A 113,310-nucleotide genomic window follows, 5' to 3' on the forward strand; every position below is an offset into this window, starting at 1 on the left:
AAAGCACACGCAGAAAAACCGCACAGCAGCATACAGGTGTAGCCAATCACTCGGCCTTCCCTGCGCAGTGGCTTTACGGCTTATGCCGTGCTCTCCCGGGAGCCGAGTTCGTTCTGGCCTCCCTCGCCCTCGCGAAAGTCGCCGACACCGCGCCGGTTGACGCGAATGCCGCCTCCGCAAGAGCTTGACCGTAGCAACGACGGCCAGGACCACACGGTTTTGCCGTACGCACGGCCCGCCATTTCGCCGCAGTTTTTCCAGCCCTGTCGACGGAGCCGGAAACTTACTGGCGAGACGAACCTGACAGCGCCGTCCGTCCGCGCGACGCCTTGGGCTCACGGAGAGCAATCCGCCCTGCCCTTAGCCTCGCGCCCGACGCTGCCGCGTCCACCGCAAGCCCGGCTCGCATATCGTGACGACGTACGATCGCCCCTCTTGGGTGAGCCGGGATGGGCGACACATACGCCGTTTCCGAATTTCGGTAAAGCGGAATGTTTTCGTGACGGGGGATTTGACAGAGGGGCGACACAGAGGCGCTCACCCCCTCGTTCGCACCGGCGTGCCCATCGGCCATGAGAGCAACGCCCCTCCGTTCGACAATCATCCCGTAGGCCTGCGGCTGACGGTGAACGTCGAAATTGAACGTGGTGCGTGGTCGGCGCGAGTTCGGGATAGACGATCAGGTCGCAGCCGTTTGCGCGCCTGGCGCATCAAGGCCATCACGCGCGGCGACCACGGATCTTGTCTCGGTCCTTGCGATAGGGCCGAGTTGGCCGGCCACGACATTCACAAATCTCGCCAGGAGTCGTTCCTTCGTCGCCTTCGCGATCACGTCGCGGCGAAGCCTACCGCGCGACGCGTTGTGCGCATAGGCTTCCTGTCCGGCACGATGCCCAACCGGAGAGGCAGCGCAACGATCACGTGGGGAGCGCTGCCACTCACCATCCCGCGGCGACGGGCTCGTTGAAGAACTGACCGCGCGCCGCCATGCGTAACGCCTGGCGGCGACGATGCCGCTCCGCGACGCGCTTCTTTGGAGCTGCCGGCGCGGCCCGCTTGGACTCCGCAGCCTTGGATTCCGCGGCGGACTGCACCACCACCGCAAATGCCTGGCGCGTGCCTTCCGGCGCGGCCGGCGGCGCCGCTGCGTCGGATGTTGTTGACGCCGCAATTTTGGTCAACGGAATCTGTCGTACGCTGGTGTCGAAGACGATCTTCTCCGGCCATGTCTGCGCAGAGTGAATCCGGGCGATCGAGAGGTCCGGCCCTGTTTCGGCAGCAGCACTCACCGGGCCAGCCATGTAGTAATCAGCAAGGTACAAGAGGACGAGCAGAGCGCTGCCGGTGAAGACGAAATAGCGGATGAGTGGCATGGGTCCCTCGGTCGCCTCGTTGTCGAGGTCCCTGCAGCAACGGGAAAGAGTGGCAATCGTTCCGGCGTGAGGTCGCAGCCATCCCGCCGGGCGAGGAACTCACTCGGCCGAGGCATTGGCATTCTACTTGCTGCACGAGGGTCAATCCCTCAGACCCGCAGCGGGTCTGTCTCATCGTGAGGCGATCATGCAGCCGACGTCCCGGTTCGAAGCGACCATCCCGAAACAGCTCCACGCATTGATCTCCGATTTGCGCTCGCGCATGCAAATGATCGACGCTGACATTTTGGAGGAAGAGCGCAGGGCTGGAATTTCCGATCCAAACAACCTCGCCTATCCCATGCTTGCGCAGAACCTGAGAGCCCGGCGGGACAACATCCGAGTGAGCATCGCGATCCTCGAAAGCCAGCTTGAAAAGCGATCGACGGAGTGGCCGCGCGCGGCCTGATGCCGATGAGGACCAAGCTTCCAGCCGCACCGTCACGCGGAGGAACTTTCGTGACTAATCTGCAACGGTTCCCCGCGATCTAAAGCCGGCCAAAACAAACTCCCATTCCGGCCACGAACCGCTCTCACAACGCCGTGAGACTAGCAGGGGAACCAGGATGCGCGCACAACGCGTTTGGAAAGTAAACGGGGCCGCCAGCATCGGGCAGCTCCAGTCGAGACTGGACGATCTCAACAAGCGTCTCGGTCAGCTCGAAAGCCAGCCTGCGGAGAGCTGGAAGGTCGAAGAGCTGAAATCGATCGCGCTCGGCCTTTCGCGCGAGATCGACGACCTCCGCTGCGCCGAGGCAACGGCGGCACTAAGCGAACTGCTGCGGCAGTAGTCAGCGCCGGACGATTCGCCCGTCACGCAAGGAACTACGTCGGCGCTGCGCCATTGCCATGGAAAGCATGGAGCAAGATCATGACCAGGCACCTGACGCGAGCCCATCTCGCGCGCGGGGTGGGCGGCGCGGTATCCACGCTGGTCCTGTGCGCGACGGCGGCATTCACCATCGCGCGCCACTTCGCACTTTGAAGGATTTAGCGCGGTGAAGAATTTGGCGCTGTGAGGAATTTGCGATGACGTCCGACCCCGAGGAATCGGTAAGGCTGCAAGGCTACGGCGAGATGACGTTGCGCACCGCGATTACGACGCTGATGCTGCTTGCGCCGCGCGAGCGGGCGGACGCCGCCATCTTCCGCGTCCGCGACGGCGTTCGTCTGGCCTCAAGCGAGATCAGCGAGCTCGCGTCAAACTGGGGCATTGAGCCGACCGGTGATTTGCGGTCGCCGCGACTCGTCAGATCTCCAGGACTCGTCCCGGAGCAGCACTGGCAGGACGTCGTTCGCGGCATGGTGCGCGATGCGCCATTGCCGTCGCTGATGGTGGCCTTTTTGTTGGGTGTGCTGGTGGCCCGACGCTGATCGGCATGTGCGCGGAACTCGCGCCGGTTTTCTTGTACCCACGTAGCGGTTCGTTCGTCACCCGACGCTTGTCTGCTTCAGGCAATCTCGCGCTTGTGAAAACATGCTCTGGTTGCATGTGAACCGCTTCACATTTGAATCCTCCACATCGTCCTAGCGTGGATTGGCTCCGTTGGTTTATTGCAACCCGCGTCTGGGTCGCGGGACGCCGGGCAGCAAACTCCGACAACGAGACCCGAGGTAACTGCTAACCGATCTCCAGAGGAGATTGCCATGACTCTGATATCAGCAACATCTTTAATGAGCACACTCGTGCTGGCCGCCATCGTGTCGCAGACCAACGGCCCCATCGTCGGCCATCAGACGGCAGACACGGCGGCTGCAAACCAGACGAGCATCAATCGACCCGCCTCCGCGCCGACGACGGTCGCGCAAGGGCGCTGCTTCAACGGCAAGTGCTACTAACTGTCCCGGTTGATGACTATCGTGCGTGATGGAGAATAGCCATGCCTACGCTTCCCATGAAGCTTGGAGTGCCGCTGGACCAGATGAGCGTATTTTTCTTTGCGTCGCTCGCGCTCGCGGTTTGGCTCATCTACGTGTTCTGCCAGCGCAAATTCGCCGAGCGCAGCGTCACTGGAAGCGGCGACTTCATCTATCAGATGCTGCCGCGTCAACTGGCAACGCATGAGGAATATTCGCACGGCTTCCTGATCTATTTCGGATCCATGGCTACAATTCTGGTGGTGCTGTCGCTGCTGGGAGCAAACAATCTCGAGCAGCTTGGCCTCACGCTACCAAAGCATCTCAGCTATCTGGGAATGCCGCTCGCCCTCGCGTTCGTGCTGATGGGTGCGCTCCCGAACGTGCCTGGCCTCATGCTGATCGAGACCAATATGCGCCAGTACGCGCATGAGCGCGCCTACATTCCCGACGCCGCACGCGCCACAGCGGAGCGGATAGCGGCCGCCGACTTCGATTTCGCAGCCTACGCGGGTGAGGCACTTCGGTCGCCGCAAATGCGCGGCATCCTGCCTGGCGACTTCACGCGATCTCGCCACACGATCGAGCATAGTTGGGCGCGGCTTTGCTGTCTTGTCTACGCCCTGAAATCCTATCGCATGGAAGGCTTCACCGGCGCCCTCGATGCGAGCCTCTTACAGGACTACCAGAGCGACCTGGATCTCATCGAGAGCCAGAAAAGATCCATGGAACCTCAGGTGACGGCCTATCGAAGCGCGCGGGAAAGCGACCCATATTACACGAACGAAGAGCTTCGCCGCTGCATCGTGGACAATTTGCGCAAGCTCTACATCCTGCTCGGATGTGCGGTACGACTCAAGACGCAGCCCAACGACGATATTGATCTTGCGCTGCGACCGTTCGGCGTCATGCTCAAACCCACGCTGCGCCCCCAGGGTACAGGCGACCTAAAGCTTGTCAGTCTGACGACTGTCGCAATGAGCGTCGTCTTGCTGGGCCTCGCCGCCGACGGGCTCGGCCAGCTCGGCTTATGGACGACATCGGCGGTCTTTCCGCAAACAGTGATGCAGCCTTTCTGGGATGCCGCAGCGACGTTCGTGCCATACGCAGCTGCGATCATCGTGGCGGATCTCGTGCGCAGACGCGCGATCGGCAAGGGACGATGGTTCGTCACCTCGGGCCAGCGTCAACAAGCAAGTGGAGCAAACTACGTCCGGGTGGCTGTGATCTGCGGCATCGCAGGATATCTCGCGCTCATTATCTGGGGACTTACCCAGGCCCCGCCGACGGAAGACAGCTTCAGAATTGAGATTCCCAGTGCCCTGCTCGCCATGGTGACGGGAGCATTCTACGTCTTTCACCTTGACAACGCTGAGGCCGGTCAGCGCCCGTCGCGTGCATGGGAACTTGGCGCCGAGACTGTCATCACGGGGCTCTGCGGGCTTATCGCCGCCTGTGCCACATGGCAGATCATTCTGGGCACCGCGGGTGCCGCGGTGGATAGAATCATTCTCACCACCCTTATCAATGCCGCAGTGGGGTTCGCACTTGCCTGGTATATCCCGCAAGCCGCGGCCGCACTCCGTTACGATCCGCTGGTCAATGAAAGCCAGGAACGCGTACGCGCGCTGCAAACCGCAGCCCAGGCTCGGCTGGGTGGCGCGGCAGCAGTCTGGCTCGATCAGCAGCATCCGGTGCTTGACGGCGTCTCACCCCGCCTTGCTGCAGCCGCTGGCGCAGACGGCTTCGAGCGCGCAATCGCTTTGCTGCAAGGCCCACAGTCTCTGACCGCCTGAGCCTTTGCCTTCACCAATCCGGATCGGGATTGCCGGTCCGCGCTTGTCGAAGACCTCTGCATTGTGGCGAGGTCTAGAGCCGGATCAGCCATGCCACGCGCACAGGCGCCCCTGCCCGGCGAATCGGCCGTGGACCCGCACCTAAAGTCGTTGCAAAAAGGCGCTTCCGAGGCGCTGGCCGCCGTCCGCCAAGCCTTTAGGAATACGTCGACTTTTGGAAGAATGGTCGGAGTGGCAGGATTCGAACCTGCGACCCCTGCGTCCCGAACGCAGTGAGCATTTTCTAAGTTATTGATCTTTCTTGATGCGGGAACTGCATTGGTCGCGTTCTGTTCACGGTCGTTTCAGTCAATCGTTGCGATTTCGTTGCGGCGTGCTTTACGCAGCGCCTTTCGAGCCAATGAGCAAGATTGGCTTTCATCAGGCCTTCGACCTCGATCGCCGCATCACTTCTGCTGTAGGCAAGCGCTCGTCTTGAAATACGTCTCCATGCGGCTCGCAGGGAGCAAATCGCCTTATTTGACAAGCATCGTCACTATGTCGCCGAGGAAACCATGCGGCTTCCACTCAAGACGCGCCGGATCCGCGCTTTCGCCGCTGCCAGCTTCTTTTCCCCACACCCGACCCAGTCGCGACGGACGTTTTATGCATCCCCAGCGTAAGGGGATCAGAACTCGCTGTGCCGCATTCGAAGCCCTGGCCGTTCCGCATTTCACGAAACAGTTGTGCAACTCTCAGGGCTGCCGAATTGCCCACGAAAGCGGTATCCCAATTTGGGAAGAGGTCATCGCACAAGCAGTAACCAAGAAGATCGGGTCAATGAACAACAATACGCGTCGAGATTTTCTGAAAATCGCGGCTGGGTCTGCCGCTATGGCCGCAGCTGGGTCGACAAGCGTCGCCGCCGCCTCCGCCGAGGAAACACCAGTAATTGCCTATACGGGCGAATATAGGGCCGGCACCGCCATCCAGGATCTAAAAGCTTCTTGATCTTCTCAATATCGAGCAGAAAGCGGCCAAAGTCATCCCAGAGGGAGGATTCGGCTACATTGCGGGCGGCGCTGGAGATGAATGGACATTGCGCGAAAATCGCGCGGCCTTCGAGCGCAAGCAGATCATGCCTCGCGTCCTGACCGGCAAAGGCCCGGTCGATCTGAGTTCTCAGATTCTCGGAATTTCAATTTCGTCGCCTGTCGTCATCTGCCCGATGGGCGGCCAGGGCTTGGCTCACGCCACTGCCGAAGCTGGAATGGCAATGGGCGCAGCCGCCAGCAATACGATCATGGCGCTTAGCACCGTCTCCACTCTCTCGATGGAACAAGTCGCGACCGCGTCGAGCGGCCCGAAATGGTTTCAGCTCTATTTGCAGGCGGACGACGGAGTGAATCGCGATCTGTTGCGCCGAGCAAAGGCAGCCGGTTACAGGGCTATTGTGCTGACCGTCGACTCGACAGCGACGGGCAATCGTGAGGCCGATGCCCGTAACAATTTCGTCTTTCCCCTTCCATTTGGCAACTTGGTGCGTAAGGGAACGGGAGGCGATATTCATGCCCTGAATGCCAAGTTCGCCCTCAACATCAATCCTAGGTCTATTGAATTCGTGCGAAATGAATCGGGTCTCCCGGTAATCGTCAAAGGAATTTCTCATCCCGATGATGCCCTGCTTGCGATCAACGCCGGTGCGGCGGCCATCCAGGTTAGCAATCACGGCGGCAGACAACTTGATGGCAGCCCGGCAACCTTCACCGTTCTGCCTGCCATCGCCAAAGCCGTGGACCGGAAGGTTCCAATCATCTTGGACAGCGGCGTACGGCGCGGCCAGGACGTGTTTAAGGCGCTGGCTTTCGGAGCGGATGTCGTCGGCTTGGGTCGCGCTGCTTACTATGGACTGGCGCTTGGCGGCTGGAAAGGCGTGCGGTCCGTACTCGAACTCCTGAACAAAGAGCTGAGTATGGTCATGCAGCTCGCCGGAGCTCAAACGGTGGAGGATATAAAGCGAACTGCCTTGGTTTGATTCAATTGGCCCAGAGCCTGACTAGAAAGCCAGGTGATCTTCCATCTGCGCGGCATCAATCCCCATTGAAAGATAAAGCATTTTCGACCTTCCTGGACCAAAACCCACCGTTTGAGCTACCGGCGGAAAATGGAATTTGGCATTCGATAAGACCTGTCCCGTCCAATGACCCGCCGTCGACAACACTGCCATCAAGCGACTAGGGAAACGCAAATTGCCGTCGCACCACTGCACCTCCGCCTGGCGGTTCGTTTTCCGTCGGCACTCGATGGGCCGCAGGATAACACTGTTTCGCAGAGCGCTTGGCTGCGGGGGGCAACACTCGATTCCTATGATTGGTCCGAGGGCAATCCCACGGCTCGCGGCATAGCTGCTAATCGGACTGCCGGCGCCGAACGTCAGGCCGGCGCCTTGAAATCGTAGGAGATGCGCCCGGCCGGCAGATAGAACATGGCGATCACCGCGCCACCCCTGACCTCGGGATAATGCCGACTGCCGGGATCCGGCGCCGTCCAACCGGGCCCCTGCCAGCCCTGCAATCCCTTCAGTTGCGCGCCCTTATCGAGGGGAACGACGAGGTTGAGCTCGCCATAAGGATGGCCGTGATATTGCCCGCGCAGCACGTCGTGATCGTCCTCGTCCTTGAAGCGGCGTGGATCGGTGCTGTTCATGTAGACCGCGGTGATGCTGAATTGGAACGTCTCGGGGACCGGCTCAAGGATGCGGCTGCGCCGATAGTTCGGGCCGTCCACCTCCTGGTTCGCCGCCCAACCCTCCTCGACTCCCATTTTGATGAGACGAGCGAGATCCTGGTAGAGCGCGCTGTCCTCTCCATAACTCTCGTTGAGCCATCGCTCCATCGCCGCGCTCGGTGTCATGTCTTTGACCTCGCGCAGAAACGGAATGCTGCGTTCGATCAGCTGTTCACGGCTTCCCATGACTTTCTCCTGTTCTATTCCTCGAAGCCCTTGAAGGAGGCGAACGCCTCCACATCCGCGCGCGGCATCAACCGCCCGCTCGCCTGTTTCCTTGGGTGGCCCATCGAGATCCCGCAGACCACCATTTGCTCGGCAGGGATCGACAACAGCGGACGCAAAATCCGGTGGTACTTGGCGAAAGTTTCCTGCGGACAGGATTGCAGCCCCCGTCCCACCGCTGCCAGCATCACGTTCTGGATGAACATGCCGAGATCGAGCCAGCTTCCCATGGCGAGGCGCCGATCGATGGTGACGATCAATCCAACCGGCGCGCCGAAGAACCCGTAGTTCTTCGCGGTCTGCCGGCTCCTCCCCGCAGCATCGCTTTGAGCGATCCCAAGCGAGGAATAGAACAATCGCCCGAACTCCTGGCGACGGCCGAGATACGGCTCGGGAAAAGCGGTGGCGTAGTATTGATATTCGGAGACGTGCTCGTTCGGTTCCTTCTTATACGCGCGCAGAAGCACAGCCGACACCTCGGCCCTGGCGGCGCCGGCAAGCACGTAGACGTGCCAGGGCTGGATGTTTGCGCCACTCGGCGCGAACCGCGCCACGCGCAGGATCTGCTCGACGGTCGATCGCGAGACGGGACGACCGGAGAACTCGCGACACGAGAGCCGACCGGCGATTACCTCGTCGATCGGATTGCGCGCAACTCCGCACGCCGCGTTCCGGTCGATCACGACTTCTTCACGAGCGAGCATCCGCCGTCCTCCATCGGTCTGAAAGCCTCTTCCCCCGGGATCGTGGCCAGTAGCTGGTAGTAGTCGAACTGGTACTTCGACTCCTCCGGCGACTTGACGCGGAACAGATACATGTCACGGACCAGCCGGCCGTCCTGCCGGATCCTGCCGTTGCGGGTCATGAAATCGTTCACCGGCAATTCGCGCATCTTGGCGGCGACAGTCGGCCCATCGAGCGTGCCGGCGGCTTCGACCGTCTTGAGGTAGTGCATGACCGCACCATAGGTGCCGGCGTGGATCATGGTAGGCACTTTCTTCGTCTTCTCGATGAAGCGCTTCGACCACGCGCGCGTCTCGTCGTTTAGGTCCCAGTAGAAGGCGGAGCTGAGCATTAGGCCTTGCGCGCTCTGCAGCCCGAGGCTGTGGATGTCGGCGATGAAGACGATCAGCCCGGCAAGCTTTTGCCCGTGCGTCACGCCAAACTCGCCGGCCTGCTTCACGGCGTTGATGAAGTCGCCGCCGGCATCGGCGAGCGCGATCACGTCGGCCTTGGAGGCCTGCGCCTGCAGCAGAAAGGACGAGAAATCCGGCGTGTTGATCGCGTGCTTCACGGGCCGACGACCTTGCCGCCGGTAGCGTCGATCACCTTGCGGCTGTCGGCCTCGAGCTGCGCGCCGAGCGAATAGTCGGCCGAAAGGAAGAACCAGGACTTGGCGCCGAGGCGCGAAATCGCCCTCGTCGTCCCCTGCGACAGCGCATAGGTATCGTAGGTCCAGTGGATGCCGGTCGGTGAGCACTCGTCGCCGGTCAGTCGGGACGTAGCGGCCCCGGTGGCGAGAAACAGCTTCTTCTTGTCGCGCGTGATGCCCTGCACGGCCAGCGCGACCGCAGAATTCGGGACGTCGAGGATGGCCTCGACATTGTCGTTCTCCAACCAGCGCCGGGCAATCGCCGAGCCGATATCCGCCTTGTTCTGGTGATCGCCGGCGACGATCTCGATCGGGCGCCCGAGCACCTTGCCCTTGAAGTCGTCTACCGCCATCTGCGCCGCGACGACCGAGCCCTGGCCGCCATTGTCGGCGTAGAGCGACGACATGTCGGTCAGCACGCCGAGCCTGATTGGCCCACTCTGCGCAACCGCCGATGTCGCCACCGTCACGAATGTCAGCGCCTGTCCGAACGATTTAAGTGCGCCGCTTCGAGCCAACCTCACCCAGGACTTCATCACTTTTCTCCTCCAACCCGGCTGCGGTAATCTTGGCCAGAACGGGGCATTGCGGAAGTGAAAGTCTTGCAGGGTGCTCCTGAACGGGCTTCAGATGGCCCGCTTTAACGGCACGGCAAGTCGCTCGCGACCGATCCGATCGGTTGCATCCGCCGAACGTCCGGCCTTAACTGCGCACGATCGCACCAACCCTGCCACGGCGCGCGATCCGCTACAGACGGGGATCCCAGCGTGTCGGTTTCCTTCAAGACATTGGACCTGAACCTGCTGAAGGTGTTCGACGCCGTCATGGAGGAGCGCAGCGTGCTGCGCGCCAGCCAGAAGGTCGCGTTGAGTCAGTCCGCCGTCAGCCACTCGCTCGCTCGATTGCGCGAGATGCTAGACGACGAACTGTTCGTGCGAACCGCCACAGGCATGCAGCCGACGGCGCGTGCGCTCACGATGGCGCCGCAGGTTCGCCACGCGTTGCGATCGCTGGAGGTCGCCGTCGAACTGCCGACCTTCGCTCCGGCGGTCTCCACCAAGCCGTTCACGCTCGCGGCCAACGACTTCACGACAATGGTGCTGGCGCCGCCGCTGCTGAAGATCTTGAGCCGGGAGGCTCCGGCGATCGACCTTACCATCAAGCCGGTGACACGGATCGACCTTGCCGAACAGATCGACCTCGGGCGCATCGACGTCGCCATCGGCGTGTTCTCGTCGCCGCCGAACCGCTTCCGCACAGCGCTGCTGTTTGAGTATGACGATGTGCTGATCGTTGACAAAAAGCGCAAGCTTGGCCGCCTCGACAAGGCAAAGCTCGCGATCTTGCCACTGGTTGTCGTCTCCTTCGGCGGAGAGCAGGAGGGTGCGATCGGCGGCTTCATCTCCGAGCGCGGGCTCGCTAGGCGTTCGGAGATGTACGACCGCCCCGCGCTCGAACGGGCGCTGTCGGACAGCGACCGGCCGCCACGGATCGCGGTCTCACTGCCGCATTTTCTTGCCCTGCCCGCGCTGCTGGCCGAGTCCGAGCTGGCGGCCATCGTTCCGCGGCCGTTGGCGCGCGCCTTCGAGCAAGCGCACGCGATCACTACCCATGAACTGCCCTACAGCACGAGCCCCGTGGAGGTGCGGATGCTGTGGCACGAGCGGATCGAGGATGAGCCATCGCACGAATGGCTTCACGAGGTGCTCCGGCGCGCGACTGAAGAGCTGAGGCGCGGGCGTTAGTTTGCCGACTGCCTCGGCCGCAATCGCCGGCCGGCGCTTATGCGCGGCCATGGTGCCCGACCCAATGGCGACGTGATTGACTTGCCGATATCTACGCAAGAGATCGTCTGCGATCCTGACTGCTGCCCTCCGAATGCAAAGGTCACACGTTCGAATCGTGTGGGGCGCGCCAGTTTCTCCCGATTTTACAGCGCCATATGCGCGCCCGAACCGAAAATCAAATACTGTCGCATTCGAACGAGTAAGCAATCTCCGGAGAAAATCGTCGCCGAGCGCAAATTTCTTAGCAACTCATTAGTCGTCGGAAGCTCGCTATTCTGAGAACGGCGATCGTTTCTACAAGCCGTTGGATTGGCGCTCGCAGTGGTGGTCGGTCCAGTGCAGAGCGGAGTTCGTGAGATCCAACATCCACCACAACGGCCGTTTTGCGCCATTGGCGGCCCGTCATAGATCTGTTCGATCGGACAACACCGAAAAATCGGAATAGATTGACTTGCTCGCGGTGAGCGATGCGGTGGGTGGGACGGTGGAGGCCTCCCCCATGTCTGCACGTCTCGGCGCTAAAACTCATTGGAACAAGGGATTGCTCGTCGGTCAGAAGAAGCCGCTCGAGCCAAAGCACGTCTGGTCCATCCGCGTTCGCCTAGAACTCGCAGGATCAGAGCGCGATCTTGCAATCTTCAACATGGCGATCGACAGCAAACTCGCGCTTGCGACCTCGTCAAGCTGCGCTTGGACGACGTGTACTTAGGGACAAAAGTACGAAATCGCGCAACAATCGTCCAAAAGAAGACTGGGCGACCAGTGCAATTTGAGATCACGGAGCAATCACAAAATTCCCTTGATGCCTGTTTACCAATGCTGCGGGCTGCTGGCTCTCGATTTTTGTTCCCGAGTCGCCTTCATGCAAGTCTTCACATTTCCACCCGCCAATATGCCAGACTGGTGCATCGCTGGGTCGAAAGCATAGGCTTAGACACGACATTGTACGGCACGCACACGATGCGTCGGACAAAGGCGGCGCAACTCTACCGAGTGACCGGTAACCTACGTGCCGTTCAACTTCTTCTCGGCCATACGAAACTGGAGAGTACCGTTCGATATTTGGGAATCGAGGTAGATGACGCTCTCACTATGGCCGAACAGATCGAGCTCTAGACTATTGGCCACCGGTCCACGCCGGTGGCCAATCCGCGCCACGAGCGGTCCTTCTCAAATCTTGTGCTGTCTCAAAATCCCAGAGCGAGACCATCCTTGCGGTGATCCGACGCGCCGAGTAGGACGCCACGCGTATGGTCGATCTGAATCGCTTGGCAACCGCCAATCCCGGCATCTGCCCACTTGATGTTATGCCCGCGTGCCGATAGGTCGTCCTTTATCGCATCCGGAATGGTGGTTTCCAATTCCAGCACTTCATCGAAAGCAAATGAGCGCGGAGCTTCGGCTGCGGTCTGGATGTCCATGCCGTGGTCGAGCACGTTGGACAAGAAATTCGCATGGCCGCAGGCTTGATAGTGGCCGCCCATCACGCCGAACGGCATCACCGCACGGCCGTTCTTCATCAGCATGCCGGGGATGATGGTGTGCATCGGCCGCTTGCGCGGCCCGAGCGAATTAGGATGTCCTGGGCTGGCGCGAAAACTCCAGCCGCGATTATGCAGCAATACACCTGACTTTGTCGCGTAAATGCCGCTACCGAAGGGATAGAACAGCGAATTGATGAGCGACACCGCATTCAAGTCGCGATCGACAACTGTGACATAGACGGTGTCGCGATGCTCGGTGTCGTCCCATGTTTCCGGCGCCGACGCCTTCGTCATGTCGATCTTCGAGCGGATGGCGGAGATATAGGTGTCCGACAGAAAGAGCGCGGCATCCACTTGCCCCGCGGCGGGGTCGCAGAAATAGGCATCACGGGCACGATACGCGGCCTTGGTTGCTTCGGCGAGCAGATGGATCCGGTCGGCCTCTGAAAGTGCCGCCACGTCATATCCCGCCAGCACGCGCAGGATCATCAGTGCCGCGAGCCCCTGCCCATTGGGCGGGCATTCGACGACGTCGTGCCCCTGATAGGACGTTGAAATCGGTGTCACATAATCGGAGCGTTGCGCGGCGAAGTCATCGGCGTCATGCACACCACCGAGCCCGCGCAGGGTCGCAACAATGTCGTCGGCAACTTCGCCTTCATAGAATCCTGCGCGCCCTTCGCGCGCAATCCGGCGAAACGTTGCTGCAAGGGCCGGCTGCGCGCGCTTGTCGCCGATGGCGGGCACGTTGCCGTTCGGCAGGAACTGCGCTGCAGCATCCGGCAGATCTTCAACGCGGGTGCGAAACGCGGCCCAGTCGGCGGCGACGCGTGGCGTGATGCGAAAGCCGTTTTCCGCCGCATCGATCGCCGCTGCAAAGACCTCGGAGAGCGGCTTGCTGCCGTGATCCCTGCTCAGGGTACACCAGGCATCGATGGCGCCCGGAATAGTGACGGATTCCGGCGAGGTCGGCGGAACGTCCCGGCTGCCGCTGGCGGCATGGCGGCCGGCATCCGTCTTGGCCGGCGTCCTGCCCGATCCATTGAGTGCGATCGGTGCGCCACCCTTTGGCGCATAGAGCGCGAAACAGTCCCCGCCGATGCCGGTCATCTGTGGCTCGACAACCCCCTGCACCGCGACGGCCGCAAGTGCCGCATCGATGGCGTTGCCGCCGGCTTTCAGTATCTCCACCGCGGCCAGCGTTGCCTGCGGATGGGATGTCGCGGCCATGCCATTGTCGGCAACGGCAACCGAGCGGCCGACGGCCATGAAGTCACGCATGATAATGTCCCATAAAGCCGGTGCTGCAACGCGCCACGCGTTCAGTGGTTGAAGGTGATGCGGTCGAGAGTCGCGCAGATCGGGCCAAGCGGATGCCAAGCCGCACCAGCCGTTTGGTTGTGAAGCGTGAGGACTACAGCGGGCACGGCAACGACCGCGCCTGCCGCCGCCATAGCGAGCATCACATCTTTTCCTGGACTTCCTGAGCGGATCGCCATGCAATGCCCCCAAGTCTGGCGCGGACGCATCCGGCGCATCAACGCCAGTCCGGGAAGCGCCGCAAGCCATGCGAGCAGGCAACAGATCATAATGCGTACCTCATCGCGTCAGGACTTGCTGCAGCACGACGAGGTCGTTGTCCCGGTCGAGTCCGCCGCGAGCACGCTACCCCCATTGCGTTCCGGCGCGATATCATTGGCAGGGTTAGCGGCGAAGAAGCCGTTCGGCTTCAGCATGAAGCCGGCATATTCCACTGGCATCACCGGGAAATCCTCGGGCTTGCAGACATGGGTGTGGCCGAACGAATGCCACAGCACGATGTCGGTGTTCTCGATATTTCGGTTCTGCTCGACATAGCGCGGCAGGCCGTCGCCACCAGCATGCACGTTCGGATAATCCCCGCTGGCATATTTCTCAGCCGGATCGTAAGGCGTCACCCAGACATGCTTGGTGGCAAAGCCACCGCGCTTGCGGACAAAACTGCCTTCCTGCGCCAGCATCACCGGGCTCGGCGTCACGATGAGCTTGTAGCCAACGGGATTGCCAACATTGTTCGTGCTGTTCGGATTCGTGACCTTCCAATAGCGTCCGCTCTGCCCGTCTGCGATCGCCGCTGCGTCGCGCTCGCGCGACAGGGTCTTGCTCTTGAGGTCGAAGGCGTTGCCATAGAGGTTGTCGGTGCCCCAGGGACGCTGCGCGAATTCGTGCTCGGTGACAGTGTTGCCGCCACCGTCGAGATCCATGTGCATACGCACATTGAAGAAGTGCTGGTGGGTCGGGCCGCCGAGATTGTCATCGACCATGCCGCCCCAGGCATATTTCTCGCCGGGCATGACAGCCGCGGTCTGGATGATGCCCGTGAGCTTGGCCTCGAGCTGGATCGTGCCATCCTGGTACAGATACCAGTAGAAGCCGTAGTCGTAATTGCCGACGGTGGCGAAGAAACTGATCACCAGACGGCGCGAGCGGCGCACCTCGAACAGCCCATTGCGGAATTCATAGTGCTTCCAGAGAATACCGTAATCCTCTTCATGCATGCAGACCGCATTCTTCATCTCGAACGGCTTGCCCTGCTCGTTTGCCGCCGGGATGTTGAAATAGTGGATATTGCCGAGACAGTCACAGCCGAGCTCGAGCGCATTGGCGAGCATGCCGAGGCCGTATTCGCCGGCATCGAAAGCCGACTTCCAGTAATGATTGGCGGTCGGATCGGCATAGGGCACCACCATTTCGGTAACGCTGGCGCGGTGAATGATGGAGCGCTTGCGGTCGCCGTCCTGATAAGCGAGCTGATGCAGCACCAGCCCTTCGCGCGGCGTGAAGCCAACGCGAAAACTCCATTTCTGCCAGTCCACATTCCAGCCATCGACCTTGAAGCTTGGCCCCTCTGGCTGCTCGATATTCAGCGGCTTGATGTCGGTGCGCGGATTGGTGTTCTCGTGGGCGCCGTAATTGCGCTTCTTCTTCGGGATCGGGATGACCTTGTCGTCATCCAGCAGATCGACGACTTTTTGGTGAATGAGATCGACGACGGCGACGACGCCTTCCACCGGATGGGCATAGGCATTGTCCTTGAGGTCCTCGCGAAAGAACGTCACTGCGCGAAGAATGCGGCGGCCGCGCTCGAAGTCGCGGTCGAAGAATCCCGACGAGAATGGATCGACCTGCGCCATCTCCATATCCTTGTCGGACATGCCGCGGCGGCGCATCGCATTGCGCCAGCCCTCGTCTGCCTTGACGATTTGTTCGCATAGCAAGAATTCAGCGATCATCACCGGCGGCTGGCCATATGGCGCGTCAGCATTGGGCAGCAGCTTGGTGTCGACGATGCGCGACGTCGTGAGATCGACAATGAACTCGGTTGCCGCACCGGTGTCAGGCTCCAGCACGACCACAAAAGCGAGCCGCGGCAGCACCGTGCCGTCGGCATAAGCGCGCAGGTCCGCCTTGCTCGGCTCTTCCAGTCGCACGATCGGAAAACGGCAGCGCGGCGTCACTTGCCCTTTCGCCTTGACCAGATCACAGGCCGCGCCGATCTCGTCCAGCGTCAGCGGATCGAGCGGATGGATCGCAGCAACCGCCGTGCCGTCCTGAATTTTCTGCATCACCGTCATATTGGAACTCCTGAAGGCGCATGGCACCGTTGGACCAGAGACTATTGAAGACGTTCGCGGCCAGGCGCCGCGGCGAACAATGCGCGCGTATAGGCATGTTGCGGATTGGCGAAGATGTCGGCAGTCGGGCCGCTCTCGACGATCTCGCCGGATTTCATCACCATGATGCGGTCGCACAATTCACCGGCGACACGCAGGTCATGGGTGATGAACAGCATCGCCAGGCCGAGCCGACTGCGCAGATCCGCGAACAGTTTCAGCACCTGCGCCTGCACGGTGACGTCGAGCGCCGACACCGCCTCATCGGCGATCAGAACCTGCGGTTCGGACGCGAGCGCCCGCGCGATGCAGATACGCTGCCGCTGACCGCCGGAGAATTCGTGCGGAAAACGATGCATGACATGCGGATCCATGCCGACCAGCTCGAGCAGCTTTGCCACCTCGTCGCGCGCCACCTGCGGCGACGCACCGAAATTGACAACGCCCTCGATCATCGACTGTCCCACCGACAGCCGCGGATTGAGCGAACGGTACGGGTCCTGGAAAACGACCTGGATGTAGCGCCGATGCGGTCGCAGCGTCGCATTGGAAACAGCGGCGATATCCGTACCGAGCAGATTGATCTCGCCGGATGTCGGTTTCATGAGCCGGGCCACACAGCGCGCCAGGGTCGACTTGCCAGAGCCGGACTCGCCGACCACGCCAAGGATCTCACCGCGACCGAGCGTGAAGCCGGCACCGCGCACCGCATGGGTGACGCGGCCCCGGCCGAACAGTCCGCGCTGGCCATAGGTCATCTCCAACCCCTTGACGGCGAGCACATCGGCTGTCGGCTCGCGCGCCGCGGTGGCGATCTGGATGCCCTTGGGCACCGAGTCGATCAGCAGCCGCGTATAGGCCTGGGCTGGCGAACCCAGCACCGCGTCGGCGCTGCCGCTTTCGACCACGGCGCCCTTCTGCATCACCACCACGCGATCGGCGATATCGGCGACTACGCCGAAATCATGGGTGATGAACAGCACGCCAATATTCTTGCGCTTCACCAAATCCTTGATCAGCACCAGGATCTGCTTCTGTGTGGTGACGTCAAGCGCGGTGGTCGGCTCGTCCGCGATCAGCAGCACCGGTTCCAGCAGCATCGCCATGGCGATCATGACCCGCTGGCGCTGCCCGCCCGACAGCTGATGCGGATAGGCCTGCATCAGCTGCGCCGCATTTGGCAGCAGCATGTCTTCCAGCGCCGCCAGCACCCGCCTGTTGATCTCGGCCTTGCTCGGCCGCGCGTTGCCATGCCAGACGAGCAGCTCGGCGAGTTGCTCGCGCACCGTCATCACCGGATTGAGCGCCGTCATCGGCTCCTGAAAGATCATGCCGATGCGGCTGCCGCGCAGCGTCCGCATCCGCTGATCCGGAGCGCCGATCAGTTCCTCGCCAAGCACCTTGATCGAGCCGCCCATCGGCGTCAGGCCGTCCGGCAGCAGTCCCATGACGCTGAACGCCGTGACTGACTTGCCCGATCCGGATTCCCCGACAACGCAGACGATCTCGCCGGATGGCACCGTAATATCGATATCCCTGATAGTGCGGCGGCCATCGGCATCGCCGGTGAGGCCGACCGTCAGGCCGCGGATTTCGAGAACGGCGGTCATTTGATGCCTCCCACCGATCGTGCCAGCCGCGGGTCCAGCATGTCGCGCAGACCATCACCGAGCCGGTTAATGCCAAGCACCGTCAGTGCGATGCAGATGCCAGGAAACAGCATCAGGCCTGGCCGTACCTGGAAATACAGCCGCGCATCGGACATCATGTTGCCCCAGCTCGGGATCTCGTCGGGCATGCCGATGCCAAGGAAAGACAGCGACGCTTCGATCAGGATTGCGGATGAGGCGATATAGGTCGCCTGCACGATCAGCGGCGCCAGGATGTTCGGAACGATATGCCGGGCCATCAACACCGGCAACCGCGTTCCCATGCTGACCGCAGCCTCAACATAGGCCTCCTCGCGCACGGTCAACACCACGCTGCGCACCATGCGCGCGACGCGCGGGATTTCCGGAATCGCGATAGCGACGCAGATCGTCGTGATGGAAGGACCGAGCCCGCCGATCAGCGCGATGGCAAGCAAGATGGCCGGGATCGCCATCATGCCATCCATCATGCGCATCAGCACATTGTCGATCCAGCGCACCATCCCGGCGATCAGACCCAGCAGGCTGCCGAGCATAACCGCAATCAGCGTCACCGCCGCGCCGACAATCAGCGACACCTGGCTGCCATAGATCAACCGGCTCCAGATGTCGCGGCCGAGATTGTCGGTACCGAGCCAGTTGGCCGCACTCGGCGGCCGCAGCCGAAGTCGCGGTTTGATGGCTGCGGGGTCGACCGTCCACAGCAGGCTCGCGAAAATCGCCATCAGCGACAGCACAACGAGAATGCAGAGACCGAACAACACCGTGCGGTTGCGCAGTAATTTGCCCGCGACGGCGCGAAGATTGACCGACGACTTCGGCGAGTTGACCGCGATCACGCTCATTGCTGGCTGATCCTTGGATCGAAGAAAGTGTAACTGAGATCAACCAGCAGATTGATCGCCACATAAGCGCCGCCGAACACGATGATGACGCCCTGGATCACCGGATAGTCGCGTGCCAGCACCGAATCCACGGTGAGACGGCCGAGGCCCGGCAGGTTGAACACGCTTTCGGTGACCACGACACCGCCGATCAGGAGGGCGATGCCGATGCCGACAATTGAGACAATCGGCACCGCCGCATTACGCAGGGCGTGCTTAAACACCACGATCCGCTCCGGCAGCCCCTTGGCTCGCGCGGTGCGAACAAAGTCCTCCGATAGCACTTCGAGCATGCTGGTGCGGGCCACGCGTGCAATCAGCGCGATGTAAACGAGGCTGAGCGTCAATGTTGGTAAAGTGAGATGCCATAGAAAAAGGCCAAGCCCGTCGCTCAAGGGCACATAGCCCTGCACGGGAAACAGCCTGAACTGCATCGACAGCAGATAGATCCAGAAATAGCCGATGGCGAAGGTCGGCACGGCGAAGCCGGTTACCGACGTCCACATGGCGAAGCGGTCGAGCCAGCCGCCACGGCGCCATGCCGCAAGCACCCCGATCGGTACACCGACGAGCACGGAGAACACGATCGTGGTGATGGAGACCGCGACCGTCGGGCCGACACGCTGCGCGATCAGCGCAGTCACCGGCTGGCCCGACACGATGGAGGTGCCGAGGTCGCCATGCAGCATGCGCCATAGCCAGTTCAGAAACTGCATGGCCAGTGGCTGATCGAGGCCGAGACGGGCTCGAATGGCAGCAATCGCCGCGGCATCGGCATTGTCGCCGGCAAGCTGCGCCACCGGATCGCCGGAGGCGAACCGCAGCAGCATAAACGCGATCAACGCCACCACTCCCAGCACGGGAATGACCGAGACCGATCGCTTCAGGAGGACGCCAGTGATTGCCATAGCTCAGGCCGTCTTCTCGACGTTCCAGAACAACGGAGCCGGCGCAGTGACGATGCCCTTGAGCGCCTTGCTGTGCGACAGCGGTTGCTTGAACTGGCCGCCAGGAATATGGGTCATCACCTCATAGGCGCGCTTCTGGATCGCTTCGGCCACCGTCTTCTGTGCAGCGGCATCGGATTCCAGCGCGAACGTGTTGCGCAGGCTTTCGATCTCGGTGTCTTCCGGCCAGCCGAAGAAGCCCCCACTCTTGCCGCGGGTATCGAGCACGGTGCTGGCCAGCGGATTCATGAGCTCGGTGGTGGTGGTGACCCAGTGGGTCATCGACCAGCCGCCATTGGCGGTGGAATCCTGCTTGACGCGGCGCGCCAGCAGCGAACCCCAATCCATGGTCTGCACCTCGACATTCATGCCGATGGCGCGCAGTTTTTGCGCGGTGACGGTGCTGGAGCCGGACAGCAACGGCGAGTCGGTGGCCTGCAGCATCACCACCTTTTCGCCCTTGTAGCCCCCCTTCTTGAGCAGATCCTTGGCGCGGGCGATGTCCGGCTTGGTGTTCCAGCCGACTTCGCTGGCGAGCGGCGTGGTGACGCCGAACATCGCTGCGGAGGCCTGATAGTAGTCGGGATTGCCAACTTGTGCGTCGAGCCAATCGGCTTGATCGCTCGCATACATCACGGCCTGACGGATTTCCTGCTTGTTGAACGGCTCGGTCAGCCAATTCATGCGCACCACCGACATGAAGCCGAGCGGATTGTAATCGGCGACGGTCACATCGTTGGCTGCAATCAGCGACGGCAGCATGTCGTGCGGCGCCGCTTCGAGGAAGTCGATCTCCTTGTTGATCAGCGCATTGGCTGCCGTCTGGAAGTCCGGCATGCTGATCCACTCATAGCGGTCGATCTTGACGATCTTGCCGCCGGCCAGCCCGTCCGACGGCTCGTCGCGCGAGACGTAATCCGGATTGCGCTCATAGATGGCGCGGCTGCCCGGCCGGAATTCGGAGGCGACAAAGCGAAATGGGCCGGAGCCGACAAATTCCATCACCGGCTGCTCGGGCGGCTGCGCGGCCAGACGCGCCGGCATGATGAACGGCATGATGCTCGAGGGCTTGGCGAGCGTCTGCAGCACCTGGCCGTAGGGCGATTTCAGAACGAGCTGGAACGTACGCTCGTCCACCGGCTTGAGCTCGGCGACGAACGTCATCATCCGCGCGCCCATGGTGTCGCGCTTGGCCCAGCGCTGCAACGACGGGATGACATCGGCCGATGTCACCGGTGCGCCGTCGTGAAACTTGAGGCCGGAGCGCAGCTTGAACGTATAGGTCAGCTTGTCCGCCGACACCTCATAGGCGTCCACCATCTGCGGACGGACCTGAAATTTCGAGTCCGTGGAGAACAGCGTGTCGTAGATGTTGAGGCCGTGATTGCGGCCGGTCCAGGCGGTGTTGATGACCGGATCGGTCGCACGCAACGGCGCGTGCATCACCGCGCGGATGACCTTGCCGGACTGAGCACGCGCGATGCGCGGCATCATGCCGGCAGCGAAACCGGCGGCACCAGCCTTGAGCAACGAGCGACGGCTGAAATCATTGAACATGACGGTCTCCGGGCAATGGGAATGAACATCGATAAAGACGATAACGGTGCAGCTATCCGGCCAGATGCGCGCCGATGGCCCTGAAGGCCGCGAGCCAGCGGTGATCGATCGCGATATCCATCGGGCTCGGCTGCGCGGCGACCTTGACGATCACGGTGTCTGTCGATGGGTCGACATGGATCCACTGCCCATGGATGCCCACTGCTGCGAGATCGTTGCGCGCGGGATCAATCGTGTACCAGCACGCGCGATAGCGACCATTTGGGAAAACGAAGGCGAGATCGCCGTTCTTCCAGGCCTGCTCGTCTCCATTGCGATGGATGTCATCGATCCATACGCCCGGCACCACCTGCGTGCCATTGGCAATGCCGCGCTGGCGGATCATCTCGCCGAACCGCGCGAGATCGCGCACCGTAGCGCAGATGCCTCCCGCAGAGCGTGACGCGCCATGGGTGTCGAGCGTGATATAGGCGTCGTCACCGGCCCCCATCGGCGCCCAGATATGCTCCGACAGGATCTGCGCATAGGGCTTGCCGCAGGCCTTCTCATAGACCCAGCCGAGCATGTCCGTATTGGTAGAGACGTAATGGAAGACCTTGCCATGCGGACCGCCATTCGGCCGCAGCGTGGCGAGGAAGCTGCGCTGGTCGCCCTGCGCCGTGCCGTTCGGCAGCACGTCCCAGCCATTGCACAGCCGATACTTGACCACGTCGCCTTCCGGATCGTCGTAATCCTCGTCAAACTTGATGGCGACCGTCATGTCGAGCAGATCGCGGACCGTGCAGCCACCATAAACCGACGACGCGACTTCAGGGACGTAATGCGTCACCGGCTTGTCAGGATCGAGCAGCCCGCGCCCGACCAGGACGCCACCGAGCGTCCCGCAAATCGATTTGCTCACCGAGCATATCAGATGCGGCGTGCGTGGGGTCATGCCCTCGCCGTACCATTCGCTGACGATCTCGCCGCGATGCAGCATGATGAGGCCATCGGCATAAGTTTCGGCCAGTGTCGCCGCGAGCGTCGTTGAGACGCCCTCGCCATACTTGAATGTCAGGGCGCCGAGATCGCGAAATGCCGTCTCGAGCGGGGTCGGCGCCGCGCCGCGCCGAATGTCGGCGGTCGGCAGCACCTGGCGGACATTGCGAAAACTCCACTGGCTGTAGGGATATTTGCGCCAATTGAAGCGGGTTACGAGCGCCTCGGCAGAAGGCGGAGCGCCTTTCATGACATCACTTGGCTTCATCGCGACCTCGCAGAACCATTTCCATGTCCGGCGTCGGCACTGACACCGGACACGCAATCATCGGCGAGCCAGCGGATTGACCGTTATCAAAAATCGGCAATTTTTCGACGCGGACCGACTAGGGCGCGCTGGCATATCGCTTGCAAAATGAAGCCCGGAAGTTTCACTATCAGTCCGGCGCGGCGCTCACAGCCGCCATCCGGGAGGCCTGCATGACGCTAAACGCCTCGGATCATTGGTTGTTTGCCGCATCGAGCGACGACGTCGATGCGCATTGCAACAATCTTGGGCGCTGGCGGCTTGACTATGATCAGATCAGTGCCGGCGCTTTTCGCGGCAGCTTCACGGAGCTGCGGCTGCCGGGTATCCAGGTCTTCCGGGAAACCACCAGCCAGCGCGTGCGCCAATACGGGCATCTGGGTATCGACAGTTTCGGCATCGCACTCCCCTGGCGCGCCGGCGACATCAACTTTAACGGCACCTGCATGTCATCCGGCAATGTCATTGCCTGCTTCGACGCCGAAGTCGACATGTGCACGCCACCCGAATTCGAACTTCGTGGCGTCGTGATGGATGCGCGGTTGCTGGAAGACACGTTACACGATCTGCAGATCGAACTGCCTGACGGCATCTGGCATCAGTTGCGCGAGTTGCGCACGGATCCGGGCACCGCACAGCGCCTGCGTCTGTTGCTGGGATATGTGCAGGAGATCATCGACGATAACCCGACGATCCTCGACAATACCGCAGCGCGGCAGCAGCTCGAGGATAACCTGCTCACCGAAGTCATTGATCTGCTGCCGAGCCTGGAGCCGTGCGACGATCTCCGCGGCGGTAGTGCCCGCAAGCGGCTCGTGGATCGCGCCTGTGCCCTGATGCTGTCCACACCTGAGCAGCCGATGACCATTCTCGACATCTGCAAAGGCGTAGGCGCAAGTCGCCGCAAGCTGAACTACTGTTTCCAGGATGTGCTTGGAAGCAACCCGATCCACTATCTGCGTGCCGTACGCCTCAATCGTGTCCGACGCGAACTCAAGCAATGTGTCGATGAACGGATCGGTGTCTATGATGTCGCGGTCAAATGGGGGTTCTGGCATTTCAGCCAGTTCTCCCACGACTACAAACGGCACTTTACCGAGCTGCCCTCGGAAACGTTGCGGCGCACGCGGCTTGACCTGCGTCTTAGCGATGATCGCACGAGCTAAACCAATGTCCGCTTTGCGCCAGAAGCGGCCAGTCGCACGATCTAGTAATGGCGAGGCCTGCTTTTCACTCAGAAGCGCAACCTCGCGCCACTCGATGAGCCTGAACACGCGCATCGTTACCGTTACGGACACGCGCATCGAACGCATCTTGCGTCGTGCCGGATGGGTCCTACGCCGAACCGGCCAACCACGAAGATTCGGCAACACCCAGGCAGTTGCTGGTTACCTCGAGGTGTCGGTCGAATCCTTCATCACGGCGGCGACAAGTTCATGGTCCCAAATGCGACCATAGTCCGGCCCGGTGACGGCACGAAGCTCGGCTCGCCCGTTATCAGCTTCGAGGGTCTTTACGAGCTCGGCGCGGTGTGTCAGCAAGCCATGTTGTAGGTTGATGCCTGACAGAGCCGCGGGAAGCTGCCGCAAATAAGACGTTGGCGCTCCGACCAAGTTACACAACTGGCCAAAGCTCCAATGAGTCGGCGCCACCGGCGCGGCACGCCCGGGGATCATCAAGGCCAACCGCTCGGAATTGTTGCTGTTGGCCTCCACCCGGATAGCCCGGCTTTCCACCGTCCGCGCCTCCGCCCGCTCGGCGCGACCGCGCACCGCGTCGTAGGGGTCTGGCAGGTTCAAATAGCGTTCGTCATCGGGCCGCAAAAACCATTCCGACGACACGCGGCCAATCCGCTGGCCGCGCGATACATCCACGCGAAACCCGCCGGAAGCAGATTGTTCGTCTTGCGATAAAGTCATCACGTTCATGGTCGTTTCTCCTATGGGCTGAGGTTGAAGCGCAGCGCTGCGCTGCAACCCTGCCCGTCGGCGAGACCTGGGGTAGCAAGGGCAAGGGCGGCCGAAGCGGAGGGGGATCACCCGCCTGACAAGGGCGCGCTTGATAAGCGCGCGTCTGCACGCGCCCTGACGACCGTGGTCGTCAAGAAAATCCAAGGCGCGGAAGACCGGGGATACCGCTCCGTCCGGCACCGTCAGGTGCTTCACCCTTGCCCGCGCGAGGGCGGAGCCCTTAGCGATTCACTTCCAAAAAGCAAAGCTCTTCCTGCTTTCCTGCAAGTCGGCAATAAAACGCAAAAAGCCCCGCCTCCGAAGAGGCGGGGCGGATGATCCGGATGGATCAGTCGCCGTTGCGGCGGGACCAGATCAGGGTGAAGCCCTCGTCGCCCTCGACTTCACCAGCGAAGCGTAGATCGGCGCCGGGAAGCTCGGATCATCAAGTTTGACCGAGAGGTATTCGCGTTCGGTCTCGCGGGCGGTCTTCTTCCACGCGGCACCGAATTCGGTGGTGCCAGCGAAGATGCGAAAGTCGGGCGCCTTGTCGTTGTCTTTCTCGGACGGGGCGAACCTTGCCTTGATGTTGAGCGTCAGCGTCTTGATCGAGCCGACGTAGCCATTGTCCAAAGCGGTGAAGGTGCCGATGGTAGCCATGGTAATCTCCGTTGGTTGCTCGGGCCGCGCCCATCGCGGCCTCGATGGCGATCCTTGGCCCGGGGAGCGATCGGCCCGCAGCCGTCAGGCCCGCAGCGCAGCGGAGGACGGCGTCAGCCTGCTTTTTTGTTTTCCGCGAGGAATGCCGCTCCTCTGCGGCAGGGGAAAAAAGCAGGCGTAGCCGTTGCGGGAAGGCGATCGAGGCTCTTGCCGTCCCTCGGGCCTGATCAGCCCATTCGAGGTTGCGTTGGACGCTGCCCGTGAACGAACTGACGGGGACCACCATGGCTGCCGGCATTCAAGCAGCACAAGGACGTGGCTTGATCGGTCGAACGCACGCTGACATCTGCGCATCAACGGCGGCAAAGACGCGCCAAAGGGAACGATGAGCGATCAGTTTCGTATGCTGTCGTGACACATCGGAGCGCACCTGGAAGGAATTCCCGCGGAAAGACCATCCGAACGATGTCGTTATTCGTTGATCAAGGACGACCGCCTAATCGGCCGCGAAATATTGGATGATCGCGAGCGCCGTATTGAAACTGAAAACCAGTGCTATAAAGGGCTCGTGCGGGATCTCGGAAGGCTGGCCTCTCGCCGGGTTCGAGGCTTGACCTATATCGATTTCCTTACCCCGGTGCCGTCGGCAATTTACCACGCTCACGGTGTCCTCGCCAGTCATCGATATCAGGCAAGTGGATGACATCGCGAGGCTCGCGCTTTACGGCTCCCCATCTGTCCCAGAGTGTTTCCCGCATTCGAACCAAACACCGTTTCCGCGACAGATGTTGATTGCTGCAACGCAGCCACAAATCGACGCTGCATATGAGGAACTCTTTCCGAATGCATTCCTGAAATGTTTAAAACGCCTACCGTAAGCCGTGAATTAAAGTGTTCCCGATGTTTCTCTGACGCGAACTTGCTATGCTCGCTAAAGTCGCAAGTCTAGCCGAACTAGCGTGCTCAACGGGCGTGGCAAATGGACACATCAGAACGATTCCAGACTATCCTCAGTGCAATCGCTTCCGCCAGCGGACTGCAGGATCTTTCGGACGTCATCCACACTGTCCGAGCGCCTTTCGGCGTTGCAAACATAGTCTATCACGCCGTTCGGATTCCACAGGCCGAACAGCCTAACCCGCTTTTGCTCCTGACCTATGATCTAGAATGGGTTCGACGGTACACGGAACGGAACTATTTTCAGATAGATCCGATCGTACGCTCCGGCAGGCAGGGATTTCTGCCCTTGGATTGGTCGAATGTGGACAAGGAGACACCGATCGCGCGCGGCTTCTTCTCGGAGGCGGACAAGTTTGGCGTCGGCAGGCAAGGCGTGACCATGCCGATAAGAGGGCCCGCGGGCGAACGCGCCCTGTTTACCGTCACTTCCAATGCCTCGGATGCGGAGTGGTCGAAGACGCGCCTCGCTTATATGAGGGAATTCCTGCTCGTCGGCCACTTCTTCCACGATCGAGCCGTTGAGTTGGCCGGCTTCAGGCCTCCCTCGCGGAAGCTCAATTTGTCGCCGCGCGAGAAGGAATGCTTGTCGAAGATCGCCCGCGGCGATGTGCCAAAGCGAATCGCGAGCGAACTCAAGCTGTCGACCAACGCCGTCCAGATTTATCTTCAGAATGCCCGAACTAAACTCGGCTGCTCAAGCGTCGCAGAAGCAGCGGCAAAGGCTCTCTTCCTAGAACTGATCGACGTCTGACGGCTCTCCACGCGACTGCCAAACCGCGCATGAGTTGATCCGTTTGTCAACTTGGTAAGTATCCAAATTGAGAGCACTCCCTCCTCGCTGGCAAATGCCAGCGTTGGCTTGGGAGTTGGGATGATCAGAATAATAACAAACGCCGATCGGTCCAGCTGCCTGGGACTATTGGACGAAATGTTCCGGGCGCGCGCAGCGATATTTTCCGACCGCCTTCGCTGGAACGTCGATGTCCGCCACGGATGGGAATTCGACCGCTACGATGTGAAACAAGAGACAATCTATCTTATCTGCGTCGCGGATGACGGACACACGACAGGTTCGCTTCGCCTCCTCCCGGCGAATGGCGACACGATGCTGCAAAACGAATTCGCCCCGTTCTTCGACCGCCCTCCCAAAATCAGCGACCGCCGAACCTGGGAGTGCACGCGCTTTTGCGTCCATCCTTGTTCGGCCTCCGAAGGTCGAGCGCAAAATCGCTATATCTCATCCCAGCTTCTGATAGGCCTTTGCGAATTCGCTCTTGCCTCGGGCATGGAGCACATCGTCGGCCTGTACGATCACGCCATGACGCGCGTCTATCGCCGCATCGGATGGTCCCCCTCACCAATAGCGATATCGCGCCCTCAGGTCGGCCGCCTCGTCGTCGGTACCTGGGACGTCTCGCACGATGCGCTGAATGCCATGACCGCACGCGCGATCACCGAGCTGGAGAACCTGGGGTTCGAAAGGCGAGCCGCATAGTGCGGCTTATTTTGTGAGGAGAAGGCAATGAAAGTGTTGAAGTCTGCTTTGAGGAGCTGCATCGGGCTGGTTACCGCGGGCGTCGTCGTCATGGGCGGTGCCAGCGCCGCCATGGCGCTGACGGCGCAGTTCCAGGTCACCAATTCCTTCGGGGCGACGCTCTTCCTCGATACCGCAAGCTGCACGGGCGGTGGTTCAATCTCGCCACCCTTCTCGATCAGCGCCGGCGGTTCTCCAACCTTCAGCGGCTCCACGACCGGCACGACCACCCTGTGCACCGTCCGGTACCAGAGCGGCAGCTTCGGCTGCCAGTTCCAGGTTCAGGTCCTGCAATCCGGGAGCAGCATCACGGGCTTCGCATCGACCAACGCCTACAAGGGCTCCGGCGGCCGCCCCTCCTGCACCAAGCAGTCTGATATCGGGATCACAAACGGCTGGTCGGGCGGGTTCACCATGCAATAGCGAAAGCCGCGGCGAGGCGGTGGTGCCCGCGTGCACCATCGCTCTCGTCTTCAGGCTAAGACTGCGTTGCCCATCAAGGATCCAGCGCATCGTAGGCTGAGAATGCCAACTGCGGTGCGGGCCAGTAAGACACTTCCGGACCTCGCAGTCTTTCTAGTCCAAAGCCCCATACCGACAAGTGCAGCGCACGTGGGCCCCCTGAGGACACCGGAAGGAGATCTAAACATTATAACATGCGATGGCCTCCTCTGCGGATCGAGCAATATCTTCCGCAAGGTCGGCGTCTTTGGGCTTCTTCGGCATCGTGGTAAATTCGCGTCGCCGGCGATGGGCGGCCGTGAAACTTCTCGTGCATCCTCATGAATATCGAAACCGTCATTGCGGAGCTCGCTCACGCCAAATCTGTCGACGGATTGTCCAAGCTGTTATTTGACTGGCGCAATCAGAGCGGCGTCGCCCATTTGATCTACCATGCGACCTACGCCCCACTCTCAAAGGACCTACGGCCCCTTGTTCTCTGTACGTATGACCCGGCCTGGGTCGCTCGCTATACCGAGAAGGACTACTTCAGCATCGATCCGGTGCTGCTCGCCGGACGCGAGGAAACATTGCCCATCGACTGGATCACAGTCGATCATGAGACCGACCAGGCAAGACGCTTCTTCGTGGAGGCCGAGAGCTACGGCGTGGGGCGCCATGGCTTTACGTTGCCGATCCGGGGACCATTTGGCGAGCGCGCGCTCTTTACGTTCACGACGAACGAAACCGATCACCGCTGGCACAAGGCTCGATACGAGTACCTGCGCGACTTCGCGCTCGTTTCCCACTATCTGCACGATCGGGCGATGCAACTCGCCAGCCTGCGCCCCGATTTCAAGATACGGCAACTGTCCCGGCGTGAACGGCAGTGCTTGCATCATCTGGCCCGTGGCGCACCCCCGGGAAGGATCGCACGCCAGTTGAACCTGTCGGCGAGCGCCGTGCGCCAATACCTGAAGGGAGCCTCCCGAAAGCTCGGCTGCACCACGATTGAGGAGATTGCGGTCAAGGCTTCCTTGCTGGGGTTCGGGCGGTGACCCTTTAACCGATCATTAACGAACTCGGCCCGAACCTTTGTGTTTCTACAGATTGCTGGAACCACCGAATCCGGCGATCTTCCGTCCAGAGTTTCGATCTTCGGGAAGAGAGGCGGATCATGACAAACATTTCCTCGGCCAATTCCGGTGCTGGCGATGCCGTGGTGTCGCTCCTCCGCTCGAGCTCCCAGGATCAGTCGACGCCGAGCCGATCCGCCCCACCGAAGCAAGATTCCGCTTCAAGAAACCCCATTGACACCGTCGATCTCTCTGATCGGGCACAGACGATACTTGCGCGTGCGAAAATAGAAAAAGTCGCTGCGGACAAGCTGGCGCTTCAGGTCCAGTCGGCGAAAAGTTCGGGCAGGGCCGCGGGCGCGAACACCGCTTCGGCCGACAGCTTCGAGCTCGGCGGCAATTCGTCGGACGGCTCAGCTTCCACGCCGGGCACCGGATCCGGGAATTTCGATCAAATCTCCGGGTACCTCGATCGCCTTATCGATGATCACAGAGCTCCGGATGGGACCGTCAGTTCGTTCACGAAGACAGTGAACGACTTCTTCACTGTTCCTTCCACGCCCGAAGAACTGAGTGCCTGGTATAAGAATCAAGAAGAAGCCGCCGCGCAGTCCGCGGCGGCCGAACCCGATCCAGCGCTGAAGGCCAAAGCGGAAGCCTACCTCGACGCTGTCCGCAATCATCAGGTGACGCTCGTCAGCGCCGACGACATCCCCGAGCTGAACTTTCATAACACCTGGACTCTGCAAGGTGCGGAAGGCGGCAGCTCCATCAACTTCACATCCACCTACAACCACAACGCGTCGATCTTCAAAGACCCGGCAACCACCTACTTTGTCGACGGCAATGGGTCGGTCGTCGTGTGGAAGCATGCCGCTGACGGTGCTGCCGCCTCGAGTTCCTAGGAGCGGGCGTCGGCCTCACGAATTGTCCGGCTCTCCGGCATCGCAAGATACACTGCCAGTGCGAAGCTCATGGTCTAATAGGCGGATGCCGCGAACATCCGTCAGGCCCGCCTGCAACAATGCATGATTGCCGCAGGAGATCGCCTTCCTAGGGAAACACGATGATCTCCCCTGCTTCCAGCCCGTTCAGCACTTGGACCCCGCGCTCACTCGTCGCACCTAGAGCAACGCGACGATCATGCTCCTGGCCAGATTCCGGATCACGGACTCTCACCCGTGGTTCCGCGAGGGTGCCGCGCACGGCCTCCACCGGCACGATCAAGGCTCCGGCGTCCGAGGCCAATTCGATCGTCATCCGCGCCGACATCCCGACGCGCATCGAACCAAGAAGCGCTCCTTGAGCTCTTACGGCCGCACGGACTTCGAACGATGGAGCCGAACTGGCGCTTTGGTCGCCGCTCGCTTCTGCGCTGACCGCAACGATCCGTCCTAGAACCTCGCCGGAGAAAGCGTCGCTGCTGATTGTGACGGGTTGGCCGACATGCACGCGATTGATATCCACCTCGTCGATCTTTCCCGTGACGACCAGCCCCGTCAGGTCGGCAACCGCGAACAACGGCTGACCTCTGCTGACCCGGCTGCCGGGCTCGCTTAGGAGAGCCGTTTGAGAGCTGGGCATCGCCACCGGTGGCCTTACCAAGACCCCTGCCGAAGGGGCCACGACGGTACTGCCGTCGAGCTGATGCTTCAGGTCTCCCAATCTGGCTAATGCGTTCTTCACTTCCAGATCCGCCAATTGACGGTTCTCGGCGTTGCCGCGATCCAGCATTGTTTGCAGGTCCAGACGGCTGCTGTCCGCGGCCATCCGTTGGGTATCTCGCTGCTGGACGAGACCATCGAATTCATTGCGTGAGACGATCCCTCGATCGAGCAAAGTTTTGGTCTCGGACACCTGGCGCTCGACGATCGCAAGCGCGGCCTCCGCGTTCTCAAGGGCACGCTTTGCACGCGTGACATCGGGACTCCGCTCCCAGCGGACCAGGACGTCAAAAGCCATAGTGGCCTTCAAGAGAATCGCTTGAGCTTCACGGACGCGGCTCTGCGCTTCCGCAGTGTCCATAATAAGCACCGTATCGCCGGCAGCGACGCGATCGCCCAGTTGGGCCTTGCGCTCCAGCACGAAGCCGTCAAATGGCGCCACGATCGGGGCCGTCCTTCCGGGCTTCAAGGTTCCTGTGATGGTCAACCGTGACGTGACGGCGCTTGGCACAATCTTGAAGACACGGGACGTCGGCTGTGGCGCGCTCTGTGGCGTGGAAATGACGCCTTGCCAAAACCACGCGGCCGGACTCATCGCGACAATGGAGGCCAGAGCGGCCGCGATCACCATGCGGCTGGTCCGTCGCGGTGCAGATATGATCGTCCGCGCGCGAGCCAAAGTTGCCGCAGTTTCGGCGCCGGAATTCTCAGCTTTCCCGGTCAATCTTTCAACGCGATGCGCCATGTGTCCAGCGTGGTCCCGAGTTGGATATCCAGTAGCGTCAGCGCGTTGAGATAGCCGATCATGGCGGCAAGCTGCTGGCTTTCAGCCAAGCGCAAGTCGTTTTCCAGCCCACGTACTTGAAAATTGACCGAGCGGCCGGCCTTCAATTTCTCCTTCTCGATCTCCACGGCTTTGGCCGCCAGTTGGCGGGCTCGACGCGCGACTTCGAGCTGTCGCCAGCGGATATCAACGTCCGTCACCGAACCGCGCACCTGAAGCTCAACCCCCTGACGGATACTCGTGAGCTGCAACTCCGACGTCTGCAGCGTGGCGGTCGCCTGTACGAAGGGTTGCTCGCGGCGCAAATCGTTGAGCGGAATACTGAACGCCGCACCGACCGTGACGTCCGATATCCGTTCCGAGGAGAAGGTGCCGCCCCCCGTCGTCGTCGCACGCCCGAACCTGCCGCTGGCAAACACCGACAAGTCCCACAGTCGTTCATTTTGGGCGACGACGATGCCAAGCTTGTTCTGCTCGACGACGAGAACCTGCCCAAGATAGTCCGGGCGCTGGGCCAGAGCGATCTGCATCAATCGCGAGAGGTTGGTCGCGATCCTCGCCGGGTCCGTACTCTCCCTAGCCGCGATCGCCGCACCGAGATCGATGGACAGAAAGTTCAGCAATTGCAGCCGCGCCGTGTCCAGCGTCTTTGTCGCCTCGAGCACGCGAATGCGCTGGTTTTCGACATCCGCCTCGGTTTGCACGATATCGACTGCCGCCATTCGTCCAGCGACGATGAGGCTACGGTTGATGTCGACGAGATCCTGCGCGCGGCCGACCGATGCCTGCGCCAATTTCAGCTCTTCCTGCGCCTGGAGCAAAGCCCGATAGGCGAAGATCACCTGGCCGATCGTCTCGGAGACCGTCGCCTTCAGCTTCAGCCGGTTGATCCTTTCGCTCAATCGGGCCGCTCTCACCGGCGCCATGGTGACGTCGACACCTCCCCCGCGCAGCAAGGGCTGCGACACCGTCAGCTCGGCCGCCGAGCTGCGTGTGAGGACACCGGCGGTGTCGGTCATCTGGTTCGCCCAAGCCAGCCCGAATGTTGCCCCGGTCGGCAACAGGGCCGTGGCCGCCGGCGTGATCTCGGCGCTGGTCGTGCCGATCCCGGCTATTTGCTGATGGGTCGCGCCCCCGCCGATGGAGAAATGAGGCGTAAAGCGATCCTCGACTGCTCTTAGATCGAATTTTTGCGATATCCTGTCGATATAAGCGCTACGGATCGTCCTGTTGTCGCGCAGGGCGATGGCAATCGCATCCGCAACGGTCAGGGAAATGCCCGCCGGTTTGGCAGCGTCCGTCTCGGCTGCCGCCGGTTGCGTCACCGGGGGCGCCGGCGGACGATTGACGCGCTTGGCCTTGATGGCGGGTTTCGACCCGGTGTCTTGCGCCGTTGCGCCCACGAGCGGGACGGCGGCTCCCAGCGCCAAGGCGAGCGCAACACCCAACCGCTGCTTCAGCTGCGCCCCCATCTAATCCGCCCTCAGCGCTGCGATCGGATCGAGCTTGGCAGCCCTCGCCGCGGGGTAGCTTCCGAAGAACAGGCCGACGACAAGCGCCATGCCCGCCCCCAGCGGCAATGCGGCGGGCGCGGCGGCGAACGACCAGCCGGATGCGCTGGCAAACAGCCAGCCCGCCAGCGTCCCAAGGACCGTGCCGATCGCCGATCCGGCCGCCGACAGCAGCAAGGCCTCGACCAGAAACATCAGACGGACATCATGACGCCGGGCCCCGAGCGCAAGCCTAATGCCGATCTCGCGCCGCCGCTCCATGACGCTCATCAGCATGACGTTCATCACGCCGACGCCACCGACGACGAGCGATACGGCGCCGATCGCCATCAGCAAAAGGCCATAGATGCGCATCTGCTGCTCAAGCCCAATGATCAGTTGACGCGCCGTCCGCACGCTCACGCCCTGGCCGCCGCCCATCCGCGCGCGAAAATACGCCGCGATACTTGCAGAGGCGGTCTGGTCGTTCTCCCCAGCGTCCAGGCGGGCGGCTATATTGGTGATCTGCGGCGAAGGGACCAGGCGGCGGGCGGCCGCATAGGGAACGACGACCGATCGGTTGAGATCCAGGTTGAGGACCATATTGGCATAGACGCTCGACAGGGTGCCGATGATGGTTACGATCGGGCCATCGACCACGATTTCATCGCCGATCTTGATGGGTCTTCCGGATGCGGTCGCAATATCGTTGGCAAGTTCGGCCCCTAGGACGGCAAAGGGCGCAAAACCGTCGAGGTCGGATGTCCGTCTCCCGGTCGCAATTTCGGCTTTGGCGAGCGAATAGATCCCGTCCATGGCGGCGACGAGATTCGCGGGCAGCGAGGAGCGGCCGATCTTTATTGAGGTCCCCGCGAGGATGAAGGGAGCGGCGGCCACCACCCCCACCCCGGCGCCGGCAAGATCGCGCGCAGCATCTGCCGGTATGACCGGAGCTATTGTTCCGTTAGCCTTCGGAGCGATGTTCACGAGGTCGATGCCGAGTGAATCGAACTGCCGCATTGCCTCGTTCCGGGCATCGTAGCCGATGTGCAGCATCGCAATCACGGCCGCCGTCCCGATCGCGATGCCGATCAGGGCCAGGAATGTGCGTCCCTTGAGCCCTTGCAGGTTCGACGCCGCATCGCAGACAATCTCCCGAAGAACGAGGCCATCCCCGATCATGACACCACGTCGACGGCGCGAAGATCGCCCCAATTGTCGTCAACCACGCCGCCGTCGCGCATGACGATGCGCCGCGGACACCGGGCCGCAAGCGTAGGATCGTGCGTCACGATCACCATTGTGACCCCGACCTCGCGATTCAGCGACAGGAACAGCGTCAAGATATCGTCGGCGGATTGACTGTCGAGGTTGCCGGTGGGCTCGTCAGCGAGCAGCAGCGCCGGCTCACCGACGAGCGCCCGCGCGATCGCCACCCGCTGGCGCTGCCCGCCGGAGAGCTCATCGGGGCGGTGCGTCGACCGAGCCGAGAGCCCCACGCGTTCGAGAGCAATAGCGGCGGCCTCCCGGCGGCGCGAGCCGTCAACTCCACGGTAAAGCAGTGGCAACGCCACATTATCGAGCGCCGACAGCCTCGGCAGAAGATGGAACGACTGGAAGACAAATCCGATATGCCGGTTGCGCATTCGGGCGGCCTGAGCTTCCGGCAAACCAGCGACGGATGTTCCATCAAGGTGGATTTCGCCGGTGTCGGGCCGATCGAGCAACCCCATCAGATTCATCAGCGTGGTCTTCCCCGACCCCGACGTACCTGTGAGTGCGCACATCTCTCCCGCGCCTATCGCAAGCGTCACATCCTTGAGAACAGATATTCCCCCCGCGGAGCCGGCGTAGCTCTTGCTGACTCGGTCGATCCTCAGCATCTCGCGCGAACCCCGGCGGTCATGTGCCCCCGAGGCCCATAGCAACAACTCTTCTCCGGGGTATGAGGAAGCAGCTCTCCGCTTGACGAGATTTTGGCTCGAAACCCGCCGGGCCGGCAATTTAGTATTTTACAAACTTGACAGAGGACCAAAACGAGAGATGCATCGTCACCCCCACCGATCTAATCAAATTGACGCGGACAACGATCGGTAAAGCGTGCGATTGTGGCAAAGGCTCCACCTTCGGCGACCTGACTCGATGCGCCACCGACTGATTGGGACCTGCGTAGCTTTATCGCTCGTTGTCTCACCGAGCGTCGCAGCGGTCGATCCCATCGCAAGTTCTGCGAACACCGGAGACGCCTTGGCCATCCCGATGTCTGGCAACGGGTCGAGTTTCGGCCCATGCGCGCTTGCCTGCGAAGAGCGCCGCAAATCACGGTCGCAATCGAGACCAGGGCCGAGCCTGGAAGCGCTCGTCCGCCTCCCGGGGGGCCTCGCCTCCAATTTCGAAACTGGGTCCGGCACGGCCGTCGTGGACCTGATCAACCTGGGTGACGAGACCAGGGGCTATAGCGACATTATCGCGCTCGATATCGCCTTTGCGCAATCCATCCCAGGACAAGCCTCCCGGGTGTTCGCCGTCGACGACTGACGTGGACCGTCAGGAGTTCTGAGGCTTCATCTTAAGCCGCTCGCCGCACATGCTGTCTGTAGCGCCCACCATGCTCGGGATGGCTGTGCCGGCATTGTAATCTTCGGTATCAAGTTGCTGGATGACGTCCGTCTGCGCGACAATGACGTTCACCCTGCGAGCAAAGTTCTTGGCCAGCCCAGAGCCCTGTCCAAATTCACGGTGGTCTCGGCCGCCAGTTGCCAGACATAGGACGTCTGCCCGCTATTCATCTTGAACGTGGTCGTTGACGGGCTACCTCGACATCTACAAGCCCGTGCTGAAGGACGCGCAGGGCTTCGCCACCTTCAAGGACTACGCGACGGGCTGGCTATACTACAGAACTTGGTGAAGGCGAAAATCTCCGTCAGCCATCACAAACCATCCTCGACTTCTTCAAGGTGTACGCGCCGGCCGAAGATGGCAACGACCCAGCATTATGCCCAGGTGGTTGCGAGCGCGTGCAACCTCCTACCTTCTGACCCGATATTTGCGAAGAACAGCGCTGCTGTAATATTCTCAAAGGGATACCGCATGTAAGGGCCGTCGAACTCCATGCCCCACCCCCGACCTCCCGCCCGACTGGTGGCAAGCAGGTCGAGGCGACTCAGCTCAGAGTCGGTGGGCCTTCACAATCACCTCGTGCTCAAACTCCCAGAAATCCACTAGTTAGCTGCCTTCATGATTTTATCGGGCAGCCGCGCTTCTCGGGTGAAGACGTTTAGCTCGTTCATCAGCCTTTCCCAGAAACCAAATGCTTGGCTGAAAGCCAATTCTGCGTCCAGCGGTGATGTTTTTCGCGCGAAACGTCAAGGACCCCAGCGTCCGCTTGCGCAAGGCGACGCAGGGTCAAAGCATCTTCCTCGAGCGGCGTGACGTCGTAACGCGAGCCGCGCAATTACCGATAAGGTAATACTGCCGGTCCCGGGCCCGTCTTATGGGGCGACATTCGCACGACACACAACCGTAGGGAAAGGGTCGTGTCGATAATGGCAGGCGACATTAGGTGGGCGCCTTGCCCGGCGGCAGCGTCAACGCGGCGGTATAGGAGCGGCCGCCGTCGAAGTCGAACTCGTAGAGGCGGACCCTGCCGAGCGCGTTCTGACGCTGGCCAAGAAAGAAGGTGAAGGCGTTCGGCGCCGCGACGAAGGTGACGTCGTTTCCGTCGGTATCGGCGAATCGGATCGCGTCCGTCGCCGCGTCGGGGAGCTCGAAAGCGTGGCGCCCGCACGTGACCGATTGCGCGCCGGAACCACGACGCGATCTCCGATCCGACTTGGCCCGTCCTCGTCGCCGAAACCGTCGAGATCCGATCTGACCGCACCTAGCTCGCGGTAGCGATCGGCCTGACCCACGACGTCTCGAGGGGCGTAAGGAAATTTTGCGAAACGGTACTTCCGGAGGTCGGAAAAAATCTCGTCCTGAAACCGAGCTGCAGTCGGCCGACCAGAGCCGCAGGCCCGTGCTTCGCGTTCGAGCTCCACCTGGCGCCCGGACTTGATATTGACGACAGAGCCGGCGGCGAAGGCGAGCGTCGCGTGGGCGTCGAGCGCGAGCCTCAACTGCGACTGATCCTTCGGCAGCGAGGAGAAAGCCGCAATTCGGTGAACGCATAACCACCGGCCGACCGAGCCGCTTCCGCTGCGCGTCGGCCAAAGCCTTAGGGAACAGGTATTGTTATCTCGTGAAGTTCGGCTTTGGCATGGATAACTCGGTGAGGTAAGTACGAAACGATTCATCCAGCCGCGTCCTGGCCGCTGGCGCGACAGTGGCCAAGAAGTGCGCGCAGTATTGCAGCGTGTACTCCTGCATGCCGATGACCAGCCTGATCGCAGGGATGTTTGTTGCCGGATTTCGCAGGAGGAAGGCTTGTTGCTCGATCGCATGCGACCATCGCGCTCGCAGCCAATGTGCGAGAAGGGGCGCCAATACCGTATTCAATGTTGAGCGCGCAATGAACTGGATCATATTCAGGGCTGCCACAAAGACGTCATCCGGCTGAAGGTCCGACGCTCGTGTTGCGACCTGATTGATCGCGCTTTCGACCGCTTCGTTCGCGGCCTTGGCTCCAGCGCACCTGCCATCACGCCCGCGAGCCGACTGAGATCGGGGGAATAGTGCTGTTCGGGAATCGCGGCATACAGCGCCTGCAAGGCTTGAGGCCTCCCCTGCAAGCTCGCGGCGATCCCGAAGCCGAATAGAGCGTTCGCAAGGAGCCTTTGCCCATTAGGATCTGCAAATTTTTCCGGCGGGGCGGGTTCGATTTCACCGTAGGTCGGATCGAGCGGTGAAAACTCTCTGAAGCTCTGGCCAAGACTCTGAATGTAGAAGAGACCTTCAACCCAGCTCGAAACGCAAGCCAAAAAGCGATGAGCGTCCGAGCCCTTGATCGATGCCTCGACCCGCGCCGCCCGAAGGTTGGTTTCCATAGAGGGAATAGCCCGGCCGCCAAGACGGCTTCCGCATCGAGCTAGCAATGGAAGACCCGACATCCCCGGCAAGCTCGGCTTCCGCAAGCAAGTACCATGCGATATCGATATGCCCGAGCGGCATTCGCAGCGTGCTCATTCGCGCCCAGTCAAAATAAGCTCGTAGGGAGGACCTGTGATGCTTGATCATGTCCTAGGTGATTCCCCACCAGGGCCCATTTCCTCGCGTTCCCCGATCGTCATTTTCCCGGCTTACAGCGGCGTCGCGGATCAGCTTGATCTGCTCCTCGACGTCCCTGGCGTAAGCCTTGAGGTCGACGGGCATGGCTGCCGTGCCTCAAATCGTTGCGCATTTCATTGCGCCCGAAAAACATAGAAACTATAAGTACTTGAAATAATGGTCGGAGTGGCAGGATTCGAACCTGCGACCCCTGCGTCCCGAACGCAGTGCTCTACCGGGCTGAGCCACACTCCGACAAGAGGCCGGCTTATAGCGTCGGGTTTGGCGCACCGCAAGCGGCCGAGCTGAGGAATCTTATCCCTGTGAAAACGGGTCTTGAAACGGTGATTTTACCGGCCGGCGAGGCCGGCGCCGAAGCTGCCGCCCGGACACTGGCCGCCGGCGGGCTGGTCGCGTTCCCGACCGAAACGGTCTACGGGCTGGGGGCGGACGCCGGAAATGCCAGCGCGATCGCCCATCTTTACGCCGCCAAGCGGCGCCCGGCCTTCAACCCGCTGATCGCGCATGTCGCCGATCTCGCTGCCGCGCGGAGGATCGGCCGATTCGACGCCTGCGCCTTGCGCCTTGCGGAGGCGTTCTGGCCGGGGCCGCTGACGCTGGTGGTGCCGAAGACGGAAAACTGCCCGGTGGCGGAGCTTGCCACCGCGGGGCTCGATACGGTCGCGATCCGCATTCCCGCCCATCCGGTGGCGCAGGCGATCCTGCGCGTCTTTGACGGGGCGGTGGTGGCGCCGTCCGCCAACATCTCCGGCCACGTCTCGCCGACGCTGGCCGCCCATGTCGAAAGCGACCTTGCGGGGCGGATCGACCTGATCGTGGACGGCGGGCCGGTTACGGTCGGCGTCGAATCGACCATCATCGGCTGCTTTGCGGCGCCGATGCTGCTGCGGCCCGGCGGACTGTCACGCGAGCGGATCGAAGCCGTGCTCGGCACACCGCTGGCACGACTGCCCGCGGAGGCCGACAGCGACGACCGCCAGCCGCTGGCCCCGGGCATGCTCGCCTCGCATTACGCACCGCGTGCCAATGTGCGGCTCGACGCGCGCGACGTGGCGCCGGGCGAAGCGCTGCTGGCGTTCGGACCCGCGCGCCTGCCTGGCCTGGAGGCCGCCGCCGCCGTCATGAATTTGTCGCCCACCGGTGATCTCGATGAAGCCGCCGCCAATCTGTTCGGCTATCTTCGCGCCCTCGATGCCAAAGCACCGCGGGCGATCGCCGTGATGGCGATCCCCGAAGACGATTTGGGCGAAGCGATCAATGACCGGCTACGCCGGGCGGCCGTGGCGCGATAAGAGCGAAGCAAGAGACAAGACCATGAACATCAATCATTCCGCCACGCCTCCGCTTGCGCCCGAGCTGATCGAACAATTTCGCAAGATCGTCGGCGAGAGGCACGCGATCACCGACGCGGCCGATATCGAGGCTTACGTCACCGAGGAGCGCAATTTGTTCCACGGCCGCTCGCCGCTGGTGCTGCGCCCGGGTTCGACCGCGGAGGTCGCCGCGATCTGCAAGCTCGCCTCCGAGCACAGGATCGCGCTGGTGCCGCAGGGCGGCAACACCGGGCTCGTCGGCGGGCAGACGCCGCACAATGGCGAGATGGTGGTATCGCTGCGGCGGCTCGACAAGATCCGCGAGGTCGATACTGCGTCGAACACCATGACCTGCGAGGCCGGCGTGGTGCTGCAGATCGCACAGCAGAAGGCCGCCGAAGTGGACCGGCTATTTCCGCTGTCGCTGGGCGCGGAAGGGAGCTGCACCATCGGCGGCAATCTGTCGACCAATGCCGGCGGCACGGCCGCGCTCGCCTATGGCGTAGCCCGCGAGATGGCGCTGGGGCTCGAGGTGGTGCTGGCGGACGGACGCGTGCTCGGGGCGCTCTCGAAGCTGAAGAAGGACAACACCGGCTACAATTTGCATAACCTCTTCATCGGCGCCGAAGGCACGCTCGGCATCATCACGGCCGCGACGCTGAAACTGTTTCCGAAGCCGCGGGCGATCGAGACCGCCTTCGTCGGGCTGAAGTCGCCGGATGCCGCCTTGAGGCTGCTCACGATCGCACAAAGCGAGGCCGCCAATGCGCTGACGAGTTTTGAGCTGCTCTCGGAGATGGCGGTCGATTTCTCGATCCGCCACGGCATCGACGTCCGCGACCCGCTTGCGCAAAAGCATGCCTGGTACGTGCTGATGGAACTGTCTTCACCGGGCGACGACGCCCGCACGCCGCTGGAAACGATCCTCGGCCGCGCCATGGAGGACGAGATCGTCGACGACGCCGTGATCGCGGCCAATCTCACCCAGCGCGCCGGCTTCTGGAAGCTGCGCGATGAGATGTCGTCGGCGCAGAAGCCGGAGGGCGGCTCGATCAAGCACGACATCTCAGTGCCTGTCGCCACCGTGCCCGCCTTCATCACGGAAGCCAATGCCGCCGTGGTGAAACTGATTCCGGGCGCACGACCGGTGCCGTTCGGTCATCTCGGCGACGGCAACCTGCACTACAATGTCAGCCAGCCGATCGGCGCCAACACCGCGGACTACCTGGCGCGCTGGCACGAGATGAACGCGGTGGTGTTCGCGATCGTGCTGCGCATGGGCGGCTCGATCTCGGCCGAGCACGGCATCGGCGTGCTCAAGCGCGACGAGCTGCCCGATGTGAAGGACAAGACCGCAATCGAACTGATGCGACAGCTCAAGGCGATGCTCGATCCGCTTGGAATCATGAACCCGGGAAAAGTGCTGTGAGTGCGCTCAAGATCGATGCGATCACCGACGCCGATGTCGAGCCTGTGGTCGCGCTGTGGCAGCGCTGCGACCTGACGCGGCCGTGGAACGATCCGCATGCCGACATCGCGCTGGCACGGCGGCGCGATAATTCCACCATCCTGCTCGGCCGAGACGGCGGCGCCCTCGTCGCCACCGTCATGGTCGGCCATGACGGCCATCGCGGCTGGGTCTATTACGTCGCCGTGGATCCTGATGGCCGCAAGCGCGGCCATGGCCGGGTGATCATGGCCGCCGCCGAGGACTGGCTGCGCGCGGCTGGAATTCTGAAGCTCCAGCTGCTGGTCCGCCGTGGGAACGCGCAGGCCAATGCGTTCTATCAGTCGCTGGGTTTCGAGGAATCGACCTCGGTGATGTTCCAGAAATGGCTCGATGGTCGCGAGACCACGCCTAGCAATTGAGATCGAGCCATGACAATTTCCGATCGCGTCCGCATCAAGGACGTCCGCGTGCTCTCGGACAACTGGACCATCCTGAAGAACACCACGTTCGAGTACCGGCGCGCCAATGGCGAATGGCAGACGCAGCACCGCGAGACCTATGAGCGCGACAACGCCGCGGCCGTGCTGCCGTATAATCTCGCACGGCGCACGGTGATCCTGGTGAAGCAATTCCGCCTGCCGGCGTTCATTCGCGGCTACGACGATCTCCTGATCGAAGCGGCCGCCGGCGTGCTGGACGACGCCTCGCCCGAAACGCGCATCCGCGCCGAAGCCGAGGAAGAAACCGGCTATCGCCTGCACCACGTCGGGAAAGTGTTCGAGGCGTTCATGAGCCCCGGCGCCATCACCGAGAAGCTGCATTTCTTCGTTGCCGAATACGAGCCGGAGATGCGGGTCAGCGACGGCGGCGGTCTCGAACACGAGGGCGAGGACATCGAGGTGCTTGAGCTCGGCATCGAGGAGGCGCTGGCGATGATCACCGACGGCCGCATCATCGATGCCAAGGCGATCATGCTGCTGCAATACGCGGCGCTGCATCTGTTCCGGTGAGCTTGCCTGCCCTTGAGCTCACCTCCGACTATCTCTAGTCTGTTGCCAACAAGAACCAGGAGACGCGCCCATGTCCGCTTCGCGCGACGACGAATTCGGCTTTGCTCCCGACTATGACGCCCCCGTCCCCTATATGCAGCGCACGCGGGACTACTACGCCGCGATTGGCTACACCACGGCGTATCGCTGGGCCCACTACACCGAGGCGCCGTTCCAGCCGCTGAAGAAGCCGCTGTCGCAGTCGCGCGTGACGATCATCACGACGGCCGCGCCATACGATCCCGCCAAGGGCGACCAGGGGCCGGGCGCGGCGTATAATGGCGGCGCGAAATTCTACCAGGTCTATGACGGCGACACCTCGAAGCCGCACGATCTTCGCATCTCCCATATTGGCTACGATCGCAAGCACACCTCGGCGACCGACAACGGCACCTGGTTTCCGCTGCCGCAGCTCTTGAAGACGAGCGCCGCCGGGCGCATCGGCGAGGTCGCCCCGCGCTTCTTCGGCGCGCCGACCAACCGCAGCCATCGCGTCACCCTCGACACCCACGCGCCGGAAATATTGGCGCGGGCCGTCGCGGACAAGGTCGATGTCGCCGTGCTGGTGCCGAACTGCCCGGTCTGCCACCAGACCACCGCGCTGGTGGCGCGGCATCTCGAGGCAGGCGGCATTCCGACCGTGATCATGGGCTGCGCCAAGGACATCATCGAGCACGCCGCCGTGCCGCGCTTCCTGTTCTCGGATTTCCCGCTCGGCAACTCCGCCGGCAAGCCGCACGACGTCGCCTCGCAGGCGCAGACGCTCGAGCTGGCGCTCAAGCTGCTGGAGACCGCGAGCGGCCCGCAGACCACGATGCAGTCGCCGCTGCGCTGGAGCGAGGACGCCTCCTGGAAGCTCGACTACAATAACGTCGCGCAGCTCTCGCCTGAAGAGCTGGCGCGCCGCCGTGCCGAATTCGACAAGCAGAAGGAGATCGCGCGCGGCAATCGCGCCGCCTGACGTCCTCCGACAACCAAAACAAAAGGGAGAGCGACGTGACGCGACCGTTCGAGGGCGTGAAGATCCTGGACTTCACGCAAGTGCTGGCAGGCCCCTATGCGAGCTATCAGCTCGCGCTCTTGGGCGCCGACGTCATCAAGGTCGAGCGGCGCGAGGGCGAGGACATGCGCCGCACGCCGCTGTCGCGCGAATGGGCGGAGCGCGGGCTCGCGCCGGCGTTCCAGGCCATCAACGGCAACAAGCGCAGCCTGACGCTCGATCTGCAGAAGCCCGACGCAATCGCGATCGTGAAGAAGCTCGCCGCACAAGTCGACGTCGTCATGGAGAATTTCCGGCCCGGCGTGATGGACAAGCTCGGCATCGGCTATGAGGCGCTGTCCGCGATCAACCCGAAGCTGATCTACTGCGCGGTATCAGGCTTCGGCCAGACCGGCCCGGATCGACTGCGGCCTGGCTATGACGGCAAGATGCAGGCGCTGTCCGGCATCATGGCCATCACGGGCCATCCCGAAACGGGGCCGACCCGCGCCGGCTTTGCGGTGTGCGACGTGCTGTCGGGCGCGACCGCTGCGTTTGGCGTGTCGAGCGCGCTGTATCAGCGCGACCGCACCGGCAAGGGCCAGCTCATCGACGTCTCCATGCTCGAGGCGACGATGGCGTTTCTGTCGGGGCAGATCGCGGACTGGTCGGTCGCCGGCCATCGCCAGCAGCTGTCGGGCAATCAGGCCGTCAGCCGCAGAACCACCGCGAATCTGTTCAAATGCGGCGACGGTCACATCCTGCTCGCCGTCAATAACGAAAAGCAGTACCGCGCGCTGATGGCCGCGCTCGGCCGCGAGGACACCCTGAGCGATCCGCGCTTTGCCGACTGGTTTTCGCGCAACGAGAACGAGCCGGCGCTGCGCGCCATCATCGAAGAGGCGCTCGCGGCGAGGCCGGCGCGCGAATGGGAGGCGATTTTGGAAGATGCCGGCGCGCCCTGCGCCAGCATCTGGAAAGTCGAGGAAGTCATTGATCATCCGCAGATCAAGGCGCGCGGCGCGATCCAGGAGCTCGACACGCCCTATGGGCGCCTGCGCTTCGCCGGCAGCGGATTCAAGCTCGCGCATGGCGGCGGCAGGCTGGACCGGATGGCGCCGGAATTGGGTGCGGACACGGATGCGGTCTTGGGCGAGCTGGGGTTTGATGCAGCAGAGATTGCGGGGCTGCGGGCGAAAGAGATTGTGTGAAGGGCGGCGCCGCTTAAAACAACGACCCCTGCCCGTCGTCTGATGACGCAGCAACCTTCCGCACCGCCCGCTTCGGCTTCGCAGCCTCTATTTCCGCCTCGATCTCCTCCGCGCTGATCGGAAGGAGCAACTGGTCGTCGTCATTGGCGACGCGGTTGACGCGATTGGAGACCGGGTGCCAGGCGAATTCGCCGATGCGCGGGGCGGTCATCAGCGGCAACACGGCATCGAATTCATCGCTGCGGCTATCGAGCCAGCGCTCGAAATCGCGCGGGTTGATGGTGACGGGCACGCGATCATGCAGCGTGGCGAGATCCTCGCTCGCCCCCGCCGTGACGATTGCGACCGTGTCGAGTTCCTCGCCGTTCGGCCCGACCCAGGTCTCGAACAATGCGGCAAAGCCGAGCGGCGCCCCGTCGGCGCGATGGATGAAGAACGGCTGCTTGTGGCCGTCGATCGATTTCCATTCATAATAACCGTCCGCCGGGATCAGGCCGCGCCGGCGGCGAATCGCGTTCTTGAAGGCGGGCTTTTCCAGCGCCGTCTCAGAACGGGCATTGATCAGGAGCGTAAATCCCCGGGGATCTTTGACCCAGCCCGGCAACAGGCCCCAGCGCATCAGGCGGAAATGCCGCGCGCCGTTCTCGGCCAGCACGACCGGAATCGGTTGCGTCGGGGCCACGTTGAACCGGGGCGGGAAGTTCGGCTGGTCGATGTAGCCGAATAGTTGCCGCAAAGCCGCGGGGGCCGAAGTTATGACGAAGCGTCCACACATCCTAGGGCGTCCATATAGGGTCCGTTCAGGTCCTTTTAACTCCGAACGTTAACACTGCGGCAGATGAGCTCAATGGCCTCCCAGCCGGCGCGAATGCATGGACAGACGGGGCCCGAGGCCGCGGCCTGGGCCGAGCGGCTGCGCGTGGCCAACATCAACCCGCGCACCGGGCTTGCCACCGACTATCTCAACCATTTCAATGAAGCCGTGATGCTGCTGGAAATGGTGCCGGACATGCCGGAATGCGCGGAAGATTTTCTGACCTGGTCGCCGCTGTCCTATGCCGAGCATTTCACTGCCTCGAATTTCAAGGCCCGGGATCTGGCGATCGAGGCCTATGAAAAGGCCGACCCGAACGTGCGCGCCCAGTTCGACCATCTCACCGACACCATGACCTCGATCCTGTCGGCAGTCGGCTCGGCCATGCGCGAGGTCGAGAAGGACACGACCCGCGTCCGCCTCGCCGAGCAGGCCGCCCACTGGGTCAAGCCGCTGATCGCGGCCTGCGGCGGCATCATCAATGGCGGCGCGGAAGCCGACGTCGACAACATCATGGCGAGCTGAGCTCGAGCAGGTGAAGTCATGGCTGCGATCGTTCAGCCCACCCGTCCTCAGATCGCGGTCAGTGCCGCGATTTTTCGTGACGGCAAGGTGCTCCTGACCCGCCGCGCGCGCTCGCCCGCAAAGGGGTTCTATTCGCTGCCGGGCGGCCGGGTCGAATTCGGCGAATCGCTGCACCAGGCGCTGGCGCGCGAGATCGACGAGGAGACCGGCCTCGATATCGAAATCATTGGCCTCGCGGGCTGGCGCGAAGTGCTGCCGGCGGCGGCCGGCGCCGGCCACTATCTGATCATGTCCTTTGCCGCCCGCTGGGTGGCCCGGGAGCCGGTTCTCAACGACGAGCTCGACGACTACCGCTGGATCGCCCCGGAAGCCCTGACGAGCCTTGGCCACCTCAAGCTGACCGGGGGGCTGGAAGAGGTCATCCAGTCCGCCCACCGGCTGATCGGCCCCTGACGGCCCCGCCTTGCGTCTACCGCCCCAAGGAGGCATACACCCCGCCGATGTCCACGCGATTTCTGGCCATTTTTGCCCTGATTCTCGCCTGCGCCTCCGTGCCCACGAGGGCTCAGGACGGGGCAGCGCCGTTTGACGGCGATTTGCAGCGGCTGGCGGAAATCCTCGGCGGGCTGCACTATCTGCGCGGCATCTGCGGGTCCAACGAGGGCAACAAATGGCGCAGCGAGATGCAGGCGCTGATCGATGCCGAAACTCCCGCTGGCGAACGCCGCACCCGCATGATCGCCGGCTTCAACCGCGGCTATAACGGTTTTCAGCAGACCTACCGGACCTGCACGCCGGCCGCGACGGTGGCGATCCGCCGCTACATCGAGGAAGGCTCGAAAATCTCGCGCGATCTCACGGCGCGTTACGCGAACTGACGCTGCGGGAACAACGACATCGACTTTGTACACAGCCGTTAACCGTTCCTAAAGATGTGGCCTAGCGGGCGTTAACGCGCGTGCTACACCTCTCGCACAGCGCATCGCCGTGGATTGCGCCCCAGCCCTGACGAGTTTCATGAGCCATCCAGTTTCGTACGCCCCCGCACGCGCGCCGCTGCCCGATCATGAGCAGAAGCAGGCCGCACTGAGCTATCTCAACGAGGCCTGGGCCGAAGCGCGCCACGATGGCGTCGACGGCGACTGCCTGGCGCAGGCGAGCCTGTTTGCGGCCCTTGCCGAACTCGTCGGCACCTATGGCGAGGACGCGGTGGCGAAGTTCGTCGAAGGCTTTCCCGGCCGCATCCGCAACGGCGAGTTCTCGGTCGACATCTCCCGGCAGTAAGCGCCTCCGAAATGGACCCCGCCACGCGGGCGGGGCCAGTCGGGAACGCGATCCGTCCTCCTCACGGCTCGATCTTGAGCGTCGCTTTCATGTTGGGATGATAGCGGCAGTAATAATCGACCGTGCCCGCCTTCTTCAAAACGAAAGTCGCCGATTTTTTCGCCGGCAGGTTCACGTCGAAATCGCCGTTTCTGGCGGTCGCGGTGTGGGCGAAGACGTCCTTGTTGATCCATTCGATGGTGTCGCCGACCTTCGCCGAAGCGTCTTTCGGCGACATTTCGAGATTCTCCATCATGATCTGAATGGTCGCGGCGTGCGCCGGGACGGCCATCGCCACGAACACGACCGCTGCCGCGATCGTAGACAATCGTCCCGGCATCGTCGCCTCCCCTATTTCAGTTCCGCCGCGACGTGCTCAGCGTGCTGCTGATGCCCCTGGAAGATTTTCAGGCCAGTCTGCAGCAGGTTCTTCAACTCGGCATTGCTGGCGGACGGAATGAGCTGGGTCTCAAGCGCGCCGTTGACCGTCTTGTGGTAGGCGACCTCGTTTGCGACATAGGCCTTGTCGAAGGCCGCACCGCTCAGCTTGTCGAGCTCGGCCAGCTTGTCGCTCGCCTGCTTCGACAGCGCCTTGCTAGTGTCGTTGTCTTCAGGCGTGACGTTCAGCTTCTTGACCAGCGCCAGCGCCTGCTTGTTGACGGCCTCGTGGTCGCGCAGCATGTCCGCGGCAAATGCCTTCACGTCCTTGCTCTTGGCCTTCTTCTGCGCCTGCTTGGCTGCGTTGATGTCGATCACGCCCGCGGTGTAGGCAATGTGGGCGATTTGCGGATCGGTCGGCTTGTCGGCTGCTCTGGCGCCTTGCAGCAGCGCGGGGCTCGACAACAGAATTGCTGCGGCGATCGCCGCGCTCCAACGAACGAACATGATTTGACACTCCTGTGGTGCCGGGCGTTTTGCCGGCGCGTTGCTTCACAGGCGTTGGATGGGACTGTCGCGCAAACGTTCCCGAAAAACTTCAGCCGCCGATGCCGAGCCGCTTCAGCACAGACACGGTCAACCGCTCGCAGCGCCATCCCGCAAACGGAAATGCATCCATCACGAGCGGGCCGATCTCCTTCTCGACGTTCTCGCGCAGCATGGTGCGCGCACGGTGCAGCCGCGTCTTCACGGTCTCGGGCTTGACGCCGAGCAGCTCGGCGGTCTCTTCGATGTTCATGCCCTCCATGACGCGTGCGACGAAGACCATGCGGAAGACATCCGGCAATTCATCGATGGCGCGCTCGACGACACGCTGGATTTCACGTTGGGCCATGGTCCTTTCCGGATCGCCTGCGGGGGAAACGGGAAATTTTATGATCTGCGCCTCCAGGATCGCTTCGGGCACCGAGCCGAGCTCGACATGCGGCTTGGCGCTTCGCGCGCGGCCAAGCGCCTCGTTGATGGCAATGCGCGACAGCCAGGTCGACAGTCCGGATTCGCCGCGGAACCCGTCCAGATGGGTGAAGGCGCGGACGTAGGTTTCCTGAACGACATCCTCGGCTTCGCTGTCGCTGCGCAAAATCCCGCGCGCGAGGCGGTAGAGCCTGCGATTGTTGGCCTGCATGATCTGGCGTAACGCGGCCTCGTCACGGCCCCTCGCCCGCTCGACCAGTTTGGCTTCCAATGTCCGGATTTCTGATGTTTTGGCGCCGGCGGACAGGTCGGCTGCGGTCCATTGCATGGCGGTCACCTGCTCGTTTGGCTTCGTTCCAGACATTGGATGCAGACTGGCGATAAAGGTTCCGGACTTTTTAATGCGGATCCTGCTCGGCCCTGCAGGGGAGGAAGGAAGCCCCTAGTCCGTCTCGATCGGCAGCGCCGGATCCCTCGCCCACTCGCCCATCGAGGCGTCGTAGAGCGTCAGCTTGTCATAGCCGAGTTGCGTCAGCAGCAGCAGGTCGATCGTCGCCGAGATGCCGCCGCCGCAATACAGGATCACATTCTTGTCGCGGGTGACGCCTGCCGCTGCGAATTTGGCTGCGGCATCGGCGAGCGTCGTCAGGGTCTTGTCGGCATTGGTGAGGGTTGCCGCTGACACGTTGACGCTACCGGGAACGCGGCCGGGCCGGCCATAGCGGCTCGGCTCGAGGCCGCGATGATACTGTGGACCGAGCGCGTTGACGATAACAGTCGCGGGATCGCCGAGTCGCGCTTTCACGGCGGTCTTGTCGACGAACAAGCCTGCGCGCGGTGTGGCCTTGAAATTCGTGGCCGGATAGCCCGTCGGGCGACCTGTTACGACCGGTCGTCCCTCTTCTTTCCATTTGTCGAAGCCGCCGTCGAGCACCTGCGCGTCGACGCCGAGCGAGCGCAGCATCCACCAGAACCGCGTCGACCACATCATGGTGCCGATGCTGTAGAGCACGACGGACTTGGACGCATCGAGGCCGTGGCGGCCGAAGGCGGCCTCTAACTGGGCCACGCCAGGCGTCATGAAGAACTGCTGCGCCGAGGCGTCGGAGAACTCGCCTTGCAGGTCGAGAAAATCGGCGCCCGGGATGTGGCCAGCCTCGAACGTCTTGTCGCCGGGCACCGCACGATAGGGCACGTCGCTGCCCGGTGGCACCGGCTCGTTGTAGGTCGTGCAGTCGTAGAGGCGAAGGTTGGGGTCGCCGAGCTGGGCTGCGAGTTGCTCGGTGGTGATGAGGGGTGTCGGTTGGGGCATCGGACTGCTCTCCCGTTCGGGGGAGTGTAGCTCTCTCCACTCGTCATTGCGAGCGCAGCGAAGCAATCCAGACTGCCACCGCGGAAAGACTCTGGATTGCTTCGATGCGCTCGCAATGACGAATGTGTGACAACACCGCGGCTACGGCTACTGCTTCAACGTCTCCAGAAACCGCACCGGCTCGCCTTGCGCGGCCGTCACGAGTTCGCCCTGCCACATCACGCGGCGGCCGCGGATGAAGGTGCCGACGGGCCAGCCGGTGACGCGGACGCCGTCATAGGGGGTCCAGCCGGCCTTGGAGGCCACCCATTTGTTGGTGATGGTCTCGCTGCGCTTGAGATCGACGATTGTGAAGTCGGCGTCGTAGCCGGCGGCGATGCGGCCCTTGCAGGCCATGTTGTAGAGGCGCGCGGGACCGGCGCTGGTGAGATCGACGAACCTTGCCAGCGACAGGCGGCCGGCATTGACGTGGTCCAGCATGAGCGGCACCAGCGTCTGCACGCCGGTCATGCCGGAGGGTGAGGCCGGATAGGTCTTCTGTTTCTCTTCCAGGGTATGCGGGGCGTGGTCGGAGCCCAGCACGTCGATGATGCCCTGCTCGATGCCGCGCCAGATCCCGGCGCGATGATCTGCGCCGCGCACCGGCGGATTCATCTGCGCCAGCGTGCCGAGCCGCTCGTAGCATTCGGGCGCGACCAGCGTGAGATGATGCGGCGTCGCCTCACAGGACGCGACGTCCTTGTGGTCGCGCAAAAATTCGATCTCTTCCTTGGTCGAGATGTGCAGCACGTGGATGCGCTTGCCCGTCTCGTGCGCGAGCTTCACCAGCCGCTGCGTCGCCATCAGCGCCGCGGTCTCGTCGCGCCACACCGGATGCGAGCGCGGATCGCCCTCGATGCGCAGCGATTTGCGGTCGTTGAGGCGATATTCGTCCTCCGCGTGGAAGGCCGCGCGGCGGCGGATCACCTGGAAGATGCGGCGCAGGCTTTCGTCGTCCTCCACCAAGAGCGCGCCGGTCGAGGAGCCGATGAAGACCTTGACGCCGGCGCAACCCGGCGCACGCTCCAGCACCGGCAGGTCCTGCACGTTCTCGCGCGTGCCGCCGATGAAGAAGGCGAAGTCGCAATGCATACGGTGATGGGCGCGCTTCACCTTGTCAGTGAAGGTGGCCTCCGTCACGGTTAATGGAGACGTGTTCGGCATCTCGAACACGGCGGTGACGCCGCCCATCACGGCGCTGCGCGAACCGGTTTCGAGGTCTTCCTTCTGCTCCAGCCCGGGCTCGCGGAAATGCACCTGCGTATCCATCACGCCGGGCAGGATGTGCAGGCCCTTGCAGTCGATCACCTCCGCGGCGGAAGCTTGCGACAGCGCGCCGATTTCGGCGATGCGGCCATTGGCGATACCGATGTCGCGCAGGCCCTCGCCGTCCTGGTTGACGACGGTGCCCCCTTTGAGGATCACGTCGAAACGCTGGGTCATGGCTGAAGGCCCCTTTCATCCCCAAGCGCGGGGCTCGAGGTCTTGTCGTTTAATCCTTGCGGGCTTACGTTCCGCAGCAACATGTCGCAAGAGATTTTCGCATGAAATCAGCGTTTCTTCCGGACCGGGGCGTGGTCAAGGTCGCGGGCGAGGAGGCGCGCAACTTCCTCAATGGCCTCGTCACGACCGATGTCGACAAGCTGAAGCCGGGCCTCGGCCGATTCGGCGCGCTGCTGACGCCGCAGGGCAAGATCATTGTGGATTTCCTGATCACGGAAGCACCTGCCGGCCACGGCGGCGGGTTCCTGATCGATTGCCCGAAAGCGCTTGCGGACGGCCTTGCCACCAAGCTGAAATTCTACAAGCTGCGCGCCAAGGTCACGGTGGAAAACCTGTCCGACGATCTCGGCGTGCTCGCGGCCTGGGACGGCGAGCCCGCGGCCGAGCCCGACCTCGCCTTCGCCGATCCGCGCAACGAGGACCTCGGCTGCCGGATCCTGATCCCTGAAGCTCTCAAACAGAAGCTCTCCGATCTGATCGGCGCCGAGCTCGTCGATGCCGCCGCGTACGAGGCCCACCGCATCGCGCTCGGGGTCCCGCGCGGCGGACTGGATTTCATGTACAACGATGCGTTCCCGCACGAGACCAACATGGACCGCCTTTCCGGAGTCGATTTCGACAAGGGCTGCTATGTCGGCCAGGAAGTCGTCTCGCGCATGCAGCATCGCGGCACCGCGCGCACCCGCAGCGTCAAGATATTGCTCGACGGCCCCTCGCCCGAGACCGGCGTCACCATTCTCGCCGGCGACAAGGCGGTCGGCACGATGGGGTCGTCGGCGCAGGGCAAGGGTATCGCGCTGGTGCGCATCGACCGCGTCGCCGATGCGCTTGACGCGGAACAGGCGCTGACTGCCGGTGGCCTCGCTGTGAGACTCGCGGAACCTGAAATGGTCCGCATTCCAGCCAAGCAGCCCATCACATGAGCCGAGCCCCTCGCCTGCATCCCGACGGAAAAACGCGTTGCCCCTGGCCCGGCGAAGATCCGCTCTACGTCGCCTATCACGACACCGAATGGGGCGTGCCGGAATATGACGACCGCGCGCTCTATGAGAAGCTAATCCTCGACGGTTTCCAGGCGGGCCTGTCCTGGATCACGATCCTGCGCAAGCGCGACAATTTTCGCAAAGCATTCGACGATTTTCAGCCGGAAAAGATCGCACGCTACAACGAGAAAAAAGTTCACGCGCTGATGAACGATGCCGGCATCGTGCGCAACAAGGCCAAGATCGACGGCGCGATTCTTAGCGCGAAATCCTATCTCGATATCATGGAGAAAGGTCCGGGCTTCTCGAAGCTGCTCTGGGACTTCATGGACGGAAAGCCCAAGGTCAATCATTTCAAGACCACCGCGAGCGTGCCGGCCTCGACGCCACTCTCCATGCAGATCTCCAAGGAGCTGTCCTCGCGCGGCTTCAAGTTCGTCGGCCCGACCATCGTCTATGCCTTTATGGAGGCGACCGGCATGGTCAACGATCATCTCGTCGACTGCCATTGTCACGCGAGCTGCGGCAAGACGCAGCGCAAGCCGCGCCTCAAGTCCAAATGACGGCCAAGAAGTCGTCACGCGATGTGGCGTCCCGCGCCTGGCAGCGCATGCTGTCGGGCCGGCGGCTCGATTTGCTCGATCCCTCCCCGCTTGACGTCGAGATCGCCGACGTCGCACATGGGCTGGCGCGTGTCGCCCGCTGGAACGGCCAGACCATTGGCACGCACATCTTCTCGGTCGCGCAGCACACGCTGCTGGTGGAAACCGTGATGCGGCACGAGAACCCGCGCGTGGATCAGCGCGTGCGGCTGGCCGCGCTGCTGCATGACGCGCCCGAATATGTGATCGGCGACATGATCTCACCGTTCAAGGCGGTGCTCGATGGCCATTACAAGGCGGTCGAGAAACGCCTGCTCGGCGCCATCCACATCCGCTTCGGCCTGCCGCCGGTGCTGCCGGAGGAGATCACGTTGGCGATCAAGGCCGCCGATCGCGGCGCGGCCTATCTGGAGGCGACCACGCTTGCCGGCTTCAGCGAAAGCGAGGCCAGGCGCCTGTTCGGCCGCGATCCGGGCCTGTCCGACAGCGTCCAGCGCGACTATCTCACACCCTGGACGGCGGCCCGGGCCGAGAAGCAGTTTCTGGAGCGGTTTGGCGCGGTGTTCGCTTAGACCGGCAGTCTCGTAGGGCGGGTAAAGCGTAGCGTGCCCACCAACTCAAGCAAGGCGCACGCGGTTACGAAATGGTGGGCACGGCGCGATGCGCCTTTGCCCACCCTACGGGCGCCGGCTATAATCGCCTAAAAGGTCCGCCATGATCCACGTCTGTTCCCTCGCCGCCCTTCCCGAAACCGTCCGCCTCACCAAAGCCAGCCATGTGCTGACCGTGATGGCCAATGTCGAACAGGTGGCGCGGCCGGTATCGGTGCTGCCGGCCAACCATCTCAAGGTGTCGATGGACGACATCACCGAGGAGATGGACGGCTTCGTCGCGCCATCGGAAACACATATCGAGCAGGTGCTGAACTTCGTGCGCGGCTGGGACCGCGGCGCGCCGCTGGTGGTGCATTGTTATGCCGGCATCAGCCGCTCCACGGCGAGCGCCTTTGCCGCCGTCTGCGCGCTCAATCCGGATCGCGACGAGACCGAAATCGCGAAGAAGATCCGAGCGGCTTCCCCGATCGCTTCGCCGAACCGCCGCATCGTCGGCCTTGCCGACCGTGCGCTGGGGCGCAACGGCCGCATGCTGCGCGCGCTCGATGAGATGGGCCCAGGCGCGATGATGGTCGAGGGCCGCCCCTTCGTGATCGAGCTCGAATGACAGCTGCGCACCACATTGCGGGTGCGCTCCCTCTCCCGTTTGGGAGCAGAGCGATGGCACGTGGGCCTTTGCGCAGACGGCTCCACATCATCATGGCCGGACATGTCCCGGCCATCCACGACCTTTCCCGCGGCATGAAGAACGTGGATGCCCGGGACAAACCCGGGTATGACGAGTTTGTGGCTGCAGCGTCGATCGCCACCGCATGAGCGAAAAGCTGCTGACGCCGATCGAGATCGGCCTGACTGCCGCGATCGTCGCGATCGAGGATCACGAGCCGCTGATCCTCACTGCGCGCGGCAGCGACGGACTGGCCGGCCTGCCGTTCGGCCCGTTCGATGCGCCGAGCCATCGCACCTTCGAGATCGGCCTGCGGGCCTGGGTCGAGGAACAGACGGGCTTGCGGCTCGGCTATGTCGAACAGCTCTACACGTTTGGCGATCGCGGCCGACATGCCGAAGCCGGCGACACCGGCGCGCATATGGTGTCGATCGGCTATCTCGCACTGACGCGCGCCATCGGCGGCGAACTCGCAGCCACGAGTGCGAGCTTCGCGCCGTGGTATCGCTTCCTGCCTTGGGAGGACTGGCGCGAGGGGCCGCCCGCGATCATCGCGCGCGACATCATCCCGGCATTGACCGGGTGGGCTGAAGAGGAGACGCCGGAGACGACGCGCGCACTGCCGCGCCGGGATCGCGTGCGGTTCTATTTCGGTCTCGACGGCGCGCCCTGGGACGAGGAGCGCGTGCTCGACCGCTACGAGCTCCTGTACGAAGCCGGGCTGGTCGAGGAGGCGCGGCGCGACGGCCGCCCTGCGGCATTAGCGCGCAAGGCGCTGTCCGCGCTCGGCACATCGATGCGCTTCGACCACCGCCGGATTCTTGCGACGGCGATCGCGCGGCTGCGCGCAAAGCTGAAGTATCGTCCTGTGGTGTTTGAACTTTTGCCCGCCGAGTTCACACTCACCGAATTGCAGTATACGGTAGAGGCGATCTCCGGCCGGCACCTGCACAAACAAAATTTCCGCCGCCTGGTCGAAATGGAAGCCCTGGTCGAACCGACCGGGGTGATGTCGACACAGACGGGCGGACGTCCGGCGGCGCTCTACCGCTTCCGTCGCGACGTGCTCCAGGAGCGGCCCGCGCCGGGTTTGCGCGTACGCTCCCGGCGCTAACCCGAGAAATGCGTGATCGGCCCCTGCCCGCCGATTGCCTGGAGGCTTTATGTCTGACGGCCCGTTTGACGTCTTCGCGCTGATTATTGCGATCATCGCTTTCATAATCGCGATCAAGGCCTCCAGCCAGGCGGCTGAGCTGCGACGACGGCTGAGCTCGCTCGAAGAGATGTTCTACGCGCAACGGCCCGTGCAGCCGCCGCTGATCCCCGCAGATGTGTGGGCTGACGCGCCCGCGACAACGTCCGCACCGCCGCCGCCGCTTGTGCCCCAAGCCGACGCGGAGGCCGAGGCGCCGCCCCCGCTCGTCACCGCGGATGTTTCACCGCCTCCGCTCGAAGCGAGCACCGGGGCCGATGCGCCGCCGCCACTGCCCGCGCCCGCGCCGGGTTTCGAGGAACGGCTGGGCACGCGCTGGGTGGTGTGGATCGGCGGCCTTGCGCTCGCGCTCGGCGGCTTCTTCATGGTGCGCTATTCGATCGAGGCCGGCCTCGTCGGCCCCGGCGTGCGCGTGTTCCTTGGCGGCGTGTTCGCGCTGGCGCTGCTTGGTGCCGGCGAATGGTCACGGCGCAAGGAGAGCATTTCCAATATCGCCGCGCTGCCGATCGCCAACATTCCCGCTATCCTCACGGCGGCCGGCACGGCGGTGGCGTTTGCGACCATCTACGCGGCCTACGCGCTCTATGGCTTCCTCGTGCCCGCGACCGCCTTCGTGCTGCTCGGCCTCGTCGCGCTCGGCACGCTGGCCGCAGCGCTCCTGCACGGACCCGCGCTGGCGGGCCTCGGCGTGGTCGGTGCCTTCGTGACGCCGCTCCTCGTCTCCAGCGGCAAACCGGACTATTGGGCGCTCTACATCTATCTCGCCATCGTCACCGCCGCGAGCTTTGGTCTTGCCCGCATCCGGCTGTGGCGCTGGCTTGCGGTCACGACAATCGCCTTCGCCGTGCTCTGGATCTTCCCGGGTCTCGATGCCGGCGACTTGCAGGTCGCGCCGCACGCTTTCCATGTGATCGCGGGCTTAGTCCTCGCGACCCTGCTCGTCGTCTGCGGTTTCATGTTCGGCCCGACGATCGAGGATGGAGAGATCGAGCCGGTCTCGTCGAGTTCGCTCGGCGCCTATCTGTTCGGCGCGATGCTGATCGTGCTGTCGAGCGCGCACGCGGATCTGGCGCTGATCGCCTTCACACTGCTCGTGGGCGCGACGCTGCTTGTCGCATGGCGCGCGCCGGCGGCTACGGGTGCGCTGGGCGCAGCCGCCGCGACGGTCTTCATCGTGTTCGCCGAATGGGCGGTGCGCGCCAATCCCGACATGCTGGTGCTGCCCGGCGGCCCAATCGCCGGCATCGCACCGACAGCGATCGACAGCGCGGTGACCCTGCATCTGGTGATGGCGGCGATCTTCGCCGCCGGCTTCGGCATCGCGGGCTTTCTCGCGCAGGGACGCTCGAACTCGGCGATCATTCCGGTGGTGTGGTCGGCTGCGGGTGTCGCGACGCCGATCGCGATCCTGGTCGCGCTCTACGCACGCATCGCGCATCTCGACCGCTCGATCCCGTTCGCCGTCCTCGCGGTGCTGCTCGCCGCCGCCTTTGGTGCTGCCACCGAAGCCCTTGCGCGCCGCGAGACCCGCCCGGGCGGCATGATCTCCACGGCCTTGTTCGCGACCGGCACGCTTGGTGCGCTGGCGCTGGCGCTGACGTTTGCGCTGGAGAAGGGCTGGCTCACGATCGCGCTGGCACTGATGTCGCTCGGCACCGCCTGGATCTCGATGCAGCGGCCGATCCCGTTCCTGCGCTGGCTGGCCGCCGTCTTCGCCGGCATCGTCACCGCACGCATCGGCTATGATCCGCGCATCGTCGGTGACGCCGTCGGGACCACGCCGATCTTCAACTGGTTGTTGTGGGGCTACGGCCTGCCGGCGGCGTCGTTCTGGGCGGCGAGCCTGTTCCTGCGCCGCCGCGGCGACGACGCCCCGCTGCGCATGGTCGAGAGCGCCGCGATCCTGTTCACCGCGCTGCTCGCCTTCATGGAGATCCGGCACTTTGCGACCGGCGGGCGCATGACGTCAGCGCCGTCGCTGCTCGAATTCGCCCTGCAAGTCTGCATCACGCTCGCCATGGCGCTTGGGCTGGAGCGCCTGCGACTGCGCAGCCACAGCGTCGTGCACAACGTCGGCGCGGTCGTGCTCACGGCGATCGGCGGGCTCGTCAGCGTGTTCGGCCTGCTGATCCTGGAGAACCCGCTGCTGTGGCGCACCGATGTCGGCGGCGCCGTGTTCAACCTGCTGCTGCTCGGCTACGCGCTGCCGGCGGTGCTGATGCTGCTGCTGTCCTATGCCGTGGCGGGCCAACGCGGCAAGGCCTACGCCAACACGATCGCGGGTGGCGCACTGTTGTTCGCGCTTACCTATGTCACGCTGGAGATCCGCCACTTCTATCACGGCCCGATCCTCTCCACCGGGGCAACGACGGGCGCCGAGCAATATACCTATTCGATCGGCTGGCTCGGCTTCGGCGTGGTGCTGCTCGGCGTCGGCATCCTCGTCAATTCCGAGCGGGCGCGGCTGGCGTCGGCCGCCGTGATCGCGCTGACGATCCTGAAGGCCTTCGTCATCGACATGTCGACACTGACGGGCGTCTACCGCGCGCTGTCGTTCATGTGCCTCGGCATCGTGCTGGTCGCTATCGGCTGGCTCTACCAGCGTATCCTGTTCCGGCGGCAGGTCGTACCGCCGCCGGCTCCGCAGGCAAGCACTTGAGGGTCAGGCCGCGCGAACCGACTCCAGGAATTGCGCGACCTCGACCTTGAGACGGGTGCTGTCCGTCGCCAGCGACTTCGCCGCCGACAGCACCTCGTTCGAGGCCTCGCCGGTCTCGATCGCACCGCGCTGCACGTCGGTGATGTTCGACGAGACCTCCTGCGTGCCGACCGAGGCCTGCTGCACGTTACGCGAGATTTCCTGCGTGGCGGCGCCCTGCTCCTCGACGGCGGCGGCGATCGCCGCGGCCACCTCGGACAGCCGCTCGATGGTGCCGCCGATCTCCTGGATGGCACTGACGGATTCCTGCGTCGCCGCCTGAATGCCCGAGACTTGTGCCCCGATCTCACCGGTCGCTTTCGCGGTCTGCTCGGCCAGTGCCTTGACCTCGGAGGCGACGACCGCGAAGCCGCGGCCCGCTTCGCCGGCACGCGCGGCCTCGATGGTCGCGTTCAGCGCCAGCAGATTGGTCTGGCCCGCGATGGTGTTGATGAGCTCCACGACGTCGCCGATGCGGGACGCCGCCTGCGACAGCGCGTTGACGCGGTCGTTGGTCCGCGCCGCCTGCTCGACGGCCTCCGCCGCCATTCGCGCCGAATCCTGCACGCGGCGGCTGATTTCGGTGATGGAGGACGACAGTTCTTCCGAGGCGGATGCCACCGCCTGCACGTTGGTCGAGGCTTCCTCGGAGGCGGCTGCGACGACGGTCGCGAGTTCCTGTCCGCGCTGCGCGGTGTTGGTCAGCGTCGACGCGGAGGCCTCGAGCTCGGTCGAGGCGGAGGAGACGGTGCCGACGACCTCGCCGATCATGGCTTCGAATTTGCGGGTGATGGCGTCGACGCGGCGGCCGCGTTCGATCTTGGCTTCGGCGTCGCGCGCGGCGGCCTCGTCGGCGGCCTTCTTGGCGATCAGCGCCTCCTTGAAGATCTGGAGCGCATCGGCCATCGAGCCGATCTCGGTCCGCTCACCGCGATGCGGCACCTCGGCGGAGAGATCGCCCTCGCCGAGCGACTGCATCGGGCGGATGATCGAGGCAATGCCACGAGAAACGTCGCGCACGAGATAATAGGCGGCGCCGATCGCGATCACGACCGAGAGCACGATGATGCCGACCAGCACGCGGAAGATCATGGCATAGCTGTCGGCGGCCTGCTTCGTTTCCAGCTCGGCGCCCCGGTTGTTGAGCTCGATGCCCTTCTGGAGCAGGGGATCGGCAGCCTGGGCCATCTTCGCGACCTTGGTCTGCAACAACTCGTTGGCGTCGGCCGGGAAACGTCCAACGCCCTTGCGCGACAGCGCCATCACGTCCTGCACGCCGTTCAAATACTCGGCCCACGCCTTGGTCCATTGCCCGTAAAGCGAACGCTCCTCGGCGGTGGTGATCAGCGGCTCGTAGATCTTGCGGGTCTGGTCGATGCGCTCGCGTAGCGAGGCAAGGCGCTTCTCGGCGGCGTCCTTGCCCTCGACGGTCTCCTGCATCAGATGCAGGCGAAGCGCGACGCGCAGCTCGTTGATGTCGGCGCGAAGCGAGCCGAGCGCGCGCACGCTGGGCAGCCAGCTCTCCGCGATCTCGACCGTATGGGAATTGATGTTCTGCATAGTGCCGATCGCCGTCACGCCCACCCCGGCGAGCGAAAGAACGAGGACCGACAGCACGGCCAGAAGCTTGAAGACGATCGACAACTTCGACATCACGACAAATCCCGATGTTACCTAGCAACGCGCAAATCACCTGCGCCGTAATCGCCACGACGATGGCGAGACGGAGGTCAGTTCAACAATGCTGGCTGGTTCTTATCCCATGAGATTGCGCCCATAGTTGCAAGCAGGCGTTAACAGTGCCCTACGTAAAACTACGGGATCGCCCCCACCCCCATTATTTCTCCTGCAACCATCTGTTGCAGCCGCACAGACATCTCGTGCTGCGACGTGAGCGTGCCAGCCTGCGCTGCAACATGAGACCGAGGTGGCCGCCGTCACGCCGCCCGCACCGACTCCAGGAAGCGCGCGACCTCGCTCTTCAGCCGGTGGCTCTCCTGCGACAGCGATTGCGCAGCCGAATGCACCTGCGCCGAGGCAGCTCCGGTCTCGCCTGCGCCGCGCTGGACGTCGCCGATATTCGTCGAGACTTCGGAGGTGCCGTGCGCGGCGTGCTGGATGTTGCGTGATATCTCCTGCGTGGCGGCGCCCTGCTCCTCGACCGCGGCGGCAATGGCCGACGAGATCTCCGACATCCGCGCGATGGTGTCGCCGATCTCCTTGATCGCACCGACTGAGTCTTGCGTCGCGGTCTGGATCGCACCGATGTGCTGGCTGATCTCGCCGGTGGCTTTTGCAGTCTGCTCGGCGAGCGCCTTCACTTCGGTCGCGACCACGGCAAAGCCCTTGCCGGCTTCGCCCGCCCGCGCCGCCTCGATCGTCGCATTGAGCGCCAGCAAATTGGTCTGGCTGGCGATGGTGTTGATCAGCTCGACCACGTCGCCAATGCGGGAGGCGGCCTTGGTCAGCTCGGCGACCCGCGCATTGGTGCGCTGGGCCTGCCCGACCGCGACGTCGGCGACACGCGCCGATTCCTGCACCTGACGGCTGATCTCGGAGATCGAGGAGGTCATTTCCTCGCTCGCCGAAGACACCGACTGCACGTTGGCGGAGGCCGCTTCGGATGCCGCCGCCACGGCGGTGGCAAGCCCGTTGCCGCGCTCGGCGGCCTGCGTCAGCGTGTTCGAGGACGCCTCGAGCTCGGTTGCCGCCGACGACACGGTCTCGATGATCTCGCCGACCGCGCCTTCGAAATTATCCGCGAGCCGTTGCATGTCAGCCTTGCGCTGCTGGCGCCCGCGCGCATCGGCTTCGACCTGCTCGGTGCGCAGCCGCTCGGCCTCCGCCATGTTGGTCCTGAACACCTCGACAGCACCGGCCATCTCGCCGACCTCGTCCCTGCGCCCGATGCCGGGAACGGAAATCGAAAGCTCGCCGCGCGCAAGCCGCGTCATCGCACCGACCATGCCGGCAAGCGCCTTCGAGATCGAACGCCCCAGAAGGAAGCCGACCGCGGCGAGCGCGACGACGGTGACGCCGAAGGCGACCATCATCCACGTGCGCACATTCTCGCGGGTCGCAGCTTCCGCCGCCTCGGCCTGCTTGTACAGGCCTTCGACTGTGTTGCGCACCTCGATCATGCCCGGTTCTAGCCCACGGAACGTCTTCATCATGCTGGCGTCGAGTGCCGCAGTTTGCTGCGCGGCCTCCGCCCAGGATGCGAACTCGGATTGATATTTCTGCAGCTTGGCCGCGATCTCATTCATCACCGCCGTAGGGACCGCGACGACCTCTATCGCCTTGGAGAATTCAGCTGCGGCCTTCCTCATCTCGACGATGTATTTTGGGTCGCGCCGCAGCATGAAGTCCTTCTCATGCCGGCGCATCATCAGCATCCAACTCGTGGTCCTGGGATCGTCGATCTCCTTGAGCTTGGCCTCGATGTCGTGCACCGCCGCGCGGAGCGAGCCGGACAGACCGAGCGTCTCGTTCAGGCCAAGCTTGATCTCGGCGGCGACCAGCGCATTGAAGTCCGACGCGTAACGCTTGAAGCCGTCCTGGGCCTGCTTCATCCTCTCGGAGAGCGCGCTCATGCCGCCGGCCGACATCAGCAGCTCGACCTCTTCGAAATCGCGGTTGATCGGGCCAATCAGTTCGGCATGCGCCTTAGCGTAGCTCTCGTTGCGGCGCTGCTGAAAATTCTTCTCGTTGCGGCGGGCCTCCAGCATCTCGATCGAGAGCTGCTTGTCGAGATCGGCAATCGCACGGGCCCGGTTGGCGACATCGCGTGACGCGTCCTGGGAGAGACTGCCGATTTCATAGATCGCGCCGAAGGCGACGAGACCCAACAATCCGAACAGTCCGATTGCCATGACCTTGTGGGTCAGACGGATGGAGAGGCCGCTCATGAGTGTGCTCCAATACGATCGATACGCAATACGGGAGGGCGACTCAGCACCCGGAATATTGCGGAGATCATGACTGCGTCGCTTTTCCGGAAGGTTAATCCTGCGCTGTCTTCATCGCCGCGATACAGTACGCACGCGCAAACGCTACGTTCCTACGCGCGGCGGTTGCAGACCACACGTGTTGGAAATGCCGCCATCACGCCGCGCGCACGGTGCATAGGAAGCTGCCGACCTCGAGCTTGAGGCGGTTGCTGTCGCCCGACAGCGACTGCGCGGCCGCCAGCACCTGCGAGGACGCCGAGCCGGTCTCGCTCGCGCCGCGCTGCACGTCGGTGATGTTGGACGACACCTGATGCGTGCCTTCCGCGGCCTGCTGCACGTTGCGGGAAATCTCCTGCGTCGCCGCGCCCTGCTCTTCCACGGCGGCCGCGATGGTGGAAGAAATCTCCGAGAGCTTCTCGATGGTACTGCTGATGTCCCTGATTGCGCCGACCGAATGCTCGGTCGCAGTCTGGATGCCGGCAATCTGCTGCCCGATTTCGCCGGTGGCCTTCGCGGTTTGTTCGGCGAGTGCCTTGACCTCGGAGGCGACGACGGCAAAGCCGCGGCCGGCCTCGCCGGCACGGGCCGCCTCGATGGTCGCATTGAGCGCAAGGAGATTGGTCTGACCTGCGATGGTGTTGATCAGTTCGACCACGTCGCCAATCCGGCTCGCCGCCATGGACAGTTCGCTCATGCGCTCGGTGGTGACCCGCGCCTGGCCGACGGCTTCATTGGCCACACGCGCCGACTGCTGCACCTGCCTGCTGATCTCGGTGATCGAGGACGACAGCTCCTCGGTCGCCGATGCCACCGACTGCACGTTGGTCGACGCCTCCTCGGAGGCCGCAGCAACCATGGTGGTGAGCTGCTGGCCGCGCTCCGCGGTCGATGTGAGCGTCGATGCCGAATCTTCCAGCTCGGTCGCTGCCGAGGACACGGTATCGACGATCTCCCCGATCGCGGCTTCGAATCCGTCCGCCAGCTTCCGCATCTCCGCCTTGCGCTGCTCGGCTGCGCGCTTCTCGGCCGCAGCGTGATCGCCGCGCATGCGTTCGACTTCGAGGCCGTTCTGCTTGAAGACTTCAACGGTACGCGCCATCTCGCCGACTTCGTCACCTCGGCGGGTGCCGGGCACGTCCGTCGTGAAGTCGCCATTGGCCAGCCCGCTCATCGCAACCGAAATGGCTGAAAGCGGCTTGAGGATCCGGCCAAAGGTGATCCAGAAACTGAGGCCAGCCAGCATCACCGAGGCGCAGAGCAACACGACCGTGAAAGCGAAATTGCGAGTGCTGGTTTCTGCCTGCATTGTGGCTTCGCGGTCAGCAGCCGCGCCAATGGCTTCACCGAGCTTCAGCACCGCATTGATGCCGGCAGTGGCCCGCGCGAAGTATTCAGGCCCCGTGATCTTGTAGTCCCCGCCTTCGCCACCGGCGAGCACAATCACCCGCGTTTCACCGTAGGCTCCGAAATAGGACTTCTCGACCTCCGTCATCGCCTCGCCGACCTGCAGGGAGAGGTCCGAGCGCAGCCGCACCGGCAACACCGTATCCCATGCGAGCTCGACCTTCGCCCGCAGCGCCGAAAGGCGCTCATAGCCCTCCATGCCGAGTTTCGCGCGCGCACCGACGGACCCAGCCAGCAGGGCGCGCTCTCTTCCGGCATTCTCAGCCATCTGAGCTGTCAGGTGTCGCAAGCCGATGAGCTGCGCCAGCCTTGCCACGGGCGGGCTGGTGAGCGTTTCAAGCGTCAGCCGCAAGCGGTTGCTCGCGACGTCGATGACGTCTGTGATTGTTGGAGCGAAGCCATCTACGAGGTCAGGCTCGCGTTCCACGCGCGGGCGCGAAATTCCGGCGTCGGCCTTCTCACGCAACAGACGCAGCGCCTCGAATTTCGCCGCTGCGTCGGCAATCTGTCTTTGCCCCGCCGTCATTTCGGGAATCGCGCTGATATCGAGGACGGCTTGGCGAAAGGCCTCGTCCGCCGTCGCGCGCGCCTTCCCGATCTCGGCACGGCGCTCGGCGCTGACGACATCGGGAGACTTCAGCACGGCGTTGGTCAACCCGCGTTCGATCGCCCAGTGTCCTGCGCTGCGCAGAAGCAGTTGGGCAGCTCGATTGACCCTCAGGAATGCTTCGGATTCTTGCCTCTTGACGATGGCCTCGTAGGCGATGAAGCCCGCCGAAGCCAATCCCAGCAAGACCAGCGCAGAGATGATGATCGGCAAGATCGTGCCGATCCGAACATTTCCGAGCCGACTCCACGTGCTGGCGGCTTGAGCTCGGGTCTGCTGATTAGGAGCAGGGCTCAACATGCTAGTTTCCCCCAAAAGGAAACACGCAGCCAAGTCCTTGCCGGCTGCATGGACGTTGATCGCCCTTGCCTGAGAATCTAGCGCTCGGAGTTTCGCATTCTGGTTAATGGAGGCCTTCGGAGAAATACTGAGATTTCAGGCCAAATAATTGAAATGGAAGAGGTAATTTCGCGAGCAAGTTGTAAACTTCACCTTGAGGTCGCTGCCATTCGCTTCTGCAGCCGGAGTTCTCCGGAGCTATGTGCAACGCTCGCGGCACGCAAAAACGCCCCGCCTGAGGAGGCAGGGCGTCTCGCGAGCTGCGTGGAGGAGGTTCTCAGGCGGCGCGCACTGTGTCGAGGAATTTGCCGACCTCGAGCTTGAGGCGGTTGCTGTCGCCCGACAGCGACTGCGCCGCGGCCAGCACCTGCGAGGACGCCGAGCCGGTCTCGCCCGCGCCGTGCTGCACGTCGGTGATGTTGGACGACACCTGATGAGTGCCTGCCGCCGCCTGCTGCACGTTGCGGGAAATCTCCTGCGTCGCCGCGCCCTGCTCCTCGACGGCCGCCGCGATCGTGGACGATATCTCGGACAGCTTTTCGATGGTGTTGCTGATGGCGCTGATGGCGCTGACCGAGTCCTGCGTCGCCGCCTGAATGCCGGAAATCTGCTGGCCGATCTCGCCCGTCGCCTTTGCGGTCTGCTCGGCCAGCGCCTTGACCTCGGAGGCGACCACGGCGAAGCCGCGGCCGGCCTCGCCGGCGCGCGCCGCCTCGATGGTCGCATTGAGCGCCAGCAGGTTGGTCTGACCTGCGATGGTGTTGATCAGTTCGACCACGTCGCCGATCCGCGTCGCGGCCTTCGACAGTTCGCTGACGCGCTCAGTCGTTGTGCGGGCTTGGCCGACGGCCTCGCTTGCCACACGCGCGGATTCCTGCACCTGCCGGCTGATCTCGGTGATCGAGGACGACAGCTCTTCGGTCGCAGAAGCCACCGACTGCACGTTCGTCGAGGCCTCCTCGGAGGCCGCAGCCACCATCGTGGTGAGCTCCTGTGCCCGCTCCGCCGTCGAGGTCAGCGTCGAGGCCGAGGCCTCGAGCTCGGTCGCGGCCGAGGACACGGTATCGACGATCTCGCCAACGGCAGCTTCGAAACCGTTCGCGAGCTTGTGCATCTCCGCCTTGCGTTGCGCGGCTGCGGCCTGGTCCTGCCTGATCTTGACCTCGGTTTCCTCGCGCGCCTTTTGCTCGGATACCATCCTGAACTTCTCGACGGCCGCGGCGACGCCACCAACTTCGTCCTTGCGGCCGAGCCCGGGCAGCACCACGGAGAAGTCGCCGCTGGCAAGCTTGTCCATGGCGATGGTGAGCGCGCGGATCGGCCGCGCGATGGTCAGGAAGGACATCAGCCACGAACCGATGAGGACGAGCACGGCGCACGCGCCGACCACCATGCCGAGACGCTCGCTCGCGGCCATCGCCTGTGTCGCGGCAGCGATTTCTTCCTGGCCTTTGTGCTTGGCGAAATCGGCAATCTCGCTGGTCAACGTGTCCAGCTGCGTAGCGAGCGGCAGCGTCACCTCACGGATCTGGCGGGCGCCTTCCTCGGAAATCTTGCCGGCCCGGACGGGGTCCGTAGCGGCCACGGCAATGGCCTCGCCGCGAACAGAGGCGTTCTGCTGCGCACCTTTCAGGTAATCGGCGGACGAAGACTTGAGCGCTTCCATCCGCGCGCGATTTTCCGGGGAGTGCGCCAACTTGAGCATGGAATCGACGACGCCGTTCAGCACCTTCGACCGCTCCAGCAGAGTCTCGCTCGCCTTTTGCAAGTCACCCTGATTGTTGGCAAGACGGATATCTCGTACTGCGAGCTGCATGCCACGTATCCCGAGCTTGGCTTCGGCGGCTTCGCGCGCCAATTCCTGCTGCGCAAGCGCGGCTTGGTTGGAATTACGCACGTTGTTGTTGCCGATCACCTGGCTCCCGATCATGGCCCCGACGAGAACAACGCCGAACGTCGAAGCGAGCGCGAGCTTGGTACCGATTTGCAGATTCTGGATGAGTTTCGACATGAGGGCGTTTCCCGGGATTGCGCGGCCGAGTCATTGTCGGCCGCCCTCGGCGTTGATCGCCCTTGCCCAAAAAATGAGCTATCGCCATTCCCATCTGGTTAACAACTGTCGCCGTGGAAATACGGGATCGGCGCAAAAACCCCTTGAATTCCTGCACGGACCGCGCGCTTAACAGGTTAATCACACGCAGTAATAGGAATGCCCAGGCGGTGGGCATGGTGCCGAGGATATCCGTCGCGATCGTCGCCCACTCGCCCAGGAGATCAGCCGATGCGGTTGGGAAGCGGATGGCTCTCGCCGACGAGACTGATACGGAACACCGGCTTCTTGTTCTCGTCGAGCAGCTCCATGCGCCACTCGGCGTTCGGCTTCAGGCTGCGCGAGATGCCGCCGAGCAAATTGGCGCAGACCTCCGTCATCTCGGTCCACGCGGCGGCGCGATCCTCGAACTCATATGGCTGGTCGGCAGCGCCGGAATAGCGGCCCGTGCTGATACGGAAGAAGTACAGCGACATCGTTGAACCCTTTATCGGGCCGCGCCCCCCGGCCGTACGCAAAACTGGGACGCGAACAGCTACCAACGCATGAAAGCCGCCGTCCGTATGACTACGGCGCGGCGGCTTCGTGTTCGATGGCAGCTCTCAACGGCAAAATGCGCGGACTGTCCCGCGCGGCCAACTCACTGGGTCGAGCGGCGCAGCTCCAGCGGGGCGTCGTTCCTGGCAGGCTCCGATTTGGCTTCCGGCTTCACCGGCTCGAGCCGGCTGCTCTCGACGCGCGGGGTCTCGACCCGCGCGGCGACTTCTGTGTTGGCCGCACCGACCGAACCCGTGTGTTCCGAGGTGCGCAGCGAGCGCGGCCGCGCGACGGCGCGCGCCATCAGCATCTGGTTGCCACCTTGGTGATGGAAGTCGCAATAAGCGAAGCCCATCCCCGATACCGAGCCGCGGAAACTGCGATCGTCGGTCTTTTCGAGGTTGAAACAGGGCTCGAACGGAATGCCCTTGATCGAGGCGCAGACGTTCTGGCCGCGGATCTGAAGCGTGTTGCCGGGCAGGCGGAGATGTTTCACCGGACCTGCGCCCGAGAACTGCACGGCGCCGGCGGCGCCGAGGTCGTCCATGATGCGGCCCGCGCCCCGGGTACCGTCAAAACAGGTGAAAGCAAACACCTTCCCGGCGACGAAGCGGCGCGCCTCGTCGGCGTTCATGCTTCCAGCAATGGCCGGCGCAAACGTCGCTGCCGCCGCGACAGCCCCCAACACAATACGCGCAAGCATGCTCAACTCCGAACCAACCCCGCAGCGGGCTATGCCTTATCTCTTTACCCGCTGCTTACCATACTAACCATGGCGACATTGAAGCAGCTTGGTTGGTAAAGTCTGAACGTCGTTAGACAATTTTTACCACGATGCGGCCGCGGACCTGGCCGGCCAGGATTTTCGCGCCCCATTCCAACACTTCGGTCAGCGGAATTTCGTGAGTAATTTCAGCTAGTTTTGTCCGATCCAGATCGGACGCCAAGCGTTGCCAGGCGGCTTTCCGCGGCTCGATCGGGCACATCACTGAATCGATGCCGAGAAGGCACACCCCGCGCAAAATGAAGGGTGCGACAGAAGACGGCAGGTCCATGCCGGCAGCCAACCCGCACGCCGCGATCGCGCCGCCGTACTTCGTCATCGACAGGAGATTCGCGAGTGTGGTCGAGCCGACGCTGTCGATGCCACCCGCCCAGCGCTCCCTGGCAATGGGCTTGGCGGCCGCCGACAATTCGTTGCGGTCGATCACCTCAGTCGCACCGATCTCTTTCAGATAGTCCGCTTCCGAGGCACGGCCGGTCGACGCGATGACGTGATAGCCGAGCTTCGAGAGTACGGCGGTCGCAACCGAGCCGACCCCGCCGGCCGCGCCCGTTACCACGACCGGACCGCTCTTCGGCGACACCCCGTGCTTCTCCAGCGCCAGCACGGACAGCATCGCGGTGAAGCCGGCGGTGCCGATCGCCATGGCGTCGCGCGCCGATAGGCCCTGTGGCAAGGCGACCAGCCAGTCGCCCTTCACCCGCGCCTTCTCGGCATAGGATCCGAGATGGGTCTCGCCCATGCCCCAGCCGGTGCAGACGACCTTGTCGCCCGTCTTCCATTGCGGATGCGAGGACTGCTCGACCGTGCCGGCGAAATCGATGCCGGCGATCATCGGAAAACGGCGCACCACCGGCGCCTTGCCGGTGAGCGCAAGGCCGTCCTTGTAGTTCAGCGTCGACCATTCCACGCGGACGGTGACGTCGCCCTCCATCAGCTCGGCTTCGTCGAACTGCGTGAGCTGCGCGGTGGTGCCCTTGTCCGCCTTGTCGATCCGGATCGCCTTGAAATTGGCCACAGCAAAATCTCCCTGACTTGTTTCAGGGGATGTTTAGCCGATCAGGCAGGCTGCGCAACCGCCCGCTGGACCGGTTTCTCCACGATCGGGAGATTGATCAGCGCCGAGAGCACGCCGAACAGAATCGAGAGCCACCAGATCGGCGTGTAGGAACCGAACCGCTCGAACACGATGCCGCCGAGCCAGACGCCGAGGAAGCCGCCGACCTGATGGCTGACGAAGGCGAAGCCGTAAAGGGTGGCGAACCAGCGCGTGCCGAACATCAGTGCAACCAGCGCCGAGGTCGGCGGCACCGTCGACAGCCAGGTCAGGCCGGAGATCGCGCCGAACGCAATCGCCGAGAACGGCGTGATCGGGAAGGTGATGAAGGCAAGCGTCGCAAGCGCGCGGGTGAAATAGATGGTCGAGAGGATGTAGCGCTTGGGCAGGCTGTTCTGGAGATAGCCGACGCTCAGCGACCCCACGATGTTGAACAGGCCGATCGCCGCGATCACCCAGCCGCCGGTTTGCGTGGAGATGCCGCTATCGACCAGGAAGGCCGGCAGATGCACCGTGATGAAGGCGAGCTGGAAGCCGCAGGTGAAGAAGCCGAGCACCAGCAGCACGTAAGAACGATGGCCGAAGGCTTCCGCGAGCGCCTTGGTGAAGGTCTGCTCGTCCGCAGGTGCGGCCTTTGCTGTGCTTGCGACCGGCGGCGTCGAGAGCGCCAGCGACAGCGGGATGATCAGCAGCATCAGGAAGCCGAACACGGTGAGCGCCTGCTGCCAGCCGAAATTATCGATCAGGGCCACGCCGATCGGCGCGAACAGGAACTGCCCGAACGATCCCGCCGCGGTACCGGCGCCGAGCGCAAGGCCGCGCTTCTCGGGCGGCAAGAGCTTGGTAAATGCCGACAGCACCAGATTGAACGAGCAGCCGGCGAGACCGAAGCCGACCATGACGCCAGCGCCGATGTTCAACGACAGAGGCGTCGAGGAATAGCGCATCAACAGCAAGCCGCCGGCATAGAGCAGAGCGCCGGCGCACATCACCCGGAACAGACCGAAGCGATCGGCGACCGCACCGGCGACGGGCTGGCCCAGTCCCCACAGCAAATTCTGAAAGGCGATCGCGAGGCCGAACACGTCGCGGCCCCAGCCGTATTCGTTGCTCATCGGCTGCACGAAGAAGCCCAGCGCCGAGCGCGGACCGAAGCCGAGCATCCCGATGGCGCACCCGCAGAGAATAATGATCGCCGGCGTACGCCAGGAAGAGGAACGCGAAACTGGACTGAGTTCGCCCATCTGTGTCGACATGGTGTTCCTCTCTTGTCGTTGGCGGATCCGGAACAGGGAGCTGCGGAAAAGCCGTTTAATGCAGATGCATGAAAATCCCAAGCGAAAAATGGTTGCATTCCATGAAGGGCTATCGCGGGAGCATTGCATTTCGTGGAGACCTCCTCCGGAGGAGCAAGTCGCGACTGACGGGAATGTGTGCGGGAGCATCTAGCGGTCCTCTCCGAGGCGTGTTATCCTTGATTTGCTCATAATGAGCATATTGATTGATCCTTCCGGCCGGCCGGCCGGATTTCTCAGGCTCAATATATGCTCGTATCGAGTATATCTAACGCACACGGGAGGCTTCGATGCCGCTAACTGGAATTTACGGTCCCGACGATTTTGCCAGCCGGCCGCAGGGCCAAGTCATCACGTCGCCCCGGGCGCCGGTGCGAAACGGGCCTCCGCTGCCAATGCCTTCGCTGGAATGGACGCCGGAGGTCGAGCGCGCCACCGCGCCGCTTTACGAGCGCGTGAAACATGTGATCCCGCCGATCGAATGGCCGCTGATGGCGCCGACCATCAAGGCGATCAACGAGCTCAAGCGGGCGCGGGGCGCGGTGATCCTCGCGCACAATTACCAGGCGCCGGAGATCTTCCACTGCGTCGCCGACATCGGCGGCGATTCGCTCCAGCTCGCGGTGGAAGCCACCAAGGTGGAGGCCGACATCATCGTCCAGTGCGGCGTGCACTTCATGGCCGAGACGTCAAAGCTGCTCAATCCGGACAAGACGGTGCTGATCCCCGATACGCGCGCCGGCTGTTCGCTTGCCGCCAGCATCACCGGCGCCGACGTTCGCCTGCTCCGGGAAAAATTTCCCGGCGTGCCTGTCGTTGCCTATGTCAACACCTCCGCCGAGGTGAAGGCCGAAGTCGACATTTGCTGCACCTCGTCGAACGCGGTGCAGGTGGTCGAGAGCCTCGGCGCTCGAACCGTGATCTTCCTGCCCGATCGCTATCTGGCGACTTACGTGGCCTCGAAGACCGACGTGAAGATCATCGCCTGGAAGGGCGCCTGCGAGGTGCACGAGCGCTTCACCGGCGCCGAGCTGCGCAGCTACCGCGAGGCCGATCCCTCCGTGCAGATCATCGCGCATCCCGAATGCCCCCCGGACGTGCTGGCCGAGGCCGACTTCACGGGCTCGACCGCGCACATGATCAACTGGGTGCGCGAAAAGCGGCCGCGGCGGCTGGTCATGATCACGGAATGCTCGATGGCCGACAATGTGCGCGCCGAGCTGCCCGACGTGGAAATGCTGCGCCCCTGCAATATCTGCCCGCACATGAAGCGCATCACGCTCGCCAACATTCTGGAAAGCCTGCTGATGCTTCGTGAAGAGGTGACGATCGATCCCGCGCTTGCGATGCGCGCGCGGCGTTCGGTCGAACGGATGATCAATCTGAAGAATTGAGACAAGGTGATGACAAACATCCACACCCTCACCCGCACCGATGACGCCGTCATCGTCGGCGGCGGCCTCGCCGGATTGTTCTGCGCGCTGAAGCTCGCGCCGCGGCCGGTGACGCTGATCTCGGCCGCGCCGCTCGGAGAGGGCGCGTCGTCCGCATGGGCGCAAGGCGGCATCGCCGCGGCGGTGGCGGAAGGCGATACGTCGGAAGCGCACGCCGCGGACACGGTTGCCGTTGGCGGCGGCATCGTCGACGAAGCTGTCGCACTGGGGATCGCCCGCGAGGCCGCACCGCGGATTGACGATCTTCTCGCCTACGGCGTGCCGTTCGACCGCGATCTCGAAGGCAGGCTCGCAGTCGGGCGCGAAGCCGCACACTCGGCGCGGCGCATCGTGCATGTGCGTGGCGATGGCGCGGGCGCCGCCATCATCGCGGCGCTGAGCGATGCGGTGCGGCGCACGCCGTCGATCCGATTGATCGAAGGTTTCGTCGCCGAAGCGCTGTTGACCGAGGACGGCGCCGTCACCGGCCTTCAATTGCGCGAAGCCGGCAATTTCGCCGCACAGCCGATCCTGCTCGCCGCGCGCACGGTGGTGCTCGCCACTGGCGGCATCGGCCATCTCTACGCCGTCACCACCAATCCGTGCGAGGCCAGCGGATCCGCCCTGGCAATCGCCGCACGCGCGGGCGCGGTGGTTGCAGATCCCGAGTTCGTGCAGTTTCACCCGACTGCCATGATGGTCGGCCGCGATCCGGCGCCGCTGGCAACCGAGGCGTTGCGCGGCGAAGGGGCGACGCTGATCAACGGCAACGGCGAACGTTTTATGACGACGCTCCACCCGCTCGCCGAGCTCGCACCGCGCGACATCGTGGCCCGCGGCGTATTCGCCGAGATCGCGGCCGGGCGCGGCGCCTTCCTCGATGCGCGGCAGGCGCTGGGCGCGCGCTTCGCCGCAAGATTTCCAACAGTGTATGCGAGCTGCATCGCCGCCGGCATCGATCCCGCCACGCAGGCCATCCCGATCGCACCGGCGGCGCACTATCACATGGGCGGTATCGCGGTGGACGATCGCGGCCGCAGCTCGATCGACGGTCTCTGGGCCGGCGGCGAAGTGTCGTCCACCGGCGCGCATGGTGCCAATCGCCTCGCCTCGAATTCGCTGTTGGAGGCCGTGGTCTACGCCGCGCGCATCGCCGACGACATCGCCGGTCGCGTCGTCCCCTCGCCAGCCCGCCTTTCAGACCTGGTGACGCCGCACAGCGGCGCGCCGGATGCTGCGGCCGTGACGCGGTTGCGGACGCTGATGGGTACGCATGTCGGCGTGATCCGCGATGGTGACGGGCTTGCGGACGCGATTCGCAGCTTCGCCGCGCTCGAACGCGAGGCCACGAGCATCGCGGTCCGCAACATGGCAACGACAGCCCTGCTCGTGGCGGCCTCGGCCTGGAGCCGGCGCGAGAGCCGCGGCGCGCATTTCCGCTCCGACTATTCCGCGGACGCTCCCGCACTCGCGCAACGCACCATGACTGTGCTCACGGCGGCACGCGAGATCGCGGACGGACTGACCGAACGCTCGACATCGCGAACCGCACAACCCATGATCGCCTGACGGAGTCTGCCATGATCACCCCGATCTCTCTGCTCTATCCCGACGCCTTCCTCTCCCCGCTCGCGATCGACGAGGCCGTGCTGCGCGCGCTCGACGAGGATCTCGGCCGCGCCGGCGACATCACCTCACTTGCGACGATCCCCGACGCAACGAAGGCGCAAGCGATCCTGGTCGCACGGCAGCCCGGCGTGATCGCAGGCCTGCCGCTGGCGCTCGCGACCCTGCAAAAGCTCTCGCCCGACATCGACGTGCGCGCGCATGTTCGCGACGCCGCGCGCCTCGCCCGAGGGCAGCACGTGCTGACGATCTCAGGCCCGGCGCGTGCTATTCTCACGGCGGAACGGACCGCGCTCAACTTCGTCGGCCGCCTGTCGGGCGTCGCGACACTGACGGCCGACTACGTCGCGCGCACCGAGGGCACGAAGATGCGGATCTGCTGCACGCGGAAAACCACGCCGGGGTTGCGCGCGTTGGAGAAATATGCGGTACGCTGCGGGGGTGGCTTCAATCACCGCTTCGGTCTCGATGACGCGATCCTGATCAAGGACAATCACATCGCGGTCGCCGGCGGCATCCGCCCCGTGCTGGAGCGCGCCCGCGCCCATGCCGGCCATCTCGTCAAGATCGAGATCGAGGTCGACACGCTCCCGCAATTGCGCGAGGTGCTCGACACCGGCCTTGCCGATGCCGTGCTGCTCGACAACATGGACCTTGCGACCCTGCGCGAAGCCGTGAGGCTCAACGAGGGACGCCTCAAGCTGGAGGCCTCCGGCGGTGTCACCCTGGACTCGATCGCGGCCATCGCGGCGACCGGCGTCGACTACGCCTCATCCGGCGCGCTGACGCATTCGGCGCCGAATTTCGACTGCGCGCTGGATATAGAAGCGTGAGCGGCTACCGCCGCTCGGTCGCGCCCATCTCGGCGGAGCTCTTGGCCTGCTGGGTGAGCTCGGCGGAGAGCGCGGCGGTCTGCGCCGGGGTGCCCCAGCTCGGCTCCTCGCTGCCGTCGCCCCAGGCGCGCGGGCGATAGAAGGTGTGCACGCCGGTCTTGTACATCTTCTTCATCTCGGCGACCCAGGACGGCCGCACCCAGTATGCGTGATAGTGCGTGGACTTGCCGACCTCGGGCAGCCAGATCTGGCCGTCGAGCATGGCCTTCGAAATCTTCTTCGCACGCTCCCACATCTCGGGCTCGCGGATCACGTCGGCATTGTTGTCGCAGGCGAAGGTGAACTGGCAGGCGAGATGGCGGTGCTTGTTCTGATAGACCGCGCCGCACACGGTATCCGGATATTTGCCGGAGAATACGCGGTTCATCACCACCTGCGCGACCGCCATCTGGCCGCGCACGGCCTCGCCGCGGGACTCGAAATAGACGGCTTCCGCGAGGCATTTTTCAGACTTCGCGCGCGACTTGTCGTCGAGTGCGAGCCGCTCCGCCGGCGATCTGGCGCGCTGGTTGTCGACGTTCACCTCACCCTTCGGCGCGACGCTCTCACCGCTTTCGATATCCTTCGCGATATCCTCCGTCGGCGGCGTCAGCGAGGCCGTCACCTTCAAGTCAGGGTCGGGCATCACGATCAGCGGCTCCGCGCCGGGCTGCCAGCTCTCGATGCTCTCGACGTTGCCGCCGAGCGAGGAGCTGCCGAAGAACAGGTTCGAGGTCTTTATGCGGAATGGATCGCGCGGCGGTGCAGCCGGAATGGTGGCCTGCTTCAGCGCTTCCAGCGGTTGGAGCGCGAGCGAACGCGCAGCGTCGCTGGCTTGTGGCGCGTTGGTGTATTGCGGAAGGGGGGGCGCACGCAGCGCTTCCGCGAGCTCGGGATCGAGAGCGGCCGCGGACTCCGGCGACATTGCCTGTGGCAACGCGACGGTCTTGGCGCCGAACACCGAGCTGTTCGACGTTGCGGGATCTTCCTGCGCGGGCGCTGCCGTCGGCGCGCCCCCTTCGGGAGCCTGCGTCGGCGTGATCGTTGCGAGGCGATCGCCCTTCATGGAGCGATCGACCCTGGGAAAATCGGCGGCCTGGTAGCGCGGCGGCGCCTGAAGCGCCGGATTACGGCTGATCGCGCCGGTGACGTCGCGGCCATCGAGGCTCGCGAGGCGAACCATCGTGCTCAGCGGAAGCGAAGTGCCGATCGGCCGGGAAAAACTGTAGGTGGCGAGCTGTATGGAGGACGCAGCAGAGAACACCTGCTTCTGCCAGCGCTCTGCGACGCCGGGTTGGCGCGCCAGCAGCGAGGCAATGTCCTGATAGCCGGTCTCTCTCGGCACCAATGCGAAGATGCAGAGACCGATGCCGAAGGACGCGAACCGCGCGCCCTTCGGATGGGTACGCAACAAAAACATCGATACGCTCACGCTACGCTTACGCTAGAAAAATCGAGCCGCAGTACATCCGTGCGATTCGATCTTTATCGTGAGTATCTAATTTAGGTTGCCGAGGCGTTAATCGGCGTTGCGCATGCAGCACACGCAAGCGATCGCAGGTGTTTTCACGGGGTGATGATGCGCGTTGGTAAACGCGCCCTCACGCGGCGAGGTAAACAATCGGTCAACGCGAATGGTGAAGGAACTCTTGCGCGCACGTATCGCTACGGGGCGCGCGCGGTTCCCTCCCCGACGGTGTGCTTCAAATGAAAGAGGCGGGGTTTTGCCCCACCTCTTTCGCACTCAACATTTCGACTCGTCGCTTATGCCTGGCTCGCGATCGCCTTGCCGAGCGCGGCTTGGGCCGCGGCGAGGCGGGCAATCGGGACGCGGTAGGGCGAGCAGGAGACGTAGTCAAGACCGATCGCGTGGCAGAAGGCGACGGAGGCGGGATCGCCGCCGTGCTCGCCGCAGATGCCGACCTTGAGCGAGGCGCGCGTCTTGCGGCCCCGTGCGACGCCGATCTTGACCAGCTCGCCGACGCCTTCCTGGTCGAGCGCGACGAAGGGATCGATCGGCAGGATGCCCTTGGACACATAGGTCCCGAGGAAGCTCGCGGCATCGTCACGGCTGATGCCGTAGGTCGTCTGCGTGAGGTCGTTGGTACCGAAGGAGAAGAACTCGGCACTCTCCGCGATCTCGGCCGCGAGCAGGCAGGCGCGCGGCAGTTCGATCATGGTGCCGACCTGATAGGTCAGCTTGGTGTTGGTGTCGCGCATCACCGCCTTCGCCGTGGCATCGATACGCGCCTTGACGAGATCGAGCTCCATCTTGGTGGCGATCAGCGGCACCATCACCTCGAGGCCGACGGCCTTGCCGGTGCGCTTCTCGGCCTCGACCGCGGCTTCGAAGATCGCACGCGCCTGCATCTCGGCAATCTCGGGGTAGGCGATCGCGATACGGCAGCCGCGGAAGCCGAGCATCGGATTGAACTCCGAGAGCTCGCGCGCGCGGTCAGCCAGGCGCCGCGGGTCGGTGTTCATGGCGCGCGCCACTTCCTCGACCTCGGCATGGGTGTGCGGCAGGAACTCGTGCAGCGGCGGATCAAGCAAACGGATCGTGACGGGCAGGCCCTTCATGATCTCGAACAGCTCGACGAAGTCGGCGCGCTGCATCGGCAGCAGTTTTGCCAGCGCAGCGCGGCGCGACTGCTCGTCCTCGGAGAGGATCATCTCACGCACCGTGCGGATGCGCGTCTCCTCGAAGAACATGTGCTCGGTGCGGCAAAGGCCGATGCCTTCCGCGCCGAACTTGATCGCGGTATGCGCGTCCTCCGGCGTGTCCGCGTTGACGCGCACGCCGATCTTGCGGACCTGGTCGGCCCATTTCATCAGCGTGCCGAACTCGCCGGACAGCTCAGGCTCGATCATCGGCATGCGGCCGGCGAGCACCTGGCCGAGCGAGCCGTCGATGGTGATGACGTCGCCGGTCTTGAAGGTGCGCGAGCCGATGCTCATGGTGCCGCGGCCGTAATCGACCCGGATGGTGCCGCAACCGGAGACGCAGGGTTTGCCCATGCCGCGCGCGACCACCGCAGCATGCGAGGTCATGCCGCCGCGGGTGGTCAAAATGCCTTCGGCGGCGTGCATGCCGTGGATGTCTTCGGGGCTGGTCTCGATCCGGACCAGAATCACCTTGCGTCCGTCGGCCTGAAGCTTGGCCGCTTCGTCCGAGGAGAACACGATCTCGCCGGAGGCCGCACCCGGCGAGGCCGGCAGGCCGGTCGCGATCACGTCGCGCTTGGCGTTGGGATCGATCGTCGGATGCAGCAGCTGGTCGAGCGAGGCGGGGTCGATCCGCGTCACCGCTTCCTTCTTGGTGATCAGGCCTTCATTGGCGAGCTCGACCGCGATGCGCAGCGCCGCCTTGGCGGTACGCTTGCCGCTGCGGGTCTGGAGCATCCAGAGCTTGCCCTGCTCGACCGTGAACTCCATGTCCTGCATGTCGCGGTAGTGCTTCTCGAGCAGCGTGTAGATCCGCGTCAGCTCCTTGAAGGCCTCCGGCATCGCCGATTCCATCGACGCCTTGTCGGAGCCCGAGTCCTTTCGCGCTTCCTCGGTGATGTCCTGCGGCGTGCGGATGCCCGCCACCACGTCCTCGCCCTGCGCGTTGATCAGGAACTCGCCGTAGAGCTTGCTCTCGCCGGTCGAGGGGTTGCGCGTGAAGGCAACGCCGGTCGCCGAGGTCTCGCCCATGTTGCCGAACACCATGGCTTGCACGTTGACCGCAGTGCCCCAGGATTCCGGAATGTCGTGCAGCCTGCGGTAGGTCACCGCGCGCGCGTTCATCCAGGATGAAAACACCGCGCCAATCGCGCCCCAGAGCTGGTCGTGGGGATCCTGCGGAAAATCCTTGCCGGTTTCGCGCGCAACCGCGTCCTTGTACTTGCCGACCAGATCGACCCAGTCGTCGGCGGTGAGATCCGTGTCGAGCGTGTAGCCCTGACTGTCCTTGAAGGTGTCGAGGATCTCCTCGAAATGATGATGCTCGAAGCCGAGCACCACGTCCGAATACATGGTGATGAAACGGCGATAGCTGTCATAGGCGAAGCGGCGATCGCCCGACAGTTCCGACAGCGCTTCCACGGTTTCGTCGTTGAGGCCGAGATTGAGCACGGTGTCCATCATGCCCGGCATCGAGGCGCGGCCGCCGGAGCGCACCGAAACGAGCAGCGGGTTCCTGGAATCGCCAAAGATCTTGCCGGTCAGCTTGCCGACATGGTCGAGCGCCTTCTCAACCTGCGACTGCAATTCCTTCGGGTAGGACTTGTCGTGCGCGTAGAAATAGGTGCAGACCGAGGTCGGGATGGTGAAGCCCGGAGGGACCGGCAGGCCGAGATTGGCCATCTCGGCGAGGTTGGCGCCCTTGCCGCCGAGCAGGTCGCGCATCTCCGCCTTGCCCTCGGCCTTGCCGTCGCCGAACGTGAACACCCATTTGCCGGCCTTGGCCGTAACAGGCGCGGCCTTGGTAGGCGCAGCCTTGCTCGGTGCCGGCTTCACGGCGACCTTCGGCGCAACCGGCTTGGCCGCAGCCTTTGAAACAGTCTTGGAAACGGTCTTGGGAACATTCTTGGAAACAGCCTTGGCGGCAGGCTTCCCAGCCGGCTTGGCAGTGGGCTTCACCGCGGCCTTGACCACCGGCTTCGAGACGCTCTTGGCAAGTGCCTTGCGGGCCGCCGGCGCGGCTTTCGTCTTGGCGGAGGACTTTGATTTCGCTGGTATTTTCGCTGGAATTTTCGAGGCGGCTTTGGCCATAGCTTGCACACAACCTGCGAGAGGAATGGGTAATTGCGGGCCTTACACCACTTTGGGCAGGCCCGCGCAAGTCGAAGAGTTCCTTAGAATGAAGGCCTAGAGATGGAGCCACTTCAACAATCCGAGCCCGATCGCACCATTTATGATGAGAAAAATCGCGACGATCAGGTTCAGAAGGCGCGGCATGATCAGGATGAGCACGCCCGCAAGCAGCGACAGGATTGGCGAGATGTGGGCGACGGTGATGTGCATGAATTGTCTTTCGGTGGGGTGGGACGAATCGCGGCCGGATCATAGCTGACCGGGTTCCGCGGGTAGAGACGCACCAGGAACGCTCGAGTTCCCGGCTCCGCGAAAACTGCCCGAAAATGCCACGAATGCGGCAGGCGTTTTCCGGAACATCGCGAAGACGCATGCATTGGCAACGGGTCGCGCAATCGGCGCTTCCTGAAAACCGTCTCGAAGGAGTTGCCCATGCGGAACAGGATTCTTGCTCTTGCAACGCTCGCGGCCGCGATCGGCTCGCCCCTTGCGGCGCAGGCGCAAAGCGGCGTCACGGTGGGACGCGCGCCCGTCGTCGTCGACAGCGGCCCGACCATTGCAGTCGAACAGCGGCCGGCTTTCCGCGACTATGTCGTCGAACAGCGTGTGCCGGCTTTCCGTATCCCGGATCGCGTGGTGGTCGGTGCCACCTTACCCGAAAGCGGCGTCACCTATTATGACGTGCCGCAACGTTTCGGCGCCACCACCTATCGCTACACCGTCGTAAACGGCGAGACCGTGCTGGTCGAGCCGCGCTCACGGCGCATCGTCGAGGTGATCGACTAGACACGCGTTCAACTCGATGTCCGGCGCGTCACATCAATCAGGCTGGCGCGAGCAATGTTATCGGACATCAGGCCCCGCCCGGTCCTCCCCCCGCCGGGCGGGGTTTTTCGTGCATTCGTTGGGGCGCATTCCCGTGTCCCGGACGCGGCGCAGCGCGGTGCGCCGCAGAGCCAAGTGGCGCTGCGGTGCGTCCGGGGCACGAGATCAATCCTGAATCTTCGAGAAATCCGCCACCGCGCGCGTGGCGCTGCGGATTTCGTTGAGCAGCTTCAGGCGGTTCTCGCGCACCTTCGCATCGTCGTCGTTGACCCGAACTTTCTCGAAGAACGCATCGACCGGCGGGCGCAGTTTAGCCATCGCACTCATCGCAGCCGCAAAGTCTTCCTTACCGACGGCGGCACCGGCTTCCGCCTGCACCTCGCCGATCGCCTTAGCCAGCGCCTTCTCCTCGCCGAGACCGTAGAGCGCAGGATCCGGCGTGCCGTCGAAGCTACGCTTGTCCTTCTTCTCCTCGATCGAGAGAATGTTACTGGCGCGCTTGATACCGGCGAGCAAGTTCTTGCCGTCGTCGGACTCGAGGAATTTGCCCAGCGCCTCGACGCGGCGGACGATCATCAGGAGATCATCCTGGCCGCCGAGCGCGAACACGGCGTCTACGAGATCGTGACGCGCACCCTGCTCGCGGAGCTGGACCTTGAGGCGGTCGGCGAAGAAGGTGAGCAGATCGCTCGGGAGCTTCTGCGCATCCGCAGGTTTCACCGACAAGCCAGCGAGCGCGGACGCAGCCACCTTCATCAACGACAGCCGAAGCGCATTCTCGACAATCAACCGGATCACGCCCAACGCTGCGCGACGCAACGCGTACGGATCTTTCGACCCCGTCGGCTTCTCATCAATCGCCCAGAAGCCGACCAGCGTGTCGAGCTTGTCCGCGAGTGCCACCGCGACGCTGACCGGATCGGTCGGCACCCGATCGGCGGGGCCTTGCGGCTTGTAGTGCTCCTCGCAGGCGACAGCGACGGAGGCATCCTCGCCTTGGGCCAGCGCGTAGTACTTGCCCATCAGCCCCTGCACTTCAGGGAATTCGCCGACGACTTCGGTCAGCAAATCCGCCTTCGCCAGATGCGCGGCGCGCGTCGCCTTGGCGACATCGGCGCCGACCAGCGGCGCGATCTCGGCGGCAAGGCGCTCGATCCGCTTGATGCGCACGGCCTGGGTGCCAAGCTTCTCGTGGAACACGATCTGCTCGAACTTCGGCAGACGATCCTCGAGCCTGGTCTTCAGGTCCGTCTCGTAGAAGAACTTTGCATCCGACAGACGCGGACGGATCACGCGCTCGTTGCCGGCGACGATGGTCTTGCCGCCGTCGGCCGCCTCGATATTGGCGGTGAGGACGAACTTGTTGGTCAGCTTGCCGGTCTTGGCATCCTTGACGACGAAGCACTTCTGGTTGTTGCGGATGGTGGCACGGATAACCTCGTCGGGAATCGCAAGATATTCCGCTTCGAACGATCCCATCATGACGACCGGCCATTCGACGAGACCGGAAACCTCGTCCAGCAGCACCTGGTCCTCGACCAGTTCGAACCCTTGCGCGAACGTCAGCTCCTTGGCATCGGCAAAGATGATGTCCTTGCGCGCCTGCGGATCGAGGATGACCTTGGCCGCCTTCAGCTTCGCTTCGTAGTCCTCGAAGCGGCGCACTTGAATCGCAGCCGGCGCCATGAAGCGATGGCCGTAGGTGGTCTGGCCGGTCTCAATGCCGTCCACCGAGAATTTGACGACATCTGGCTCTTCGGTCTCCAGCCCGAACGTCGCGGTGATCGCGTGCAGCGGGCGCACCCAGCTCAGCGATCCCGGCTTGCCGGAGCGCGCGCCCCAGCGCATCGATTTCGGCCAGGGGAAGGTGCGGATGATGACGGGCAGTATCTCGGCGAGCACGTCGATCGCATCGCGGCCCGGCTTTTCGATCAGCGCAATGTAGAAGTCGCCCTTCGGGTCGCGCTGGATCTTGGCCTCGTCGAGCGATGTCAGACCCGTCGCTTTCAGGAAGCCCTGCACCGCCGCATCGGCCGCGCCGATTTTCGGTCCGCGGCGTTCGGTCTTCAGATCAGGCTGGCGCGCGGGGATGCCGTGCACGGTGAGCGCCAGACGGCGCGGGGTCGCGAAAGCTTTCGCACCTTCGTAGACCAGGCCTTCGGCAACGAGCTTGTCCGTGACCATGCGGCGCAGATCGTCCGCCGCCTTGGCCTGCATCCGCGCGGGGATCTCTTCGGAGAACAGTTCAAGCAAAAGATCGGGCATCAGGCCGCTCCGCCCGCTTCAGTATGTATCCAGGCCTCGCCGCAAGCCTTCGCCAATTCGCGCACGCGAAGAATGTAGCTCTGCCGCTCCGTCACCGAGATCACGCCGCGCGCATCGAGCAGGTTGAAGACATGGCTCGCCTTGATGCACTGGTCATAGGCCGGCAGCGCCATCAAGTGCGCCTCGCGCTTGCCGTCCTTCCAGCCTGCCTCCAGATATTTCCTGCACGCTGCTTCCGCCATCTTGAACTGCTCGAACAGCATCGTGGTGTCGGCGACTTCGAAATTGTGCTTCGAATATTCCCGCTCCGCCTGCAGGAACACATCCCCATAGGTGACCTTGGCGTCACCGTCGCGGCCGTTGAAGTTGAGGTCGTAGACGCGATCGACGCCCTGCACATACATCGCGAGGCGCTCGAGGCCGTAGGTGAGCTCGCCCGCGACCGGCGCACATTCGAAGCCGGCGACCTGCTGGAAATAGGTGAACTGGCTGACTTCCATGCCGTCGCACCAGCATTCCCAGCCGAGGCCCCAGGCGCCCAGCGTCGGGCTCTCCCAATCGTCCTCCACGAAGCGGATGTCGTGCACGGCGGAATCGATGCCGATCGCGGCGAGCGACTTCAGATACAGCTCCTGAAGGTTCGGCGGCGACGGCTTCATGATCACCTGGAACTGGTAGTAGTGCTGCATCCGGTTCGGGTTCTCGCCGTAGCGGCCGTCCTTGGGTCGCCGCGAGGGCTGCACATAGGCGGCATTCCAGGGTTTTGGCCCGAGTGCGCGCAGTGTGGTCGCCGGATGGAAGGTACCCGCGCCCATCTCCATGTCGTAGGGCTGCAGGATCACGCAGCCCTGCTCGGCCCAGAACCGCTGGAGCGCGAGGATAAAGCCCTGGAACGAGCGTTCCGGGCGCATATGGGCGGGCAAGGAGGCGTCCATCGTCAGATCGGGCTCTCGCGGGGGTTTGAATCGCGCGGGACCGTATCGACGGCAGGGGTGGGAATCAAGGTGAAGGGGGTGGAACGGCCGTCATTCCGGGGCCATGCGCAGCATCGAACCCGGAATCTCGAGATTCTCAGGTGCACAACTGCGCACCCTAGTTCGCCCTTCGGGCGTCCCGGAATGACGGCGTGTGAAGAAGCGCGCCAACTAACTCGGTCGATAGGCCCCGGTCACGGGGTCCTGTTTCAGCGTCTGGACGGCCCCTCTATGGGCGGCCTCGGCGACGCGCGAGAGGCGCATCTCCTCCAGCTCCTGGTTGATCCGGACGGCGGTCTTGTAGGCCCAGCGGACCACGGCAAGCCCGCCCAAGACGCCCGCGAAAGCGACGAACGGCGGCATCGGTCGATCCTTGTTGAGTGCTCAGCCCCCACGCGCATTCTTGCGCAGACCGGGCTGCGCCGCAATTGGCTCAGCCCGGACCAAATGGCGCGGGAGGGCTCCGTCTAGAACCCGAATTTCGCCCAAATCGCGCGCGTCTCGACGGCCGAGATCAGATCGTCTGGCAGGCCGGCCATTGATTCCATGGCCGAAAGCTGCCCCGCGCCGGGCGATTTCCGGCCCAGAAGGCTGGAGAGCAGACCGGTCGGCTGGGCAATCACGGGGGTGAGAACCTTCTCGCCATAGCGGGCACGAAGAGTTGAGCGGAGATCGCCGATGCTGTCGGCGAGCCCCAGCGCGATCGAACTCTCGCCGGCCCAGTATTCGCCCGTGAACAGGGTATCGTCGGAGCCCTTCAACCGCGCGCCGCGGCTCTCCTTTACCAGCGCGATGAATATCTGGTGGATCTCGCGCTGGAGCGCTTTCAGCTTGGCGACGTCGTCGGGGTTTTCAGGGAGAAACGGGTCGAGCATCGCCTTGTGCGCGCCGGCCGTGTAGAGGCGCCGCTCGATGCCGAGCCGCTTGATCGCTTCCTGGAAACCAAAACTGCCGCCGACCACGCCGATCGAGCCGAGGATCGAGGACGGATCGCAGATGATCTCGTCGCCTGCGCAGGCGATCATGTAGCCGCCGGAGGCCGCGACGTCCTCGACGAACACCAGCACCGGCAGCTTTTTCTCCGCCGCGAGCTGCTTGATGCGCAGATAGATCTGGCGCGACTGCACGGGCGAGCCGCCGGGCGAGTTGATCACCAGCGCCACCGCCTTGGCGTTGCGCATTGAAAACGCCCGCTCCAGCACCCGCGCAACGGTCGCGAGCGTCATGCCCGGGCGCAGTGGCGTCACCGCGCCGATCACACCCGACAGCCGCACCACCGGCACCACGGCCGTGCCGGGACGGAAGCGCGCCGGCAGATATTGCATGAGCTTGTCGGCCAGGCCGGAACTCTCACGATCGTTCAATTTTTCGGCCATGCCGTTACCTCTGATTAACTATTTCTTATCACGCGACTGTCATTGGAAGGGCCCGGAACGTGTTTTGCAGAAACCCCGTTGGGAGGCTGCAATGGACCAGCGGAGAACACCATGAAAATCTATCTGCTGATGCTGCTGATCGGTGCGCTGTTCATGGCGATCCGCTTGACGACTCCGCAAGAGCAGCAGTCGGAATCGCTTCCCCAGTAGACCGTCACGGCTCTGCCAGCGGCAACACCGCCCGTCCCTCCAGAATATCCCTCACCTCGTTGTTCGGCACGCCTGGCCCGTCATTGAGCATAAGGCCGGGCAGCACGCGCGTCGGAGCCCGGCCGCCCTTGACGGCGCGCACCAACACGCGGATCGCGGGCCGTGCCGCCTCGCCGTGCAGCGCCAAGATCGCAAGACTTCCGAACCCGCGTGACAGCGCTGCCAAAACTTCGGCGATCCCATCTGCGCGCCAGATCAGGGTCAGCGCGCCATCTGATCGGAGGATGCGCCGCGCCGCATGCATCCACGCATTCAACGTCTCCCCGGTCGCCACATGCGCGATCTGGCGCGCCTGATCGGGCGAGCCGCGATGGCGAGCGGGATCGTTGAAGGGCGGGTTCATCAGCACCACGTCGACGCTGTCGGGCGCGAGCCCGCTCGCCGCGAAGGCCTGCGCGTCCGCCGTGACGTCGAGCACGATCGTCTCGGCGGCGATCGCATTCGCCGCCGCGTTGGCGCGCGCGAGCTCCGCCAGCTCCGGATCGATCTCGACCAGACCGAGCCTGATCCCCGGAACGCGCCGGGCGAGCGCAAGCCCGGCCGCTCCGATGCCGGCGCCAAGGTCGACCACGCGGTCGCCCGCCTTCGCCTCCGTCGCCGCTGCGAGCAAAATGGCGTCGTGCCCGGCGCGATGGCCGACCCGCTTCTGCTTCAGCCGCAATTGCCCGCCGAGAAAGGCGTCCTCGGTGAGGTCGGCCAGCGCTTCACTCATCGCCGCGCAGTTCGTGGCTGAGGCCGGCGTCGGTCAGAAGCTGCCGGGCCTCGAGGGCATCGTCCTCATGGACCAGGATCCGCCGCGGCAAAATGCCGAGCGAGCCCTCGATGATGCTCATGTTCTGGTCCAGCACCAGATGATGGATGTTGGCGCCGTCGAGCAGCGCGCCGATCGCCGACACCAGCACCATATCGTTGGTTCGAACCAGTTCTCGCAAAACACAGGTCTCCTGCCTGACGGGGATTAAGCGGCAAATGTCAATGGTTCCACGGCCCTTGCCGCATCCCCGTCCAGTTTCTATTGTCTTTCCATCAGAATAGCCCTTCCGGGGCAAATATTGGAGACCGGCGTGGCCGTCATCGTACCTTTCGAAACTCCCGGCGCGTCGATCGAAGAGCTGGTTGCCCTTGTCGCCGGTGACATGGAGCGCGTCAACGCCACGATCCTGTCGCGGACCGGTTCGGACGTGACCATGATCCCGGAGGTCGCCAACCATTTGATCTCCTCCGGGGGCAAGCGCCTGCGCCCGATGCTGACGCTGGCCATGGCCAACCTCGCCGGCTACACCGGCGACGGCCATATCAAGCTCGCGGCCAGCGTCGAGTTCATGCATACCGCCACGCTCCTGCACGACGACGTTGTCGACGAGAGCGAGATGCGCCGCGGCAAGCTGTCGGCGCGCATGCTCTGGGGCAATGAGGCGAGCGTGCTAGTCGGCGACTTCCTGCTCGGCCAGGCCTTCCGCATGATGGTCGAGGTCGGCTCGCTCCGTGCGCTGGACATTCTTTCCGCGGCCGCCGCGACCATCGCCGAGGGCGAGGTGATGCAGCTTGCCGCCGCCAAGAACACCGCGACCACCGAGGACGAATATCTCGCCGTGATCCGTGGCAAGACCGCCGAGCTGTTCGCGGCCGCCTGCGAGGTGGGGCCCGTGATCGCCAATCGTCCGAAGGCGGAGCAGACCGCCTGCCGCTCGGTCGGCATGAATCTCGGCATCGCCTTCCAGCTCGTCGACGACGTGCTCGACTATGGCGGCAAAAGTGCAAAACTCGGCAAGAACACCGGCGACGATTTCCGCGAGGGCAAGATCACGCTGCCCGTCGTGCTCGCCTTCCGCCGCGGCAACGACACCGAGCGCGCCTTCTGGATCCGCGCGCTCGAGCGCGGCGAAATCGGCGACAGCGACCTCGACCACGCCGTCGGATTGATGAACAAGCATCGTGCGCTCGAAGACACGCGGAGCCGTGCCCAGCACTACGGCGCCATGGCGGTGGACGCGCTGGCGCTGTTCCCATCCTCGCCGATGAAGAGCGCGCTGGAGCAGGTCGTGGCGTTCTGCCTGGCACGGTCGCATTAGGCACGCTGCTCGATGCGGTGCCGGCTAAGGCCGGTGAGGTAATGCCCGACTGCATCAACGATCGTCGTTGCGAGCGCAACGAAATCAGGTCTGTCACCGCGGCAAGACGCTGGATTGCTTCGCTTCGCTCGCAATCACAAGTAACTTGCATTTTGCAAGCTACAATCCTACTTTCCCCTCATGCAGCCCAAATCCCCCTCCATCCTGGAATGCCCGGTCGGCCGCGCCGTGGAGACGGTCGGCGAATGGTGGAGCATTTTGATCCTGCGCGATGCGTTCCAGGGCGCAACAAAGTTCGACGAATTTTCGCAAAGCCTCGGGATCGCGCCGAACATCCTGTCGCGACGTCTTGCCCATCTCACCGAGAGCGGCATGTTCGTCCGCCGCCGCTACAATGAACGGCCGCCGCGCTACGAATATGTGCTGACGGACAAGGCGCGGGACTTCTTCCCCGTGATCGTCGCGCTGCTCGCCTGGGGCAACAAGCATCTCGCGCCGAAGGGCGAATCCATCCTGCTGGCGAACCGCGTCGATGTTCGTCCGTTCGATCCGGTCGTGGTCGATGCCGCCGACATGCAGCCGATCACGCTCGCCAACGCGGTCATCATCGCCGGTCCCCGCGCCAGCCGTGTCATGCGCAAACGGCTGACCTCGCTCAAAGCCATGAACCCGGCCGTCGCGCCGGCTGGAGACTGACATGCGTCGTATCGTCGTGACGGGAATGGGCGCGGTGTCGCCGCTTGGCTGCGGTGTCGAATTGTCCTGGAGCCGGCTGCTGGCCGGTCAAAGCGGGCTACGTCCGCTGCCGGAATGGTCGCAGGCGCTGCCTGCACGCATTGCCGGCCTCGTGCCCGACAAGGCCGATGACGCCCACGGCGGCTTCGATCCCGCGCAAGCCGCCGCGCCAAAAGACCAGCGCAAGATGGACCGCTTCATCCTGTTCGCGCTGCTCGCCAGCGCAGAAGCGGTTGCGCAGGCCGGATGGACGCCGCAGGACGCGGCGGCGCAGGAACGAACCGCGACGATCATCGCCTCCGGCGTCGGCGGATTCCCGGCGATGGCGGAAGCTGTGCGCATCACTGAGCAGCGCGGCCCGCGCCGGCTCTCGCCGTTCACGATTCCCTCCTTCCTCGCCAATCTCGCGGCCGGCCACGTTTCGATCAAATACGGCTACAAGGGTGCGCTGGGCACACCGGTCACGGCCTGCGCCGCCGGCGTTCAGGCGATCGGCGATGCCGCGCGGATGATCCGCGCCGGCGAGATTGATGTGGCGATCTGCGGCGGCGCGGAGGCCTGCATCGATATCGTCAGCCTCGGCGGCTTTGCTGCGGCCCGCGCACTGTCGAGTTCCTTCAACGACGCGCCCGCGCGCGCCTCGCGCCCGTTCGATCGTGACCGCGACGGTTTTGTCATGGGCGAAGGCGCCGGCATCCTGGTGATCGAGGAGCTGGAGCATGCGTTGGCGCGCGGCGCGACGCCGATCGCGGAGATCGTCGGATACGGCACGACCGCGGACGCCTATCACATGACATCGGGTCCGCCTGATGGCGACGGCGCCCGGCGCGCCATGGAGATCGCGCTCCGGCAAGCGAAGCTTGCGCCCGCGGATCTGCAGCACTTGAATGCGCACGCGACCTCGACGCCGGCCGGCGACGAGAGCGAGCTTGGCGCGATTGCCGCGCTGTTCGGTCGTCACCGCGGCATCGCCGTGAGCGCGACCAAATCGGCCACCGGCCATCTGCTCGGCGCCGCCGGTGGCCTTGAAGCGATTTTCACCGCGCTCGCCCTGCGCGACCAGATCGCGCCGCCGACCCTCAATCTCGAAAACGCAGATCCCGGCGCGGACGGCATCGACATTGTCGCCGGCGTGGCGCGTCCAATGAAGATGCAGCACGCGATCTCCAACGGGTTCGGCTTTGGAGGCGTGAATGCCAGCGTGATCTTCCGCCGGATGGGCTAGGCAAGAGGGCTTGCAATCGCGGCAAGCTGCGCTACGAAAACAGGATGATTGAAACGAATTTCTGGCTGTTCCTGGCCGCCGCTTGTCTCATCGCCGTCATTCCCGGCCCTGGCATCTTCTACGTCGCGGCACGGACCTTGTCGGAAGGGCGCGGCAGCGGCTTTGCGTCGACCGCCGGCACCGCGCTCGGCGGACTGGTTCATGTGGTCGCGGGCAGCCTCGGCATCTCCGCGATCATCCTTGCCAGCGCCGAGTTGTTTGCCGCGTTGAAATTTGTCGGCGCACTCTATCTGGTCTGGCTCGGCATCAGGACCTTTCGCCGCGCCGGCGGCGCGCTGTCATTCGACAGCGAGCCCGTCGGCGACAAGCGCGCCTTTCGCGACGGCGTGCTGGTTGAGGCGCTGAACCCGAAGACCGCCGCATTCTTCCTCGCCTTCATTCCGCAGTTCCTTGATCCGGCTGGATCGAGCCCGGCACTGCAATTCATCATGTTGGGTGCGATCTCGGTGACGCTGAACACGCTCGCCGATATCGTGGTGGTGCTGATGGCCTCCGCGACACGCACGCAGTTGATCGGAAAGCCGCATCTGATGCGACGTCTCACGCAAGGCTCCGGCGTCTTCATCGCAGGGCTCGGCCTGTCGCTTGCACTGGCGCGGCGGCCCGTGAATGGATAGCTCCGCGATGCTCGCCCCGCAAAGCCGCACGTACGAGTCTCATGGCCTGCAGCTGCACTACGCCGACTGGGGCAACGACGACGCCCCCGTCGCCGTCCTGATTCACGGCGGCCGCGATCACTGCCGCAGCTGGGATGTCATCGCCCGGTCACTGCAGCCGCATTTTCACGTGCTCGCACCCGACCTGCGCGGTCACGGCGATTCTGACTGGACCAGGGGCGGCAGCTACGCGCTGACGGAGTATGTGTATGATCTCACCCAGCTCGTCCGCGCCATCGCAGCGCATCAAGTGACTCTCATCGGGCATTCCATGGGCGGCATGGTCAGCCTGATCTTTACAGGGTCGTTCCCCGAACAGGTCTCGAAGCTGGTCGTGCTCGACGGCGTGACGATGTTGCCGGATACACGAAAACCGCCGGCGCATGAGCGCATCGGCAAATGGGTTGGTCAGCTCGACAAGCTGCACGACCGCGTACCGCGCCGCTATCCGACCCTAGAAGCTGCGGCGGCACAGATGGTGCTTCACAACAAGCGGCTGTCCCGTGACCTCGCGCTGCATCTCGCCACCCACGGCGCGCGGCAGAATGAGGACGGCACCTATAGCTGGAAGTTCGATCCCTACCAGCGTGCCTCTGCGCCGCACCGGCTCTGGCCGGACGATCACATCGCGCTGTGGTCGCGCATCACCTGTCCGACGCTGCTCTTGAATGCCGGCGAAAGCTTTCTGGCTGGCGCCAGGGCCGCGGGCCTGGAGCGCTACTTCCCGCAGGCGCGCGTCGAGACCATTGCCGGGGCCGGACACTGGCTGCAGCATGACAAGCCGCAGGAGGTGTTGGGTGAGATCAGGGAGTTTCTTGGACTGACCTAACTCAGCGTCCCCGCGTGCACCCACCAGCCGGAATGATCCCTGCGGATCTGCTCGGCGGCGGCATGCGCATCAGTGGGCGCGCCATAGATCGCAAAGCATGTCGCACCGGAGCCGGACATACGCGCGAGCTTGACTCCGGCGGAGCCACGCAAGGCTTGCAGCACGTCGCCGATGACAGGCTCGATGCGCATCGCGGGGGCTTCGAGATCGTTTGGGACGGTCTCGAGAGTGTCGACCCAATCGGCAATGGAGGCGCCCTCGTCCGGCCAGGCCGCGGCGTCGAGCACGGACGTGGCGCCGACTAGAAGTTCACCGTTGCGCAGGCCCAGCGCCTTGAACACATCCTTGGTCGCGACCGGCACGCGCGGATTGACCATCACGCAGGGCATGCTCGGCAGCATCAAGGGCAGCAGCTGCTCGCCCACACCGGTCATGTCGCAGGCACGCGAGAACAGACACACCGGCACGTCGGCGCCGGTCGCAAGCGCAACCTTCTGGAGGCGAGGATCGTCGAACGACAGATTGTTGAGACGCGCCAGCAACCGCAGCGCCGCCGCGGCGTCGGCCGAGCCGCCGCCGATGCCGGCTGCGACGGGAAGCACCTTGTCGAGCGTGAAGGCGCCCAGCTTCAGGTGCGGCACGGCCTCGGCCAGGAGCTTGGCCGCCTTGAACACGAGGTTGTCGGCCATATCGCCGCAGGCCGCCGCGAGCGGCCCCGTCGTGGTGAGCTTCAGCTCGCCGCCGGGCTCCAGCGTGAGCCGGTCGGCGCAGTCGGCAAAGGCGACCACGCTTTCGAGATCATGATAGCCGTCGGTACGGCGGCCGACTACGCGAAGGCTCAGATTGACCTTCGCGCGCGCTTCTTCAATCAACGCCGGCATTGGCGACACGCCCCCAGAACTTAGTTCTTCCTACGCATGATCTTGCCGGAAAACCGCTACACGCTTTTCCGGATCATGCGCTCAACTCAGCCGCCCTTGCCGTCGTCCTTCTTCTTCTCCTTCTCCGCCTGCGCAGCCGAGGAGTTCGAATTGTCGTCGGTCATGCCGTTTGCGATCTTGGCCTCGATCTTCGGAAGCTCATCCGGCTCAGGCTTGAGATCGCGGGCGTGCGCCCACTGGAACTTGGCTTCCAACGTGCGTCCGACACGCCAATAAGCGTCGCCAAGGTGATCGTTGATGGTGGGATCCTCGGGCTTGAGGTCGATCGCCCGCTCGAGGTTCTTCACCGCCTCCTCGTAATTGCCGATGCGGTAATGGGCCCAGCCGAGGGAATCGACGATGTAGCCGTCATCCGGGCGCTGCTCGACGGCCCGCTTGATCATCTTCATGCCTTCGTCGAGATTGACGCCCTGATCGATCCAGGAATAGCCGAGATAGTTGAGGACGTGCGGCTGGTCGGGCTGTAGCTCGAGCGCCTTCTTCATGTCGGCTTCGGCCTTGCCCCACTGCTTGGAGCGCTCCTCGCAGATGCCGCGATAATAGTACCAGACGCTGTTGGCCTTATCGTTGCCGGCCGGCAGCACGTCGATGCCTTGCGAATAGGTCGCGCCGCAGTCGCCGAATTTCTTGCGGCCGCGCTCGATATTGCCGAGCGCCATGATGGCTTCGAGATCCTTGGAATCCTCAGTGGTGACGCCCTTGAGAATCTTGATCGCCTCTTCGGTGCGATCGGCGGAATCCAGATCGATGGCGAGCTGGATCTGGGCGTTGCGCTTGAGCGGCGAGGACGACGGCACCCGCTCATAGACCTTGATCGCCATCTGCGGCCGCTTCACCGATTCATAGAGATCGGCGAGCGAGAGCAGCGCCAGGGGATGGGTGGGCTGGAGGTAGAGCGAGAGCTGGAGATAGACCAGCGCCAGATCCTCGCCGCCGCGGCGGGTCAGCGTGGCGCCGATGCCGTAGAGCGCTTCGGCGGCGCCGGCTTGCGCGGAATCGGCCAGCGGGGGCATCTTCTTTCCTGCCTTGGTGTCACGCAGGCCTTCCACGATCAGCGGGTGGCGGGCGAGCTTCTTGTCGAACGCCTGGTAAACGGTGGTCGCGGCGGCCGAGTCCTTGTTGCGCGACAGCCAGCGCGCATAGGCCTCGGTGACGCGCAGCATGGAATCGTCGAGCTTGTAGGCGCGCTCGAACCGGGTCCCCGCGTCCTTCTCCTTCCCGGAGAGTTCGAGGATCATGCCGGCGTGGAGGTCCTTGAACAGCGGATACCATTCCGGACCGGCCAGCTTGTCGATGATCGCGACGCCGCCCTTGGCGTCGCCCGCACCATAGGCGGCCCAGCCCGACAGCAGCGTGGCGACGAGATCGGTGATCGGACCGCGGATCGACTGGTTGATGTTGGTCTGCGCGGTCGCGTACTTCTTGAACTTGAGATCGTGCACGCCGACGACGAGGCGCGCAACGCGGTTAGTCTTGTCGATGGTCAGGATGCGCTCGGCGAGCTTGACGGCTTCGTCGATGTCACCGTCGGCAACCGAGGAGATGAAGGCGCGGTCGAGCAGCTCGTTGTTCTTGGGATCGGTGCGCAGGGCCGAGCGATAGAACGCGGCGGCCGAGGCCGCATCGCGCTCGACGCTGGCGTGGCGGGCGGCGAGATAGCTGCCGGAGCTGGTCAGCGACTTCAGATCGTTCCGGGTCGGAAATTGCGCCGCCGTATCGGACGGATGGTCCGGCGTCTGCGCCAGGACCGCGCCGGGGACCGTCGCGATCGCTGTGCCCAAGAGAGCAATGGCGGCAACAGTCCAGCGGTTGAAACGATTTGAAAACATCAGGGCTCGCCTTGAGTTGGTAGTGCCTGGGTTTGCAGCAAAAGGCCGTATCGCATGCGAACGCGGCCGGTGGCATTGGGACCCGGAACCGTCAGGCCGACAATGCCGCTTTTGGCGCTTCGCTGCAAGGATTCGGACCGGGCGATCCCCTCCGCACGTCCCAAATCGGCCACGAGCGCCCCAAGACGCCGGTAGTATGGCCTTATCGTGGCCCCCGGCGCGTGTGGTACCCCCTCACGCGAACGTGCCACAATGCCTGTTCACGTCACCCAGGTCACATTGTGCCTGCCTTGATGACCCCGCCTACATCGCCTCGTAGTTCGGGCCGCCGCCGCCTTCCGGGGGAACCCAGGTGATGTTGCCGTTGGGGTCCTTCACGTCGCAGGTTTTGCAGTGGACGCAATTCTGGGCGTTGATCTGGAAGCGTGGGCTCGAACCCTCCTCGATCCATTCATAGACCCCGGCCGGACAATAGCGATTCGATGGACCGGCGAACACGTCGTGCTCCGAGGTCTTCTGCAGGTTCATGTCGATGACCTTGAGATGGACCGGCTGGTCCTCCTCATGATTGGTGTTGGACAGGAACACCGAGGACAGCTTGTCGAAGGAAATCTTGCCGTCCGGCTTCGGGTAGTTCCTCGGCGCGTGAGACTTGGCCGGATCAAGCGTGGCTCGATCCGGCTTGGCGTGCGACTGGGTCCCGAACAGCGAGGCGCCGAACAGCGTGTTGCACCACATGTCGAAGATGCCGAGCCCGGCGCCGATGAAGGTGCCGAACTTCGACAACAAGGGCTTGGCGTTGCGGACAGGATAGAGGTCCTTACCGACCACGGAATCGCGCCAGGCGTTCTCGTATTCGACCAGCTCATCATTAGCGCGGCCCGCAGCGAGAGCCGCGTTAACGTGTTCGGCCGCGAGCATGCCGGTGCCCATCGCATTGTGCACGCCTTTGATGCGGGGCACGTTGACGAAGCCGGCCGCGCAGCCGATCAGCGCACCGCCCGGGAAGCTCAGCCGCGGCACCGACTGGTACCCGCCTTCGGTGATGGCGCGCGCGCCATAACCCAGCCGCTTGCCGCCTTCGAGCGTCGCACGGACGGCCGGATGGTTCTTGACGCGCTGGAATTCGTCGAACGGCGACAAATAGGGGTCGCTGTAGTTGAGATGAACGACGAAGCCGATCGACACCAGGTTCTCGTCATAATGATAGAAGAACAGGCCGCCGCCAGTGTTGTTGTTCAACGGCCAGCCGACGGCGTGCTGCACCAGACCCTTCTGGTGTTTGGCCGGATCGATCTGCCAGACTTCCTTCAGTCCGATGCCAAATTTCGGCGGCTCACTCTTGGCGTCGAGCGCGTATTTCGCGATCAGCTGCTTCGACAGACTGCCGCGCGCGCCTTCGGCGAACAGCGTGTACTTGCCGAGCAATTCCATGCCGCGGGTAAAGGAGTCCTTCGGCTCGCCGTCCCGGCCGATGCCCATGTCGCCGGTGGCGATGCCGCGCACCGCGCCATTGTCGTAATAGAGCACTTCAGCCGCGGCAAAACCGGGATAGACCTCGACGCCGAGCGCTTCCGCCTTGCGCGCGAGCCAGCGGCACACGTTGCCGAGCGAGCCGATATAGCAGTGATGGTTATCCATCAGCGACGGCATGATGAAGTTCGGCAGCTTGATCGCGCTCGTCTCGGTGAACCAGAAGAAGCGGTCGTCCTTGACCTGCGTCTTCAGGGGACAGTCGGAATCCTCGCGCCAGTCCGGGATCAGTCTGTCGAGGCCGGCCGGGTCGATCACGGCACCGGAGAGAATATGTGCGCCGACCTCGGAGCCCTTCTCCACCACGACAACGTTGAGATCGGCATTGATCTGCTTCAGCCGGATCGCCGCGGCCAGGCCCGAGGGGCCGGCGCCGACGATGACGACGTCGAATTCCATGGATTCGCGTGGGGGAAGTTCTTCGGTGCTCATCTGATCTCAGCCCTTGAGACGGTCCCTGGTCGATTGCGCCCTCTTGTTTCCGATTTTTCCGGATAGGACAACCACGGAATCGCGTTCCGCCGGGGTGCAAGGCGTCCCAAACTGATATAAGGGTCTGACTTTCCAAATGATCCCCGAACCCGCGCCCACCGTCCGAGAGCTTCTCGCCTTCTATCTGGAGGCTGGTGTCGATTGCGCGCTCGTGGAGGAACCGATCGACCGCCTGGCGGAAGTCGACGTCCCGCCTCCGGCCCCGCGCGCGGCACCTCCGGTCGAGGCACCGCGGCCGGTGGCAGCACCCGCGGTGATGCGCGGCGAGGCCGCTCCCGCGCCCGACATCGCGATCGCCTCGGCGCGCGAGGCCGCACGCACCGCGCCGACCCTGGAGGCGCTGCGCGAGTTGATGCAGAGCTTTGACGGCTGCGCGCTGAAGCACACGGCGACACGGTTGGTCTTCGCCGACGGCAATCCGCAGGCGCGCATCATGTTCGTCGGCGAGGCACCGGGCCGCGACGAGGACATCGAGGGGCTGCCCTTCGTCGGGCGCAGCGGCAAGCTGCTCGATTTGATGATAGGAGCCATAGGCCTCAACCGCACCACCGCCTACATCGCCAACGTGATTCCCTGGCGGCCGCCCGGCAACCGCACGCCGACGCCGCAGGAGACGCAAATCTGCCTGCCGTTCATCCAGCGTCAGATCGAGCTGGTGAATCCGGATGTGCTGGTGACGCTCGGCAATCCCTCGACGCAGACGCTGCTGTCGACCCGCGAGGGCATCATGCGCACCCGCGGCCGCTGGTTCGACTACGAAACGGGCGGGCGCACCATCCGCGCGCTGCCGACCTTCCACCCCGCCTATCTGCTGCGCTCGCCGTCGTACAAGCGGCTGGCCTGGCAGGATCTGCGCGCGATTGCGAAAGTGCTGGGGCAAAGCTCTGCTTAACCCCACGGAAGACGGCCGCGGCTACGTCCCCTTCGGCCGCACGATGGCCCAGCCGATGCGCAGGAGTTGCTGGCGTCCGGTCACCAGCCATTCGAAGGCACGCGGCACTTCCGGGACGATGCCGGGAAAGCGCGCGAGGATGTCCGGCGGCGGGGTGCCGGCGGTATCGGAGGCGCGCCAGACCACGACGCCGCCGGTCTCGCTGAATTTGGCCTCATTCATCCAAGGCGTACGCGCGGGTTCGGCATCGATGAAGAGATGCGGCCGGCCGGAATGCAGCGTGATCAAGCTTGCAAGCTGGGTCTCGCCGGCGACCGCGCGCAGGCGATGATTGGTGCGGCGGGCAAAGCTCTCGTCGAAGAAGTCGGAAATCGCCCGCGCCGGCATCGAGGTCGCGATCTCGTTGGCACCGGTCCAGGGCAGGAACAGGACGGCGAGCACGACGCCGATCGCGGGCGCCACGACGGCGGCGGCCCACACCATCCGCAGCATCCTCGCGCGGCGCATCGCGATGAGATCGCCGGCCGCCACGACCACGGCAAGCCCCGACAGGACCAGCACGACGCCGGCGCCGCCGAGGACGGTGTCGAGGCCCAGCAGGCCGGAGATCAGAACCGCGCCGAGCGCCGGCGCCAGCGCGAAGAAAAAGACGAAATTGCGCGCGAGCGGCTCGACCGGCGGGCGGTAGATAATCGGCGCGTCCTCGCTCTTGGGAACGAACAGGCTGGTGTTGAGGACCGTCAGCGCCGGGATCGCCGCAGCACCGAGCAGGAGCCCCCCGAGGAGCCAAGCCGCGTGCAGCGCGCGGGCATTGAGCTCTGCGACCTGCGGCAAGGACGGCAGGACGAGTGCCTGGGCGCCCATCAGCCAGACGACATAGGGCAATGCCAGCACAGCGACGACCACCAGCGCAAACAGCGGATCGAATGCGCGCAACGTGCGGCGGCCGCCCGCGGTTGCGAGCGCGAACGCGACGATCAGCAGCAGCAGGAAGACCGCAGCCGGCGTTGTCAGCAGCAGGAGGCCCGCCTCGATCGACCAGGCGAACCAGGCATTGCCGCGGCGCTGTCCGATGATCTGCCAGGAATGCAGCAGCAGCAGTGCCCAGAGCGGCCGCGCCAGCACCAGGTGGCCAAAGTCGAGCGCGGGCGAGGAGAAGGCCAGCAGCGTCATGGTCAGCAGCACGGCCAGCACCGCGTGCTGGGGACCGACCACCGCGCGGGACAGATGATAGAGCGTGATGAGGGTCGCGATCCCGCAGAGCTCGGCCAGGACGTAGACGCCGAACACGTGACCGCCAGCGGCACGATAGGCGATGTCGGCGAGCCAGACCGGCAGGGGCGGGCCCAAATCAGTGCCGACCTGGTATTCGCGGCCGAAGGCCAGCAGGGTCGCAAGGCTGCCGGGTGGACTGCGATAAAACACCAGCGCCACGAACAGCCACATCGCGGCCTGCAACAACACGGCGATCCACACGATCAGCCGCGGCCGCGCGCGAATGAGCTCGATGACCAGGGAGGTAAACCGCATGCAACGTCCGAAAGATGCAGCCAACCCGTTCAGCCGGCCCTAATCGCTCACGAGTGTTTTGATAGAGGGCGTGACGCGTCGTGGCAACGGCAGTCTGCCCGTCATGCCCGGGCTTGTCCCGGGCATCCACGTTCTTGGGAGCAGGCGGCAAAGACGTGGATGGCCGGGTCAAGCCCGGCATGACGATGCAGATGCTGCGGGACGAGACCCTAGAGACCCGCTGAGATGTCGATTTCGACATTCGCTTCCACCTCGATCTCGGTCACCGCAAACAGGTCCTGCACCGGCTCGATCGTCCAGGGCATGTGCTTGGCGCGGGCGGCGACGACGGGGGCGAAGAAGCTGCGGTGGTGGACGGTGGGACCGAGGCGGTCGAGCGCGTCGAGATGCTCGGGAACGGCGTAGCCCTTGTGCTGCTCGAAACCGTAGCCGGGGCAGTCCTGGGCCAGCGCACACATCAGGCGGTCCCGCGTCACCTTGGCGATGATCGAGGCCGCTGCGATCGACAGGACGATGCCGTCGCCGCCGATCACGGCCTCGCAATCGCATTCGGTGTCGAGACGGTCGCGGCCATCGACGAAGACGTGCCGGGGCTGCTCGGGCAGCGCCACCACGGCGCGCTTCAAGGCCCACAGCGAGGCGCGCAGGATGTTGTCGCGGTCGATCCGGGAGCGCGAGGCGACGGCCACCGAGACCTGGGCGCTGGCGCAGATCTTGTCGAACAGCCTTTCGCGCTCCTCGGCCGTCAGGCGCTTGGAATCGTCGATGCCGCGCGGGATGCGGTCGGGATCGAGAATTACCGCCGCCGCCACCACCGGACCGGCCAGCGGCCCGCGGCCGGCCTCGTCACAGCCCGCCACCGGCCAGACGCCGCGCTTGATCAGCGCGCGCTCGCGGCGGAAGCTTGGGGCGACGATGATGGCGCCATTCTTTCCCGCGCTCTTGCCAGCCGGCACCCTGGCCATTTTTTTGGGCGCAGCCTTCTTATTAGCCGCGCCATCGTTGGCCGCGCCTTTGGCCGGCTTCTTGGCGGATTGATCCCGAATCATGGCCGCGATCGTGCGCAAGGCGCCTCGGCTGCGCAACCGGGAACCTCCGTGAATTCCCGCTATTCAAAATCAGCCGCCCTATTCCGCCAGATGCACTCGCCGGTCCTCGCCGACTTCGATGCCCGGCGCGACCACAACCTCCCAGGCATGGCCGTCAGGATCGGCGAAATAGCCGGAATAGCCGCCGTAGTTGGTCTCATGCGCGGCCTTCAGCAGCGCGGCTCCCTTGCTGACGGCGAAAGCCAGCACCGCGTCCACCTCCTCGCGCGCGCGACAGTTCCAGGCGAGCGTCATGCCGCGGAACGTCGATGGCCTCGGATTATCAGGCAGCTTGGCGTCGGCCGCGAGCTGATCCCAGGGAAACAGCGCGAGCACCGGACCGCCGGTGTCATAAAACGCAACCGCCTCACCGGTCACCTTCAGCCGGCGCGAGAAACCGAGCGCGTCGTAAAAGGCGATGCTGGCGCGGATGTCATTCACGCCCAGCGTGATGACCGTGAGCCGTGGGATTGAAGCCGGCAGTTCCTTACTCATACGACACTCTCCCACTTCGGCCTTCAGAACAGGCTGAGCTGATCGCCATTCCGCTTCGGCTTGGCAAAATGATCCGTCGTCAGCTTGGAGCGCCGTTTGTTCAGCCCGAGCCTGTCGCAGGCGATCTCGAAGCGGCGGCCGATGGTCCAGGCCATCGGTCCGGTGCCCTTCATGCGCTCACCCCATTTCGCATCGTAGTCACGGCCGCCGCGCATGTCGCGGATCAGCGTGAAGACGTGGCGATAGCGATCCGGATAGTTCGCCATCAGCCATTCGCGAAAGAGATCGCGCACCTCGAGCGGCAACCGCAGCAACACGTACGAGGCTTCCTTTACGCCGGCATGGGCGGCGGCATCCAGGATGCGCTCGATCTCGGAATCGTTCAGCGCGGGGATGACGGGCGCGACCATCACGGTGGTCGGAATGCCGGCCTCGGCGAGCTGCTTCAGCGCCTGCAGCCGCTTCGGCGGCGTGGACGCCCGCGGCTCCATGGTGCGCGCCAGTTTCGGATCGAGCGAGGTCACGGAGATCCCGACCTTGGCGAGGTTGCGCTTGGCCATGCGCGCGAGAATGTCGATGTCGCGGGTCACCAGCGCCGACTTGGTGACGATCCCGACCGGATGGCCGGCGCGCTCCAGCACCTCCAGAATGCCGCGCATGATTTTGCGCTCGCGCTCGATCGGCTGATAGGGATCGGTGTTGGTGCCGATCGCGATCATCCGCGGCTCGTAGCCGGGCGCAGCAAGTTCCTTCTCGAGCAGCGCTGGCGCCTCCGGCTTTACGAACAGCTTCGATTCGAAGTCGAGCCCCGGCGACAGGCCGAGATAGGCATGTGTCGGCCGCGCGAAGCAATAGACGCAGCCGTGCTCGCAGCCGCGGTAGGGATTGATCGAGCGGTCGAAGCCGATGTCGGGAGAATCGTTGCGGGTGATCACCTTGCGCGAGGTGTCGACCCCGATGGTGGTCTTGAACGGCGGCAGCTCTTCAAGGCTCTGCCAGCCATCGTCGAAGGCAACGCGCGCCTCGGCCTCAAAGCGGCCGCTGGCGTTGGATTGCGCACCCCGCCCTCGCCTGCGCTGCTTGTCGATGGCGACCGCAAGCTCAGGGAAAGCAGAAGGCGCACCCGCCGGCTCGGAGGGCGCCGTGACCGGCGGGTGCTTGAGAGCATGAGAGGATGCTGGACTCATGAAGCCAAGATAGCACGTCAAAGGAACAAATCAAGAACACAAACAAAAACGTGAAAACAACCCCATGCACAGTAGAGCTGCCCAAACTTCGGGCGGGCATTTTGAGTTCACGCAACACCTGCGTCACCGCATCCCGTTTGATCCGGGAGGGATCGATCGTCGCGGAACATGGTTGGTGACGATCGCTGGGTGAAGGTCGGCAAGAACATGACAAATCAACAACAATTGGCCGTCGCGAGCAGCGACCTCGATCTGCTTGATCGCTACTGGCGCGCTGCGAACTATCTCTCCGTCGGGCAAATCTACCTGCTCGACAACCCGCTGCTCTGCGAGCCGTTACGGCCCGAGCACATCAAGCCGCGTTTGCTCGGCCATTGGGGCACGACGCCCGGTTTGAACTTCATTTATGCCCATCTCAACCGCGTCATCCGCGCGCTGGACCTGAGCGTGATCTATGTCTGCGGTCCCGGCCACGGCGGCCCCGGCATGGTCGCCAACACCTATCTCGAAGGCAGCTACAGCGAGATCTATCCCGATATCGCACGCGATACCGACGGATTGCGCAAGCTGTTCCGGCAGTTCTCCTTCCCCGGCGGCATCCCGAGTCACGCGGCGCCGGAAACGCCGGGCTCGATCCATGAAGGCGGCGAGCTCGGTTACGCGCTGGTGCATGCCTACGGCGCGGCATTCGACAATCCCGACCTGATCGTCGCCTGTGTCGTCGGCGACGGCGAGGCCGAGACCGGCCCGCTCGCGGCGTCCTGGCACTCCAACAAGTTCCTCAATCCTGCGCATGACGGTGCGGTGCTGCCGATCCTGCATCTCAACGGCTACAAGATTGCCAATCCGACCGTGCTCGGGCGGATGCGCGACGAAGAGATCCGCGCTCTCTTCCGCGGGCTCGGCCACGAGCCGCTGTTCGTCGAGGGCGACGATCCCAAATTGATGCACCGGGCCATGGCGGACGCGCTCGACGTCGCGCTCGCCGGCATCCGGTCGATCCAACGGCACGCCCGCGACGGCCGCAACAGCGTCGAACGCCCGCGTTGGCCGATGATCGTGCTGCGCAGCCCGAAGGGCTGGACCGGCCCCAAGGAAGTCGACGGCAAGAAAGTCGAAGGCTTTTGGCGTGCGCATCAGGTGCCCGTCGCGAACTGCCGCGAGAATCCGGCGCATCTGAAGATTCTCGAAGACTGGATGCGCAGCTACGAGCCGGAAAAGCTGTTCGACGCGAACGGCGCGCTGATTACCGAGCTCCAGGCGCTCGCGCCCGAAGGCAATCGCCGCATGGGAGCCAACCCGCACGCCAATGGCGGCCTCCTGAAGAAGGAACTGAAGCTGCCGGATTTCCGCAGCTTCGCCGTCGAGGTAGCTCAGCCCGGCGGCGGCGTGGCGGAGGCAACCCGCGAGCTCGGCAAATTCCTGCGCGACGTCATCCGCCTCAACGCCGAGGCGCGCAACTTCCGCATCATGGGTCCGGACGAGACCGCATCAAACAGGCTCGATGCGGTGTTCGAGGCCACCGAACGTGTCTGGATGGAGCCGACAAAACCGTACGACGTGCATCTCGCCCAGGACGGACGCGTGATGGAAGTCCTGAGCGAACATCTCTGCCAGGGCTGGCTGGAGGGCTATCTGCTCACGGGCCGACACGGCTTCTTCTCTTGTTACGAGGCGTTCATCCACATCGTGGATTCCATGTTCAACCAGCACGCCAAATGGCTGAAGGTGACGCGGCATCTGTCGTGGCGGCGCCCGATCGCCTCGCTCAACTATCTGCTCACCTCGCATGTCTGGCGTCAGGACCACAACGGCTTCAGCCATCAGGATCCCGGTTTCGTCGATCTCGTCGCCAACAAGAAGGCCGATATCGTCCGCATCTACTTCCCGCCGGATGCCAACACGCTGCTGTGGATCGCCGATCACTGCCTGCGCACCTATGACCGCATCAACGTCATCGTCGCCGGCAAGCAGCCGGCGCCGCAATGGCTGTCGATGCAGGAGGCGGCCACGCATTGCGACGCCGGCATCGGCATCTGGAGCTGGGCCGGCACGGAAGACGCGAATAGCGAGCCCGATGTCGTGATGGCCTGCGCCGGCGACGTGCCGACATTGGAGACGCTTGCGGCCGTCGACCTGCTGCGCAAGGCCCTGCCCGAGCTGAAGATCCGCGTCGTCAACGTCGTCGACCTCATGACGTTGCAACCTAGCGAGCAGCACCCGCACGGCTTGTCCGATCGCGACTTCGACAGCCTGTTCACGCGCGACAAGCCTGTCGTCTTCGCCTATCACGGCTATCCCTACCTGATCCACCGGCTGACCTATAACCGCACCAACCACGCCGGGATGCATGTGCGTGGCTTTGCCGAGGAAGGCACCACCACGACACCGTTCGACATGGTCGTGCTCAACGGGCTCGACCGCTATCACCTCGCGATCGAGGCGATCGAGCGCGTGCCGGGTCTCGCGACCAAGGCGGCGCAGGTGAAGCAGCAATTCCGAGACAAGCTGATCGAGCATTCGCGCTACGTGCGCGAATACGGTGAGGACATGCCGGAAATCCAGCAATGGGTCTGGCAGAACAGCGCTGGCGGCAACACGCCGGCCGAAGCTGGCGATTGACGGCGGCCATGTCGAACTCGGTTCTCGTTTTCAACTCGGGATCGTCGAGCATCAAGTTCGGCCTGTTCGACATCTCGGCGGCCGAGCCCACCCTGCTTTGCAAGGGTCTGCTCGACGAGCACGAGACGAAGCCGCGGCTCGTCGTGAAGAGCCCTGCGGACGAAGACCTGTTCGAGAAACGGAGGGAAGCGTCGGATGCGGACAGCGATCATCTGTTCGCCGACGTGCTCGGCCTCGTCGAGGATCGCTTCGGCGACCATCGCTTGCGCGCTGTCGCCCACCGCGTCGTCCATGGCGGTCCGGACTATTCCGGTCCGGTCGCGTTGACGGATGATGTCTACGCGAAGCTGGAGGCGCTGACGCCGCTGGCGCCGCTGCACCAGCCGCGGTGCCTGGCGCCGATCCGCACCATCAGGGCGTTAAGGCCCGACCTGACACAGATCGCCTGTTTCGACACCGCCTTTCACCATGGCCTCGCGCCGCCCGCCAGCCGTTTCGCTATTCCGAGACGCTATGAAGGGCGCAGCGTCCGGCGGTACGGATTTCACGGCCTCTCGTTCGAATATGTCGCGGGACGGCTCGCTGGAATCGCGCCGCAGCTCGTCGCAAAGCGCACGGTGATCGCGCATCTCGGCAACGGCGCGAGCCTTTGCGGCTTGCGCGATGGCCGCAGCATCGACACCACGATGGGCCTGACACCGCTCGACGGGCTGATGATGGGCACGCGCTGCGGCACGATCGACCCCGGCGTCCTGCTCTATCTGCAACAGCACGAGAAGATGTCGGTCGAAGATGTCCAGCACCTGCTCTATCACGAGTCGGGCCTGCTCGGCGTCTCCGGCATCTCCTCGGACATGCGCGTGCTGCTTGCGAGCAGCGAGGCTGCGGCGGGGGAGGCGATCGAGCTCTTCACCTTCCGCGCCGCGCAGCAAGTGGCGGCGATGGCGACAACGCTTGCGGGGCTGGACTGCCTGGTCTTCACCGGCGGCATCGGCGAGCATGCCAGGGAAATCCGCAGCGCGATCGGTGAGCGTCTCGGCTGGCTCGGCGTGCGCATCGATGCTGCGGCCAATGACGCGGCGCGCGGGCGTATCAGCAGCGGCGATAGCACAGTCGATATTTTCGTCATTCCGACGAATGAGGAACTGATGATCGCACGGCATTGTGCGGCGGTGCTACGAACGATTTGAGCATGATGGCAACTCTTACTTCCCTTCCCCCCTTGCCTTGCGGGAGAAGGTGGCGCGAAGCGCCGGATGAGGGGTTTTCTCCGCACTCGCATATGCAACTGAGTATGCGGAGATGACCCCTCACCCGAGCGAGTTCGTGTCTCGTTGCGGTGCTGCCCTCTCCCACAAGGGGCGAGGGCACAGTAACGCGCATCTCGCTCGCAGAGCTAATGCGTCCCCGACCATATCTGGAAACAGCCGATCGCGACCTCGATCACGATCAGCACCACCACCGCGATTTCGAGGCGGAGCGAGCGCTGGGTGTCGATGATGTCGGTGAGAGCGTTGGCGGTCTCGGACACGGCGGTGAGCTTGCGCTCGAGCGTGTCGAGGCGCTCCTTCAGTTCGTACTCGTCTTCCAGGCGGGCATAGAGCCGGTCGAGCTCGGGTTTCTCCCAGAGCACGTCCGGCTTCTCGGCCACCGCAACACGGCCGGCGACGCGCTGCTGCACGAGAAGCGCATTGCCGATCAATTGCAAGATGCCCTTGCGCCGGGGCGGCGTGCGGCCCTGCTCGGCGAGCCTGCGCGCAAACGGTTCGATCACGTCGAAGACCGCGGCGACGCGGCGCTCGTCACGCGCGAGCGAGGTGCTCTTGGCCAGTGCGTCCGCGATCAGCAGCAACCGCTCGTCGGAAAATTTGGCGAGACAGATCGGGCCGCCCGGCAGGATCGCCTCGGCGCTTTCATCCTTGCAGAGTTGCGCCTGCGCGATTTCCTCCTCATAGGGGCTGAATTCGCCGATCACGCGGGGCTTCAGGCTGTCGATCAGCACCTTCTCCTCCGAAGGGAGGAGGCCGATCAGCACCACGACGCCGTAGCGGAAGATTACCGCAAGGCCGGCATGGACGCGGAAGGCGGCCGGCGTCGAGGAGACGGTCGCACCCATCTCGAGGCCGGACGGATTGATGCGCTCACCCAGCATCACGGAACGGATCCGCAAGGTCGGCGCGCCGTCCGGCCTGGGAGATGTTGCCGGCGAGCTAACAGCAAGTTGATCGGCGTTCATGCGAAGCCCTCGTCAGCAGCTTGATTGCAAATCTTTCCCGCTCCCGCGCTCGTCCGCTGTCGCATCCTGTTCTGCCAACCTCCGCATTAATACGGTCAGGACTGGTCGGCGCCGACACATTTGGCAATATCTTCACCCCGCACGGGAATATTTGGATGCGACGGCCGCAGCGGTTTACCATCGTATACCGAGACGCGGCCGAAAAGTTGCACTCGGCAGCGCCGCATGTTTATGACAACATTATATAATGAGCTACGCTTCTCCCGAAGTGCAGACAGTAAAGCCTCAATCATGCTGAGCGTCATCATCCCGACCGAAGGCGTCGAGCAGACCGCGGTTGCGACTCTGGCCGCGCTGGTACCCGGCGCCGCTGCAGGCATCATCCGGGAAGTGCTCCTGGTCGACGGCACCCGCAATGGCGTCATCGAGCGCGTTGCCGACGTCGCGGGCTGCCGTTTTATCGGCTTCGAGGGATCCTCGCAGGGCGCCGCGCTCGCCGCCGGCGCACTCCAGGCCCGTTCACCCTGGCTGATGTTCCTGCCCGCAGGCGCCGTGCTGGAAACCGGCTGGATCGAGGAGACCACCCAGTTCATCCAGGCCGTCTCGACCAGCGGCCGGCATCGTGCGGCTGTCTTCCGCTATGCGCGCTCGCCCTACGCCGATGCCGGATTGCGCGACATCCTCCTGGCCGTGATGCGCAAGCTAGTCGGCCCCTTCGGCGATCAGGGGCTTTTGATCGCGCGTGATCACTACGACCGGATCGGCGGCTACCCGCCCCAGGCGCGCCGCTCCGAGGCGCGGCTGCTCCGGCGGCTCGGCCGCTCGTCCCGCATCATGCTGCGCAGCCGGATCGTCATGGTCGGCTGACGCCCACCTGATACTTGCCAAAGTTAAATAATTGTTTGACAATGGCAAGTATCGAGGTGACCCATGTCATTCAACGGTACCGACGACCCCATCGCAGCGGTCCGCGCCTTCAACCGCTTCTACACTCGCAAGCTTGGCGTGCTCGACCAGCACCTTGGAAAGAGCCCGTTCTCGCTCAGCGAGGCCCGCGTGCTCTACGAACTCGCGCAACGAGACGACCTTGCCGCAAAGGAGATCGGCAACGAGCTCGGCCTCGACCCCGGCTATCTCAGTCGCATCGTGCAAAGCTTCGACGAAAAGGGGCTGATCACCCGCAGGCCCTTGCCCGCGGATCGCAGGCAATACCAGCTCAGCCTCACCGCCAAGGGCCGCCAGGCCTTTGCCAAGCTGAACTTGGGCTCGCAAAACGAGGTCGCCGCAATGCTGGCTCAGATTTCGGCCAGCGATGCAACACGGCTCACGCAGGCTATGGCGACCATCGAGGCTGTGCTGGAGCAACGTCGAAGCCAGCCAGCTGCTTTCATGCTGCGCAGCCATCGCGTCGGCGACATGGGTTGGGTCATCTCCCGGCAGGCTGCCGCTTATGCGGCCGACTACAACTGGGATATCAGCTACGAGGCCCTGGTCGCCGAGATCTGCGCACAGTTCATCAAGGACTATGACGCCGCGCGCGAGCACTGCTGGATTGCGGAAGTGGGTGGCGAGCCGGTCGGCTCGATCTTTCTGGTCAAGGCCACCGACGAGATTGCCAAGCTGCGCCTGCTGCAGGTGGAGAAGAAAGCGCGGGGCCTCGGTATCGGCCGCGCGCTGGTCGAGCAATGCATCCAGGGCGCACGCGAGAGGGGCTACAGCAAGATGACGCTGTGGACGCAAAGCATCCTGGTCGCCGCGCGCGGCATCTATCAAAGTGCAGGCTTCAAGCTGGTGAAGGAAGAGAAGCACCACAGCTTCGGTGCCGATCTGATCGGCGAGACCTGGGAGCGGGATCTGTAGCGCTCTCGCAACCAGCGAGATGCGCATGAATGCGCCCTCGCCCCTTGTGGGAGAGGGAGCGCCGCAGGTGGACACAAGCTCACTTGGGTGAGGGGTTTGTTCCCGCGAACGACTCTCTCGCAGTGCGCGCGGAGAGAACCCCTCATCCGGCGCTTCGCGCCACCTTCCCCCACAAGGGGGGAAGGGAAGAAAGCGCGCTTACACCGTCGCGCCTTGCGCCTTCGGCCGGCGTAGATGCTCGTCCAGGCGCGGCATGATCTCGACGAAATTGCAGGGACGCGTGCGGTAGTCGAGCTGGGCTTTGAGAATGCCGTCCCAGCCGTCGCGGCAGGCGCCGGGCGAACCTGGGAGGCAGAAGATGTAGGTCGCGCCAGTCACGCCCGCGGTGGCGCGGCTCTGGATCGTCGACGTGCCGATCTTGGCGTGGCTCAGCATGTGGAATGCGATCGAGAAACCGTCCATGCGCTTCTCGAACAGGGGCTCGATCGCCTCCGGCGTGACGTCGCGCCCGGTGAAGCCGGTGCCGCCGGTGGTGATGACGACGTCGACGCCCGCGTCCGCAATCCAGCGGCGGATGACGGCGCGGATCGCCTCGACGTCGTCGGTGACGATCTCGCGCGCGGCGAGATGATGGCCGGCCGCGATAAGGCGGTCGGCGAGCGCTTGGCCGGACTTGTCGTCAGCCAGCGCGCGCGTGTCGGAAACGGTGAGCACCGCGATGTTGAGCGGGACGAACTGTTTCGTTTCGTCGATGGAGGCCACGACTTCACTCCTGCTTCACCAACCACCGCCTCGGAAGGACGGATAGCTACAACGCCCCGCTGCCGAACGTGTTGCAGGCCTGGACCGTGCCCTGCTGGTAGCCGGTCATGAACCACTGCTTGCGTTGCGCCGCCGACCCGTGGGTGAAGGAATCGGGAACGACGCGGCCGGTGGACTGGCGCTGCAGCGTGTCATCGCCGATCGCGCTCGCCGTGGTGAGCGCGGCGTCGATGTCGCCCGGCTCCAGGAAGTTCGGCCGCTTCTTCGCCTCGCGATTGACCCAGACACCTGACAGGCAGTCGGCCTGCAATTCGACCTTCACCTGGAGCGCATTCGACTCCGCCTTGCTGCCGGCCTGCTGCTGCAGCCGCGTCACGCGCGGAATGATGCCGAGCAGGTTCTGGATGTGATGGCCGGCCTCATGCGCGATGATGTAGGCGGTGGTGAAGTTACAGGCGGACTTGCCGGAGCAGCCGCGAAAACGCGTCTCGACCTCGCGGAAGAAACCGGTGTCGAGGAAGATGGTCCTGTCGGGCGGACAATAGAACGGTCCCATCGCCGACTCTGCCCGGCCGCAGCGCCCGCCATTGGTGACGTTGCGGAACAGCACGACCTTCGGACCTGTAAAGGACTGGCCCGAGGCCTGGAAGATCTCGCTCCAGCGATCGTCGATCTCGCCGAGGATGCCCGAGATCATGCTGCCCATCTCGTCGGTCGGCGCACCGCGCCTGGCGTTGGACGAGGACTGGCGATCGGTCTGGTAAGACGGCGCCTGGCCGCCGCCGGTGAGGATCTCGGCGCCGCCGATCAGGATGCGCGGATCGATGCCGAAGGCGTAGCCGACCAGGCCGAGCACGATGATGGTACCGATACCGAGCCCGCCGCCGCCCATGGGGAGGCCGAACCCGCCTCCTCCACCACCGCCGCCACCATCGTCGCGACGATCCTCGATGTCGTCGCTGCGGCGGAAATCATCGTAGCGCATGGCGGCTTCCCTCGGTCCTGGCTTTATTCGGCGCACAAGCGCGAAAGCTCAACGCGCCACACACTTAAAATTTCCGTTGCGTTAATCAATATCCCGGTCGGCAATTATTGCCTAGTGCGACAGCATGGCCATGCCAGCAATTTTTTCCCGGCATCGAGCAATTTTTTCCGAGAGAAATTTGCAGTCATTTTGCGCTCCGACCACCCCCGCAACGCGAAGAAATGCAAAATACACTGTAAAACACGGTGAATGCGTGCAGCAAACCACGCGCGACGTACGATACGAGGGCTGCTCACGAAAGCGGCGGGTTAAGTCGATTTTTACTTTGCCGCTTCAATGTAACGGTCAGTCGGTTGTTTGGTCCCGCGTCGCCGACAGCGTCGCCTGAGTCAGAGTTCTTGAGTCATGGTAGAGTCGCGTCGCGGGGCGTCTGCAAGGGCGCCCCGCACAAATTTTGAGTCTCCTTCGCACAGCATCGTCCTCGGTGATTGCGTCGCGGAGATGTCGAAGCTTCAGGCTGGTTCGGTCGACCTGGTGTTCGCCGATCCACCCTATAATCTCCAGCTCAAGGGTGATCTCAAACGCCCCGACGAATCGCATGTCGATGCCGTCGACGACGACTGGGACAAGTTCGATTCATTCTCCGCCTATGACGATTTCACCCGCGCCTGGCTGCTTGCGGCCCGCCGCGCGATGAAGCCGTCGGCGACGATCTGGGTGATCGGCTCCTATCACAACATCTTCCGCGTCGGGGCGATCATGCAGGACCTCGGCTTCTGGCTCCTGAACGACATTGTCTGGCGCAAGACCAATCCGATGCCGAACTTCCGCGGCCGCCGCTTCACCAACGCGCACGAAACCATGATCTGGGCCGCGCGCGACGAGAAGGCCAAGGGCTACACGTTCAATTACGAGGCGCTGAAGGCCGCCAATGAGGACGTGCAGGCACGGTCCGACTGGCTGATCCCGCTCTGCACCGGCGAGGAGCGCCTCAAGGGCGCCGACGGCAAGAAAGTTCACCCGACGCAGAAGCCGGAAGGCCTGCTCGCGCGCGTGCTGCTGTCGTCCTCCAAACCCGGCGATCTCGTGATCGATCCCTTCAATGGCACCGGCACCACCGGCGCGGTCGCAAAGCGCCTCGGCCGCTCCTATATCGGCTTCGAGCGCGACAAGACCTATGCGAAAGCGGCCGAGGCGCGCATCGCCGCGGTCGAGCCGCTGCCGGAGGCAAGCCTCGCGCCCTTCATGACCGCGCGCGAAGCCCCGCGGGTGGCATTCTCCGAGCTGATCGAGCGCGGCATGATCATGCCCGGCACCAAGCTGTTCGATGCCAAGAAGAAGCTCGGCGCGCTGGTCCGCGCCGACGGCGCCATCATGTTCGGCGACAAGGTCGGCTCCATCCACCGCATGGGCGCGGTGGCGCAAGGCGCGCAAGCCTGCAACGGATGGACCTTCTGGCATATCGAAACCAAGAAGGGTCTCAAGCTGATCGACGAGCTCCGCGCCGAGATCCGCGCCGGCATGGCGGCTGGATAGCTTTCCTTTTCGTCATTCCAGGCGCGCCTCCTGGCGCGAGCCCGGAATGAGAAGACTGGTTGAACACGGCCGCCGCCGGGACTAGATTGATCGCCTACGCCCCGTCTTGACCGGTCGAGCCATGCGACGACAGTCCGAGACATTGCTGGTGGTGCCGCTGCTGCCGATCTTCCTGGTCGGCATGTTTCCGATGTTCCTGATCGCGCTGCTCGGATTTTTCGGCCTCGCCTTGTTTGGCGTGCTCGTGATCTGCGTCGGGCTCGCCAGCAGCAATGAGGCACACGACAGCTTCAATCACGACGTCATCGTTCACGGCTATGCGCGGGGATCGGAGCGCAAGACGCGGGCTTCCGACATGCATATCGCTACCCGGCTCGGGCTGCGCCTGGAGGCCGTTGGCGCGGCCATGGTCATTACGGCGGCGATCGGCCTTTATTGCGCCGGCTGATCTGCGTGGCGCGCAGATACCGCCCGGCAAACTCGCCGGTTGCTCTCCCCGATGAGGTTCAGGCAAGACAAGGCCGCTTGCGGACATGTTGCTGCCGCTCTCGGCCAACAATCAATGGGGAGACGCCCGATGCTCAAATTCTATTTCAACGGTTCGCCGAACCCGACCAAGGTCGCGCTGTATCTCGAAGAGTCCGGCCTGCCCTTCGAGCCGGTGAAGATCGACACGCGCAAGGGCGAGCAGTTCACGCCGGACTATCTGAAGATCAATCCGAACGGCAAGGTGCCGGCGATCGACGACAACGGCACTATCGTGTTCGATTCCAACGCCATCCTGCTCTATCTCGCCGAGAAGACCGGCAAATTCCTGCCCGCCGCCAATTTTCGCGGCGAGATGCTGTCATGGCTGATGTTCATCGCCACTGGTGTCGGGCCGTATTCGGGTCAGGCCGTGCACTTCAAGCATTTTGCGCCGAAAGACCAGAACCACGATTACGCGCATAACCGCTACCAGTTCGAGACCGATCGTCACTACAAGATTCTCGACGGTCACCTCACCAGCCGCGGCTACATGGTCGGCGACAGCTATTCGATCGTCGACATGGCGCTGTGGGGTTGGGCACGGATGGTGCCGTTCAAGCTCGGCGACGACGCCTTTGCGCGATACCCGAACGTGAAGCGGCTGGTGGACGAGATCTCGGCGCGGCCCGCGGCGGCGCGCGCGGTCGCGCTGAAGGACAAGTTCACCTTCAAGGCTGAGATGGACGACGAGGCGCGCCGCAACATGTTCAAGCACATGACGACGAAAGTGGCCTGATCGCGCCACGTCACGATTCGAGGCCATGCGCATGCGCGTGGCCTTTTGCTTTTGAGGCTCAGGCGGCGTGGACCGAGTTCAGGAACTTGGCGACTTCGAGCTTCAACCGATTGCTCTCCGCCGACAGCGAGCGCGCCGCCGAGAGCACCTGCGAGGAGGCCGAGCCGGTTTCGGAGGCGCCGCGCTGCACGTCGCCGATGTTGGACGACACAAGCTGCGTGCCTTGGGCGGCCTGCTGGACGTTGCGGGAGATCTCCTGCGTGGCCGCGCCCTGCTGCTCCACGGCAGCGGCGACCGTCGACGAGATCTCCGACAGCCGCTCGATGGTGCCGCTGATTTCCCTGATCGAGCCGACCGACTCCTCGGTCGCGGCCTGGATGCCCGAGACCTGCTGGGCGATCTCGCCGGTGGCCCTCGCGGTCTGCTCGGCGAGCGCCTTGACCTCCGAGGCGACCACGGCAAAGCCGCGACCGGCTTCACCCGCGCGCGCCGCCTCGATGGTGGCGTTCAGCGCCAGCAGGTTGGTCTGGCCGGCGATGGTGCTGATCAGCTCGACCACGTCGCCGATGCGGGCCGCAGCCTTTGAGAGCTCGCTGACGCGCGCGTTGGTCTTGGTCGTCTGGCCGACGGCCTCGCTCGCAATGCGGGCCGCTTCCTGCACCTGGCGGGCGATCTCCGTCACCGACGAGGAGAGCTCTTCGGTCGCCGAGGCGACGGCCTGCACGTTGGCCGTGGCCTCCTGCGATGCGGACGACACTTCCGTGGACAGATCCTGCGCGCGGGTCGCGGTTGCGGTCAGGGTGCCGGCGGAGGCTTCGAGCTCGTGCGATGCCGACGACACCGTATCGACGATCTCGCCCACCGCCTGCTCGAACTGGTCGGCCAGTTTGACCATGTCGGCTTTGCGGCTCTCCGCCTGCCGCGCCTCGACCTCGGTCTGCTCATGGCGCAGGCGCTCGGTCTGGACCATGTTGTCCTTGAACACCTGGATCGCCATCGCCATGTTGCCGATCTCGTCGGCCCTGCCGCGGCCGGGAATTGCGATCTCGAGGTTGCCGCCGGCGAGCAGCCCCATCGCGCGGGTCATCGAGGTCAGGGGACCGACGATGCTGCGGGCGATCAGGAAGGCGACGATGCCGCCGAACAGGATGGCGAGACCACCGGCGATTTCCTGAATCGACGTCGTTCCGGCAATCACGGCTTCGGCATTGGTGCGCGAGTCCCGATAGTCCTTCTTCAAAGTGATTTCCGCGACCTTGAGCTTGCCGATGCTCTCGACGATCAGCGGTGCCAGGTTCTTGTGATAGATCTCGTCTGCCTGGAGCATCGCGGCCGACGTTGTCTCGAACGCGGATTTGTAGATCCCGAGCGAGGTCTTCACCGGCGCGAGCGTAGTTCGCAATTCCGCCGCCTGTGGGCTCTTTTCGATCGCTGCGAGGCGCTGTGATGCCCTGTCCACGTTGGTCCTGAAGTTCGCGGGCCCCTTGACGTCGCGCAAGGCCAGGAAACGCCAGTTCGCGATCTGGACGAGAAGCAGCCTGGATTCGAGATCCGCGACGAGCGCCGCGGTGTCTTCATCGACGGCTGCGCGCGCCGTATCGACCAACTTGCCCATCTTGACTGTCAGTTCGTCGCCGCTTGGCAGCAGCGTCGCCTTGCCCGTCCTCGCCTCGTTGACGGCGTCGCCGAGATTGTCGCGCAGGCTTTTCATCTTGGCGATGTCGGCGATGAGGCCGTCGTAAAGCTTTCGGCGCTCTTCCGAGAGCGTGCCCTTTGCCCCGGCCTGCAAAAGCTCGGTTGCCGCGGCCTCCCGCTCGGCGGCCTCCTTCATCGCAGGCTCGCTGGCGTCGTAGATGTAACGCAGATTGGCGCGCTGGATGGCCTGAAGATGGGTGGAAATCTCCAGCACCCGCG

99 protein-coding genes, 1 tRNA gene and 5 pseudogenes (1 of these 105 only partly in view) are annotated in these 113,310 nt (G+C 63.8%); 50 read left to right on the plus strand and 55 right to left on the minus strand.

Annotation, left to right across the window (positions count from 1 at the left end; translation table 11 throughout):
- Positions 1-938: 938 nt before the first annotated feature.
- The gene (locus IVA88_RS09035; RefSeq protein ID WP_247496948.1) at positions 939-1,373 is read right to left on the minus strand and encodes a hypothetical protein; all 435 of its coding nucleotides are present in this window, start codon (positions 1,371-1,373) and stop codon (positions 939-941) included.
- A gap of 187 nt (positions 1,374-1,560) precedes the next feature.
- Here IVA88_RS09035 and IVA88_RS09040 point away from each other — a divergent pair, with 187 nt between their 5' ends.
- The 7 genes from IVA88_RS09040 to IVA88_RS09070 all read left to right on the plus strand — a co-directional run bounded on the left by IVA88_RS09040 (position 1,561) and on the right by IVA88_RS09070 (position 7,079).
- Positions 1,561-1,821 (plus strand): hypothetical protein, encoded by a 261-nt coding sequence (locus IVA88_RS09040; protein WP_247497149.1) that lies wholly within the window; start codon positions 1,561-1,563, stop codon positions 1,819-1,821.
- Between the two features lie 157 nt (positions 1,822-1,978).
- The gene (locus tag IVA88_RS09045) at positions 1,979-2,203 is read left to right on the plus strand and encodes a hypothetical protein (protein ID WP_247496949.1); all 225 of its coding nucleotides are present in this window, start codon (positions 1,979-1,981) and stop codon (positions 2,201-2,203) included.
- Positions 2,204-2,441: 238 nt separating this feature from the next.
- Positions 2,442-2,786 (plus strand): hypothetical protein, encoded by a 345-nt coding sequence (locus tag IVA88_RS09050; RefSeq protein WP_247496950.1) that lies wholly within the window; start codon positions 2,442-2,444, stop codon positions 2,784-2,786.
- A 273-nt stretch (positions 2,787-3,059) separates the two neighbouring features.
- Positions 3,060-3,251 carry a hypothetical protein gene (locus IVA88_RS09055; RefSeq protein WP_247496951.1) on the plus strand — a complete coding sequence of 64 codons (192 nt, stop codon included), beginning with the start codon at positions 3,060-3,062 and terminating at the stop codon, positions 3,249-3,251.
- 41 nt (positions 3,252-3,292) lie between these two features.
- Complete coding sequence (locus IVA88_RS09060) at positions 3,293-5,065, plus strand: hypothetical protein (RefSeq protein ID WP_247496952.1); 1,773 nt, start codon at positions 3,293-3,295, stop codon at positions 5,063-5,065.
- 645 nt (positions 5,066-5,710) lie between these two features.
- The gene (locus IVA88_RS09065) at positions 5,711-6,055 is read left to right on the plus strand and encodes a twin-arginine translocation signal domain-containing protein (RefSeq protein WP_247496953.1); all 345 of its coding nucleotides are present in this window, start codon (positions 5,711-5,713) and stop codon (positions 6,053-6,055) included.
- A gap of 34 nt (positions 6,056-6,089) precedes the next feature.
- Complete coding sequence (locus IVA88_RS09070) at positions 6,090-7,079, plus strand: alpha-hydroxy-acid oxidizing protein (RefSeq protein WP_346657581.1); 990 nt, start codon at positions 6,090-6,092, stop codon at positions 7,077-7,079.
- 398 nt (positions 7,080-7,477) lie between these two features.
- Here IVA88_RS09070 and IVA88_RS09075 read toward each other — a convergent pair whose 3' ends face one another.
- The 3 genes and pseudogenes from IVA88_RS09075 to IVA88_RS09085 all read right to left on the minus strand — a co-directional run bounded on the left by IVA88_RS09075 (position 7,478) and on the right by IVA88_RS09085 (position 9,946).
- A complete protein-coding gene (locus IVA88_RS09075) occupies positions 7,478-8,017 on the minus strand; it encodes a DUF4863 family protein (protein ID WP_247496954.1) in 540 nt (179 codons plus the stop codon).
- A gap of 14 nt (positions 8,018-8,031) precedes the next feature.
- Complete coding sequence (locus IVA88_RS09080) at positions 8,032-8,760, minus strand: nitroreductase (RefSeq protein WP_247496955.1); 729 nt, start codon at positions 8,758-8,760, stop codon at positions 8,032-8,034.
- A pseudogene (locus IVA88_RS09085) lies at positions 8,736-9,946 on the minus strand (ABC transporter substrate-binding protein). Before IVA88_RS09085 ends, IVA88_RS09080 begins: the two are co-directional and overlap by 25 nt.
- A 249-nt stretch (positions 9,947-10,195) precedes the next feature.
- On the opposite strand from IVA88_RS09085, the gene IVA88_RS09090 reads away from it, so the two are divergent.
- Positions 10,196-11,173 carry a LysR family transcriptional regulator gene (locus IVA88_RS09090; RefSeq protein WP_346657573.1) on the plus strand — a complete coding sequence of 326 codons (978 nt, stop codon included), beginning with the start codon at positions 10,196-10,198 and terminating at the stop codon, positions 11,171-11,173.
- Between the two features lie 541 nt (positions 11,174-11,714).
- Positions 11,715-12,331, plus strand: a pseudogene (locus IVA88_RS09095) (tyrosine-type recombinase/integrase).
- Between the two features lie 71 nt (positions 12,332-12,402).
- On the opposite strand, the gene IVA88_RS09100 reads toward IVA88_RS09095, so the two are convergent.
- From IVA88_RS09100 to IVA88_RS09130, 7 genes are all read right to left on the minus strand, one after another.
- Positions 12,403-13,980 carry a gamma-glutamyltransferase family protein gene (locus IVA88_RS09100; RefSeq protein ID WP_247496957.1) on the minus strand — a complete coding sequence of 526 codons (1,578 nt, stop codon included), beginning with the start codon at positions 13,978-13,980 and terminating at the stop codon, positions 12,403-12,405.
- A 326-nt stretch (positions 13,981-14,306) separates the two neighbouring features.
- The gene (locus IVA88_RS09105) at positions 14,307-16,313 is read right to left on the minus strand and encodes a primary-amine oxidase (RefSeq protein WP_247496958.1); all 2,007 of its coding nucleotides are present in this window, start codon (positions 16,311-16,313) and stop codon (positions 14,307-14,309) included.
- Between the two features lie 41 nt (positions 16,314-16,354).
- Positions 16,355-17,962: an ABC transporter ATP-binding protein gene (locus tag IVA88_RS09110; protein ID WP_247496959.1), complete on the minus strand. Its 1,608-nt coding sequence runs from the start codon at positions 17,960-17,962 to the stop codon at positions 16,355-16,357.
- Positions 17,959-18,846, minus strand: a complete 888-nt coding sequence (locus IVA88_RS09115) for an ABC transporter permease (RefSeq protein WP_247496960.1) — start codon at positions 18,844-18,846, stop codon at positions 17,959-17,961. Before IVA88_RS09115 ends, IVA88_RS09110 begins: the two co-directional genes overlap by 4 nt.
- A complete protein-coding gene (locus IVA88_RS09120; RefSeq protein WP_247497151.1) occupies positions 18,843-19,787 on the minus strand; it encodes an ABC transporter permease in 945 nt (314 codons plus the stop codon). The genes IVA88_RS09115 and IVA88_RS09120 overlap by 4 nt, the downstream gene beginning before the upstream one ends.
- Before the next feature lie 9 nt (positions 19,788-19,796).
- Positions 19,797-21,389 (minus strand): ABC transporter substrate-binding protein, encoded by a 1,593-nt coding sequence (locus tag IVA88_RS09125; RefSeq protein WP_247496961.1) that lies wholly within the window; start codon positions 21,387-21,389, stop codon positions 19,797-19,799.
- A gap of 52 nt (positions 21,390-21,441) precedes the next feature.
- Positions 21,442-22,635, minus strand: a complete 1,194-nt coding sequence (locus IVA88_RS09130; RefSeq protein WP_247496962.1) for a serine hydrolase — start codon at positions 22,633-22,635, stop codon at positions 21,442-21,444.
- Positions 22,636-22,847: 212 nt separating this feature from the next.
- On the opposite strand from IVA88_RS09130, the gene IVA88_RS09135 reads away from it, so the two are divergent.
- Positions 22,848-23,840, plus strand: coding sequence for a helix-turn-helix domain-containing protein (locus IVA88_RS09135; protein WP_247496963.1), 993 nt, complete (start codon positions 22,848-22,850; stop codon positions 23,838-23,840).
- Positions 23,841-23,934: 94 nt separating this feature from the next.
- A pseudogene (locus IVA88_RS09140) lies at positions 23,935-24,132 on the plus strand (acyl-homoserine-lactone synthase); the annotation flags it as partial.
- Here IVA88_RS09140 and IVA88_RS09145 read toward each other — a convergent pair.
- Positions 24,087-24,602 (minus strand): annotated as a pseudogene (locus IVA88_RS09145) (DUF932 domain-containing protein); the annotation flags it as partial. The pseudogenes IVA88_RS09140 and IVA88_RS09145 sit on opposite strands and share 46 nt — an antisense overlap.
- Before the next feature lie 370 nt (positions 24,603-24,972).
- Positions 24,973-25,283 (minus strand): annotated as a pseudogene (locus IVA88_RS09150) (DUF736 domain-containing protein).
- 979 nt (positions 25,284-26,262) lie between these two features.
- Here IVA88_RS09150 and IVA88_RS09155 point away from each other — a divergent pair.
- The 5 genes from IVA88_RS09155 to IVA88_RS09175 all read left to right on the plus strand — a co-directional run bounded on the left by IVA88_RS09155 (position 26,263) and on the right by IVA88_RS09175 (position 30,199).
- Positions 26,263-26,994 (plus strand): LuxR family transcriptional regulator, encoded by a 732-nt coding sequence (locus IVA88_RS09155; RefSeq protein ID WP_247496964.1) that lies wholly within the window; start codon positions 26,263-26,265, stop codon positions 26,992-26,994.
- Between the two features lie 120 nt (positions 26,995-27,114).
- Positions 27,115-27,738, plus strand: coding sequence for an acyl-homoserine-lactone synthase (locus tag IVA88_RS09160; protein WP_247496965.1), 624 nt, complete (start codon positions 27,115-27,117; stop codon positions 27,736-27,738).
- A 27-nt stretch (positions 27,739-27,765) separates the two neighbouring features.
- Positions 27,766-28,200 carry a hypothetical protein gene (locus IVA88_RS09165; protein ID WP_247496966.1) on the plus strand — a complete coding sequence of 145 codons (435 nt, stop codon included), beginning with the start codon at positions 27,766-27,768 and terminating at the stop codon, positions 28,198-28,200.
- Between the two features lie 359 nt (positions 28,201-28,559).
- Positions 28,560-29,276, plus strand: a complete 717-nt coding sequence (locus IVA88_RS09170) for a LuxR family transcriptional regulator (RefSeq protein WP_247496967.1) — start codon at positions 28,560-28,562, stop codon at positions 29,274-29,276.
- A gap of 119 nt (positions 29,277-29,395) precedes the next feature.
- Positions 29,396-30,199 carry a hypothetical protein gene (locus tag IVA88_RS09175; protein WP_247496968.1) on the plus strand — a complete coding sequence of 268 codons (804 nt, stop codon included), beginning with the start codon at positions 29,396-29,398 and terminating at the stop codon, positions 30,197-30,199.
- Between the two features lie 148 nt (positions 30,200-30,347).
- On the opposite strand, the gene IVA88_RS09180 is transcribed toward IVA88_RS09175, so the two are convergent.
- The 4 genes from IVA88_RS09180 to IVA88_RS09195 all read right to left on the minus strand — a co-directional run bounded on the left by IVA88_RS09180 (position 30,348) and on the right by IVA88_RS09195 (position 35,115).
- Positions 30,348-31,589, minus strand: coding sequence for an HlyD family efflux transporter periplasmic adaptor subunit (locus IVA88_RS09180; protein ID WP_247496969.1), 1,242 nt, complete (start codon positions 31,587-31,589; stop codon positions 30,348-30,350).
- An 89-nt stretch (positions 31,590-31,678) separates the two neighbouring features.
- Positions 31,679-33,214 carry a TolC family protein gene (locus IVA88_RS09185; protein ID WP_247496970.1) on the minus strand — a complete coding sequence of 512 codons (1,536 nt, stop codon included), beginning with the start codon at positions 33,212-33,214 and terminating at the stop codon, positions 31,679-31,681.
- Positions 33,215-34,414 (minus strand): ABC transporter permease, encoded by a 1,200-nt coding sequence (locus IVA88_RS09190; protein WP_256466781.1) that lies wholly within the window; start codon positions 34,412-34,414, stop codon positions 33,215-33,217.
- Positions 34,411-35,115, minus strand: a complete 705-nt coding sequence (locus IVA88_RS09195) for an ABC transporter ATP-binding protein (protein WP_247496971.1) — start codon at positions 35,113-35,115, stop codon at positions 34,411-34,413. The genes IVA88_RS09190 and IVA88_RS09195 overlap by 4 nt, the downstream gene beginning before the upstream one ends.
- 364 nt (positions 35,116-35,479) lie before the next feature.
- Here IVA88_RS09195 and IVA88_RS09200 point away from each other — a divergent pair, with 364 nt between their 5' ends.
- A complete protein-coding gene (locus IVA88_RS09200) occupies positions 35,480-35,770 on the plus strand; it encodes a hypothetical protein (protein WP_247496972.1) in 291 nt (96 codons plus the stop codon).
- A gap of 1,020 nt (positions 35,771-36,790) precedes the next feature.
- Here IVA88_RS09200 and IVA88_RS09205 read toward each other — a convergent pair.
- The 4 genes from IVA88_RS09205 to IVA88_RS09220 form a co-directional block, all read right to left on the minus strand.
- Positions 36,791-37,402, minus strand: a complete 612-nt coding sequence (locus tag IVA88_RS09205) for an SAVED domain-containing protein (RefSeq protein WP_247496973.1) — start codon at positions 37,400-37,402, stop codon at positions 36,791-36,793.
- Between the two features lie 63 nt (positions 37,403-37,465).
- On the minus strand, positions 37,466-37,756 hold the full coding sequence (locus tag IVA88_RS09210) for a hypothetical protein (protein ID WP_247496974.1): 291 nt from the start codon (positions 37,754-37,756) through the stop codon (positions 37,466-37,468).
- Between the two features lie 2 nt (positions 37,757-37,758).
- Positions 37,759-38,217, minus strand: coding sequence for a hypothetical protein (locus IVA88_RS09215; RefSeq protein ID WP_247496975.1), 459 nt, complete (start codon positions 38,215-38,217; stop codon positions 37,759-37,761).
- A gap of 398 nt (positions 38,218-38,615) precedes the next feature.
- Positions 38,616-38,692: transfer RNA gene (locus IVA88_RS09220), tRNA-Pro, on the minus strand.
- 68 nt (positions 38,693-38,760) lie between these two features.
- Between IVA88_RS09220 and IVA88_RS09225 the strand changes: the two genes are divergently transcribed.
- The 6 genes from IVA88_RS09225 (at position 38,761) to IVA88_RS09250 (ending at position 44,460) form a co-directional block, all read left to right on the plus strand.
- Positions 38,761-39,750, plus strand: coding sequence for an L-threonylcarbamoyladenylate synthase (locus tag IVA88_RS09225; RefSeq protein ID WP_247496976.1), 990 nt, complete (start codon positions 38,761-38,763; stop codon positions 39,748-39,750).
- 22 nt (positions 39,751-39,772) lie between these two features.
- Entirely contained in the window at positions 39,773-41,200 is a 1,428-nt protein-coding gene (locus IVA88_RS09230; protein ID WP_247496977.1) for an FAD-binding oxidoreductase, read from the plus strand.
- Entirely contained in the window at positions 41,197-41,640 is a 444-nt protein-coding gene (locus IVA88_RS09235) for a GNAT family acetyltransferase (protein WP_247496978.1), read from the plus strand. Before IVA88_RS09230 ends, IVA88_RS09235 begins: the two co-directional genes overlap by 4 nt.
- A gap of 9 nt (positions 41,641-41,649) precedes the next feature.
- Entirely contained in the window at positions 41,650-42,231 is a 582-nt protein-coding gene (locus IVA88_RS09240; RefSeq protein ID WP_247496979.1) for a GDP-mannose pyrophosphatase, read from the plus strand.
- Positions 42,232-42,301: 70 nt separating this feature from the next.
- Complete coding sequence (locus tag IVA88_RS09245) at positions 42,302-43,231, plus strand: glycine/sarcosine/betaine reductase selenoprotein B family protein (RefSeq protein ID WP_247496980.1); 930 nt, start codon at positions 42,302-42,304, stop codon at positions 43,229-43,231.
- Positions 43,232-43,266: 35 nt separating this feature from the next.
- Positions 43,267-44,460 carry a CoA transferase gene (locus IVA88_RS09250; RefSeq protein ID WP_247496981.1) on the plus strand — a complete coding sequence of 398 codons (1,194 nt, stop codon included), beginning with the start codon at positions 43,267-43,269 and terminating at the stop codon, positions 44,458-44,460.
- A gap of 13 nt (positions 44,461-44,473) precedes the next feature.
- Here the strand turns inward: IVA88_RS09250 and IVA88_RS09255 are convergent, their stop codons facing one another.
- The gene (locus IVA88_RS09255; protein ID WP_247496982.1) at positions 44,474-45,235 is read right to left on the minus strand and encodes an SOS response-associated peptidase; all 762 of its coding nucleotides are present in this window, start codon (positions 45,233-45,235) and stop codon (positions 44,474-44,476) included.
- A gap of 63 nt (positions 45,236-45,298) precedes the next feature.
- On the opposite strand from IVA88_RS09255, the gene IVA88_RS09260 reads away from it, so the two are divergent.
- From IVA88_RS09260 to IVA88_RS09275, 4 genes are all read left to right on the plus strand, one after another.
- The gene (locus tag IVA88_RS09260) at positions 45,299-45,799 is read left to right on the plus strand and encodes a hypothetical protein (RefSeq protein ID WP_247496983.1); all 501 of its coding nucleotides are present in this window, start codon (positions 45,299-45,301) and stop codon (positions 45,797-45,799) included.
- 18 nt (positions 45,800-45,817) lie between these two features.
- Entirely contained in the window at positions 45,818-46,252 is a 435-nt protein-coding gene (locus tag IVA88_RS09265; RefSeq protein WP_247496984.1) for an NUDIX hydrolase, read from the plus strand.
- Positions 46,253-46,299: 47 nt separating this feature from the next.
- Positions 46,300-46,677 carry a TIGR02301 family protein gene (locus IVA88_RS09270; RefSeq protein WP_247496985.1) on the plus strand — a complete coding sequence of 126 codons (378 nt, stop codon included), beginning with the start codon at positions 46,300-46,302 and terminating at the stop codon, positions 46,675-46,677.
- Between the two features lie 139 nt (positions 46,678-46,816).
- Positions 46,817-47,083: a hypothetical protein gene (locus IVA88_RS09275; RefSeq protein ID WP_007594892.1), complete on the plus strand. Its 267-nt coding sequence runs from the start codon at positions 46,817-46,819 to the stop codon at positions 47,081-47,083.
- 61 nt (positions 47,084-47,144) lie between these two features.
- On the opposite strand, the gene IVA88_RS09280 is transcribed toward IVA88_RS09275, so the two are convergent.
- The 5 genes from IVA88_RS09280 to IVA88_RS09300 form a co-directional block, all read right to left on the minus strand.
- Positions 47,145-47,462 (minus strand): cupredoxin domain-containing protein, encoded by a 318-nt coding sequence (locus IVA88_RS09280; RefSeq protein ID WP_247496986.1) that lies wholly within the window; start codon positions 47,460-47,462, stop codon positions 47,145-47,147.
- Between the two features lie 11 nt (positions 47,463-47,473).
- Positions 47,474-48,007 carry a DUF4142 domain-containing protein gene (locus tag IVA88_RS09285; protein ID WP_247496987.1) on the minus strand — a complete coding sequence of 178 codons (534 nt, stop codon included), beginning with the start codon at positions 48,005-48,007 and terminating at the stop codon, positions 47,474-47,476.
- A 91-nt stretch (positions 48,008-48,098) separates the two neighbouring features.
- Complete coding sequence (locus IVA88_RS09290) at positions 48,099-48,803, minus strand: RNA polymerase sigma factor (RefSeq protein ID WP_247496988.1); 705 nt, start codon at positions 48,801-48,803, stop codon at positions 48,099-48,101.
- A 114-nt stretch (positions 48,804-48,917) separates the two neighbouring features.
- Positions 48,918-49,787 (minus strand): sulfurtransferase, encoded by an 870-nt coding sequence (locus tag IVA88_RS09295; protein ID WP_247496989.1) that lies wholly within the window; start codon positions 49,785-49,787, stop codon positions 48,918-48,920.
- A gap of 147 nt (positions 49,788-49,934) precedes the next feature.
- A complete protein-coding gene (locus tag IVA88_RS09300) occupies positions 49,935-51,269 on the minus strand; it encodes a dihydroorotase (RefSeq protein ID WP_247496990.1) in 1,335 nt (444 codons plus the stop codon).
- Between the two features lie 101 nt (positions 51,270-51,370).
- Between IVA88_RS09300 and IVA88_RS09305 the strand changes: the two genes are divergently transcribed.
- The 6 genes from IVA88_RS09305 to IVA88_RS09330 all read left to right on the plus strand — a co-directional run bounded on the left by IVA88_RS09305 (position 51,371) and on the right by IVA88_RS09330 (position 58,067).
- Entirely contained in the window at positions 51,371-52,252 is an 882-nt protein-coding gene (locus IVA88_RS09305; protein ID WP_247496991.1) for a folate-binding protein YgfZ, read from the plus strand.
- Complete coding sequence (locus IVA88_RS09310; RefSeq protein WP_247496992.1) at positions 52,249-52,875, plus strand: DNA-3-methyladenine glycosylase I; 627 nt, start codon at positions 52,249-52,251, stop codon at positions 52,873-52,875. The genes IVA88_RS09305 and IVA88_RS09310 overlap by 4 nt, the downstream gene beginning before the upstream one ends.
- On the plus strand, positions 52,872-53,486 hold the full coding sequence (locus IVA88_RS09315; RefSeq protein WP_247496993.1) for an HD family hydrolase: 615 nt from the start codon (positions 52,872-52,874) through the stop codon (positions 53,484-53,486). Before IVA88_RS09310 ends, IVA88_RS09315 begins: the two co-directional genes overlap by 4 nt.
- A gap of 142 nt (positions 53,487-53,628) precedes the next feature.
- Complete coding sequence (locus IVA88_RS09320; RefSeq protein ID WP_247496994.1) at positions 53,629-54,135, plus strand: protein tyrosine phosphatase; 507 nt, start codon at positions 53,629-53,631, stop codon at positions 54,133-54,135.
- 205 nt (positions 54,136-54,340) lie between these two features.
- Complete coding sequence (locus IVA88_RS09325) at positions 54,341-55,309, plus strand: NAD regulator (protein ID WP_247496995.1); 969 nt, start codon at positions 54,341-54,343, stop codon at positions 55,307-55,309.
- 49 nt (positions 55,310-55,358) lie between these two features.
- Entirely contained in the window at positions 55,359-58,067 is a 2,709-nt protein-coding gene (locus IVA88_RS09330) for a DUF2339 domain-containing protein (protein ID WP_247496996.1), read from the plus strand.
- Between the two features lie 3 nt (positions 58,068-58,070).
- Here the strand turns inward: IVA88_RS09330 and IVA88_RS09335 are convergent, their stop codons facing one another.
- From IVA88_RS09335 to IVA88_RS09370, 8 genes are all read right to left on the minus strand, one after another.
- The gene (locus IVA88_RS09335; RefSeq protein ID WP_247496997.1) at positions 58,071-59,759 is read right to left on the minus strand and encodes a methyl-accepting chemotaxis protein; all 1,689 of its coding nucleotides are present in this window, start codon (positions 59,757-59,759) and stop codon (positions 58,071-58,073) included.
- 284 nt (positions 59,760-60,043) lie between these two features.
- On the minus strand, positions 60,044-62,014 hold the full coding sequence (locus tag IVA88_RS09340) for a HAMP domain-containing methyl-accepting chemotaxis protein (protein WP_247496998.1): 1,971 nt from the start codon (positions 62,012-62,014) through the stop codon (positions 60,044-60,046).
- 196 nt (positions 62,015-62,210) lie between these two features.
- Entirely contained in the window at positions 62,211-64,280 is a 2,070-nt protein-coding gene (locus IVA88_RS09345) for a methyl-accepting chemotaxis protein (RefSeq protein ID WP_247496999.1), read from the minus strand.
- Positions 64,281-64,683: 403 nt separating this feature from the next.
- The gene (locus IVA88_RS09350; RefSeq protein WP_247497000.1) at positions 64,684-66,417 is read right to left on the minus strand and encodes a HAMP domain-containing methyl-accepting chemotaxis protein; all 1,734 of its coding nucleotides are present in this window, start codon (positions 66,415-66,417) and stop codon (positions 64,684-64,686) included.
- 263 nt (positions 66,418-66,680) lie between these two features.
- Positions 66,681-66,932: a hypothetical protein gene (locus tag IVA88_RS09355; protein ID WP_247497001.1), complete on the minus strand. Its 252-nt coding sequence runs from the start codon at positions 66,930-66,932 to the stop codon at positions 66,681-66,683.
- Positions 66,933-67,096: 164 nt separating this feature from the next.
- The gene (locus IVA88_RS09360; RefSeq protein WP_247497002.1) at positions 67,097-67,696 is read right to left on the minus strand and encodes a hypothetical protein; all 600 of its coding nucleotides are present in this window, start codon (positions 67,694-67,696) and stop codon (positions 67,097-67,099) included.
- A gap of 112 nt (positions 67,697-67,808) precedes the next feature.
- The gene (locus IVA88_RS09365) at positions 67,809-68,795 is read right to left on the minus strand and encodes an MDR family oxidoreductase (protein ID WP_247497003.1); all 987 of its coding nucleotides are present in this window, start codon (positions 68,793-68,795) and stop codon (positions 67,809-67,811) included.
- A 41-nt stretch (positions 68,796-68,836) separates the two neighbouring features.
- Positions 68,837-70,090 carry an MFS transporter gene (locus tag IVA88_RS09370; protein ID WP_247497004.1) on the minus strand — a complete coding sequence of 418 codons (1,254 nt, stop codon included), beginning with the start codon at positions 70,088-70,090 and terminating at the stop codon, positions 68,837-68,839.
- A gap of 329 nt (positions 70,091-70,419) precedes the next feature.
- Between IVA88_RS09370 and nadA the strand changes: the two genes are divergently transcribed.
- From nadA to nadC, 3 genes are read left to right on the plus strand one after another with little or no spacing between them, the layout of a single operon-like run.
- Positions 70,420-71,523 (plus strand): quinolinate synthase NadA, encoded by a 1,104-nt coding sequence (nadA, locus tag IVA88_RS09375; RefSeq protein WP_247497005.1) that lies wholly within the window; start codon positions 70,420-70,422, stop codon positions 71,521-71,523.
- 6 nt (positions 71,524-71,529) lie between these two features.
- Positions 71,530-73,131 (plus strand): L-aspartate oxidase, encoded by a 1,602-nt coding sequence (locus IVA88_RS09380; RefSeq protein WP_247497006.1) that lies wholly within the window; start codon positions 71,530-71,532, stop codon positions 73,129-73,131.
- Positions 73,132-73,142: 11 nt separating this feature from the next.
- Positions 73,143-74,021: a carboxylating nicotinate-nucleotide diphosphorylase gene (gene nadC / locus IVA88_RS09385; protein ID WP_247497007.1), complete on the plus strand. Its 879-nt coding sequence runs from the start codon at positions 73,143-73,145 to the stop codon at positions 74,019-74,021.
- 4 nt (positions 74,022-74,025) lie between these two features.
- On the opposite strand, the gene IVA88_RS09390 is transcribed toward nadC, so the two are convergent.
- The 3 genes from IVA88_RS09390 to IVA88_RS09400 form a co-directional block, all read right to left on the minus strand.
- Positions 74,026-75,480 (minus strand): cell wall hydrolase, encoded by a 1,455-nt coding sequence (locus IVA88_RS09390; RefSeq protein ID WP_247497008.1) that lies wholly within the window; start codon positions 75,478-75,480, stop codon positions 74,026-74,028.
- Positions 75,481-75,824: 344 nt separating this feature from the next.
- Positions 75,825-78,815, minus strand: a complete 2,991-nt coding sequence (gene ppdK / locus IVA88_RS09395) for a pyruvate, phosphate dikinase (RefSeq protein ID WP_247497009.1) — start codon at positions 78,813-78,815, stop codon at positions 75,825-75,827.
- Positions 78,816-78,911: 96 nt separating this feature from the next.
- Entirely contained in the window at positions 78,912-79,067 is a 156-nt protein-coding gene (locus IVA88_RS09400; RefSeq protein ID WP_007594951.1) for a DUF3096 domain-containing protein, read from the minus strand.
- Between the two features lie 222 nt (positions 79,068-79,289).
- On the opposite strand from IVA88_RS09400, the gene IVA88_RS09405 reads away from it, so the two are divergent.
- Positions 79,290-79,643 (plus strand): DUF1236 domain-containing protein, encoded by a 354-nt coding sequence (locus IVA88_RS09405; RefSeq protein WP_247497010.1) that lies wholly within the window; start codon positions 79,290-79,292, stop codon positions 79,641-79,643.
- A 204-nt stretch (positions 79,644-79,847) separates the two neighbouring features.
- Here the strand turns inward: IVA88_RS09405 and glyS are convergent, their stop codons facing one another.
- From glyS to IVA88_RS09435, 6 genes are all read right to left on the minus strand, one after another.
- Positions 79,848-81,947: a glycine--tRNA ligase subunit beta gene (gene glyS / locus IVA88_RS09410; protein WP_247497011.1), complete on the minus strand. Its 2,100-nt coding sequence runs from the start codon at positions 81,945-81,947 to the stop codon at positions 79,848-79,850.
- Complete coding sequence (locus tag IVA88_RS09415; RefSeq protein WP_247497012.1) at positions 81,947-82,882, minus strand: glycine--tRNA ligase subunit alpha; 936 nt, start codon at positions 82,880-82,882, stop codon at positions 81,947-81,949. The genes glyS and IVA88_RS09415 overlap by 1 nt, the downstream gene beginning before the upstream one ends.
- A gap of 210 nt (positions 82,883-83,092) precedes the next feature.
- A complete protein-coding gene (locus tag IVA88_RS09420; RefSeq protein ID WP_247497013.1) occupies positions 83,093-83,284 on the minus strand; it encodes a hypothetical protein in 192 nt (63 codons plus the stop codon).
- 104 nt (positions 83,285-83,388) lie between these two features.
- A complete protein-coding gene (locus IVA88_RS09425; protein WP_247497014.1) occupies positions 83,389-84,297 on the minus strand; it encodes a S49 family peptidase in 909 nt (302 codons plus the stop codon).
- A 214-nt stretch (positions 84,298-84,511) separates the two neighbouring features.
- Entirely contained in the window at positions 84,512-85,279 is a 768-nt protein-coding gene (locus tag IVA88_RS09430; protein WP_247497015.1) for a methyltransferase, read from the minus strand.
- Positions 85,272-85,499 carry a DUF2007 domain-containing protein gene (locus IVA88_RS09435; protein WP_247497016.1) on the minus strand — a complete coding sequence of 76 codons (228 nt, stop codon included), beginning with the start codon at positions 85,497-85,499 and terminating at the stop codon, positions 85,272-85,274. The genes IVA88_RS09430 and IVA88_RS09435 overlap by 8 nt, the downstream gene beginning before the upstream one ends.
- A 132-nt stretch (positions 85,500-85,631) precedes the next feature.
- On the opposite strand from IVA88_RS09435, the gene IVA88_RS09440 reads away from it, so the two are divergent.
- The 5 genes from IVA88_RS09440 to IVA88_RS09460 all read left to right on the plus strand — a co-directional run bounded on the left by IVA88_RS09440 (position 85,632) and on the right by IVA88_RS09460 (position 90,144).
- Positions 85,632-86,639, plus strand: coding sequence for a polyprenyl synthetase family protein (locus IVA88_RS09440; RefSeq protein ID WP_247497017.1), 1,008 nt, complete (start codon positions 85,632-85,634; stop codon positions 86,637-86,639).
- Positions 86,640-86,819: 180 nt separating this feature from the next.
- Positions 86,820-87,335, plus strand: coding sequence for a helix-turn-helix domain-containing protein (locus tag IVA88_RS09445; protein ID WP_247497018.1), 516 nt, complete (start codon positions 86,820-86,822; stop codon positions 87,333-87,335).
- 1 nt (position 87,336) lies between these two features.
- Positions 87,337-88,599: a beta-ketoacyl-ACP synthase II gene (fabF, locus tag IVA88_RS09450; RefSeq protein WP_247497019.1), complete on the plus strand. Its 1,263-nt coding sequence runs from the start codon at positions 87,337-87,339 to the stop codon at positions 88,597-88,599.
- 44 nt (positions 88,600-88,643) lie between these two features.
- Positions 88,644-89,276, plus strand: a complete 633-nt coding sequence (locus IVA88_RS09455) for a LysE family translocator (RefSeq protein WP_247497020.1) — start codon at positions 88,644-88,646, stop codon at positions 89,274-89,276.
- A 7-nt stretch (positions 89,277-89,283) separates the two neighbouring features.
- Entirely contained in the window at positions 89,284-90,144 is an 861-nt protein-coding gene (locus tag IVA88_RS09460) for an alpha/beta hydrolase (protein WP_247497021.1), read from the plus strand.
- On the opposite strand, the gene IVA88_RS09465 is transcribed toward IVA88_RS09460, so the two are convergent.
- The 3 genes from IVA88_RS09465 to IVA88_RS09475 form a co-directional block, all read right to left on the minus strand.
- Positions 90,141-91,025 carry a 4-(cytidine 5'-diphospho)-2-C-methyl-D-erythritol kinase gene (locus tag IVA88_RS09465; RefSeq protein WP_247497022.1) on the minus strand — a complete coding sequence of 295 codons (885 nt, stop codon included), beginning with the start codon at positions 91,023-91,025 and terminating at the stop codon, positions 90,141-90,143. The genes IVA88_RS09460 and IVA88_RS09465 overlap by 4 nt on opposite strands.
- 86 nt (positions 91,026-91,111) lie before the next feature.
- Complete coding sequence (locus IVA88_RS09470; protein WP_247497023.1) at positions 91,112-92,914, minus strand: tetratricopeptide repeat protein; 1,803 nt, start codon at positions 92,912-92,914, stop codon at positions 91,112-91,114.
- A 303-nt stretch (positions 92,915-93,217) separates the two neighbouring features.
- A complete protein-coding gene (locus tag IVA88_RS09475; protein WP_247497024.1) occupies positions 93,218-94,879 on the minus strand; it encodes an electron transfer flavoprotein-ubiquinone oxidoreductase in 1,662 nt (553 codons plus the stop codon).
- Positions 94,880-95,015: 136 nt separating this feature from the next.
- Here IVA88_RS09475 and IVA88_RS09480 point away from each other — a divergent pair, with 136 nt between their 5' ends.
- Complete coding sequence (locus IVA88_RS09480) at positions 95,016-95,831, plus strand: uracil-DNA glycosylase (protein ID WP_247497025.1); 816 nt, start codon at positions 95,016-95,018, stop codon at positions 95,829-95,831.
- Between the two features lie 21 nt (positions 95,832-95,852).
- On the opposite strand, the gene IVA88_RS09485 is transcribed toward IVA88_RS09480, so the two are convergent.
- The 4 genes from IVA88_RS09485 to IVA88_RS09500 form a co-directional block, all read right to left on the minus strand.
- Positions 95,853-97,361 (minus strand): glycosyltransferase family 39 protein, encoded by a 1,509-nt coding sequence (locus IVA88_RS09485; RefSeq protein ID WP_247497026.1) that lies wholly within the window; start codon positions 97,359-97,361, stop codon positions 95,853-95,855.
- A 209-nt stretch (positions 97,362-97,570) separates the two neighbouring features.
- Positions 97,571-98,410, minus strand: a complete 840-nt coding sequence (locus IVA88_RS09490) for a ribonuclease HII (RefSeq protein ID WP_247497027.1) — start codon at positions 98,408-98,410, stop codon at positions 97,571-97,573.
- A 78-nt stretch (positions 98,411-98,488) separates the two neighbouring features.
- A complete protein-coding gene (locus IVA88_RS09495) occupies positions 98,489-98,944 on the minus strand; it encodes a VOC family protein (RefSeq protein ID WP_247497028.1) in 456 nt (151 codons plus the stop codon).
- 23 nt (positions 98,945-98,967) lie between these two features.
- Positions 98,968-100,131, minus strand: coding sequence for a PA0069 family radical SAM protein (locus IVA88_RS09500; protein ID WP_247497029.1), 1,164 nt, complete (start codon positions 100,129-100,131; stop codon positions 98,968-98,970).
- 207 nt (positions 100,132-100,338) lie between these two features.
- Here IVA88_RS09500 and IVA88_RS09505 point away from each other — a divergent pair, with 207 nt between their 5' ends.
- The gene (locus IVA88_RS09505) at positions 100,339-102,753 is read left to right on the plus strand and encodes a phosphoketolase family protein (protein WP_247497153.1); all 2,415 of its coding nucleotides are present in this window, start codon (positions 100,339-100,341) and stop codon (positions 102,751-102,753) included.
- An 8-nt stretch (positions 102,754-102,761) separates the two neighbouring features.
- Complete coding sequence (locus tag IVA88_RS09510) at positions 102,762-103,943, plus strand: acetate/propionate family kinase (protein WP_247497030.1); 1,182 nt, start codon at positions 102,762-102,764, stop codon at positions 103,941-103,943.
- Positions 103,944-104,149: 206 nt separating this feature from the next.
- On the opposite strand, the gene IVA88_RS09515 is transcribed toward IVA88_RS09510, so the two are convergent.
- A complete protein-coding gene (locus IVA88_RS09515; RefSeq protein ID WP_247497031.1) occupies positions 104,150-104,989 on the minus strand; it encodes an RMD1 family protein in 840 nt (279 codons plus the stop codon).
- A 291-nt stretch (positions 104,990-105,280) separates the two neighbouring features.
- Here IVA88_RS09515 and IVA88_RS09520 point away from each other — a divergent pair, with 291 nt between their 5' ends.
- Together IVA88_RS09520 and IVA88_RS09525 are read left to right on the plus strand one after the other, a co-directional pair.
- Complete coding sequence (locus tag IVA88_RS09520; RefSeq protein WP_247497032.1) at positions 105,281-105,856, plus strand: glycosyl transferase; 576 nt, start codon at positions 105,281-105,283, stop codon at positions 105,854-105,856.
- Positions 105,857-105,919: 63 nt separating this feature from the next.
- The gene (locus IVA88_RS09525; protein WP_247497033.1) at positions 105,920-106,849 is read left to right on the plus strand and encodes a helix-turn-helix domain-containing GNAT family N-acetyltransferase; all 930 of its coding nucleotides are present in this window, start codon (positions 105,920-105,922) and stop codon (positions 106,847-106,849) included.
- 198 nt (positions 106,850-107,047) lie between these two features.
- Here the strand turns inward: IVA88_RS09525 and moaB are convergent, their stop codons facing one another.
- Together moaB and IVA88_RS09535 are read right to left on the minus strand one after the other, a co-directional pair.
- Positions 107,048-107,611, minus strand: coding sequence for a molybdenum cofactor biosynthesis protein B (moaB, locus tag IVA88_RS09530; RefSeq protein WP_247497034.1), 564 nt, complete (start codon positions 107,609-107,611; stop codon positions 107,048-107,050).
- A gap of 46 nt (positions 107,612-107,657) precedes the next feature.
- Positions 107,658-108,596: a neutral zinc metallopeptidase gene (locus IVA88_RS09535; protein WP_247497035.1), complete on the minus strand. Its 939-nt coding sequence runs from the start codon at positions 108,594-108,596 to the stop codon at positions 107,658-107,660.
- 405 nt (positions 108,597-109,001) lie between these two features.
- On the opposite strand from IVA88_RS09535, the gene IVA88_RS09540 reads away from it, so the two are divergent.
- The 3 genes from IVA88_RS09540 (at position 109,002) to IVA88_RS09550 (ending at position 111,396) form a co-directional block, all read left to right on the plus strand.
- Positions 109,002-110,132 (plus strand): site-specific DNA-methyltransferase, encoded by a 1,131-nt coding sequence (locus IVA88_RS09540; RefSeq protein ID WP_276577887.1) that lies wholly within the window; start codon positions 109,002-109,004, stop codon positions 110,130-110,132.
- Positions 110,133-110,253: 121 nt separating this feature from the next.
- Positions 110,254-110,580, plus strand: coding sequence for a hypothetical protein (locus tag IVA88_RS09545; RefSeq protein ID WP_247497037.1), 327 nt, complete (start codon positions 110,254-110,256; stop codon positions 110,578-110,580).
- Between the two features lie 129 nt (positions 110,581-110,709).
- Positions 110,710-111,396: a glutathione S-transferase family protein gene (locus IVA88_RS09550; protein ID WP_247497038.1), complete on the plus strand. Its 687-nt coding sequence runs from the start codon at positions 110,710-110,712 to the stop codon at positions 111,394-111,396.
- A 58-nt stretch (positions 111,397-111,454) separates the two neighbouring features.
- Here the strand turns inward: IVA88_RS09550 and IVA88_RS09555 are convergent, their stop codons facing one another.
- On the minus strand, positions 111,455-113,310 hold the 3' portion of the coding sequence (locus tag IVA88_RS09555; protein ID WP_247497039.1) for a HAMP domain-containing methyl-accepting chemotaxis protein. Its footprint extends 154 nt past the window's final position; the window shows 1,856 of its 2,010 coding nt (coding positions 155-2,010); the start codon falls outside the window, past its right edge; the stop codon is at positions 111,455-111,457.

The organism is Bradyrhizobium sp. 149 (genome assembly GCF_023073915.1).
Lineage (GTDB): Bacteria > Pseudomonadota > Alphaproteobacteria > Rhizobiales > Xanthobacteraceae > Bradyrhizobium.

What these genes read in the sequence shown, in the direction of transcription:
- IVA88_RS09035 (WP_247496948.1), bottom strand. Translation starts at nt 1,373, where the DNA reads ATGCCACTCATCCGCTATTTCGTCTTCACCGGCAGCGCTCTGCTCGTC.
- IVA88_RS09040 (WP_247497149.1), top strand. Translation starts at nt 1,561, where the DNA reads ATGCAGCCGACGTCCCGGTTCGAAGCGACCATCCCGAAACAGCTCCAC.
- IVA88_RS09045 (WP_247496949.1), top strand. Translation starts at nt 1,979, where the DNA reads ATGCGCGCACAACGCGTTTGGAAAGTAAACGGGGCCGCCAGCATCGGG.
- IVA88_RS09050 (WP_247496950.1), top strand. Translation starts at nt 2,442, where the DNA reads ATGACGTCCGACCCCGAGGAATCGGTAAGGCTGCAAGGCTACGGCGAG.
- IVA88_RS09055 (WP_247496951.1), top strand. Translation starts at nt 3,060, where the DNA reads ATGACTCTGATATCAGCAACATCTTTAATGAGCACACTCGTGCTGGCC.
- IVA88_RS09060 (WP_247496952.1), top strand. Translation starts at nt 3,293, where the DNA reads ATGCCTACGCTTCCCATGAAGCTTGGAGTGCCGCTGGACCAGATGAGC.
- IVA88_RS09065 (WP_247496953.1), top strand. Translation starts at nt 5,711, where the DNA reads ATGCATCCCCAGCGTAAGGGGATCAGAACTCGCTGTGCCGCATTCGAA.
- IVA88_RS09075 (WP_247496954.1), bottom strand. Translation starts at nt 8,017, where the DNA reads ATGGGAAGCCGTGAACAGCTGATCGAACGCAGCATTCCGTTTCTGCGC.
- IVA88_RS09080 (WP_247496955.1), bottom strand. Translation starts at nt 8,760, where the DNA reads ATGCTCGCTCGTGAAGAAGTCGTGATCGACCGGAACGCGGCGTGCGGA.
- IVA88_RS09100 (WP_247496957.1), bottom strand. Translation starts at nt 13,980, where the DNA reads ATGCGTGACTTCATGGCCGTCGGCCGCTCGGTTGCCGTTGCCGACAAT.
- IVA88_RS09105 (WP_247496958.1), bottom strand. Translation starts at nt 16,313, where the DNA reads ATGACGGTGATGCAGAAAATTCAGGACGGCACGGCGGTTGCTGCGATC.
- IVA88_RS09110 (WP_247496959.1), bottom strand. Translation starts at nt 17,962, where the DNA reads ATGACCGCCGTTCTCGAAATCCGCGGCCTGACGGTCGGCCTCACCGGC.
- IVA88_RS09115 (WP_247496960.1), bottom strand. Translation starts at nt 18,846, where the DNA reads ATGAGCGTGATCGCGGTCAACTCGCCGAAGTCGTCGGTCAATCTTCGC.
- IVA88_RS09125 (WP_247496961.1), bottom strand. Translation starts at nt 21,389, where the DNA reads ATGTTCAATGATTTCAGCCGTCGCTCGTTGCTCAAGGCTGGTGCCGCC.
- IVA88_RS09130 (WP_247496962.1), bottom strand. Translation starts at nt 22,635, where the DNA reads ATGAAGCCAAGTGATGTCATGAAAGGCGCTCCGCCTTCTGCCGAGGCG.
- IVA88_RS09135 (WP_247496963.1), top strand. Translation starts at nt 22,848, where the DNA reads ATGACGCTAAACGCCTCGGATCATTGGTTGTTTGCCGCATCGAGCGAC.
- IVA88_RS09155 (WP_247496964.1), top strand. Translation starts at nt 26,263, where the DNA reads ATGGACACATCAGAACGATTCCAGACTATCCTCAGTGCAATCGCTTCC.
- IVA88_RS09160 (WP_247496965.1), top strand. Translation starts at nt 27,115, where the DNA reads ATGATCAGAATAATAACAAACGCCGATCGGTCCAGCTGCCTGGGACTA.
- IVA88_RS09165 (WP_247496966.1), top strand. Translation starts at nt 27,766, where the DNA reads ATGAAAGTGTTGAAGTCTGCTTTGAGGAGCTGCATCGGGCTGGTTACC.
- IVA88_RS09170 (WP_247496967.1), top strand. Translation starts at nt 28,560, where the DNA reads ATGAATATCGAAACCGTCATTGCGGAGCTCGCTCACGCCAAATCTGTC.
- IVA88_RS09175 (WP_247496968.1), top strand. Translation starts at nt 29,396, where the DNA reads ATGACAAACATTTCCTCGGCCAATTCCGGTGCTGGCGATGCCGTGGTG.
- IVA88_RS09180 (WP_247496969.1), bottom strand. Translation starts at nt 31,589, where the DNA reads ATGGTGATCGCGGCCGCTCTGGCCTCCATTGTCGCGATGAGTCCGGCC.
- IVA88_RS09185 (WP_247496970.1), bottom strand. Translation starts at nt 33,214, where the DNA reads ATGGGGGCGCAGCTGAAGCAGCGGTTGGGTGTTGCGCTCGCCTTGGCG.
- IVA88_RS09190 (WP_256466781.1), bottom strand. Translation starts at nt 34,414, where the DNA reads ATGATCGGGGATGGCCTCGTTCTTCGGGAGATTGTCTGCGATGCGGCG.
- IVA88_RS09195 (WP_247496971.1), bottom strand. Translation starts at nt 35,115, where the DNA reads ATGCTGAGGATCGACCGAGTCAGCAAGAGCTACGCCGGCTCCGCGGGG.
- IVA88_RS09205 (WP_247496973.1), bottom strand. Translation starts at nt 37,402, where the DNA reads ATGCGTTCACCGAATTGCGGCTTTCTCCTCGCTGCCGAAGGATCAGTC.
- IVA88_RS09210 (WP_247496974.1), bottom strand. Translation starts at nt 37,756, where the DNA reads ATGATCCAGTTCATTGCGCGCTCAACATTGAATACGGTATTGGCGCCC.
- IVA88_RS09215 (WP_247496975.1), bottom strand. Translation starts at nt 38,217, where the DNA reads ATGGAAACCAACCTTCGGGCGGCGCGGGTCGAGGCATCGATCAAGGGC.
- IVA88_RS09230 (WP_247496977.1), top strand. Translation starts at nt 39,773, where the DNA reads ATGAACATCAATCATTCCGCCACGCCTCCGCTTGCGCCCGAGCTGATC.
- IVA88_RS09240 (WP_247496979.1), top strand. Translation starts at nt 41,650, where the DNA reads ATGACAATTTCCGATCGCGTCCGCATCAAGGACGTCCGCGTGCTCTCG.
- IVA88_RS09245 (WP_247496980.1), top strand. Translation starts at nt 42,302, where the DNA reads ATGTCCGCTTCGCGCGACGACGAATTCGGCTTTGCTCCCGACTATGAC.
- IVA88_RS09255 (WP_247496982.1), bottom strand. Translation starts at nt 45,235, where the DNA reads ATGTGTGGACGCTTCGTCATAACTTCGGCCCCCGCGGCTTTGCGGCAA.
- IVA88_RS09260 (WP_247496983.1), top strand. Translation starts at nt 45,299, where the DNA reads ATGAGCTCAATGGCCTCCCAGCCGGCGCGAATGCATGGACAGACGGGG.
- IVA88_RS09265 (WP_247496984.1), top strand. Translation starts at nt 45,818, where the DNA reads ATGGCTGCGATCGTTCAGCCCACCCGTCCTCAGATCGCGGTCAGTGCC.
- IVA88_RS09270 (WP_247496985.1), top strand. Translation starts at nt 46,300, where the DNA reads ATGTCCACGCGATTTCTGGCCATTTTTGCCCTGATTCTCGCCTGCGCC.
- IVA88_RS09275 (WP_007594892.1), top strand. Translation starts at nt 46,817, where the DNA reads ATGAGCCATCCAGTTTCGTACGCCCCCGCACGCGCGCCGCTGCCCGAT.
- IVA88_RS09280 (WP_247496986.1), bottom strand. Translation starts at nt 47,462, where the DNA reads ATGCCGGGACGATTGTCTACGATCGCGGCAGCGGTCGTGTTCGTGGCG.
- IVA88_RS09285 (WP_247496987.1), bottom strand. Translation starts at nt 48,007, where the DNA reads ATGTTCGTTCGTTGGAGCGCGGCGATCGCCGCAGCAATTCTGTTGTCG.
- IVA88_RS09290 (WP_247496988.1), bottom strand. Translation starts at nt 48,803, where the DNA reads ATGCAATGGACCGCAGCCGACCTGTCCGCCGGCGCCAAAACATCAGAA.
- IVA88_RS09295 (WP_247496989.1), bottom strand. Translation starts at nt 49,787, where the DNA reads ATGCCCCAACCGACACCCCTCATCACCACCGAGCAACTCGCAGCCCAG.
- IVA88_RS09300 (WP_247496990.1), bottom strand. Translation starts at nt 51,269, where the DNA reads ATGACCCAGCGTTTCGACGTGATCCTCAAAGGGGGCACCGTCGTCAAC.
- IVA88_RS09305 (WP_247496991.1), top strand. Translation starts at nt 51,371, where the DNA reads ATGAAATCAGCGTTTCTTCCGGACCGGGGCGTGGTCAAGGTCGCGGGC.
- IVA88_RS09310 (WP_247496992.1), top strand. Translation starts at nt 52,249, where the DNA reads ATGAGCCGAGCCCCTCGCCTGCATCCCGACGGAAAAACGCGTTGCCCC.
- IVA88_RS09315 (WP_247496993.1), top strand. Translation starts at nt 52,872, where the DNA reads ATGACGGCCAAGAAGTCGTCACGCGATGTGGCGTCCCGCGCCTGGCAG.
- IVA88_RS09320 (WP_247496994.1), top strand. Translation starts at nt 53,629, where the DNA reads ATGATCCACGTCTGTTCCCTCGCCGCCCTTCCCGAAACCGTCCGCCTC.
- IVA88_RS09325 (WP_247496995.1), top strand. Translation starts at nt 54,341, where the DNA reads ATGAGCGAAAAGCTGCTGACGCCGATCGAGATCGGCCTGACTGCCGCG.
- IVA88_RS09330 (WP_247496996.1), top strand. Translation starts at nt 55,359, where the DNA reads ATGTCTGACGGCCCGTTTGACGTCTTCGCGCTGATTATTGCGATCATC.
- IVA88_RS09335 (WP_247496997.1), bottom strand. Translation starts at nt 59,759, where the DNA reads ATGTCGAAGTTGTCGATCGTCTTCAAGCTTCTGGCCGTGCTGTCGGTC.
- IVA88_RS09340 (WP_247496998.1), bottom strand. Translation starts at nt 62,014, where the DNA reads ATGAGCGGCCTCTCCATCCGTCTGACCCACAAGGTCATGGCAATCGGA.
- IVA88_RS09350 (WP_247497000.1), bottom strand. Translation starts at nt 66,417, where the DNA reads ATGTCGAAACTCATCCAGAATCTGCAAATCGGTACCAAGCTCGCGCTC.
- IVA88_RS09355 (WP_247497001.1), bottom strand. Translation starts at nt 66,932, where the DNA reads ATGTCGCTGTACTTCTTCCGTATCAGCACGGGCCGCTATTCCGGCGCT.
- IVA88_RS09360 (WP_247497002.1), bottom strand. Translation starts at nt 67,696, where the DNA reads ATGCTTGCGCGTATTGTGTTGGGGGCTGTCGCGGCGGCAGCGACGTTT.
- IVA88_RS09370 (WP_247497004.1), bottom strand. Translation starts at nt 70,090, where the DNA reads ATGTCGACACAGATGGGCGAACTCAGTCCAGTTTCGCGTTCCTCTTCC.
- nadA (WP_247497005.1), top strand. Translation starts at nt 70,420, where the DNA reads ATGCCGCTAACTGGAATTTACGGTCCCGACGATTTTGCCAGCCGGCCG.
- nadC (WP_247497007.1), top strand. Translation starts at nt 73,143, where the DNA reads ATGATCACCCCGATCTCTCTGCTCTATCCCGACGCCTTCCTCTCCCCG.
- IVA88_RS09390 (WP_247497008.1), bottom strand. Translation starts at nt 75,480, where the DNA reads ATGTTTTTGTTGCGTACCCATCCGAAGGGCGCGCGGTTCGCGTCCTTC.
- ppdK (WP_247497009.1), bottom strand. Translation starts at nt 78,815, where the DNA reads ATGGCCAAAGCCGCCTCGAAAATTCCAGCGAAAATACCAGCGAAATCA.
- IVA88_RS09400 (WP_007594951.1), bottom strand. Translation starts at nt 79,067, where the DNA reads ATGCACATCACCGTCGCCCACATCTCGCCAATCCTGTCGCTGCTTGCG.
- IVA88_RS09405 (WP_247497010.1), top strand. Translation starts at nt 79,290, where the DNA reads ATGCGGAACAGGATTCTTGCTCTTGCAACGCTCGCGGCCGCGATCGGC.
- glyS (WP_247497011.1), bottom strand. Translation starts at nt 81,947, where the DNA reads ATGCCCGATCTTTTGCTTGAACTGTTCTCCGAAGAGATCCCCGCGCGG.
- IVA88_RS09415 (WP_247497012.1), bottom strand. Translation starts at nt 82,882, where the DNA reads ATGGACGCCTCCTTGCCCGCCCATATGCGCCCGGAACGCTCGTTCCAG.
- IVA88_RS09420 (WP_247497013.1), bottom strand. Translation starts at nt 83,284, where the DNA reads ATGCCGCCGTTCGTCGCTTTCGCGGGCGTCTTGGGCGGGCTTGCCGTG.
- IVA88_RS09425 (WP_247497014.1), bottom strand. Translation starts at nt 84,297, where the DNA reads ATGGCCGAAAAATTGAACGATCGTGAGAGTTCCGGCCTGGCCGACAAG.
- IVA88_RS09430 (WP_247497015.1), bottom strand. Translation starts at nt 85,279, where the DNA reads ATGAGTGAAGCGCTGGCCGACCTCACCGAGGACGCCTTTCTCGGCGGG.
- IVA88_RS09445 (WP_247497018.1), top strand. Translation starts at nt 86,820, where the DNA reads ATGCAGCCCAAATCCCCCTCCATCCTGGAATGCCCGGTCGGCCGCGCC.
- fabF (WP_247497019.1), top strand. Translation starts at nt 87,337, where the DNA reads ATGCGTCGTATCGTCGTGACGGGAATGGGCGCGGTGTCGCCGCTTGGC.
- IVA88_RS09455 (WP_247497020.1), top strand. Translation starts at nt 88,644, where the DNA reads ATGATTGAAACGAATTTCTGGCTGTTCCTGGCCGCCGCTTGTCTCATC.
- IVA88_RS09460 (WP_247497021.1), top strand. Translation starts at nt 89,284, where the DNA reads ATGCTCGCCCCGCAAAGCCGCACGTACGAGTCTCATGGCCTGCAGCTG.
- IVA88_RS09465 (WP_247497022.1), bottom strand. Translation starts at nt 91,025, where the DNA reads ATGCCGGCGTTGATTGAAGAAGCGCGCGCGAAGGTCAATCTGAGCCTT.
- IVA88_RS09470 (WP_247497023.1), bottom strand. Translation starts at nt 92,914, where the DNA reads ATGTTTTCAAATCGTTTCAACCGCTGGACTGTTGCCGCCATTGCTCTC.
- IVA88_RS09475 (WP_247497024.1), bottom strand. Translation starts at nt 94,879, where the DNA reads ATGAGCACCGAAGAACTTCCCCCACGCGAATCCATGGAATTCGACGTC.
- IVA88_RS09480 (WP_247497025.1), top strand. Translation starts at nt 95,016, where the DNA reads ATGATCCCCGAACCCGCGCCCACCGTCCGAGAGCTTCTCGCCTTCTAT.
- IVA88_RS09485 (WP_247497026.1), bottom strand. Translation starts at nt 97,361, where the DNA reads ATGCGGTTTACCTCCCTGGTCATCGAGCTCATTCGCGCGCGGCCGCGG.
- IVA88_RS09490 (WP_247497027.1), bottom strand. Translation starts at nt 98,410, where the DNA reads ATGATTCGGGATCAATCCGCCAAGAAGCCGGCCAAAGGCGCGGCCAAC.
- IVA88_RS09495 (WP_247497028.1), bottom strand. Translation starts at nt 98,944, where the DNA reads ATGAGTAAGGAACTGCCGGCTTCAATCCCACGGCTCACGGTCATCACG.
- IVA88_RS09500 (WP_247497029.1), bottom strand. Translation starts at nt 100,131, where the DNA reads ATGAGTCCAGCATCCTCTCATGCTCTCAAGCACCCGCCGGTCACGGCG.
- IVA88_RS09505 (WP_247497153.1), top strand. Translation starts at nt 100,339, where the DNA reads ATGACAAATCAACAACAATTGGCCGTCGCGAGCAGCGACCTCGATCTG.
- IVA88_RS09510 (WP_247497030.1), top strand. Translation starts at nt 102,762, where the DNA reads ATGTCGAACTCGGTTCTCGTTTTCAACTCGGGATCGTCGAGCATCAAG.
- IVA88_RS09515 (WP_247497031.1), bottom strand. Translation starts at nt 104,989, where the DNA reads ATGAACGCCGATCAACTTGCTGTTAGCTCGCCGGCAACATCTCCCAGG.
- IVA88_RS09520 (WP_247497032.1), top strand. Translation starts at nt 105,281, where the DNA reads ATGCTGAGCGTCATCATCCCGACCGAAGGCGTCGAGCAGACCGCGGTT.
- IVA88_RS09525 (WP_247497033.1), top strand. Translation starts at nt 105,920, where the DNA reads ATGTCATTCAACGGTACCGACGACCCCATCGCAGCGGTCCGCGCCTTC.
- IVA88_RS09535 (WP_247497035.1), bottom strand. Translation starts at nt 108,596, where the DNA reads ATGCGCTACGATGATTTCCGCCGCAGCGACGACATCGAGGATCGTCGC.
- IVA88_RS09540 (WP_276577887.1), top strand. Translation starts at nt 109,002, where the DNA reads ATGGTAGAGTCGCGTCGCGGGGCGTCTGCAAGGGCGCCCCGCACAAAT.
- IVA88_RS09545 (WP_247497037.1), top strand. Translation starts at nt 110,254, where the DNA reads ATGCGACGACAGTCCGAGACATTGCTGGTGGTGCCGCTGCTGCCGATC.
- IVA88_RS09550 (WP_247497038.1), top strand. Translation starts at nt 110,710, where the DNA reads ATGCTCAAATTCTATTTCAACGGTTCGCCGAACCCGACCAAGGTCGCG.